The following is a 113,445-nucleotide window of genomic DNA, read 5'->3' as shown; positions in this document are numbered from 1 at the left end:
ACGCCAGCCACCGCCACCACCCGCCGCCAAAGGTCCACCCGTGGAACCACCGCGCCTGTTGGGTGTCATATCACCCTCCGGCGCCCCCGCGCTGGTCATGCTCGCGCAAGGCAACCCGCCGCAACAACGCGTGTTCCGCGTGCGTGCCGGTCAAACGGTGGGGGCGTTCACCGTCAAGTCCATCACCCCCCAAGGCGTCGAACTCACCGGGCCCAACGGGCCTCTGAGCCTGTCCATGCCCAGGCGTGTGCGCAACTGAAGCCCACCCGCCGTTTCCATTCAGACATGCGAACACCCAACATGAAAACCCCCTCGTTCAAACCGCACAGGCTCAGCCTCCTGCTCACGGTCGCGCTGGTGGGCTGTGCATCGCCGCAGCGTCCTACCTCTCTGCTCCAGCTGGGGAACACGCCAACCGCCATCACCGCCTCCGGCGCTGCAGCCGCACCGTCCACTTCGCTGGGCAACTCCGAAGGCGCGACCACCGCCGTCGCAGCCGAAGGCAGCCCCCCCCCGCCCGACAGCACCCGCCGCCAACGCATCTACCCCGGCAACGACCAGACCGTCAACCTCGCGCCCCGCGCGCCCACCTCGGTCGGGGGGCAAAAAATTTCGCTCAACTTCGACCGCGCGCCGCTGTCCGATGTGGTGCAGTCCATCGTGGGCGACATCCTCAAAAAGCCCTACAGCCTCAGCGGCGACCTGCCCGGCGACGTCACCCTGCGCACCACCAGCCCGGTGGCGCAGGCCGACGTGGGGGCCATCCTCGAAGCCCTGCTCTCGGCCCGAGGCCTGGGCATGGTCACCGACGCCCAGGGCACCGTGCACATCGGTCCCAATGACGCACTCAAAGGCATCCCGTCCCGCCCGGGCCAAACCATCGGCCGGGGCTTGAGCGTGGTGCCGCTGCAGCACATCGGCGCCCGCGAGATGGCCGACATCCTCAAGCCCCTCATGGCGCCTGACGCCCTGGTGCGCGTGGATACCCTGCGCAACCTGCTGGTGGTGCAGGGCACCCAAACCCAAATCCAGTCGTGGCTGGACCTGGTGCACACCTTCGACGTCAACGCCCTCGCGGGCATGTCCTTCGGCATCTTTGCGCTTGAAAACGCCGAGGTCAATGAAATCGCCAAGGCGCTCGAGCTGCTGGCCGCGCGGGGTGACAGCCCCATCGAAGGTGGCATGCGCGTGTTGCCGGTCGAGCGGCTCAACAGCCTGCTTGTGATCGCGCCGCGCAAGCAGATGCTCGACACCGTCAAAACCTGGATCGACCGCCTTGACCAGGCGCCCGACAGCGCCCTGCAGCCCCAGGTGCATGTGTACGCCGTGCAACACGGCAGCGCCACACAGATGGCCAACGTGTTGGGCGCGCTGTTTGGCAGCAAGACAGCCGCCGCCAACAACAACGCCCGGGGCGCCCTGGCCCCTGGCCTGGGGGGCGCCAGCGCCTCCAGCACGCGCGCCACCACCCCAGCTGCCAGCACCACGGCGTCCGGTGCTTCTGGCACCGCCGGCACCACGGCTGCGGCCGGCACCGCCAACCGCAGCGGCACCAGCACGGGCGCCACCGGCAGCACGGGCCTGTCGCCCGCCACCTCCCTGGGTGCCTCGTCGCAGGCAACGCTGGCGGCGGCAGCCACCAGCCAGCAGGCCAGCGCCATCGATCTGGAAGGCGATGTCCGCATCGTCGCCGACGACACCACCAACAGCCTGCTGGTGCACGCCTCCCGACGCGCCTACCGGCGCATCGAGTCGGCCATCCGCCAGATGGACATCGCGCCCTCGCAGGTGCTCATCGAAGCCAGCATCATCGAGGTCTCGCTCACCGACAAACTGCAATACGGCCTGCAGTGGTACTTCAATGACAGCCTGGGCGGGCGCCTCTCCGGCAGCACCGGCACCGGCAGCCTGTCGCGCGGCACCACCTCGGCGCTCTCGCGCGTGTTGCCCGGCTTCAACTACACCATCACCGACGCCGCCGGCAGCGTGCGCGCCGTGCTCAGCGCCCTGGCCAGCGAAACCGGCCTCAAGGTGGTTTCCAGCCCCAGCCTGCTCGCGCTCGACCGCCAGGCCGCCGAAATCCGCGTGGGCAACCAGCAGCCCATCCTGAGCTCCACCACCACCACCGACGGCGGCAACGTCACCCAGGCAGTGACATATAAAGACACCGGTGTGCTGCTGCGGGTGGTGCCACGCATCAACAGCAATGGCCTGGTCACGCTCGACATCGCCCAGGAAGTGACCGACGTGGGCGGCATCGACACCGCCACCGGCCAGCGCTCCTTCCTTCAGCGCAGCCTGCAAAGCCGCATCGCCATCCCCAGCGGGCAAACTGCCGTGTTGGGCGGCCTCATCCGCGACAACACCAGCAACAACCAGTCGGGCCTGCCGGGCCTGTCCAAAATCCCAGGCATCGGGGCTTTGTTCGGGGCCACCGAAAAAAGCATAGACCGCACCGAACTGCTGGTGGTGCTCACCCCGCGCGTGTTGGAAAATGCGCGCCAGCTCACCGACATCAGCGACGAAATCCGTGCCCGCCTGCTCAGCAACCCACCCCTCTCGGCGCCGGGGTTGTTGTCAGGGCGCAACAGCGACGTGCCCGCTGAAGCCCCGGAACCCAGGCTTAAATGAACGGCGTCGGTTTTTTGACACACCGGCTGTTGTAGGCAGTTCACCCGCCAGCAACATCAGTTATAGTTATCTCGTCTCGTGGCTGTCTTGTGCACGGGCACGTTTCAATCCTAACTCATGAGGAAATGTATGAAATTGAAAATGAAGGCGCTCTCGCTGGCCGTGGCCACCATCGCCGCTGGTACCGCTGCGCACGCTGCTGACGTGGCCATGTTCCCCTATGTGGTGAACAGCCCCACCGTTGCTACCCTGGTGTCCATCGTTGACACCGGCGCCGCAGACGACGGCTACACCGTGGGTGGTGTGCCTGGCGGTAGCCGTCTGCACTGGCGTCTGAACTACAAGGCCGGCGCCAACGCCAGCACCAACTCGGCCATCTGCGAAGAAGTGAACTACTTCCTGCCGTCCAGCCAGAACGACATCCAGACCGTTGACATCGGCGGCAACTTTGGCGGCACCACCAAGGGTGTGCTGTTCAACGACGCTTCCATCAACAACGACTGGGATGCCAACACCACCGCTACCATCAACTACATGCTGGGCAAAGCCGCTGGCGTGCAGCGCGGCGTGCTGTTTGTGCACAACTCCAACTCTGACGGCGTCCTGAACCCAGGTGCTCCCGTTGGCCAGACCATCTATGGCGAAGCCATGATCCTGGACATCAGTGCTGGTGCCGCATGGGGCTACCAAGCTGCGCTGCGCGACAACGGTGGCGTCAACACCGCCGCTGCGTTCGACTTCAGCCTGGCTGCCACCAACGCTGCTGGTTCGGCTCCTGACATCCTGACCTTCATGCCTTTGGCTGAAACCACGACCCGCGTGTTCGTGACCCCGGTGAACTCGCTGGCTGCTACCCCGCTGCTGGGTGTGGACGGCTCCAGCGCCGCCAACTGGGACCGCCACACCGCACGTGTGGGCCTGGTGACCGGTACCGGCGTGGCATACGACCGCGACGAAAACCTGGTTTCGGGCACCACCCTGAGCAACGTGACCTGCGTGGGCTTCGTTGACGTGGGCGACCTGATGACCGCTGGCGCCAAGGCCGTTCTGGCCAACGGCGGCTGGGGCACCCTGTCCATCCAGCAAGGCACCGGCGCTGCTGCCACGTCCTTCAACGTGAACACCGCTGTGGCCACCAAGCTCGAGTACAACACCTCCGGCAACCTGAACGGTCAGGGCGTTGGCGGCACGTTCAACAACGGCTTCATCATGCGTTAATCCCTTTTCTGGGATAATGCAAAGGGTCGCGCTTAGCGCGACCCTTTTTTTTGTTATTCATGAAACCAACACGCTGGGCGTGAGTCTCAATCGCGATGAAGAAACCGATCCTCCGTTCCCTTTCCGCACTTGTGATGGCCCTGGTGCTGGCCGCCTGTTCACAAACCCCGGGTGCCGTGGGCATTGAAAAAGGGCGCACCGCCGCCATGCCGGCAGACGCATCCTGGGCCGCTGCTCAGGACAAAAATGGGCGTTTGAAAATTGCCCACTACGACGACAAGCGTTACCTCCACATCGTGGACCCCGTCAAGGGCACCGCTGCCCAGCCCTTCCACCCCGAAGGCAACACCCGGGCGTCATCGGGCATCGACATCGCCTGGTTGGGCGACGAGGCGTTTGTGGCCTTTCGCGACAAAGAGCCGAAGCGCGATGTGTTCATTGGCAACATCGCCAAGCCCGACACCTTGGCTGGCGTTGCGGGCGACAGCGTGCCGCTTTCGCGCGTCAAGCTCTTGCCCTCCGGCGATGGCCTGGCCGCCATCTGGTACGGCGAGAAAAACCTCGGACAAAAAAAATACCACGTCAACTACCGCCAGCTGGACGCCAAGGGCCAGCCCCAGGGCGAGGTGCAAGAGCTGTTTGAAGGCATATACCCGGTGGCATCTGTCACGCCGGCTGGACGCACTACCGCGCTGAGCTGGCACAAAAAAGACGGCGCCGACGTGATTGTGGCCCGCAGCAAAACCGACGCGCAGCCGTTTGGCGACGAGGTGGTGGTGGCCAAAACCGGCCCGCTGACCCCCCTGTTCGAGGCCATTTCAGCAGGCGAACGGACACTGGCTTTTTGGCACGCGCAATACGGCGCCAACCTCGACGAGTTCCGCCTAGAAGGCGCCTTCTCGGACGACGGCATCAAGTGGGAAAAATTCCACCTCAAGGGGTTGGATGGCATGGACATCGAGTCGGCCGATTTTGCGGCTGACGGCCAGGGCAATGTGGCGGCTGTGGTGGCTGCCATCCCAAGTGCCGAATTCAAGGCCAAAATTGGAAAAATGCGCGCCTACATCGTCTTGTCGCACGACAATGGCGCCACGTGGTCGGCGCCGGCCGAGCTCCGGCAAGACCCCCTGCAAAAAACCGCCGACAAGGTGTTCAGCCACAGCCGCGCACCCAAGGTGGTGTTCACCGGCCCGGGCAAGCTGCTGGTGGCATGGCAAGATTGGCGCGACCTGCGCTCAGCGGTGCACATCAGCTACTCTGAAGATGGTGGCAAAAGCTGGATGATCAACGACCAGCGCTACAGCGAGCACGGCCCCTTGCTGGAGGGTCTGGCCCTGTTCTCCAAGTCGCTGTTTGTGCACGATGGCACGGTCCAGATGGTGGTGGAGCGCTATGTGAGCGATGGCATGAGCGAAAAGCGGTTGGAGGTGCGGACCCTCAAGCGTGACGACCTGGTGAACTGGAAGCCGCGCCAACCCAAACACGGCCAGCCCGACCCGGCCCAACTGGAGCAGCGGGTGCTGGACTACTGGGCGGCCCTGCAGGCGCGGGATTTTGAGAAGTCTTACAGCCTGCTGGATCCGTATTTCCGTGGCAAGGTGCGTTTTGACATCTACAAGGAAAACCTGGGCAAGATCGAATACCGCAACCCGGTGCTGAAATTCAAAGACAGTTATGGCCCCTTGGCGATGGCCGTGACCAAGATGACGGTGGAGGTCAAACCCATCACCATCAACAACAAAACCTTCAAAATGGATCCTGCGGAAAGAGACATTCCTACCAGGTGGTTGTGGGTCGATGGCGCTTGGTACATGGAGTATTACCAAGAGAGCAAGGAAATCAAATACGTGCCTTTTTGATTGATCTTGTCAACAACCAACAAAACAGTGGGCGTGCCCACTGTTTTTTGTTGTGGAAATTGAATGAATAAAAACAATCTCACAAAGCTGTGGGGGGCCGTACAAGCTGAATTCAGAACCCTGTACGCGGGCAGCCTGTTGGGGGTGCTGTGGTTTCTGCTCGCGCCTTTGTTGCAGGTGGGTATGTATGTGTTTCTGTTCCAGGTCGTCTGGAAGTTGCGCGTCAACCTCCACCACGGGGGCGACGTGTCTTTTGTGTGGTTTCTGCTCAGCGCCTACATTCCCTACTGGGCCTTTCAAGACGCGCTGAGCCGCGCGGCCGGGGCGCTCACGGCCAACGCACACATCATCCGCAACACGCCGTTCCCGCCCTGGCTGCTGGTGGTGGCGCGTGTCATGCTCCCGTTTGGCGTGATGCTGGCGCTGGTGTTGCCCTTGTGGCCGGTGTTGCACCAGGCGGGGCATTTCCAGCTTCAATGGGCCGATGGCCCCTGGCTGGCCTTCACGCTGATGTGCCTGGCGGGCATGGCGGTGGGCTTGGCGGTGTTGCTTGCCTCGGTCGGGGTGGTGTTGCGCGACCTGGCCAACATCGTGCCACCGCTGCTGATGGCGCTGATGTTGACCGCACCCATCATGTACCCACTGCAAAACGTGCCAGAGGCCATGCGCGGCTGGTTCTGGCTCAACCCCTTGACGCCGTTTGCCGAGGCCTTCCACACCCTGTTGCTCACGCCGCAGGGCCTGGACCTGGGCCACGCGCTGGCCATGCCGGCGCTGGCGCTGGGCGCCTTGTGGCTGGGGCGCTGGGCCTATCGCAAGATAGCCCCCGACCTGGTTGACCTGCTGTGAGGCCACCGAACCGATGAACGCCTTGCCTACCATTGAACTGGTCAACGTTGCCAAGCGTTACCGTGTCTACCCCAGCCCGCGCGACCGGGTGCTGGAATGGATCAGCCCCCGCACCCGCCACACCACCTTCGATGCGCTGCGTGGCGTGTCGCTGGCCCTGCACCAGGGCGACACCCTGGGGCTGGTGGGCGACAACGGCGCGGGCAAGTCCACCTTGCTCAAGCTGATTGCCGGCGTCATCCAGCCCACTGGCGGCGAGTTGCACGTGCGCGGCAGCCGACTGGCCATTCTGGATTTGTCGGTGGGCCTGAACGAAGAACTCAGCGCCCGCGACAACGTGTTGCAGCAGCTGGGCTGGTACGGCCTGTCGCGGCAGCAGGCCTTGGATCGCATGGATGGCATCATCGACTTTGCCGAACTCGGCCATGTGCTGGACCGCCCGATCAAAACCTACTCCACCGGGATGAAGGTGCGGCTGGGCTTTTCGGTGCTCACCAGCATGTCGCCCGACATCCTGCTGGTGGACGAAGCGCTGTCGGTGGGCGACCTGGCGTTCCAGCAAAAATCCATCCAGCGCATGATGGGTTTCAAGGAGCAGGGCAAGACCATCATCTTCTGCTCGCACAGCCTCTACCAGATCGAACAGTTCTGCGACAAGGCCTTGTGGGTCCAGAACGGCGCCATCCAGATGTTTGGCCCGGCGCGCGAGGTGCTGCAGGCCTACGAGCAGTACCAGCTGGCCAAGGGCCGCCAGGCGCCCGCGCATGCGGGCGTGCCCGCACCTGCGGCACCGGTGCGCATCGAGTCGCTGGCGGTGGAGCCCCCGCCGCCCATCACCCAGGGTTCGGCCCTGACGGTGAAGGCGCGTGTGGCGGCGTTGTTGCCTGGTGTGCGTTTTCACTACAGCCTGTCGATCAAGATCAACGGCGAGCGCGGGCTGGTGGTGGTGGGCAGCCACCTGGCCGGTGAGCCGCCCCTGCAAGGCAGCGGCGAGCTGAACATCACCCTGCCCGAACACCCGATTGCCGCCGGCCACTACGCCTTCCACCTGCGTTTGTGGGACGAAAGTGGCATGGTGGTGCTGGCCGAGACGGACATACCCGACGTGGCCTTCCTCAAGCAGGACGACCTGATGGGCCTGATTCGCACGCCACATGTGGTGCGCTGGCAAGCATCGGAAAGCGGGGGCGGCCAGTGAAGGCTGAGCCCCGCTGCAGCCCACACGAGCTGGACTTGCGCATTGTGTTGCCCAGCCAAGTGTTTGGCGGGGCGGAACGCACGGTGCTCAATTTGCTGGAGGGGATGGCCCGGCTGCCCACGCAGCCGCGCGTGACCTTGTATGGCCACGCCGACATGCTGAGGCCACACCTGGCTGGGCGGGAAGATGTGGCGGTGGTGGACGTGTCGGGCTGGGGCATGGGCACCTCGCTGCGGGGTTTGCGTTCCACCCGGCACGATGCGCGCCTGCTGGCCAACCACGTGGCCACCCATCGCGACCGAACCGCCAAAACCGTGGTACTGGGCTTTTTGCACTACGGTGCCGCCATGGCGGTGTGGATGCGCCGCTTTCTGGCCGATCAACCACGCCTGAGCGTGATCGCCAGCCCGCGTGGGCCGTCGTGTGCGGGCATTCCCATGATTTCGTCGGACCGCACCATCCGCTTCTTGCTGCACGCCCACATGGCGCTGGCTGGGCGCTGGTGTGACGCGGTGGTGGTGCCATCGCAAGGCATGCGCCAGGAGTTGCTGACGCGCTACCAGGGCCACCCGGACCGCGTGGTGGCCATTGCCAACAGCTACCCCACCGTGGCCGATGCCATCTGGCACGAGTACGCAGTGCGGGCGCCGCGCCCTGCCAGCGCCGGCACACGTTTTGTGATGGCCACGCGCCTATCGGCCGAAAAGAACATTCTTCTGGCGCTGGAGGCCTTTGCCCGCCACGCACCCAGCCACCCGGAAGACACACTCACCATCGTGGGCGATGGGCCGGCACGGGCAGAGATTGAAGCCAACATTGCCGCGCATGGGCTGGCGCGGCAGGTGCAGGTGCAGCCCTTTCAACGCGAACCGTTCGCGCTGATCGCGCAGCACGATGTGTACCTGCACACGTGTTTGATCGAGGGCTTTGGCAACTCGATGATCGAGGCCTTGGCCGTGGGCGTGCCGGTGATTGCCACCGACTGCGATTTTGGGCCGCGCGAAATTGTGATGCAGGGCATCAATGGCCTGCTGGTGCCCCAACACGATGTGGCCGCTTTTGCCCGCGCCATGGCCGACATCAAAACCTTGCCAACGGAACGTTTGCGCGTGGCCGCGCGAGACAGCGCCCAGATCTACACCAACTTTGTGATGGCCGCGCGTTATGTGGATGTGTTTTGCCGCGTATGAACCCCAACCTCGCCGCCCCGGCTTTTGAACTCAGCCACGTCAACGCAGGCGAGGGTGCAGAGCGCCTGGTGGTGCTGTTTGAAACCGTGTTCCAGCATGCCGTGTCGCCCCAGGACTGGGCCTGGAAATACGCCCATGCCGCGTCGTTCCACACCATCGCGTGTGCGCCCGATGGGAGCTTGCTGGGCCACGCCGGTGTGCAGTTTGCCGGGCACCTGCCCAACGGACGCAAGGCCGGCCAGGTATGCGATGTGATGGTGCACCCCGCGCACCGGGGGCAACTGCAGGGCGGCGTGTTTGCGCGCATGCTGGGCGAGCTGGCCGCCGAAGCCGGGCGCCGGGACTATGGCCTTTGTTACGGCTTTCCAGGTGACAGGCCGGCCAAGCTGGGCGTGCGCCTGGGGGTATACGACGAGGTGGCCCGACCGCGCGAGGCCGTTTTTATGCCCCAGGCGGCCTCGCTTTGGGAGCGTGTGTGGTGGGTGGTGCACGAATTGGACACCGCCACGTTTGCGCGCCGGTTGGACGCGGAAGCAGCCGCACGTGTGGTGGTGCGCCGCACGGCCGAGCAGGTGCTGTGGCGGTATGTGCAGGCGCCACGGGTCTACCGCTACTTTGTGGTGGGGCCGCGTTGGCGGGCGGCCACCTTGGTGGTCAAGGACGGTGGCGATGGCACGTTGCTGGTGGTGGATGTGCTGGGCGCGGCGCGCTGCACATCTGCGTGTCTGCAGCTCCTGGCCAACGTCAGCCGGCACACCGTGCGGGCCTGGGCGCACCTGGTCACGGGCGCGCAGGGCGAGGCCGAACCCACGCCCCTGGTGACCATCGAACTGGCGCAGTTGCCGGGTCGTTCCCGCCCGGACAACTGGTTTGACGACGGCCGCCCCGGCGACGTGGACATTTACTGAACGCAGGCAACGGCCCGCGCACCCAACCAATGGAGGCACCACACCCATGCTGGAGCATCGCCCCGAATCAGTGACGTTCCCCGAGCGTTGGGATGTGTCGCGCTACGGCCGCTACCTGGTGCTGGCACCCCACGCCGACGACGAGGTGTTTGGCTGCGGTGGCCTGATGGCGTTGGCGCGCGCACAAGGTGCGGAGGTGCGTGCGCTGGTGGTGACCGATGGATCGCAAAGCCACCCCGACACGCCGGCGCACGAGCTGACCCACCAGCGACAGCAAGAGGCCCGTGCGGCGGCCCATGTGCTGGGCCATGAGGTGGTGTTTTTGGCGTTCAAAGACCGCAGTTTGCGCTACGGCGAAGAACTCATCACAGCCTTGACCGAGGCCATACAAGCCTACGGGCCCGACCTGTTGCTGTGCACCCCGCCCACCGAGCCGCACCCCGACCACCAGTCGCTGGGCTTGGCCGCCATGGCCGCCGTGATGCGCCTGCCCCGCCGCCCCGACCTGGCCTGGTACGAGTCCGGCCACCTCATGGTGCACGCCACCCATGTGTGCGACATCACCACGGTGGCCGAACGCAAGACCGAGGCCATGCACTGCTTTGTGTCGCAACAAAGCCTGCTGGACTACACGCGGTGCATTGAGGCCAAAGACCGCTTCCGCTCCATCACCCTGGGCGGCGAGAGCCGGGCCGCCGAGGCCTACCACCTCATGCCCACCGCAGGCTTGGGTGAGCGTGCCGTGTTGCCAGGGCTGGACACGCTCTACATGCACCAACGGGAGCGCGCCGCCAGCCCGGCCGATGTGCCGCTGGTGAGCGTGCTGATGCGCACCATGGGCGACCCACGCCTGGAAGAGGCCGTGGCCAGTGTGTTGGCGCAAAGCTACCGCCCGCTGGAGTTGGTGGTGGTGGCTGCCCACGCGGAGAATGTGTACGCGCAGTTCCCTCAGTTCCGCGCGTTGCCGGCGCTGAAGGTGGTCAACCTGGGGCGCCGGTTGAACCGCCCGGAGGCAGCCAATGCCGCCTTGGACGCGGCCACAGGGCAATACGCGGTGTTTCTGGATGAAGACGATCTGTTTTTGCCGGAGCATGTTCAGACGCTGGTTCGCGCCTTGCAGGCCCATCCTGGGGTGCATGCCTCACACTCAAACGCCCGGATGATCGGCGTGGATGAGCAGACCACGTTTGTGTTCGATCTGCCCTTCAACGAACGTTTGCTGCACATTCGAAACCGCCACCCCATCCACACGGTCATGTTCGAACTGGGTTGGACCCAACGCAAGGGGTGCCGCTTCGACGAACAATTGGCGACACTGGAGGACTGGGATTTCTGGCTGCAGGTGTCGCGGCATACCCGGATGGTGGGGACGGGGCAACTGACGGCCATTTATCGCAACCATGAGCGCTCTTTGTCGGCGGACGATCTGCCGATGCACACCATCGCTACCATTCACAGGCGCTGGGTGGACCCGGACCGGCTGTCGGGTGTGATCTGGGCGTTGGTGGAGGAGCGGGATGCGCAGGACAGGGCGATGCATACGCTGCGTGGCCAAGTGAATGAGCGTGCGGCCGCGGCTGCAGCGGCAGAACGGGCGGTGGCAGCGGGCGAGGCCGAGCGCAGCGCGCTGATGGCGCAACTGCACGCGGCCGAGGCGCAGTGGCGTGCCGTGTGCGCCAGTCGGAGTTTTCGACTGGGAAGCGCGTTGGCGGCACCTTGGCGTTGGTTGGTGACGCTGGTCAGGCGCACCCGCGCGCGTCAGTGAAACGATTGAGAGCACGGAGAGCCATTTGTCAAAACCACTGGTCAGCGTTGTCATTCCTGCCTACAAGCACGAGGCCTATATTGCGCAGGCCATCGACAGCGTGCTGTCTTCGTCGGTGGATTTGGAGTTGCTCGTCAGGGACGATGCGTCGCCGGATGGCACCTGGCGCGTCATCGACAGTTACCAGGACGAACGTCTGCACAAAAGCCGCAACGAAACCAACCTGGGCGCGCACACCACCCTGAACGCGCTGCTGGACCAGGCCCGAGGCGAGTATCTGACCATTTTGAATTCGGACGACCGGTTTTTACCTGGCCGTCTGGAGCAATGTGTGGCGCTGGTGCGCGACGGCGGTGTCGATCTGGTGGGTACCGACGTGCGCTTGATCGACGCTGGGGGTGAGGTGGTGACCGACCATTGGTGGGTGGATGCATTTGGGGCGCTGAAGCAGGTCTGGCACGACACCCAGGACTGGGCGGCCACTTTGCTCGCTGGCAATGTGTTCATGACCACGTCCAACTTTTTCTTCAGCCGGGAACTGTGGTCCAAGGTGCGGCCCTACAGTGACCACCGTTACGTGCATGACTACGATTTTCTGTTGCGTGCTGTGGCTGGCGGTGCGCGACTCAGGTGGGTGGATGAGCCCTTGCTGGACTACAGACTGCATGGCAGCAACACCATCCGAGAGAATCCCCTGAACGCCAACCTCGAGGCATCGTCTTTGCTGCGCGAGATGTTGCCCGCCTTGCTGCAACTGCCCGGCGATCTGTCGGCGCGGGTGAAACACCTCAACAACCAATGGGGACGCATTGAGAAGTACGAAGTCGAGATTCTGAAAGATGTGCACTTACAAGAAAAAACAGCGTTGATGCAGACCTTGGAGCGCATCAGCGGGGAGGGAAAAGTGCTGTTCGAAAAAAACCAGACATTGCTGCAAGAGTTGACGAGCCAGCAGGCGTTGCAAGCGTTGCTGGCGTCGCGGGAGCAGGCGTTGGCAAGCGTGCAAGACAAGTTGGCGTCACACCAGCGGTCACAGCAGCTGCGTGACGTGGAGCTGCACCGCTTGCGGTCCACATCGTTGCTTGGGCGGCTCAAGCAGGTGGCCCGCAGAGTGCGCGCATCGGCGGGCACCGTCCGGACACTGTGGCGCGTTGCCCGGCAGGGGCGCTCGCATGCGACACCGCTGCGCGTGGCCACCTTTTCGGCATTGCGCAAAGTGGTGGCTGAGCGCGGTGATCAAGTGCGCGTGTTGTCGTTTGACGTGTTCGACACCTTGCTCGCTCGTTGTGTGGAGCCGCCTGACCTGCTCATTCGCAGGACGGCACAACTGCTGGCGCAGCGTCTGGACATGCCCGGTCAAGCGATGGAATTGCTTGCTCAGCGCGAGTTGGTGGAGCGCGAGCTGCGGGAGGTGGCTCGGGTGGGTGGAGACGACCATGAATGCCACCACGATGAGATCATTGAGCGCTGGGTGCGCCGCGTGTGCCCATCGAGAAGCACCCAGGCCCAAAATGAACTGATCGAGTTTGTTCAGGCGGCCGAGCTGGACTTGGAGCGCAAGGCCCTCAGTGCCAAGCCGAATGCCAGGCTGTTCTTGGAGTGGGCACGCGCCAAGGGGTTGCGGATCATTGCCATCTCAGACATGTACCTGGCGCAACGTCAGGTGGCGCAGTTGCTGGACGAGTTGGGTTACCGGGGCTTGATCGACGAGGTCTACGTTTCGTCGGAAAAGCGCTTGGCCAAGTACTCCGGCCGTCTTTTTGAACACGTTTTGCGCGACGAGGGCCTGACCCCCGAAAGCGTGATGCACGTGGGAGACAACTTTCATTCCGACGGGCTCTCGCCTTGCCGGCTGGGTGTGCAAGGTGTTTTTCTGGACGAGAAGCATGAGCGTGTGCGGCGGCGGCGGCAGACGGTCTCCTCCCGAATGGCTGCACATGGCGGCATCTGGCCTGGCAGAGCGTTGGCTGAAATCGTGGGTGAGCGGCTTCGTTTGGACGACCGTGCCAAAAAAGAGGACGTTTATTTTCAGTACGGCTTGGAGGTCCTCGGACCTGTATTCAGCACCTTCACCCAGGGTCTGCTGGAGCGGGTGCAACGCGACCGACCTGATCGCGTCTATTTTTTGGCGCGCGACGGCTATTTGTTCATGAAGTTGTACGAGGCGGTGGCTGGCGCGCACCCAGAGGCCTTGCCACCGGCACACTACACCTATGTCAGCCGACACGTCGCCGCCCGAGCGGCGGTGTCGGGTGGTTTGACGCATGACCAAGCCCTGATAGCTTTGTACAACCCCAAGCAACAAGGACTCACCTCGGTTCTCAAGACCTACGGCCTGCCCGTCGCAGAGTTTGAGGCGATGGCCAAGACCCATGGCCTGTTGGACATGGCCGAGCCGATAGCCGATTGGCACGATGCGCGGCTGAAAGCGTTTTTGGCCGACCCCGACGTGAAGGGTCGGATTGCTGAACACGGGCGCACCGCCCAAGAGGTGTTGCGAACCTACTTTGAGCAGGCGGGTTTTTTCAGCGGTCAGCGTGTGGCGGTGGTCGACATCGGATGGAACGCGACCATTCAGCATTACCTCGAGCAGTCCTTCGCGACCGATGGTGCCTACCCGGATGTGGTGGGGTACTACTTTGCTTACATGCACAACCTCCATCAGCGGCCGTTAAAGCATGGCAGCATTGAAGGACTGATGCAGGACCGGCGCCGCCACAACCCGCAAGAGCGCGCCCCTTCGGATTTTGAGGAACTTTTCGAGCAGGGCGCGCGTGCTTTGCATGCCACGACCGTGGGATACCAATCCACAAATGGCACGATCGAACCCGTACTGAAAAGTGACGATGCGCCAGACCGACAAGCGGAGATACGTTGCAACCCGGCCATTGAGGCCATGCAGCAAGGGGTGCTGCTGCACTTCGAGCATTTCATGGCAGCGCAAAAGCTCACCGGTTTTTCATTTGATGAGCTGAAGCCCTACGCCATGGGGCTGATGGAGCGTGCGGTGGTGTACCCCACGCCGGATGAGGTAGACGCCATCACCCGTTTGGCGCACACCGAGGACTTTGGTCACAGCCATGTGTTGGACCTGTCGGCGGGCAACGTGGGGTGGATGGACTTTTTGTCCATCGGGCGCCTGAGGGGCAAGCTGTTGAAGTTGCCATGGCGGTATGCACCGTTTGCCCGCTTCAGAAGCCAGTTGCCTGCCGCCTTGGCTCGGTTGGAGTCGTTGCGCGTGGCCAAAAACCGGGGGTATTGATGGAAGATCGACGCAGCAGGTTGGTGATGAGGCCGCACAAGATGGTGGTCATGCATGCGCCTTTCAGGTTGTTTGGCGCCGTGGCCTCAAGTTTTAATCCTGGGCTGAAGTTGTTGCTGCGTTGGTACGCCAGTGCCATGGCGTATCGGGCTTTTGATGGCGATCGATTGCGGTATCGCGTCTATCGATTTTTTATCTTGCTGTTGTGGCGAAGGTAAGCCCATTCATATGGTTGGCAACAGAATATTCGGCCTCGACCTGCTGCGTGCCTATGCCGTATTGGCGGTGGTGTACGCGCATGGGTATGGGCTGTTGAGCGAGGTGGTGCCACATCGGCTCTACAGCTTGCCAACGTTGGATGGTGTTTCCATTTTTTTTGCGTTGAGTGGATTTTTAATTGGCCGAATTCTGTTGAAAGTTTTCGCAACTGACCATGTTGCTCCAGCGGATATATTTGTGTTTTGGTGCAGGCGGTGGTTGCGAACGATACCAAACTTTGGTGTCGTTTTGGTGTTGTTGATTGTTGGCTCTGTGTTGTTGGGGCAACATCTGCCTGACAAATTGTGGCTTTATTTCGTATTTTCGCAAAACCTGTTCAGTGCTCACCCCAATTTTTTTCAGGAAGCCTGGAGCTTGTCGGTGGAGGAGTGGTTTTATCTCACTCTTCCCGTGCTGCTGCTGATTTCTCTGCGGGTGAGCCTGTTCGGTAAAAGACAAACCATTGTGATGGTGATTTTGGTGGGGGTGGTGGGGGTGGCCGCATACCGGTCGGTGCTGGCGTTGCAGTTGGATATCCATTCGGTTGAGGCGTGGGACGCCCACCTGCGCAAGATGGTGTTCACGCGGTTTGACGCCTTGTTGTTTGGGGTTGGCGCAGCCTATGTGGCTCTGTACAAGCACGGGCTAGTTGTCAAGTGGAAATGGTGGTTGCTGGTCGCGGGTTTGTCATTGTTGGTGTTCGATAAGGTATTCATGCGCGTCTTTTTCAGTCAGTTCTATTTGAATCACTTCACCTTGACGGTCACTGCGGTGGGGGCAACATTGCTGACGCTTGGGTTAAGCGAGCTGGTTTATCAGGAGCGAAATCTCATTTCGCGCTTGGTGGTGGGTGTCAGTAAAATATCGTATTCAATGTATTTGGTTCATCACAGCTTGGTGCTGTGGATGCTGTTGCCGGCACTCGAAAAACATGCAGATGAATTTGTTCGAGTCGACAGCTCTGCGGTGGTGTATTTGATGTATTGGTTTTTGACGGGTGTGATTTCAATCGTTTTGTATAAGTGTGTGGAGAAACCCATCATGGCGGTCAGGGACAGGCATTTCCGTGCATAGTCGCAGGGCTGCCGCCAAAGGGGCAGTGTTCCGCTAAAAAATGTTGATTTGTCGAGTGTGGGGTATTGGTATGTATGTTTTTTCGGCGCTGATGCCGGTGGTGCGGGGCGCGACGGTGGTGCTTTGGGGCTCGATGTTGTGGGCAGGTGCCGTGTCGGCAGCCCTGGCCAGCGGCGTCTGGGTGTTTGAGGACACAGAGGGCGTGACCCACTTGGGCAACACCGCGCCGCCGACCGCGCGGGGGGTGCAGTGGTTGAGCCGTGGTGTGGCATCGCGCGCTCCGCAGATCATTTCGGGGGCGGGTACTTTTCCCGTGGCGAAGATGGCCGGCTACGCCCAGGCCAAGCCGATGCTGGAAGATGCGGCGCAGGATCACGCGGTGGACCCAGCATTGGTGACGGCGGTGAGCGCGGCTGAATCAGGGTTTCGGCCAGATGCGGTGTCGCCCAAGGGGGCAGTTGGTTTGATGCAGCTGATGCCCGCTACCGCTGAACGTTACGGTGTGGTGGCCCCTAACCGACACGAAGCCACCAAACTCCTGAAAGACCCGCGACTGAATGCGCAAGTGGGCACGCGCTACTTGGCCGATCTGATTCGCATGTTCAATGGCGACCTGGAATTGGTGCTGGCTGCCTACAACGCCGGGGAAGGCGCTGTGATGAAACACGGCCGGCGGATTCCCCCATACCCCGAAACGCAGCAATATGTGGTCAAGGTGTTGAAGTACTACCGGTCGATGCGCAGTTGACTGGGTGCAGCAACAACCCGCCCCAAAAGAGTGACTTATGCAACGTTACAAAATGAACCGTGACACCGCGAAACTGTCGTTGGCGGCGGTGTGCCTGCTCGTTGGTATCGCGTGGCTGTATTCGCACGGATTTGCCCACGAATTGATTTTTGACGATACCTCGCTTTTGGGGCCCGAGCCAGATTTCCACTTCGGATTTCGCGAACTTTCCGAGGCTTCGTTTGGTGCCCTCCAACGTTGGTGGGGCGAGGGTTGGTACTGGCAGCGTGCCGCCAACGCGGGGCTGCACCTGGCGACATGCGTCTTGTTGTGGCTGTTTTCGTTCCGCTTGGTCTGCCGCGTCGGTGTAAATGAGAAAACGGCTGCTTGGGCTGCTCTGGGTGCCACAGCGTTGTGGGCCTTCAATCCGGTGGCGGTGTATTCCGTGTCTTACCTCATTCAGCGGTCCATGCTGATGTCCACATTCTTCGCATTGGCGGTGATGTTGACATTCATGGAGGTGTTGCGAGCCAACACGATGGCGCGGCGCCTGGTGTGGAGCGTGCTGACTTTGGTGGCCTATGTGTTGGCAATGATGTCCAAGGAGATGGCCGCGCCGGTGCTGGGTCTTTTGTTCCTTCTGTATGTCTTGTGGTGCCGACCCAGCAACAAGCGCTTGTTTGTGATTGGCAGCACGCTGGGCGTCATTTTGTTGGCCTTTGCGTATGGCATGTTTGTTTGGATGGGGCGGGATCTGGGGGCTGCACCGGAAGGAAACATCGCCCTGTTCTGGGGGCCACTGATCAGCAAGTCGCCCGCTGCGGCGGACCAGTTGTATGCGCTCAGCGTGATCAATCAGCTTTGGCTGTATTTTTACTACGGCCTGCTGTGGGCGTTGCCCTTGCCGCAGTGGATGAGTATCGACATGAGGACGGCTTTTCCGTCGTCAGTGTTCGAGTTGCCGCATGTGCTCGGCGCGTTCCTATGGGTCTGCATGGTGGGCGCGGCCTTCTATGCGCTCGTGAAGGCAGCATCTGACCGGGTTCGGTTGGTTGGGTATTTGTTGTTGCTGCCCGCTGCGTTTTTTCTGACGGAGTTGGTGTTCGTCAGGGTGCAGGAACCCTTTGTTTTGTACCGGAGCTACTTGTGGTCCATCGCGCTGGCGCCGCTGATGGCGCTGGGCATTTCATGGGTGCGCTTGCCTGTGGTGCCCAAAGGCGCGGTCGTACTTTTGTTGTGTGGTGTCTGGGCGGTTTTTTCGCTTGACCGGATACAGAGCCTGAAAAATGAGCGGGCTGTGTGGAAGGATGCGGCTGAAAAAATCGGACAGGTGCCAGCAACTGAAATGCGCATGGGGCAATGGCGCGCTTTCCTGAATTACGGGATTGCCGAACTTCAGGCGAAAAACCACAAGGCAGCGTTCCAGGCCTTGGAGGCTGCACGCGCATTTGGGGTGGCAGATGTCACCTACCGCACCAACCAAGGCGCGAATCTGCTGGCGGCAGGGCAAGTCCCGCAGGCCGTCGCGTTGCTTGAACCGCTGATGAACAGCGCAGAAGACATTTCCCCTGCCACATACTTCAACTTGGCCGCTGCTTTCAAGTCATCTGGCCAACTAGGGAAGGCGCTGGAGGCCTATGACCGGGGTTTGCGTGACGATCGTGTGCTGGGGCGTGTCAGAGTTGACGCATTGTTTGATGTCAGCCTGATCGCCATTGGGCTTAAAAAATGGGGCGAAGCCGAAGCGTACTTGAATGAACTGCGGCGCCTAGATCCCGAGCATGTGTTGGGGACCGTTGCTTTGGCAAACGTGCAATTTGAACAGGGTCGGGTCGATGAAGCCCTGGAAATTTTGTCCCAAGCCATTGAGCGTGGTCCCCAAGCCGAGTTCTATCACGGCAAGGCGTTCATCTACTTCAAGCAGGGTGACCTGGCTGCCGCAGAAAAGAACAACCGCCTGTCTTTGGAGCTCAAGCCTGGGAATCCGATGTTCTCGCGCTTGAAGAGCGAGCTCGCGCAGAAACAGGTGCGGTGACGCAGGGTGCCGGGGTCACTGCGCGGCGCACAGGACCTCGGTGATGACGCTGGCGGATTTCTGCATTTCAGCCGGTGTCAAGCTGGGGTGCACCAGAAACATTAAGCTGGTCTCGCCCAGGGAGCGTGCGACGGGCAGCCGCTGTGTTGGGCGCCAGCCGGTGCCATCGAACGCCTTCTCCAGGTACACCTCTGAGCAGCTTCCCTGGTAGCAGGGCACCCCCGCCGCGTTGATGGCCGTGACGATGCGGTCGCGTATCCAGCCAGCGGCCAGCCGCTCGGGCACAACGTGGGCGTACAGTTTGTAGAAGGCGTGCACACAGCCGCGTTCGCACCCCGTGCTGGCGGCGGACGATGGACAGCCGGCAGCTGTGCAACGCAACAGAGGCAGTCGGATCGGGCCGGTGGCCGTTGCAAAGGGTTGGAGCGCTTTGATCAGCAAGGTGGCGTTGGTATGCCGTGCGCGTGTCCACTCGGGCATGCGGGTGAGCTGGATGCGGCCGATGGCGGCCTGCATTTCCAGCATGCGCCAGTTGGTGCCAAAACTTTCGTGCAGCCACCGAAAGCCCGGTGGGTGCTGGCGCTCATACACGGCCTCGTGGCTTTTGCCGTGGTCTTTGTAGGCCCACATGGCGCGCCACAGACTCTCGTCGTGGGTGGTGACCATGCCGCCTTCGCCGCCGGTGGTCATGATCTTGTCCTGACAAAAACTCCAGGCGCCGATGTGCCCGATACTGCCCACGCTGCGACCCTTGTAGCGTGCCCCGTGTGCTTGCGCGCAGTCCTCAATGACTTTCAGTTGGTGCTGCTCGGCCAGCGCCATGATGGGGTCCATGTCGCAGGGCCAGCCGGCCAGGTGCACCACGATCACCGCTTTGGTGCGCGGTGTCAGCACGGCGGCGATGGTTTGAGCGGTGAGGTTGCCGCTGTGGGCGTCCACATCGGCAAACACCGGCACAGCGCCGGCATTCACCACGCAGGACACCGAGGCCATGAAGGTGCGTGGGGTCACCACGACCTCGTCGCCGGGGCCCACGTTCAGCGCTTTCAATGCCACATCGAGTGCCAGGGTGCCGTTGGCCAGTGCCACCGCATGGGGTGTGCCGCACCAGGCTGCGAATTCCTTTTCAAACTGGCGGCATTCTTCGCCTGTCCAGTAGTTGACGCGGTTGGACAGCAGCACGCGCTGCACGGCCTCGGCTTCTTCTTGGGTGAAGCTGGGCCATGGGGAGAAGGGGGTGTTCAACATGCGAGGTCCATCAGGCAGCGGTTTTGGGCGTCAAGACACGGGCAGGGTTGCCGGCCACCGTGGTGCCGGCCAAAACGTCGTGCACCACGGCGGCGCCGGCCCCCACCATCGCCCCGGCACCGATCGCCAGGCCCTGCTTGACCGCAGCGCCCACGCCTACCCAGGCGGCGTGGCCCACCGTGACGTTGCCAGACACATGGGCGCCTGGACAGATGTGTACGGCGTCGCCCAACTGGCAGTCGTGGTCGACCGATGCGTTGGTGTTGACGATGCAGGCCATGCCCACACAGGCATAGGCATTGACCACAGCCCCGGCCATGACCACCGTACCGGCACCTAACGTGGCGTATGGGCTGACATGGGCGGCCGGGTGAACCAGCGTGGCGATGCGCGCACCGGCCTGCTGCAAGGCCTGCTGTTTGGCCCAGCGTGTGGCGCCATGGCCGATGGACACCACCACGCCGTCGAATGCTGGCAGACGGCGCATCAGGTCGTCGGTGCTGCCTTCAACCGCCCATGCGCCGTTGTGTTGCAAGGCGGGCCAGGCGTCGTCGAAAAACACCACCCGTTCCCAGCCCAGCAAACCGGCCATGTCGGCCAGCACTTTGCCGTGCCCGCTGGCGCCCAACAAGGCCAGTTGTTTCATGGGGATCCTCCGGTGAACTTGCGCATGGTGGCTTCGTTGGCGGCAGAAATGCCTTCGCGAGCCAAGACCTTGCGCACCGTGAGCCAGAGTATCTTGATGTCCAGCCAGATGCTGCGGTGGTCCACGTACCAGACGTCCATGCGGAACTTGTCTTCCCAGCTCACGGCATTGCGGCCATTTACCTGTGCCCAGCCGGTGATGCCAGGGCGTACCTCATGGCGGCGTGCTTGCTCGGCACTGTAGAGGGGCAGGTACTCCATCAACAAGGGGCGTGGCCCGACCAGGCTCATGTCGCCCTTGAGCACATTCCACAACTCGGGCAGCTCGTCCAAGCTGGTGGCGCGCAGCCAGCGCCCCAATGGGGTCAGGCGCATCGCGTCAGGCAGCGGCACGCCTTGTTCGTCTCGGGCATCCGTCATGGTGCGGAACTTCAACATCTCGAAGGGCCGACCATGCAGCCCAGGGCGCATCTGGCGAAACAGCACCGGTGCGCCGAGCTTTTGGCGTACCACCATGGCCAGCACACACAGGGGCACGGCCAGCAGCAGCAGTGCCAGTGCGGCCAGGGTGGTGTCGAACAAGCGTTTGTGCATGCGGGTGGCTGTGTCGTGTCAGATGGGGGCTGGTGTGGCCTGAATGATGGTCAGGTAGTCTTGGGCCAGCTTGGGGTAGCGCCGGTGCTGGAGCAACCAGTCGCGCCCCCGTGTGCCCATGGCTTCGCGCTCGCTGGCGGGCATGCTGGCGTAACGCCGGATTTCTGCCTCCAGTGCGTCCCGGTCATTGGCTGGAACAAAGCTGCCGCAGTTTGCTTCGTTGACCATGGAGGGGTAGCCCGTGTACGACGCGAGCACCGGCTTGCCCGCCATCATGTAGTCGATGAGCTTGTTCAGCGACTGGCCGTAGCGCCAAACCTGGGACGGGTGGACCGCGAAGTACAGCAGGTCGCACCGGGACAGTACCGATGGCACCATCGCCTTGGGCACCTTGGGTGCGAATGTGAGGTTGGGCAAGTGCCCATAACGTGCGCGGTAGGTTTCGCGCAAATCGCCATCGCCCACCACCAAAAAGTGAATGTGTGGCTCAGCGGCCATGCGTTCGGCGCACTGCAGGAAAGTGTCCAGCGCGTTGGTGATGCCGATGGAGCCGACGTGCGCCACCACAAACGGGTTGTGTGGCAGGTGATTGGCCACGTACTCGGCTGGCAAGGCTTGTGCCGCTGTGTAGGCGGCTTCATCGATGCCCATCGGAATGCAGTGGGTGGGCCGGTCGTGGCCCAACACCTGACGCACATGCTCGCCCAGGTTCGGCATGGTGCCCACAATGGCATCGGCGTACTTGTAGCCCAGCCACTCCATGGCGGCCAGGCCCAGGACCAGGGGGTTGCGGGGGCTGAAGCCACCTTCTTCGGTGATGGTCAGGGGCCAGATGTCGCGGATCTCGAACACCAGACGGCACTTGTAGCGGCGCCGCCAGAACAGGCCTTGCACGATGGTGAGCAGCGACAGGCTGGACACAACAACCACATCGGGCCGGGGCATTTGGTGTTTGGGCAGCCGAAAAAGGCGCCACTCGAAGTCCAGCCAGCTCAGGATGCGGCGCAGCGACTTTGCCACCGAATACTTCATTGTGCGCACCCACCACAACTCAAGTCCGTCCATTTCCTGGCGCAGGTAGGCAGCGTCAAGTTGGGGCGGCGTGCCCAGCTGGTTGGAGTCTGACGTGATGATGACCGCTTGGTGCCCGAGTTGGGCCAACGCCTTCATCAACAGGTAGCCGCGCGCGCCGGCCGATCCATGACTGGGCGGCGTCACGTACTTCGAGACATACCAGAGGGTCAGGGGCATGGCATGTTCAGTGAGCCAACCTGGGAATGGCGTTGATCACCCGGATCACGTCTTTGAAATCCATGCCAATGGCATCGAGGTACCACTTGATGTTCGGGTAGCGCGGCTGGTTTTCGTCCTCGACCATTCTGAGCGCTTCTTCGCGGGTCAGATCGCCTTCGCGAATCTGGTTGCTGCGGAAGGTGTCGTGCTCGCTGAACCCTGCCACGGTGTAGTAGATGTAGTTGTAGATGGCGGCCGTGCCATCGCCGATGCGCCAGGTGGTGCTGGTGTCGGGCGCGCGCTCCCAGTCGTATTGGTTCAACAGGCTGTCGTCGATGGTTTTTTCGTCCCAGCGCCAGTAGTCGAAGATGTGGTAATAGTCGGTTTTCTCGTTGAAGCTGCGGTAGTACTCGCCCGACAACGTGTCCCACAGCGAACTGTTGAAGTAGCCGGGGCTTTGCATCATGGCTTTGAGCCGGAGCCACTGGTAGCGCAGCTGTTTCATGGCGCCGTGGGAGTACACGCGTTCTTCTTCAAAGTCGGGCGGAACACCCAGAAAACCGGCTTTGAAGTGGGTGACTTCCAGTGGGTTGACGCCCCACAGGTTCAGCGAAATGCCGGTTTGTTGCTTGATGGTTTCGATGTGGCGGAAAAAGTGTTTGTCGCCTGCGGTCAGGATGCTGACCATGCCGAGGTGGGGCGACTTGAGCCAGGCCGAGAAGTTCTTCGCGATGTTGCGCCGTTTCAGCGCGATGTCGTCGGCGACGATGATGTTCTCCACCCCCAGCTGGGCGCACATGCGGCTGATGTTGCGGCGCCCCAGATCGGTCACCATGCCCCAGTCGTAGGTGTAGGTGATGGGCTTCATCTTCAGTTCATTGACGATCAGATGCAGGCCATAGCAACTGTCGCGACCGCCTGAAAAGGGCACGATGCAGTCGTCGCCTTCGGTGCGGCGGTACCGCTCCACCAGGTTGAAGATTTCCGATGTGGGACGCGGCTTGTTGCGCGGTTTGTAGTTGTGGCAATAGTTGCAGACACCCTGCTTGTCGAAGCGGATGAAGGGCATGGTCTCCGGCAGGATGCAGCGTGTGCAGCGGCGCAGCTTATAGGGCTTGTACTCGAGCATCTGCTCGTCGCCCTGGTGCAGCCCCAGACTGGGGATGAGGTTGTTGCTGCGCTGTTCCAGCTCGTGAACCTGAGGCTCCACCATGGAGCTCGGGATGTCGATCACCACACCCGCCTGGCGCACCTGCTCGATGCTGTCGCAGTGGAGTTGCCGCAATGGGAAACTCTCTGACGAGAAATAGAGGGTGTCGCCTTTTTTGCCCAGGTACAGGCTGCCGTTGTTTGAGAACAGGCACAGCTTGCCCAGCTTGGGCAAGGCCACGGCACAGGCCACCACCCCTTTGCACAGGGACAGCACACGGCTTGCCAGCTCGGCGGGGGCCGCACCTTTGTCCAGCCCATCGGCCACGATGCCAGCAATCACCTCGGTGTCGATTTCCTGCTGGCGTTTTTTGTCGAGTTGTGGCCACAGCGACTCGTGGTTGACCACGATGCCGTTGTGGATCACGCACACCCCGTCGCGGTACACGGGCTGGTTGTCCACCAGCCCGTTGGTGATGAGCCGGCTGTGGCCCATGACAAAACCGCTGTCCTGGACGCGGACCTGTTTGAGCAGCGTGGAGATGGCCTGCGCCGCGCGGTAGAGCGCGTAGGTGTTGCCTTGCGGGAAGTACAAGCCGCTGGAATCCTTGCCGCGTTGCTCTGCGTGGTGGGCGAGCAGTTCCAGCTCGGCACGTAACACGGGTTGCTGGGAAATCACGCCAAAAATGCCGCACATAAATCAGAAATCACTGGTGGAGGTGGAGGGGCTCATTGTCGATGCGACATAGGCGGACAGGTGTTCAAGCTCGCTTCAGCGAGGCGCCATCGAGCACGTAGGTTTGGCCCGTGTGGGGGCAGGTGTGCTGGCCCTGGCCGGCCAGCGGCAGGGGAATCCGCTCGCCATGTTCGCTCATCCAGCCCATGTGCCGCGCGGGGACGCCGGCCATGAGGGCGTAGGGTTTGACGTCTTTGTTGACCACCGCGCCCGCACCCACAAACGCGTACTCACCAATGGTGACGCCACACACAACGGTGCAGTTGGCGCCCAGGGTGGCGCCCTTTTTGACCAGCGTGTCGCGGTACTCGCTCTTGCGCTCGATCAGCGAGCGGGGGTTGTAGACGTTGGTGAACACCATGCTGGGGCCGCAGAACACGCCATCTTCGAGCACAACGTTGTCGTACACGCTGACGTTGTTCTGGATTTTGCAGTGGTCACCAATGACCACTTTGTTGCCCACAAACACGTTTTGTCCGAGCGACACAGCTTTGCCGATCTTTGCGCCGCCGCACACATGCACCCAGTGCCAGATGCGGCTGCCCTCGCCAATGTGTGCGCCTTCGTCAACGATGGCTGTGGGGTGAACGCTGTACTTTTCCATGGGGCGGCTCAGTAGTGCAAGGGCAGACCAACGGATTTGTCGTCACGGGCGGAGAGGTAGGCGGCCACCAGCAATTCCAACGACTTGAGGCCGGATCGGCCATCGGTTTCCGGCTCGGCTGTGCCACGCATCACATCCACCACGTTCTGGTAGTACAGCGGGTGGCCAAAGCCATACACCGAGGTGGTCTGGTAGTTGGCCGACTGGATGTCGCTGTCGTAGTCGCGTGGCTCGTCGAATTGCCAGGTCTGGATCTCGTTGACGGCAACACCGCCCACGCGCACCGTGCCTTTTTCGCCCAGGATGGTGATGCTGCCTTCCAGATTCTGCGGGTAGGTCAGCATGGTCACGCTCATCGAGCCCAGCGCGCCGTGGCGCCACTTGATGTTGAGCACACCGGTGTCCTCGGCCTCGATGTCGCGGGTGGTGCTCATCATGGCGTGGATTTTTTCCACCGGGCCAATGATCCAGTCCAGCAGGTCCACGTAGTGGCTGGCCTGGTTCATGAAGGCGCCGCCGTCCATCTCCCAGGTGCCGCGCCAGCCGTCGCCCTGGTCGTAGTAGGCCTGTGGGCGGGTCCAGAACACGTTGAGGTGGACCATGTGGATTTTGCCGAATCGTTGCTCGGAGACGGCGCGTTTGAGCAGTTGCAGGGTGGTGTTGCGCCGGTTCTGCTTCACCACCAGGAGGCGCACGCCCGCTGCGTCGCAGGCCTTGACCATGTTCAGCCCGTCTTCGTAGCGGGTGGCCATGGGCTTTTCGGTGATGACATGCACCTTGTGCGTCGCCGCAAGCATGGCCTGCTCGGCGTGCAGGCCGCTGGGCGTGCACAGAGCGACCATGTCCAGTTGCTCGGTTTGCAACATTGCCGCCATGTCGCTGTACGCAGGTACCTTGTGCTGTTGCGCATGTGCGTCCAGTGCGATGGGGTCCACATCGCAGACGGCTGCCAGTTCAAAGTCTTGCTGGTGCTGCTCGATGGCGCCAAAGTGGTTTTTGCTGATGCGGCCACAGCCCACCACGGCAATGCGGATTTTGCGGCCGTTGATGGTGGGAAATTGTCGGAGTTTCATGGGGTGGGGGCGGTTCAGAAACGGAAGACGCTGAAACCGGCGGCAGCGGCCTCATGCCGGTTGTAGATCGATTTGATGTCGGCCAGCACCGGGTGTGGCCCGCGACACAGGCTTTTGAGTTGGGCAATCGACATGGCTTGAAACTCACGGTGGCCGACCGCCACCACCAAGGCATCGACCGGGTGCGCGGTGGAAATCGTGCCCAACTCGATGCCGTATTCGTGTTGGACTTCGGCCGCGTTGGCCCAAGGATCGGTCACCACCACCCGGGCGCCCCAGTTCTGCAGTTCTTTGACGAGGTCGGCCACTTTGCTGTTGCGAATGTCGGGACAATTGTCCTTGAAGGTGATGCCCATCACGCCCACCGTGCTGCGAGCCACATCCACGCCGTTCTGCAACATGCGTTTGATGACGTTGCGCGCGGCATAACGTGCCATGTTGTCGTTGATGCGGCGCCCAGCCAGGATCACCTGCGGGTGGTAGCCCAGTTCTTCGGCTTTGTGCGTGAGGTAGTACGGGTCCACGCCAATGCAGTGGCCGCCCACCATGCCGGGGCGAAATGGCAGGAAATTCCATTTGCTGCCGGCTGCCTCGAGCACTTCCAGTGTGTCGATGCCGATGCGATCGAAAATGACGGACAGCTCGTTGACAAAGGCGATGTTCAGATCGCGCTGGCTGTTCTCAATGACCTTGGCCGCTTCGGCCACTTTGATGCTGCTGGCTTGCCAGGTGCCTGCCTTGATGATTTGCCGGTAGAGAGCGTCCACCGCGTCGGCGGTGGGCGCCGAGCTGCCGCTGGTGATTTTCTTGATGGTGGTGAGCGTGTTGACCTTGTCGCCGGGGTTGATGCGTTCCGGGCTGTAGCCACAGAAAAAATCGACGTTGAAGCGCAGGCCGCTGGCGCGCTCCAGCACCGGTACGCACACCTCTTCTGTGGCCCCTGGATAGACGGTCGATTCGTAGATGACCACGGCGTTTGGGGGCATGTGCCGCCCCACGGTTTCGCTGGCCTTGATCAGCGGGGTCATGTCGGGGCGGTTCGCCTTGTCCACGGGTGTGGGCACGGTGACGATGATGACCTGGCATTGGCGCAGGGTTTCCGGGTCGCTGGTGAATTGCAGGTGCTGCGCTTGTGCCAGCTCGGACGGGCTGACTTCGAGCGTGTGGTCGTTGCCTGCCACCAGCTCGGCGATGCGCTGGGGGTTGATGTCAAAGCCAATGACGGGGCGGAATTTGCCGAACTCGACGGCCAAGGGCAGGCCGACGTAGCCCAGGCCGATGACGGCGATGTGTGCGGAGTCCAGGTTCATAGGTCGGTTTGCAGAAGATATCGGGAATTTTGTGGCTGGTTTGGCGGGCTGGGGTACTGGTCCTGGACGGGGCCGACACGGGGCTTGAGGGCCAGCAGGCGCCAGTCCAGCACCTCGTCAGTGGGCGCAAAACCGTCGACCAGGTCGAGCAGGCATTGGCGCAGGCCGAGCATGTCGTCGGCCTCCATGCACGCCACCAGTGCGTGCAGGCGAGGCTCGAGCCGCTCCCACGGCCAATGGGCCTCTTGCGCGCGCAAGATGCGTTTGTGCTCGGTGGGCTGGGGGTTGTTGCCAATCAGCAGTTCTTCGAACAGCTTTTCACCGGGGCGCAGGCCAATGATGGAGATGGCGATGTCGCCGTGGGGGTTGGTGTCGTCTTTGACCTGCAGGCCACTCAACGTGATCATGCGGTGAGCCAGATCGGCGATGCGAACGGGTTCACCCATGTCCAGCACAAACACGTCGCCGCCCTGCGCCATGGCACCTGCCTGCACCACCAGTTGTGCGGCCTCGGGGATGGTCATGAAAAAGCGGGTGATGTCCGGGTGGGTCAGGGTCAATGGCCCGCCGGCTTCGATCTGCTGGCGAAACAGCGGCACGACGGAGCCGGACGAGCCCAGCACGTTGCCGAACCGGACCATGCTGAATTGGGTGGGACCGTTCAGTTCGGCCAGGGCTTGCAGCACCATTTCGGCCAGGCGCTTGCTGGCGCCCATGGTGTTGGTGGGCCGCACGGCTTTGTCGGTGCTCACAAGCACAAAATGTGGCACGCGAGCGTGTAGGGCGGCTTCAGCGCAGACCCAGGTGCCCACCACGTTGTTGCGCACACCCTCGCTGGGGTTGTGCTCGACCAAAGGCACATGTTTGTACGCTGCGGCGTGGTAGACGATGTGGGGCGTCCAGGTGGCCATCACGCGCTCCATGCGTGCCTTGTCACACACCGATCCCAGCAGCGGGACGATGTGCGTGGTCGCTTGCATTTTCTGCCCGAGCTGTTGCATCTGCTGGTGGACGTCGTAGAGCGCAAACTCGCTGGCGTCCAGCAGCAGGAGTTGCTCGGGGTGGCAGCGCAGGATTTGGTGGCACAGCTCGCTGCCGATAGATCCCCCTGCGCCCGTCACCAGCACCACTTTGCCTCGGGTGTGTTTGTTCAGCAACACATCGTTGGGTGGGACGGTGTCGCGCGCGAGCAGATCCTCCACGTCCAGTTCGCGCGCATCGCTCAGCCGCACCGTGCCGGTCGACAACTCCGCCATGGTGGGCAGTGTTCGAACGTGCAGGGGCAGTGCCTGGAGTTGGGTCAAGATGGCGTTGCGGGCGGTTCGGCTGGCCGAGGGGATGGCCAGCAACACGTCGGTGGCATTCAGTTGTGCGATCAGGCGGGGCAGTTCGCGTGGGGCGTACACCGTGCGCCCATCCAGGCTGTGGCCATGTAGGCGGTCGTCGTCGTCCAGGAATCCGAGCAGGCGTTGTTCGTGGCTGTCGCTCAGGGCGCGGGCAAGCTGACGCCCTGTGTGTCCGGCGCCATAAATCAGCACGCCGGGCCAGCTTCGCCGTTGCAGCATGCGCCGGTACACGCCGCCCAGAAAAAAGCGCACCAAAGCCCGCGCGCCGCCAATGGCCACCAGCAGCAGCAACGGTTGAAGCACACCCACCGTGCGCGGTACCCCCTCAAAGGCGTACACGGTGACCAGGCCGGCGAACAGCACGGCATAGAGTGCCATGGCCTGAACCACCGCGACCATGGCGTTCCAGCCAGCGTGGCGAAAAATGGCGCGGTACAAGCCAAACCAGATGAAGAGGGGCAGTGCCACGGCAATGGACAACAGACCCACTTTCAAGTGGGTGGTGTTCAGGGGCAGCCAGCTTTCCAACCGCAGACACCATGCCAGCCACACGGTGAGCACGCACAGGACCGCATCCAGCAGGATCACCAGGGCTTGTTTGAAGGTTCGGGGCAGTGCCAAAAACCGATGGACGATGACTTCAAACATGGCAGGGCCGAAGGAGGTCGGTGACGTTTCAGGGTGGGCCGTGGATTCAGATGTCCTGAGTGCGCCGGGTGCTACTTTTGGGGTGTTCGGGCGCCCGCGACGGAGAAGACACCTCGGCTTGGTCGCCCGTCCATGTGAGTTAATTTACGCATCCAGATGGTTGCAGCATGTGTTGCGTCAGCCGCATCTCCGCAGGGTTGGAGTATCTCATGTCGCCCTCTGGTGCCTCAGTTTGTCGCGGCTGGAAAAGAAAAGCGCAGCGGCTGTCGGGTCTCCCGTATGGCATCATGCTCTGCTGCAGTTTTGAGGGCTGTAGGCTGGCTGCCCGCATTCACTACCCGAGCAATCCGATGGAATTCATAGACCTCAAAAGTCAATACCAACGCCTCAAGGCAGACATTGACGCGCGCATTCAGCGCGTGCTGGACCACGGGCAGTACATTCTGGGGCCAGAGGTGGCGGAGTTGGAGGGCAAGCTGTGTGACTACACCGGCGCCAAACATTGCATCAGTGTGGCCAATGGCACCGATGCGTTGCAAATTGCGCTGATGGCCCTGGGCGTGGGGCCGGGTGACGAAGTCATTACCCCCGGTTTCACCTACATCGCGACAGCAGAAACCGTGGCTTTGCTGCTGGCCAAGCCTGTGTACGTGGACATTGATGCGCGTACCTACAACCTCGACCCGGCCCTGCTAGAGGCCGCCATCACGCCGCGCACCAAGGCCATCATCCCGGTGAGCTTGTATGGGCAGTGCGCTGACTATGACGCCATCAACGCGATCGCTGCTCGCCACGGCATACCTGTGATCGAGGATGCTGCACAGAGCTTTGGTGCCACCTACAAAGGGCGCAAAAGTTGCAACCTGACCACGATTGCGTGCGCAAGCTTCTTTCCTAGCAAGCCACTCGGTTGTTATGGCGACGGAGGTGCCATCTTCACGAGCGACAACGGGTTGGCAACGGTGATGCGTCAGATCGCGCGCCACGGTCAAGACCGCCGTTACCACCATGTGCGTGTGGGCGTGAACAGCCGTCTTGACACCTTGCAGGCTGCGGTGCTGTTGCCCAAGCTGGCGGTGTTGGACGAGGAAATTCTGCTGCGCCAGCAGGTTGCTCAGCGGTATGCCGAGCTGATCGAGCGACACGGCGGGGCGACACCGCCTGCGACAGAAGCGCACAACACCAGCGTCTGGGCTCAATACACCATTCAAGTGAGCGATCGAGAGGGCGTGCAGGCGCGTCTCAAGGTCGCTGGTATCCCGACCGCCGTCCATTACCCCATTCCGCTGAACAAACAACCTGCAGTGGCCGATGACTCGGCGTGCCTGCCGGTGGGGGATGCGGTGGCACAACGGGTCATGAGCTTGCCCATGCACCCTTATTTGGCTGCATCCGATCAAGAAAAAATCATTCATACCCTGGTCGTGTGACCAGGGTGGTTCTGCGCGGAATGCTTAGACGCTTTCTCCCCAGCATCAAATTTGGCAAAAGTGTCGTCGCACCGATGAATGTGACGGGATTGAAGCAGGCGTTTCTTGTGGTCTTGGGCCTCTTCCTTGATCTGCTGTATGGGTCTCAGGATTTCGGGTGTTTTGCATTTCATGCGTCCACTAAAACAATGCAGTCGAAAATGCAATCTCTTCCCATGGACCTTGTCCGTAAGAGCCGGCAACCCTCGCTCGCCGGTTCGGAGCCTCGCTTTGGTTTGGCATGGACGTCGTTTCCGTCGGGCCGCCAGTTGAGCATGCGAGTGTGCCCATGACACGCGTGATCCGTCGGTACATTCAGTTTGCGCTTGCACCGTTCAATCGATCCCACGCGCACTTCGTCAGCAGCTCCGCGCTGGTCATGGTGTTTCCGTTGATCAGCGCTCCAATTGTCGCAAGACTCTATTCTCCCAACGATTTTGGAATTTACGCGGTTTTTTTCTCGTTGGCGACGATCACGTCCACGGTTTCCACCCTTGAGCTGCGCAACATCGCATTTCTTGAAGAGAGTCGCGAACGTGGCGCGCATGGCGTTTTGTTGACGCTTTCAACCGTCTTTTTGATCTCCTTGGCTCTTCTGTTTGCGGTGGTCTTTCTTCCCGACGCCTGGCTGATTCACTTGTTTGGCGTCGCATTTATTCCGTTTCTCATCTGGCTGCCTGTCACAGTATTTCTCATGGGCGCCGGCCTTGCCCTCAATGCTTGGGCGACGCGGGAAAAAGAGTTCAACGTCCTTGCCCGGAACAACCTTGTTCTGGGTTTGTCAACCATGCTGCTTCAGATCGGTATCGGATCGTTCTCGCCAGGCCCGATAGGGCTGATCGTTGCCAACATGCTGGGCCTGGTCCTCGGAGGTACTCTGCTTGCTGTGCTCTTCGCCAAGGCGTTTCGCAGTTTGCAGCTTCAGTTCAGCCTACGTTCAGGTTTCGGGCAGTTTCGGACGCACTATCGCCTTACGCTCTGGATGATGCCCGGCACGCTGGTGAATTCTATGAGCCAGTTTTTGCCGGACCTGTTGATCAACCGGTTCTTTGGCCCGGCGCTGCTGGGGCAATACTCGCTGGCGATGCGCATGATTAACATGCCGATTTCAATCCTCGGCAGCAGCCTGCAGGGGTTTTTTCAGCAGCAGGCATCTGAAGAGTTCAACCGAGACGGGCGTTGCACAGCCAGTTTTTGGCGTTTTGCGCTGTTGGGGATCGTCAGCGTGCTGGTGTTCATCCTGCCGGTCATCTTGGTCGTGCCGTATCTGTTCCCACTCATTTTTGGGTCGCAATGGACCGAAGCTGGCACGCTGATTCAGGCTGTCGCATTTTTGACGATCGTGCGATTCATCTCTTCACCGCTCAGTTATGTCTGGATAATTCGAGGGCGGCAGCGGCTCAATTTCATCTGGCAGATCGGTCAACTGGTCATTGGCTTGGGAACACTTGTCCTGCCATCTCTCATTGACCCCCAGATCACCCTATTTTCAACGCTTTGGATCTACAGTGTAGGGGTTGGTTGTTGGTACGTATTGGCTATCGTCATCTCTTACTCTCTGTCCAGGCGCGGTCAAACCAAACACGAACCGATGTGACGCGAGATGCTTAACCGGTTCAATCAGCTTGGTCACCCGGTGGCGCCGCACTTGACCGTCTTGGGCCGTTGCAAGCTCACGTGCTTTCGCCCAACAGGACCGATTCCGCTGAAAAATGGCAAGTAATTCAATGACGCAATTTACACTGCACATTTTCATGAACACGGCCGAAAACGCGAGCCGTCTCTACAAAGAAGCAGCCTATACGTTGAAGAATGGTATTTGCCGGCGAGTCGTGGTCCTGGCTTTCTGGAACGAGGGCCTCGCGAGAAATGAAACGACAACCGACGGGTTAGAGATTAAACGTCTACCCACTGTGCTGCACCGGTACAAGAACGCGGTGTTCTTGCGGCGGTTCGTGCTTCTCCGCAAGGTCGTCGCGCTGCTGAGTCTTTTTCAGTATGCGTTTGACTGCATCCAAACCACCCGGCGACTGAATCCAGATCATGTCAGCTGTCACAACGCTTTCATGTTGCCTGTTGCATGGGCCGCGGCCCGATCCACAGGGGCGACCCTAGAGTACCTTCCGCATGAGCTGGAAACCGAAAGGGCAGGCCTGAAGGGCATGTTCAAGCGAATAACGACCCTCATTGAACGACGGTTCATCCGGTCGGCGCGCAATGTCGTCGTTGTGTGTGAGCCAATTCACGAATGGTACCGTTCCACGTACGAATTAGATAACGTCTATGTGGTGCGAAACGTTCCTGAACAGGCAGCCGTGCAGGTCCGTCCCGTTCCCGAGGGCAGTTTCCGTGAACGGTTCAACATTCCGGAGGCTGCGACCTTATTTATTTACCAGGGGCAGATCAGTATTGGGCGCGGCATTGACGAACTGATTGATGTCTTTTCTAGGCTTGAGCCCACCATCGCGCACATCGTTTTCATGGGCTATACGGAGGGCGGCTACAAGGATATCTTGGGTGCCGCAGTACAGGCGCACTCCAACATCCATTTCCAACCCGCTGTGCCTCGGGATCAGATAGTTTCCTACTCGGCTGGTGCGGATGTCGGTATCTTTGTTGTGCCTGAGGTGCCTCTTAATGATCGATTTGCATTGCCCAACAAATTTTTCGAGTGGAGCCACGCTGGATTGCCGATGCTCTTCAGTGACAATCTTGAGTATCTGTCTGGATTGGCGCGCGAAGGATCATTTGGCTGGTCTTGCCGGTTCGAAGAAGTTGAGTCGAAGATTCTTGAAATTTGCGACACCGATCTTGAGCCGTTTGTCGAGAGTGTGCGGCGGTTTGCTGCGCCTGCCGTTTGGGATCAGGATGCAAAAATTTTCGCACATATTTACAGGCAACCGCTCGCTTAAGCCGATGATCTTCGCGCTGATGGTCGATTGTATGATTGGAGAAAATTTTGATTCGAGTGCAACACTTTTTTCTGCATGTAATCAGGGTTTGAATTGTTTTTTTGCAAGGGCTGCCCAAGAGGGTGTGGGTTTCGTATGAGGCAAATGAAAAAAGTCATCCGCTCCAAGGTTGTTGGCTTCTTGGTGGCGCCTGTTTTTTTGGTAGGTTGTGACGTTGGAAGTGTGGTTACTCCGTATGCAAAAGAAGTGGAGGGTGGAAAAATTCTGGCGAATGTGCTTTTGAATATAGACCGGCAAAACCCGGGCCGCGGTCTCGCCGACTACCCGTCCAATGAGTCTGCTGATGTACCGAAAAGCTACGCCATGATCCTTCTTGGGGCCCAAGCCGAGGCGCGCAGCAACGAGTGGCCAAGCATCAACGAGATGGGTGTCAAGGCCGGTGATTGGTTGATGGAGCATGCTGACGCCAACCAAGATGGGGTTGTGGGTTGGGGTGTGCCGATCGCTTGGGATGCCTACGGAGATGGTTCAACCAACCCAGCAAACACCGAGTACACCATTTCTACCGCTATTGTTGTTGATGCGTTGCTCGGGTGGCTGGATTACGTCGATGAGCAAAAACAACGAGATATTCTGCGACTGGTCGATCTTGCTCTGCAGCCATACGTCTCTCCAGACATGCGCACGCCAGCGGGGTTGCTTCCCTACTCGTTGTTGATGCATGACCGACGCTACGACACATTCAACTCTGCTGTGTATCTGGCAGGCCAGATGCAGCGATTCAGTGAGGTGGTGAACAACGTCGCGTTGAAAGAGCGGCTTCGACAGGCTGCAGACGCAACGATGGCGGCACTGCTCAAGAATAGAAAACAAGCCCTGAAGTCGAATACCTGGTTTTGGAACTATTCTATTCAGGAAAACTCGCCCAACGATTTGCCACATGCGGGCTATGTCATTGAAGGGGTGCTGACTTACGCGAAATACAATGGACGACTTGCGGATCAGTTCGATATCAATGGTGTTTTTGGCCATCTCATGGATTTTGTCAATGAAGACGGCGGCGTGCGTGGATGGCCGATCTTTCGTTCCAGAATAAAAACCCCACCCAGATTGTACGATTTGAGCATTGCGGCGCAATTAATGTGCCGCTTCAAGGGTGACGGGTATGGTGGTATTTTTTTGGGTGAAGTCGAGCGCTATGCGCTACCAAATGGTGGCTACTCCAAGTACCCCAGCGGAATGGATGAGAACAGACAGGTTGCCGAGTATGAGTCTTATCTGTACCGGGCGCTGATGTCGTGCGGTTTCGGCAAAGGTGGAAATGCGGAGTAAGCTTCTCATTGGGCTTTGGGTGTGTGTGATTGCAGCGGTGGTCGGGCGCTGAACTGTTCGCGTCATGTATTTATATGAGTGGAGCACGTATTTTGCGATGAGGACCAGTGCGCCGATGACTTATGCGGCAGGCTGGGAACTGACGTGTCACAAAGTGATTACAGTTGTTTTGGCTCCAAGCGATGTTTTTGGCATCAAGACTGGGTTCGCCAAGATTCCCTTTGTCTCATTAGGTGGTGGTGCTGTATTTTTGAATGGTGGTGAAGAGTGAATTGGCGCATATTTGTAGTACTTGTTTCGGCTTCGATATTGACTTCCTGGTTCTTGGCTGGCGCATCGTCAGAGGATATCAATCTTGAAGTATCGGCGCCTCTCGCAGGCTACCGCAAGCATCTCGTGGAAAATGCTGTAGTAAGTCCTACGATCCGTGGTGCAGTGGAGGTTCCTTTCGTCGTTCTCCGTGCTGGCAAGGCTGCGGCTACCGTCGAGTTCGATATCGCTAGGAGCCATTCCACTTTGCGGATGGATGACGGACAGCGCATTCCGCTTGCCTCACCCGGGATTCCCGTAGCCCTTTTCGACCTTGGCGAAGACAGGATGGGTGCTATCGTCCGGAGCTTGCCAGAAAACGAGCTTTTGCTCGCTGATTGGACTAAATCGTCGACGGAGATTCGATTCACGAAGGTGAAGCGCTCTGGTGTCGATTTTCTGATGTTCAGGGCTGCGCTTTTCCAAGAGGGTGTTCTAAACCTTGTAGTGTATGACAATAATGCTGCGAAGAACTACCTACGTCGTCTGCGGCTCGAGGGTAATCAATGGGTTGATGTTGGTCTCGATTTTGAACTTCCAACATTGGAGGATCCCGCAGGAACGCATTACGAGATGGAGCCACCAATATTCCTTTTTGGAGAGAAGGATGGACTGCGAATTGTCGCAGGCACCCTAGATGCGAAGGTAGGCAGTGAGCGGATTGTAATTGAGCGCATACGGGATTGTGAGAAAGTCCTTGAGGCGATCACCACGCCTATTGGTGTTGGAATACTTTGCAACCGCAAGAAAGTGAATGCGCTGGGCGCCTACACTGTCGTCCATCCAAAGGGAGGGACGTCCGAGGTGCTTCCGCTGTCCCAAGGTATTCCTTGGAAGCTCTCGTGGGATGAGCGCGCAGCTAAGCTAATATGGCGTAAGGCAACGGATTCGCTGTCTTATGGCGAGATGCTGGAACACGACATTCAGCGTGGCCAAAACGGCGGGATGCTGGAACTCGGCTCGAACAACATCGAAGGCCGGGTCGCTTGGTCGCAGATCTACTATCTGAATGGCTTCATGGACGCGATCTATTTAGCGCGTCGTGAGCAGCAGGCATTTGATGTATTTTATCCTCTATTGGAAAAACTGCGGTTGCGGATCGAGTTGGAGGTGCGCCTGATAGACCGCCAACTCGGGTCATCCCAAGGTTTGCATACGCGCGCCTTTACCAAGGATCGGTCACCAGCGCTATTTAGCGTACAGACCAGCCGCGCACTGCTCCTGCTCACGCGTTACGTTGAAGAATTTCCAGATGCTCAACCACTGGCAAACCTTAGAAAACTAGAGCGCGAAGTGAAGACGCTCCAGGGGCATATTGAGGTGTTGGCAGATGCTGGCGAAGATGCTAAATGGCTTGCTCCCGGGGCACGACATTTGCGGTGGCCAAAGGGGAGCGCTTTTTATTACGATGGCATGCCCGTACCTTACAACCACCAGAATGAATGGGCTTATAGCATTTTGGATGCGCACCGCGTTGCCGGGGGGAAGACAGATGACTCTGAGGTGGAGGTCCAGCGCGAAATCATCCGTCACTTCATCAGTAAGCTTGGTAAGGATGGGCGGTTCCCTGAGCCGACGGCGTGGTACTACTGGTGGGGTCATGCCTACGATGGTTATGACAAAGCATCCTTCCGCTCTGTTAATACACCTTCGTATGTGGGCGATAAGTCCCTTGCCTGGATCTCTTTTCGGACAATAGACCTAACATCGGTTCTGGCTGCCCGCGGTTATGTAGCTGAAGTTGGTGATGGATTCGAAGTCAGCGCCCGGGACCTCATCATGCGCGGCGAGGTATATCCGTTCGCGGCCCGATCGCTTGCCGGAGATGGAACTCGCCCTGGTTACCGCTCTAGCGTTGCGCACAAGTACGCGCGGTCCGGAGCTCCATGGGAAATTGCAAACGTCCCATGGGCTCTGGCCACGCTGCCGGCTGAAAAAGAGGTAGAGGATCCGCACTCCTACCGACTGAACGAAAAGGTTATCAAGCGATTGCCGTCGATTGCCAGCGCCGTAGGTGATTCTCTCCAGGCTGATCAATTCCTGCTCCAATATCTCGAGATTGCCTTGCCGTATAACGCCTCTATGGCTACTCGGGAAGCTGGTCGCGAGCTTGGTGGAAAGTATGTCGCATGGAATCTTGCCTACGACTTGCGCGCAGCCATCCTAGCCTATGAGCGGACAATGGATGAGCGATTTCTAGTGCCGTTCGAGCATGCAGCGGCGAAAGTAATCGCAATGCGGGATGATCGCTTGGGCATAGTTGACGACGTCCGCGGGCGAACTGCGAATTCGTGGGGGTCTAATCGCTACAGTGCCAACAAAAAGAAATGGGTGGCCTGGGATGCGTTCGCGGGAATGGCGGTCTACCCCCTAGTTAAGTACTGCGTGGTCGCGCGCGGTACGCCTGGGGCGACGCGGTTGTGCCCTCAATACCGCAAAGTTGCAGAGGAGGCGCTTGCCGAGTACGAGCCTTACTGGCGGGATGATGCAGCATCAGGCGGCGGGTATTACGTCGATCCTTATTTGAAGGACATTGCTCCTCTTAACCACATGTTGACTCTGGGCCTCGTCCACTTAGAGTTACAAAAGCTCGGAGCCGGTGGGCACAAGGATCGCGCCGTAAAACTTGCTCGCTTCTTCCGCTCAAACTGGAAAGATCGAAACAATGGCTCCGTTGAATGGGAGTACTGGGCAGGTGCACTGCTGAAAAAAAACCGATTGGCGACGGCGGAGGATGTGACGCATGCGCAGATCAACGTTCACTTCGCCTATGAAAGCTATAAGGTTGGAAATGTTATAACAAAAAACGATATGATCAAGTTGGCAAGGACGCTCATGCTGAATGTCAAGAAGAGTCGGGGTGACTGGGGGGCGGATCTTGCCGGTAGGGGGCAGATCACAGGCAGTGGGCTGCACGAGGGGTTAATGGGTTGGGTTGTCCTGGATGAATTCGGCAGTGGTGTGGCTCAGGAGATAGCGCGATTCGTGATGGAATATCCGGCGAGCTTTCCTCTTGGCTACTTTTCGTATGCGACCGGGCCAATTGCTATTGCCTACGGACTGACCGAGCGAATGAGCCGTGCACCATGACCGTGTTGTTTGTTCCGGCTTGGACATCTTTGCAGGTGATGCGCAATCATTTGCACGCGGATAACTTCCCACGAGAAGAGCTTGCTGCCAGACTGTATGCAGGGACGCCGCCCACTCGCTTCATCGGAATCCATGGTCAGGGCTCGTTTGATGGCTCAATGACGTTTCGAGTGGAACCGTATCATTTCGCACCATCGACTTCATGTCTGTGATGGCTTCGCTGGACTTTATGGCTGACCTTGATCGGGCGAAAATTCTTGCGTCAGGTTTTGATGCTGTGAAGTATGGTGACGTCGACCCATTTGCCGCCAGATCGCTTTTGCAGTACGGCGTAGCCCCACAAATTCAACGGCCGGTGTTGAGGCAACATTACAGAGCAACTTTGTCATGGGAGCTCGCCAATCTTCCCTGGGCCTTGTCTTTGGGTGTGTCGGCTGAAGGCTGGTGATTTTTATGTGTTTCAACGAGACGTTGCGTGCATTGACCGTTGGTCGGGAGTGGGTATGAAAAAGTCGGTTCACCTGACCCACACCGATATACGCACCGATTCCCGCATCCTCAAAGAAATGGGGTCGCTGGCCGCTGGGGGCTTTGTTGTCAGTGGCTTGGGAGTCACGCTGGAGGAGGGGGCACAGCGGTCCACGGCGGCGTTTGACGCCGAGATCGGCGCCATACGCTTGCGGTCACGAGAGTGGCGGTTCTTGCCGAGGACATTGAGGCACATGGCGTCGCTCTTTGAGCTGGTGGTGAAGATGCTGCCGGCTTCCGTTCGGCAGAAACCTGACGTGGTGCACTGCCACGACACGCTGGTGCTGCCTTTGGGCGTGATGGTGAAGCTGGTCACCGGCGCAAAACTGGTCTATGACGCCCATGAGCTGGAGTCGGATCGCAACGGTTTGACCCGTGTTCAAAGCCGTTTGACCCTGTGGGTCGAGAAACGGCTTTGGCGCTTCGTGGATGCGTTGATTGTGGTCAGCCCATCCATTCAGGGCTGGTACCACACCACGATTGGGCCCAAGCGGTCGGCTGTGATACTCAATGCGCCAGTGTACGAGGACGATGGTGTGGACCACGGTGCCTATTTGCGCACCACGTTTTCAATTCCACCCGAGCGCCGCGTTTTTATTTATGTGGGCATTTTGGGGCCAGGACGTGGGCTTGATCTGATCACGGCCGCTTTCACTCACCCGGACGTGACGTCACATGTGGTTTTTCTGGGGTATGGTGATTGGGCAGACAAGCTCAAGCAACTTGCCGCAGTGCATGCCAACTTGCATGTGCACGACGCCGTGTCACACGCGCAGGTGGTATCGGTGGTGAGATCGGCTGACTGCGGTTTGTGTCTGGTACAGAACGTTTCGTTGAGCGACTACTACTGTTTGCCCAACAAGCTGTTTGAGTATTGTTTTGCGGGTGTGCCGGTGCTGGCGTCAGACTTTCCGGACATTCGGGCTGTGCTGGAGCAGTACGGCATTGGCACCTGTTGTGCGCTGGACAGCAACAGCGTGCGCCGGGCGGTGCTCTCGCTTGAAGACACTGGCCGGAAGTTTCACTTTGAAGATTTGACGCCACTGAGTTGGCAGGCCCAAGAGCAAAAGCTCCTGGGCCTGTACCAACATCTTTTTGCTGAGCGCTGAGTCGGCTTACTTCAACCCGGCTGCCGCCCGCAAGCTAGCAGCCTTGTCCGTCCGCTCCCAGCTGAATTCGGGCTCTTCGCGCCCAAAGTGGCCGTAAGCCGCGGTTTTTTCGTAGATGGGTCGCAGCAGGTCCAGCATTTGGATGATGCCCTTGGGGCGCAGGTCGAAGTGCTGGTTGACCAGCGCGGCGATCTGCTCATCGGGGATCACGCCGGTGCCTTCGGTGTAGACCGTCACGTTCATCGGGTGGGCCACGCCGATGGCGTAGGCCACCTGGATCTGGCACTGCTTGGCCAGGCCGGCGGCGACGATGTTCTTGGCCACGTAGCGGCAGGCGTAGGCGGCCGAGCGGTCGACCTTGGTCGGGTCTTTGCCGCTGAAGGCGCCACCGCCGTGTGGGCAGGCACCGCCGTAGGTGTCAACGATGATCTTGCGGCCGGTCAGCCCACAGTCGCCCTGCGGGCCGCCAATGACGAAGCGGCCGGTGGGGTTGATCAGGTACTTGGTGTCCTGCAGCCATTCCTTGGGCAGCACCGGCTTGATGATTTCCTCGATGACCGCCTCGATGAAGCTGGCCTTCATCTTGGTCTGGGTCTCGCTCTGGTCGGGGCTGTGCTGGGTGGACAGCACCACGGTGTCGATGCTGTGGGGCTTGCCGTCCACGTAACGCATGGTCACCTGACTCTTGGCGTCCGGGCGCAAGAAGGGCAGGCGGCCATCTTTGCGCAGCTGGGCTTGGCGCTCCACCAGCCGGTGTGCGTAGTAGATGGGCGCGGGCATCAGTTCGGGCGTTTCGTCGCAGGCGTAGCCAAACATCAGGCCCTGGTCGCCGGCGCCGGTGTTCAGGTGGTCGTCCGAGGCGTGGTCCACGCCCTGGGCAATGTCGTTGGACTGCTTGTCGTAGGCCACCAGCACGGCGCAACCCTTGTAGTCGATGCCGTATTCGGTGTTGTCGTAGCCGATTCGTTTGATGGTGTCACGCGCCACCTGGATGTAGTCCACGTGCGCGTTGGTGGTGATTTCGCCCGCCAGCACCACCAGCCCGGTGTTGGTCAGGGTCTCTGCCGCCACGCGGCTGCGCGGGTCTTGCTTGAAGATCGCATCAAGGATGGCGTCGGAGATCTGGTCGGCAACCTTGTCGGGGTGGCCTTCCGAAACGGACTCGGACGTGAAAAGAAAGTCATTCGCCATGTAAGCTCCAAATCATCGGTTGTCGAGGCGTTGCCTCGGCCCTGGGAGCCCTGGCGAACGCTTTAGCAGATTTGTCAATGTATATGACAAGGCACAATCGCTCGGCCGGGGTGGCCTTCGCGCTTGTGTGTGTCGCCCTGCAAGTTGCTCTGTTAACTCAGCGACGCGCCGATTGTATTCCGCCATGCCCACCCTGTTTCGCTTCCTGTCCCATTCCCCTCTGTGGCTGCTGCATGCACTGGGCTCGGCGCTGGGTTGGGTGTCGTTCCTGCTGTCACCCAGTTACCGGCGGCGCTTGTTGGCCAACGCCGCGCAGGCGGGCTATGGGTTTGCGCAGGTGCGGGGCGCGGTGGCCCATGCCGGGCGCATGACCGCCGAACTGCCGCGCTTGTGGATGGGTTCCCCCGTGCCTTTTGAGTGGGATGGGCAAGCGGTGGTGGAGGCGGCTTACGCGCAGGGCAAAGGCGTGGTGTTTCTCACGCCCCACATGGGTTGTTTTGAGGTGATCGCGCAGGCGCTGGCCGCACGCTATGCCCAGGACCACGGCCCGCTCACGGTGTTGTTTCGCCCGGCGCGCCAGCCCTGGCTGGCAGCCGTGATGGATGGCGCCCGCGAGCGCCCGGGGCTGGAGACCGCGCCCACCACCTTGGCCGGTGTGCGTCAGATGATCAAGGCCTTGCGCAAGGGCCACGCCGTGGGCCTGCTGCCAGACCAGGTGCCGCCCGAAGGCATGGGTGTGTGGGCGCCGTTTTTTGGCCGGCCCGCCTACACCATGACCCTGGCAGCCCGCCTGGCGCAGCAAACCGGGGCCGTACCGGTGCTGGTGTGGGGGGAGCGGCTGTCTGCGGGGCGCGGATTCAAACTGCGTTTTCACGCCATGCCGGAGCCACCCTCCAACGAGCTGGAGGCTGCCGTGTTGCAGATCAACCAAGCCATGGAGCGGCTGATCCGCGAAGACCCTTCGCAGTACCTGTGGGGCTACGCGCGCTACAAACGACCTCGGGCGGAGCTGTAGGCCATGCTCTCTCGCTTCGCCATTGTTGTGATGCGCCTGTTGGCGTTTTTGCCGCTGGTTTGGGTGCGTGCGCTGGGGCGCTGGCTGGGGCTGGCACTGCACGCTCTGGCCAAGCGCCGGCGCCGCATCGCACTGACCAATCTGCGCCTGTGTTTTCCCGAGCGCACCGAGATGGAGCGCGAGGCCATCGTGCGGCAAAACTTCGTCTACTTCATGCAGGCCTGGCTGGACCGCAGTTGGCTGTGGCATGCGCCGCGCGAGGTGCTGGAGTCGCGCTTCAAACGTGTGGGTGACTGGGGGGTGTTCCAGGGCGAGGCGCCCACCATCGTGTTTGCGCCGCATTTTTATGGCCTGGATGCAGGCGCCATGGCCTTGGCCATGGCGGCTGATCGGCGCTTCACCACCATCTACACCACCCAGGTCAACCGCGCGGTGGACGAGTGGATGAAGGTGGGCCGGGCACGGTTTGGCGATGTCAGCCTGCTCAACCGCGACGATGGCGTCAAACCCATTGTCAGCAGCCTGCGCAAGGGCGGTTTGTTGTACCTCTTGCCCGACATGAACTTCGGGCCCGAGGAGTCCATTTTTGTGCCGTTTTACGGTGTGCCCACCGCCACGGTGCCGTCCTTGTCGCGTTTTGCGCGTTTGGGCCGCGCCAAGGTGGTGCCGTTGGTCACGCGCATCACACCGTCTGGCTACGAGATCGAGGCCATGCCGGTGTGGGTAGGCTTCCCCTCCGACGGCGTGGAAGCCGATACCGCTCTCATGAACGCGCGCCTGCAAACCTGGATCGACCAGGCGCCCGATCAGTACTGGTGGGTGCACAAACGCTTCAAAACCCGGCCGCCAGGCGAGCCGTCGGTGTACGGCGGCCGCGACTGATTCAGGGCCGTGCCGCGAGTGCCCCTGCCAACCACGCGATGACGCGCTGTGGTTGCTCGTGCACCACCCAGTGGGTGGCCCCGGGCAGTTGGGTCAGGTGGAGCTTCGGCACAAAGTCGCCCAGTCCATCCAGCAGGCCCGGGGGCAGGGCGGTGTCGTCCATGGCCCACAGCACATGGGTGGGCACATGCACTTCCAACATCGCGCGCGGCAGGGTCACGGTGGTTGCGCCGGGGTCGCTTGCCGTCGCAGGACGCAAGGGCGAGGCACGGTAGTAGTTCAACGCGCCGTCCAGGCCTTGGCGCCACACGGCGCGGAATTGCGCTTTCACGGCATCGGTCAGCCAGGCGTGTGGGCCGTCGGCCGCGCCCATGTTGGTGAAAAAAGGCCACAGCCGTTTGAAGTCGTCCTCAGCCAGCAGTGCCGCCGCGTCGGGCCGGCACAAGAAGCTCATGTAGGCGCTGGCGGCTTGTTGTTCGGGTGACTGCTGGAGTTCGCGCAAAAAGGTGCCGGGGTGGGGCGAGTTGATGATGGCCAGGCGTTCCAACTGTTGTGGGTGAAGTGCGGCCAGGTTCCAGGCCACCGCGCCGCCCCAGTCGTGCGCCACCAGGGCCGCCAGCGGTGCGCCGTCCGCTTCCAGGGCAATCAGCGCCAGCACGTCTTGCACCAGGTGTTTGGCGCGGTAGTCGCTCACATCGGGTGGCGTGCTGGAGCCCGCATAGCCGCGCAGGTTGGGGGCCACACAGCGGTAGCCGCCGTGTTCGGGGCGCGAAAAGTGGGTCAGCAGTTCGTCCCACACAAAAGCGGCTTCCGGGAAGCCGTGCAAAAACAGCAGCACCGGCCTGCCACGTTCACCGCTGCTGCGGCATTCCAGCGAAATGCCATGGGGCAGGGTGAGCGTGTGGCGTTCGATCATGTGGGTGGCGTGTCGGGTTCGGCGGGTTCGGGCGGGGTGGGCGTTGGGGTTTCATCGGCCTGGGCCAGCGTGATGGTGGGCGCGGTGCGCACCCAGCGCCACAACAGTTGTGCCACCTCGTCCAAGCCTTGTTTTTTGAGGGCCGAGAACAGTTTGGCCTCGCCGCCGCCGGCTTGCAGTCGCGCAATCGACAGCGCCTTGTTGGCTTCGGCGCGGGTCAGTTTGTCGGCCTTGGTGAGCAGCACCAGGAACTGCAGCCCTTCTTCCACGCGCGGGCGGATGATGTCGAGCAGGATTTCGTCCAGTTCGGTCAGGCCCAGGCGGGGGTCGCACAGCAGCACCACGCCGCGCAGGTTTTCGCGCGTCATGAGGTAGTTGGACATGACCCGTTGCCAGCGCAGCTTGGCTTCTTTGGGCACGGCCGCGTAGCCGTAGCCCGGCAGATCGGCCAGCACGGCGTCGGTGACGCCTTGTTTGCCCAGTGAAAACAGGTTGATGCTCTGGGTGCGGCCGGGCGTTTTGGAGGCAAAGGCCAGGCGCTTTTGTTGTGTCAGCGTGTTGATGCAGGTGGACTTGCCCGCGTTGGAGCGGCCCACAAAGGCGATTTCAGGCACCGTCAGCGGGGGCAGGAATTGCAGTTGCGGCGCCGTGGTGAGAAAGCGGGCGGTGTGCAGCCAGCCGTGGGCGATTTTGGCGTCCACGTCGGGGTTGGCAACCGGGGTTGCGGGGGAAGTGGTGGTGTTCATGAAGGGCGCCTTTCGGGCCATTGTAAAATGCCGGTGTTTTGCGCCTGCGCGGCGCGCCGTTTGGCGGTTTGCGTGGGTGTTTCGTAAACCGCGTGAAGATCGCCCACGTTGATAGCCCTCGACATGAAACCGTTTGCCACCTTTTTCAGCGCCGTCGCGCTGGCCGTTGTTTCCCTGTCTGCCCAGGCTCAGGCCGCCAAACCCGACCTGAACAAGGGCGCGGCGCTCTACGGTCAGGTGTGTGTGGCTTGCCACGCGGCCGACGGCAACTCGTCCATCCCCGCCAACCCCAAGCTGGCGCAGCAGCATCCCGAGTACCTGGTCAAGCAGTTGCAGGAGTTCAAGTCCGGCAAACGCGACAACGCGGTGATGAAGGGTTTTGCGTCCGCCATGTCCGAAGAAGACATGCGCAACGTGTCGTACTGGCTGGCTTCGCAGAAGAACAAGCCCGGTTTTGCCAAGGAAAAAGACCTGGTCAAGCTGGGTGAACGCATTTACCGCGGTGGCATCACCGACCGCAAGATCGCCGCTTGTGCATCCTGCCACGGCCCGGCCGGTTCGGGCATGCCGGCCCAGTACCCGCGTGTGTCGGGCCAACATGCCGACTACACCGCCGCTCAATTGCGCGCTTTCCGCGACGGGGCACGCAAGAACAACGTGCAAATGACCCAGGTGGCGGCGTACCTGACCGAGCGTGAGATCAAAGCCGTGTCCGACTACATTGCCGGCTTGCGCTGACAGGTGGCAAGGCCCCGCCGACAGGTGGGGATATAAGCGAATATTAATATTCAACGGCAAAATGCGCGGAGTTTTCACAAAACGCTGAACCGCCAGGCCGAAATCGCATCACAGACGGGGCGGGCTTGAACAAGGCCCGCCCTTTTTTTACACCGCTACATGACCGTTTCCACCCAAGGCCTGCAGATCGACTCCGGTTCGCGTTTCATGCGCAACGCGGTGGAATTGCTGTCGTCCATGCGTTTTGCCATCTCGTTGCTGACGGTGATCTGCATTGCCTCGGTGATTGGCACGGTGGTCAAGCAGCACGAGCCCATCAACAACTACGTCAACCAGTTTGGGCCGTTCTGGGCAGAGGTGTTTGGTGCGCTCGACCTGTACGCGGTCTACAGCGCCTGGTGGTTCCTGTTGATTCTGGCCTTTCTGGTGCTCAGCACCAGCCTGTGCATCGTGCGCAACACCCCGAAAATTTTTGCCGACCTGCGCACCTACAAAGAAAACCTGCGGGAGCAAAGCCTCAAGGCTTTTGGCCACCGCGCTGAAAACACCTTGGCCGAAGCGCCAGAGGTGGCGGCGCAGCGCATTGGCAGCACGCTGGCCAGCAGCGGCTGGAAGGTGAAACTGCAGCAGCGCGACACCCCGGTGGGCACCGGCTGGATGGTGGCGGCCAAGGCGGGTGCGGCCAACAAGATCGGGTATCTCGCGGCGCACAGCGCCATCGTGCTGGTGTGTATTGGTGGGCTGCTCGACGGTGATCTCATCGTGCGCGCGCAGATGTGGTTCAACGGCAAGACCGTGTTCGAGGGCGGCGGCATGATCGCCGATGTGCCGGCCGAGCACCGGCTGTCGCCCACCAACCCGACCTTTCGCGGCAACATCCTGGTCACCGAAGGTACGCAGTCCAGCACCGCCATCCTCAGCCAGCCCACAGGCGTGCTGCTGCAAGACCTGCCGTTCTCGATCGAACTCAAGAAGTTCATCGTCGAGTACTACTCCACCGGCATGCCCAAATTGTTCGCCAGCGACGTCGTTATCCACGACAAAGAGACGGGCGAAAAAAAGGAGGCACGGGTCGAGGTCAACCACCCGGTCAGCCACCGGGGCATACAGATTTACCAGTCCAGCTTCGACGATGGGGGCTCGCGCGTGAAGCTGCGCGCCGCGCCCATGGGCACGGTCACCGCCCCCTTCGAGGTCGAGGGCACCATTGGCGGTTCGACCGAGCTCAGCAACGGTGACCAGCGACTGACGCTGGAGTTCACCGGCCTGCGTGTCATCAACGTCGAGAACATGAGCGATGCCGCGTCCGCCTCGGGGGCCGACGTGCGCAAGGTGGACCTGCGCCACGCCATCGAAGGCCGACTCGGTGCCGCCAACAAGACCGTGAGCAAAAAAGAGCTGCGCAACATCGGCCCCAGCGTGAGCTACAAGCTGCGCGACGCAGCGGGCCAGGCCACCGAATTCCAGAACTACATGTTGCCGGTGGAGCTGGACGGCGCGCGCTTGTTCCTGCTGGGCATGCGTGAGACGCCGGCCGAGCCCTTCCGTTACCTGCGCGTACCGGCCGACGACCAGGACAGCCTCGACGGCTTTGTGCGGCTGCGCACGGCCCTGACCGACCCGGCGCAGCGCGCCCGCGCTGTGGCGCGCTACGTGGCGCGCGCGGCCGACACCAGCAATGCCCAGATGACCCAGGCGCTTGCCGCCTCGGCCGGCCGCGCGCTGGACTTGTTTGCCGGCGTGGACCCATCGCTGGACACCTTGAAGCCGGCCGATCAGGCGGCGCCGCTGGGCGGTTTGCAGGCGGTGTCGCGCTTCATGGAGGTCAACGTGCCCGAGGCCGAGCGCGAGCGCGCTGGCGAGGTGCTGGTGCGCATCCTCAACGGCACCTTGTTCGAGTTGCTGCAGATCAGCCGTGAGGCCGCTGGCCTCAAGCCACTGGACGGTGAAGCCGAATCCACCCAGCGCTTCATGACGCAGTCCGTGCTGGCGCTCAGCGACGCCTTTTTCTACCCGGCGCCCATGGCCTTGCAGCTCACCGATTTCACGCAGGTGCAGGCCAGCGTGTTTCAGGTGGCACGCGCACCCGGCAAAACCATCGTCTACCTGGGTTGCCTGTTGCTGATTCTGGGCGTTTTTGCCATGCTCTATGTGCGCGAACGCCGCCTGTGGGTGTGGCTGGCGCCTTCAGCCGGCGGCGCCCAAGCCACCATGGCCTTGTCCACCAACCGCAAGACGATGGACGGCGACCGCGAATTCGACATGCTCAAGTCCCGACTGATACAGGTATCGCCATGAACACCGCCACGCAGACCTTGAATGCCAAGTCCCCCCAGGCCATGACGCTCAACGGCAGCTTCATGTCGCGCCGCAACGCGTTCGACTGGCTGTTTGCGTTGCTGGTGCTTGCCGGCACCGCGTTTGCGTTCATGCGCTACGCCGACTTCATGGATGGCTATGAAAAAGCCATCCTGGTGGGCTCGGCACCGGCGGCCATTTGGCTGGGCTGGTTCTGGCGACCGCTGCGGGCGTTGATGGTGGTGGTGGCTGCGCTGTCGCTGTTGGCCATTGCGCTGTACCAGACCGATGCCGGCGCCCAACTCGCGCGGGCCGATCAGGCCTTCCTGCTCAAGTATTTCATTTCCAGCCAATCGGCCATCCTGTGGATGAGCGTGCTGTTTTTCATGAGCACCCTGTTCTACTGGGGCGGGCTGTTCAGCCGCCGGGTGGGCGACAGCTTTGAGCTGCTGGGTTCGCGCCTGGCATGGGTCGCCGTGACGCTGGCGCTGGTGGGCACCATGGTGCGCTGGTACGAGAGCTACCTGATCGGCCCCGATGTGGGCCACATCCCGGTGAGCAACCTGTACGAAGTGTTCGTGATGTTCTGCTGGATGACAGCGGCCTTCTACCTGTACTACGAAGACCGCTACGACACCCGCCGCATGGGCGCGTTTGTGATGCTGGTGGTGAGTGCGGCCGTGGGCTTTTTGCTGTGGTACACGGTGGTGCGCGAGGCGCATGAAATCCAGCCCCTGGTGCCCGCGCTGCAAAGCTGGTGGATGAAGCTGCATGTGCCGGCCAACTTCATCGGCTATGGCACCTTTGCCATCGCCGCCATGCTGGCCTTTGCCTACCTCATCAAACAGAGCGCAGGCGAAACCCGCTGGTACAAACTCGCGCCGCTGTGGTTGTTGGGTGTGGTGCTGTGCCTGGAGCCGCTGGTGTTCCGCCAGGATTCGCTGGACAAAGGCGGCAGCTACTGGTTTGTGTATTTCGGCATCTCGGCCTTGATCGTGGCCGCCATCATGCTGGGGCGCCGCCGCATTGCCGAGCGTCTGCCCAGCTTTGAGGTGCTGGACGATGTGATGTACAAGGCCATCGCCGTGGGCTTTGCCTTCTTCACCATCGCCACCGTGCTCGGGGCCTTGTGGGCGGCCGAAGCCTGGGGCGGCTACTGGAGTTGGGACCCCAAGGAAACCTGGGCCTTGATCGTGTGGCTCAACTACGCAGCTTGGCTGCACATGCGCCTCATCAAAGGCCTGCGCGGCACCGTGGCGGCCTGGTGGGCGTTGGTGGGTTTGGCCATCACCACCTTCGCTTTCCTGGGTGTGAACATGTTCCTGAGCGGCCTGCACAGCTACGGTGAACTCTGACTTCTGTGGGGTCTTGGGCGGTGTGCTGACGAGCCGCCCCGAGGAACTTGTGAGAATGGCATGCACTCTACGCCCGAACACCCAGAGGACGCGCCATGCTGATTCGCTCTCAAGACAACGGATTCAACCACCCCATCGCCAGCGAGATCACACCACCTGACGCCTACCTGCGGCGGCGCGAGTGGTTGCAACAGGTGGCCATGGGTGCGGGTGCCTTGGGCATGGGGGCCTGGGCAACGCGCGACGCGCGGGCGCAGATGGCCCGACCAGGCAAGCTGGCGCCGCTGCCGGGCGTCAAGTCCGCAGTGGCCGGCGCATCGACCGTTGAGGCGGTCACGGCCTACGACGACGCAACGCTCTACAACAACTTCTACGAGTTCGGCACCGACAAGTCCGACCCGGCCGCCTATTCCAAGCAGTTCAAGCCCCGGCCGTGGACGGTGCAGGTGGAGGGCTTGGTCAAAAATCCCCGCACCTACGGCATTGAAGATCTGCTCAAACTCAGCGCCATGGAAGAGCGCATTTACCGACTGCGCTGCGTCGAAGGCTGGTCCATGGTCATCCCTTGGGTGGGGTATTCGGTGGCCGAGCTGATCAAAAAAGTGGAGCCATTGGGCAGCGCCAAATACGTTGAATTTGTGACCCTGGCCGACAAGGCGCAGATGCCTGGTTTGCGCTCGGGCGTGCTGGATTGGCCTTATGTGGAAGGCTTGCGGCTGGACGAAGCCATGCACCCGCTGACCCTGCTGGCCTTTGGCATGTACGGCGAGGTGTTGCCCAACCAGAACGGCGCGCCGTTGCGGCTGGTGGTGCCCTGGAAGTACGGGTTCAAGAGCGGCAAATCGCTGGTCAAGATCCGCTTCACCGACAAGGAGCCGCGCACCGCGTGGAACGTCTCGGCACCGCAGGAATACGGCTTCTACTCCAACGTCAACCCCGACGTGGCGCACCCCCGCTGGAGCCAGGCGAGTGAGCGCCGCATCGGTGAAGGGCAGGGCCTGTTTGCCAAGCGGCGGAAAACGCTGATGTTCAATGGCTACGAGCCGCAGGTGGGCCAGTTGTACGCCGGCATGGATTTGCGCAAATTTTTCTGATGCAGGCCTTGTTGACCCGCTCCTGGGTCAAGCCACTGTTGTTTGTGTTGTGCACCCTGCCGGCGTTTTGGCTGGTGGGGGCGGGCTTGTTGAACCAACTGGGTGCCAACCCCGCCGAGGCACTGATCCGTGGCCTGGGCGACTGGACCTTGCGCTTCCTGTGCCTCGTCTTGCTGGTCACGCCGCTGCGGCACCACACGGGCTGGACGGTGGTGGCGCGCTGGCGCCGCATGCTGGGCTTGTTCGTGTTTTTCTATGCCAGCCTGCACCTGCTGGCCTATGCCTGGCTGGACATGGGCTTTGACTTGGTCGAGTTGCTGCCCGACATCGTCAAGCGTCCCTTCATCACCGTGGGCATGCTGGCTTGGGGCTTGTTGCTGGCGCTGGCCGCCACGTCGTTCAACCGTGCCATCAAGGCGATGGGGGCACGCCGCTGGCAGCGGCTGCACCGCGCGGTCTACGCGGTGGCCGTGCTGGGCGTGCTGCACTTCTTCTGGATGCGGGCCGGCAAGCAGTTGTTTGGCGAGGTGGCGGTGTACGCCGCCCTCCTGGGCGCGCTGCTGGGTTGGCGTGTGTGGTGGCGGTTCAGAGCGCGCGTTCCAGCCTGAGCTGGTCGGCCACACTTTCGCGCTCACGGATCAGCATGGCTTGGGCGCCGTCCACCAACACCTCGGCCGCACGGCCGCGGGTGTTGTAGTTGCTGGCCATGCTCATGCAGTACGCCCCGGCCGACAACACCGCCAACAGGTCGCCCTGGGCCACATTGAGCTCGCGGTCGCGGCCGATCCAGTCACCGCTCTCGCACACCGGGCCCACCACGTCCCAGGTGGTGGTGGCGCCATCGCGCGGCAGCACGGGCACGATGCCGTGGTGCGCCTGGTACATGGCCGGGCGCGGCAGGTCGTTCATGGCCGCGTCCACGATCAGGAAGTTTTTCTGCTCGCCCGGCTTGAGGTAGAGCACCTCGGTGATGCACACGCCGGCATTGCCCACCAGCGAGCGGCCGGGCTCGATCATCAGTTTGCGTTGGCCAAAACCACGCGCGTCCAGCTTGGCCAGCAGCGCGGCCCACAGCGTGTCGGCCGCAGGCGGGGTGTCGCCCTGGTAGTCGATGCCCAGGCCGCCGCCGAAGTCGATGTGCTGGATGGGCACGCCCGCCGCTTCGATGGCGGTGACCAGGTCCAGCACGCGGTCCATGGCGTCGAGGTAGGGCGCCATCTCGGTGATTTGTGAGCCGATGTGGCAGTCGATACCGACCACGCGCAGCCCCTTGCACGACGCGGCAAACAGGTAGGTTTCTACTGCGTCCTGGTGGGCGATGCCGAACTTGTTGCCTTTCAGGCCGGTGGAAATGTAGGGGTGGGTTTTGGCGTCCACATCGGGGTTGACGCGCACGCTCACCGGTGCGCGCTGGCCCATGCTGCGGGCCACTTCGTCCAGCACTTCCAGTTCGGCGCGGCTCTCGACGTTGAAGCAGCCGATGCCGGCGTCCAGCGCGCGGCGCATTTCGGCGCGGGTTTTGCCCACGCCCGAAAAAATGATTTTGTGGGGCTCGCAGCCGGCGGCCAGGGCACGGTCGAGTTCACCCCCCGAGACGATGTCCAGTCCACAGCCCGCGCGCACAAAGGTTTGCAGGATGGCCAGCGAGCTGTTGGCCTTCATGGCGTAGCAGATCTGCGCGTCGCGTCCAGCAAAACCACGCTGGTAGGTGGCCAGTGCTTGCAGCATGGCGGCCTTGGCGTAGATGAACAGCGGCGTGCCGTGGGCGCGCGCCAAGTCGTTCACCGACACGTCTTCGACCATCAACTGGCCGTTGCGGTAGCCGATGAACGGCCGCAGGAAATCAGAGCTCATGCCGGAAATTGTGCAAAAAGCGCGCGGTCAGCGCGGGGTGGGTGTTTTTGAGGAAGGCTGGTCGGCCGGGGCGGGCATGTAGAGCGCGCCCTTCTGGCCACAGCCTGCGGCCACGAGCGCGGCGGCCAGCGCCAAGGCCACAAGGCGAATGGGGCGGCGGCGCGAGCCTAAAATTTGGGTGCCGAACAACATCACAAGATTGTATGACCGACCTTGAATTCCTCGACCGCGCCGAGGCGGCGCTCCAGGCCATTGAACTGGCCTGTGATCGCATCAATGAAGCCACCGACGCCGACGTGGACAACCAACGTGTGGGCGGCATGGTCACGCTGGTGTTTGCCAACCGCAGCCAGATCGTGGTCAATTTGCAAAAGCCGCTGCATGAAATCTGGGTGGCGGCGCGTTCGGGTGGCTACCACTACAAGTGGGACGGCCAGGCCTGGGTGGACACCAAGGGGCAGGGCGAGTTGTTTGCGCAACTCACACGCTGCGCCACCGAGCAGGCTGGCCAGGCGCTGGTGTTCAGTTCCTGAACAGGTCGAGGATGCTGCGTTTTTCCTGAGATTCGATCGCTGGCGCGGTCGCTGGCAAATCGCCGACCATGCCCTCGGCCGCGCCCAGTTTGGCCACGCTGTGGCCGGGGGTGTATTCCTGGAAATACCAGTCACCCCCCATGGACACCACGCCTTCAGGCGGTGATGGCAGTTCCACGGGCACACCCCTGAGGGCCTCGCTCATGAAGCTGATCCAGATGGGCAGGCTCAGCCCACCGCCGGTTTCGCGGCTGCCCAGGTTGCGTGGCGTGTCGTAGCCCACCCAGGTGGCCGCCACCAGCGTGGGCTGGTAGCCCACAAACCAGGCGTCCACCGCATCGTTGGTGGTGCCGGTTTTGCCATACAGATCGGGGCGTTTGAGTGTGGCCTGCGCGCGCGCGGCCGTGCCCGTGCGGGTGATCTCCTGCAGCAGCGAGCCCATCACGAAGGCGTTGCGCGGGCTGATGGCGCGCACGTCTTCGGTCAGTTCTGGTGCGGGCACTTCCAACAGGGTGCGGCCTTTGTCGTCCGTCACGTGGGTGATGAGGTAGGGGTCGATGCGGTAACCGCCGTTGGCAAACACGGCGTAGCCGGCGGCCATTTGCATGGGGGTCACGGTGCCGGCACCCAGCGCCATGGTGAGGTAGGCAGGGTGTTTGTCGGCTTCAAAGCCGAAGCGGGTGACCCATTCCTGCGCGCTTTGGGTGCCCACCATCTGCAGCACCCGGATGGACACCATGTTTTTGGACCTGGCCAGCGCCGTGCGCACGCTCATCGGGCCATCGAACTGGCCGTCGTAGTTCTTGGGCTCCCAGGGCTTGCCGCCGGTGGCCGCCGCGCTGAAGAACAGCGGTGCATCTTCCACCACGGTGCTGGGCGTGAGGCCTTTTTCCAGCGCGGCCGAATAGATGAATGGCTTGAAGCTGGAGCCGGGCTGCCGCTGCGCCTGGGTGACGTGGTTGAACTTGTTTTTCTGGAAATCGAAGCCGCCGACCAGGGCCTTGATGGCGCCGTTGCGAGGGTCCATGGCGACGAAGGCAGACTCCACCTCGGGCAACTGGCTCAGGTCCCAGGTCTTGCGTGGGGTCTGGACAATGCGCACCACCGCGCCACGCCGAATCTTCAGCTTGGGGGGGGCTTTGTCTGCCAAGCCCGATTGGACGGGCTTGAGGCCTTCTCCCGTGATTTCGATGGGCTCGCCGCTGTCGCGGGCCACCACCACCTTGCGTGGGCTGGCCTCCAGCACCACGGCGGTGAGCAGCTCACCATTGTCCGGGTGGTCGGCCAGCACGTCATCGATGGCTGCGTCCAGTGCCTTGGGGTCGGTGGGCAAATCCACAAACCGTTCGGGCCCACGGTAGAACTGGCGGCGTTCGAAGTCGAGCACGCCGCGCCGCACGGACTGGTGAGCGACCTGCTGGGCCTTGCTGTCCAGTGTGGTGTAGACGTTCAGGCCTCGGGTGTAGGTTTCGTCGCCGTACTGGCTGAAGATGGACTGGCGCACCATTTCGGCCACGTACTCGGCGTGCAAGCGCTCGCTGCTGCTGGGCGGGCGCACGCGCAGGGGCTCGCGGCGGGCGGCTTCGGCCTGCGCTTCGGTGATGAAGCCGTTTTCGACCATGCGGTCGATGATGTGGAGCTGGCGCGAGCGGGCGCGGCGGGGGTTGCTGATGGGGTTGTAGGCCGAGGGCGCCTTGGGCAGGCCGGCGAGCATGGCCGCTTCGGCCACCGACACGTCCTTCAGGGGCTTGCCGAAATACACCTGTGAGGCCGCGGCAAAGCCATAAGCGCGCTGGCCCAGGAAAATCTGGTTCATGTAGATCTCAAGGATTTGCTCCTTGGTGAACATGTGCTCCAGCTTGAAGGTGAGCAAGACCTCGTAGATCTTGCGCATATAGCTTTTTTCGGCCGAGAGGTAGACGTTGCGCGCCACCTGCATGGTAATGGTGGAGGCGCCCTGGCTTTTGGCTTGTCCCAGGTTGGCCAGCGCGGCGCGCACCATGCCGATGTAGTCCACCCCGTTGTGTTCGAAGAAGCGGGCGTCTTCGATGGCCAGCACGGCGTTGGTCATGACCGGTGGGATCTGGGCGATGGGCAGCAGATTGCGGCGTTCTTCACCAAATTCCCCCATCAGCACGCCGTCGGCGGTGAACACGCGCAAGGGCAGTTTGGGTCGGTAGTCGGCCAGATCGGTGACGTCGGGCAGGTTGGGGAAGGCCACGGCCAGCGCGAGCCCCACCAGCAACAGCAGTGTGGCCACACCGGCCACCGCCAGGCTGGCCAGCGCAACGACGCCGCGCGCCAAGGTGTGGGTCCAGCCCTGCTTGGCAGGGCGGGGTGGGGTGTGGGGAGCGTCTTTGGGTGCGGGCATGAAGGGCCTTGGAACGGCCTTGATTATAAAAACCCGGGTGTGGCAGATTGCGCAAAACTTCGCGTCTGTTTGCCTGGCCACTGTCCCAAATGGGTGAAATACGGGTCAGAATGTAAGCGGCCATTTCAACAATCGTCGGGTTCAGACAACGTGCGGCCGGGTCAAACAGGGCATTTTTCTTTACCGCCCAATGACCTTGCTGCTAGTATTGAAGTGAAATGTTAAGTCTTGTGAAGCGCGCACGCCGTGTGCGCCACCGTCTTGGGGACTGCCTTGATCTCATTGGGATCTCTCTTCAGCCGTGAAGCGGCGCCGTTGCTCGGCATCGATGTGAGCTCGTCCACGGTCAAGCTGGTCGAGATCGGTCGCGAGCGTGACGGGTCCCTGGTGTTGGAGCATTGCGCCATCGAGCCCTTGGAGCGGGGTTGGATCACCGACGGCAACATCGAAAAGTTTGACGAGGTGGCCGATGCGGTGCGCCGCCTCGTGCGCAAGTCCGGCACCCGCACCAAGAACGTTGCGATGGCGTTGCCTGGTTCTGCGGTGATCACCAAGAAAATCACCCTGCCTGCGGGCTTGTCGGACAAAGTGCTTGAGGTGCAAGTGGAGTCGGAGGCCAACCAGTACATCCCGTTTTCGCTCAACGAGGTGAGTCTGGATTTTTGTGTCATCGGTGCCAACCCCAATTCGCCCAACGATGTGGATGTGCTGATCGCGGCCTCTCGCAAGGAAAAGGTGTCTGATCGCCAAGGCCTGGCCGAGGCGGCCGGGCTCAAGCCCGTCATCATGGATGTGGAGTCCTACGCGTCGCGCATGGCGGCGTCGCGCCTGCTGGACGGCTTCCCCAACAAAGGTGTTGATGCCCTGGTGGCGTTGTTCGAGGTGGGCTCGCAGACCACCAGCTTGCAGGTGATTCGCAACGACGATGTGCTGTACGAGCGCGACCAGATGTTTGGCGGTGGACAGCTCACGCAACTGCTGGTGAAGCAGTACGGCATGAGCTTCGAAGAGGCCGAAACCAAAAAACGCAACGGCGAGCTGCCGCCCGATCACTCGGCGCGCGTGCTGCAGCCTTTCATGGAAAGCCTGTGCCAGGAGATCGGCCGGGCGCTGCAATTCTTTTTCACCAGCACGCCGCACAACAAGGTGGATTACATCCTGTTGTCGGGGGGCTCTGCCGGGTTGCCTGGCCTGCCGCTGATGGTGACCGGGCAGACCTCGTTTCCCTGCAAGCTGATCAACCCTTTTGAAGGGATGAAGCTGGGGGCGGGCATCAACACCCGCCGCTTGGAGAGTGAGGCCACGTCGTACCTAGTGGCCACTGGGCTGGCGCTGCGGAGGTTCTACCAATGATCCTCATCAATTTGCTCCCGCACCGCGAGGCGGCACGCAAGCGCCAGCGCGAGTTGTTTTTTGCCCAGGTGGGCGGTGCTGCGCTGGTCGGTGGCTTGGTCGTGGGCCTGATCTTCACCTGGTTCCAGAACCACATTTCAACCCAGCAGGGACGCAATGCTTTTCTTGCGGCCGAAAACGCAAAGCTGGATGCCCAGATCAAGGACATTGCCGGTTTGCAGACGCAGTTGGCGGCCTTGAAGGCCAGGCAACTGGCGGTGGAGGACCTTCAGGCTGATCGCAACCTGCCCGTGCACCTGCTCGACGAAATGGTCGGTCAGCTGCCGGAGGGCGTTTACCTGAGTTCGTTGCGACAGGACAACCAGGCCATCTTGATCACGGGTGTCGCGCAGTCGCAGGAGCGTGTGTCCGAGTTGTTGCGCAACCTCAACAACAACAGCAAGTGGCTGAGTCGGCCTGAGCTGGTCGAGATCGTTGCGGCCAACCTCACGCTGCCACCGCGGGATCAGCGCCGCGTGTCCAACTTCAGTATCCGCGTCACGCTCACGCGCGGTGCGGCCCCGCCGAAGACGGGTGACGGCATTCCTGCCGCCAAGCCGGCGGGCACAAGCTGACGCGGCCGACGCACGGACACACCATGGCCAAGAAAAAATCCTCCAAGCTCGACATCGATCTGAGTGGTCTGCAGCAGACCCTTCGGTCGCAGTTCAGCGGGCTCGACCCCAACGACCCCACACAGTGGCCGTCGGTGCCGCGCTACCTGTTGCTGGCCTTCATCGCCACGGCGGTGGTGGTGGGGCTGTGGTTTGCCTGGCTGAGCTCCTTCCAAGAGGAGTTGGACGCTGAGCGTGCCAAAGAAGTGCAGTTGCGCACCGACTACCAGAAGAAGTTGTCGCAAGCCGTCAATCTGGACGCCTTGCGGCAGCAGTTGGAGCAGGTGCAGCAATACGTGACCCAGCTGGAGAAGCAGCTTCCCAGCAAGGCGGAAATGGACGCCTTGTTGTCCGACATCAACCAGGCCGGGCTGGGGCGCAGCCTGCAATTTGAGTTGTTTCGCCCGGGCCAGGTGAACGTCAAGGAGTACTACGCCGAGTTGCCCATCGCGGTGAAGGTCACCGGCTCCTACCACGACATCGGCCTGTTTGCCGCCGACGTGGCCAACCTCTCACGCATCGTCACGCTCAACAACATCACGTTGACACCAGTGGCGAACCGGCCGGGCTTTCTGACCATGGACTGCACCGCCAAAACCTTCCGCTACCTGGACCAAGACGAAATTGGGGCACAGAAGAAGGCTGCCACCGCCAAGGGGGGCAAGCCATGACACGGTCGATGTTCTTGCGACCAGGCTGGGGCGCGTGTGTGGTGCTGGTCGGGCTGCTGGCGGGTTGTGGCGGGGGCGAAAATGAAGATTTGTCCACTTGGATGAAGGAGCAGCGCGCCAAGACCCTGCCCAAAGTGGAGCCCATCAGCGAGCCGGTGCGTTTTGTGCCGCAGCCCTACCAGAGCGAGGGCAAAACGCCGCCTTTTTCGCAGGACAAGCTGACCGCCGCTTTGCGCCGTGCGTCCGATGCAGCGTCGCCCAGCCTCACCCTGCTCACCCCCGAACTCAACCGCCGCAAGGAGCCGCTGGAGGCCGAGCCTCTGGATGCCATTGCCATGGTGGGGTTGCTGGACCGCAAGGGGCAACGCGTGGCCCTGGTCAAGGTGGGGGCATTGTTGTACCAGGTGCGTGTGGGCAACTACCTGGGCCAGAACTACGGGCGCATCTTGCGTATCAGCGAATCTGACATCACCCTGCGCGAAATCGTTCAGGACGGCACCGGTGAGTGGATAGAACGACAGGCCGTGCTGCAGCTTCAAGAGGGAATCAAATGAACCAGTTCTGCATGCGATCCGACGATCGCTCCCCAACAACCGCCCGTGGCACGGCGCTGGGTTGGGCGCGCCGCCTGGCGGCGGTGCTGATGGCCGGCGCGGTGGCAGCGGTACCTGCTGCCTGGTCGCAGGCCCAGAACAGCATTCGCGCCATCACCACCACCACAGAAGGTGGCAACGACGTGGTGCGCGTTGAGTTCGACAAACCCCTGACCGAACTGCCCAAGGGTTTCAGCATCCAGTCCCCGGCGCGCATTGCGCTGGACTTTGCAGGCGTGGGCAACGGCACTGGCCGCACGGCGGTGGAGTTGAATCAAGGCAACGTACGCAGTGCCAACGTCATCGAGGCGGGCGATCGGACACGTGTGGTGCTCAACCTGTCTCAAGCCAGCCAGTACCAAGCGCAGTTGCTGGGCAACAGCGTTCTCGTGGTGTTACAGGGCAGCCTGGCGGCTGGTGCGCCTAGTGCGTCGTCCCAGGCGGCCTTTGCCGAGGCCCGCAACGAAGATGTGTTGCCTCTAAAAGGCATCGACTTCCGCCGCGGTGCGCAAGGCACGGGCCGGGTGATCGTGGACTTGCCCAATGCGCAGGTGGGTGTGGACATCCGTCAGCAAGGCAAGTTGCTGGTGGTTGAATTCCTCAAGGCTTCGCTGCCCGATGCGCTGCGCCGCCGCCTGGATGTGACCGATTTCGGGACCCCCATCCAAACTGTGACCACCACGCAAAATGGTGACCGCGTGCGCTTGCAGTTGGAGCCCACGGGCACGTGGGAGCACAGCGCCTATCAAAGTGACAACCAATTCGTTATCGAGGTGCGTGAGGTCAAGCAAGACCCGAACAAGCTGAGCCAAGGCCCCGGCTTCAACGGCGAGAAGCTCTCGCTCAATTTCCAGAACATCGAGGTGCGGGCGCTGCTGCAGGTGATTGCTGACTTCACCAACTTCAACATCGTGACGTCGGATACCGTCACGGGCAGCGTCACCCTGCGCCTGCAGGACGTGCCTTGGGATCAAGCGCTAGACATCATCCTGCAGGCCAGAGGCCTGGGCATGAAGAAAAACGGCAACGTGCTGTGGGTCGCGCCCAAGGATGAGATCGTGGCACGGGAAAAGCTCGACTTTGAGGCACTCAACACGGTCAGGACGCTGGAGCCACTGCGCACCCAGTCTTTCCAGATGAACTACGTCAAGGCCGCAGAGATTGCTGAGCAATTGCGAGGCGCCGGTGCGTCGGGCGGCGGGCAAGGTGGGACGCAGCGCATGTTGTCTGAACGGGGCAGTGTCATCGTCGAGCCCCGCACCAACCAGTTGTTTGTCACAGACATTCCTTCGCGATTGGAGCAGGTGCAGGAGTTGCTCTCCAAGATCGACATCCCTGTCCGACAGGTCATGATTGAGGCCCGCATTGTGGAGGCTGACGACAACTTCAGCCGTTCGCTGGGTGTGCGACTGGGTGGCAGCGATTTGCGTGGCGTGCGTGGCGGTGACGCGGGATACGCCGTGGGCGGTGGCAATCGCGTGGCCCTTGGGGGTAGTTACAACGCCGTGTCTTCAACCACAGCAGAAGCGGCGAACACGCTTAACACCATCAATACCAGCTTCGTCAACATGCCGGCAGCTGGCTTGGGCGGTGTCAGTCCGGCGGCCCTTGCCGTGTCATTGTTCAGCCCGGCGGCAAACCGCTTTCTGAACTTGGAAATCTCTGCGCTGCAGGCAGATGGGCGGGGCAAAATCGTTTCCAGTCCGCGTGTTATCACCGCTGATCAGATCAAGGCCATCATCGAACAAGGTACCGAATATCCATACCAGGTGGCGTCTGCCAGTGGCGCTACCGCCCTGGCGTTCCGCAAAGCGGTGCTCAAGTTGGAAGTGGTGCCCCAGATCACGCCCGAGGGTGGCATCATCCTGGATGTTCAGGTCAACAAGGATTCACCGGGTGAACTGCTGGGCACTTCCGGCCAGCGCGCCATCAACACGAAACGCATCCAGACGCAGGTGTTGGTCGAGAATGGCGGTACGGTGGTGATTGGCGGTATTTACGAATCCAATGAAACCGAAAGCGAAACCAAAGTGCCTGTGCTGGGCGACGTGCCTGTGCTGGGCAACTTGTTCAAGAGCCGAAACCGTGTAGCCAACAAGACGGAACTGCTGATTTTCCTGACGCCCAAGGTCGTGAGCGAGCGCGGCGGTGTACGCTGAACATCTACAACCTAAAAGACACATTGAGTTAGGGACACAATGAAATCCATCCGTATCGTTATCGGGTTGCTGTTGGCAGCTTTGTTGGCAGCTTGCGGCGGAGGTGGTGGCTCGCCAGGGGGCAATCCCAGCCAGCCCAACCTCGTCTCGACCGCAGGTGCCGAAATCACGTTGTTGCCTGGGGCTGCCAATTCCTATGGTGTTTCCGGCGGTGTGCCGCCCTATCGGGTGGCCAACGCAGATGCGGCGACCGCCTTTGGTGCGATTGACGGCAAGGTGTTGACCGTGTTTGGTGTTCGCGTAGGTGCCGCCACGGTCGGCGTGATCGACAACGCCGGAACGGCCATTTCCATCGATGTGACAGTGGGCTCGAGCATGCCGCTGGATACCACCGCGCCTGCCACGCTGTCGCTCGGGATAGGCAGTGCGTTCAAGCGGGAGTTCAGCATTTCCGGTGGTGTGGCGCCATACGATGTGAGCAGCAGCAACGCTGGGCTGGTTTCGACCGCTCTGAACGGGACTACGTTCACGCTGACCGGTCTTCAGCCAGGCTTAGTCACGGTGACCGTTCGTGACGCGGCAAATGTGGTCAAAACCATCGCGGTGACCGCTGCTTCGGTTGTGCCGCTCTACACCACTGCCCAAGCAACCATCACACTGGCTCCTGGTGACGATGCCAAGCGGGAGTTCACAATTGGCGGCGGCACAAAACCTTACTCGCTGACTTCTGCGAACGAAGGTGTGGTTGACGTTGAGTTCAAAAAAGATGACGACGGAAATGAGATTGACGATCAGATGGTCATCACGGGCAAATCGACGGGGTCAGCCATCGTAACTGTGCGTGATGCTGCCAATGGGGTGGTGAACATCACGGCAACCGTGGCTCCTGTTGTTGCTCTTTACACTTCTGCGCCTGCTGCGGTGACCTTGCCGGAAAACGCCAGCTATGATGAATATCAGGTATTCGGGGGTGTTCCAATTGCAGGTGGCGGTCCTAAGTACACAGCAACCAGTTCGGATGAGTCTGTAGCAACAGCAGCGGTTGGTGGACCTAGTGGAACGACTTTGACAATCACCACTAAAGACAATGCAACTGGTACACCTAAAACGGCAATCATTACGGTCCGTGATGCAGTGAACTCATCGGTGACGATCACTGTCACGGTGCCCTAACGTAAAGGTCGCAAAGTCTGCAGAGGTAAGAGCAGTTGGTTATAGGCTCTAGGTGCTTAGGTCGACCGGTTGCTTTGTCTAACCCTCATTTGCATTCTTGTTGTGATTAGTCTCGTTGGCCTGCCCGGTTCAGGCAAATCCACCGTCGGGCGGCAGCTCGCCCGACGGCTGTCGCTTCCCTTTCTCGATTCGGACCATCTGATCGAGCAGCGTCTGGGCTGTTCGATCCGTGAGTTTTTTGACCGCGAAGGCGAGGCACGTTTCCGCGATCTGGAGTCCACCGTGCTCGACGAGCTGACCCAGGGGCCGTCGGGCGTCTTGTCCACCGGTGGGGGTTCTGTGTTGCGCCCGCTCAACCGGGCGCACCTGCATGAGCGCACACAGGTGGTTTACCTGCGCTCCAGCCCTGACGAGGTGTTTCGCCGTTTGCGGCACGACCGCACCCGCCCGTTGCTGCAGGTGGACGATCCCTTGCAGCGCCTGCGCGACCTGTTTGCGGTGCGCGACCCGCTGTACCGCGAAACGGCGCACTTTGTGATCGAAACCGGCCGGCCTTCGGTGGCCACGCTGGTCAACATGATCGTGATGCAGCTGGAGCTGGCGGGGCACCTGCCTGCGGGCGTGGCGGCGCCGGGCAGGTGAGGCCCTTGGCCTACACTCGGGGCCATGCAAGCGACGCAAGAAAACCCCTCCGCTGACGCGGTCCGACACACGGTCAACATTGAGCTGGGCGAGCGCAGCTACCCCATCGTGATCGGAGCAGGCCTGCTGGGGCACGCGCAGACCTACGCTGGCCTGCCCAAGGCACATGCGGCCATGGTGGTCACCAACAGCACGGTTGCACCTTTGTATGCCGACACCGTGTGTGCCGCCCTGTCTGCCCACTACCCGCATGTGGGCCGGGTGGTGTTGCCCGACGGCGAAGCCCACAAGGACTGGACCACGCTGAACCTGATTTTTGATGCCTTGTTGTCAGGTGCCAGCGACCGGAAGACGGTGCTGTTTGCCCTGGGCGGTGGGGTGGTGGGCGACATGACCGGCTTTGCCGCCGCCTGCTACATGCGTGGCGTGCCTTTTGTGCAATTGCCCACCACGCTGCTCTCGCAGGTGGACTCGTCGGTGGGAGGAAAAACCGCCATCAACCACCCCCTGGGCAAGAACATGATCGGCGCGTTCTACCAACCACAGCGGGTCGTGTGCGACTTGGACAGCCTCAAGACCCTGCCCACCCGTGAACTCAGCGCCGGATTGGCCGAGGTCATCAAGTACGGGCCCATCGCCGACATGGTTTTTTTCGACTGGATCGAAGGCCATCTGCCGGCCCTGTTGGCGCGAGAGCCCGCTGCCTTGGCGCATGCGGTGCGCAGAAGCTGCGAAATCAAAGCCCATGTGGTGGGGCAAGACGAGCGCGAAGGGGGTTTGCGCGCGATTCTGAACTTTGGGCACACCTTCGGACACGCCATCGAAGCCGGCATGGGCTACGGCGCTTGGTTGCACGGCGAGGCGGTCGGTTGTGGCATGGTGATGGCCGCCCATTTGTCGCAACGTTTGGGTTTGGTGGACGAGGCTTTTGTTGCGCGCCTGACCCGCTTGGTGCAGGCCGCAGGGCTGCCGGTGCGTGGCCCCGCGCTTGGCGCTGACCGCTACATCGAACTCATGGGGCACGACAAAAAGGCCGAAGGCGGCGAAATCCGCTTTGTGGTCATCGATGGCCCGGGGCGTGCCAGCATGCGCCCGGCGCCCGATGCGCTGGTGCGCGAGGTGCTTGCCCGGTGCTGCGATTGAGCACGCCCCGTCATGGCCGGCCTCACCGCTGACTTGCCACCGTTGGCCGCGCCTCGAGCGGAAGACCTGGCGCCGTGGGCCTGTCACAGCGCCCACAGCCGAGGCCGGCGCCACCCCGAACCCGACGCACCCACGCGCACAGCGTTTCAGCGTGACCGCGACCGCATCGTTCATTCCACGGCCTTCCGGCGTCTGGTCTACAAGACGCAGGTGTTCCTGAACCATGAGGGAGACCTCTTCAGGACCCGGCTGACCCATTCGCTGGAGGTGGCGCAGCTTGGGCGTTCGGTCGCGCGCGCACTCAGGCTGAACGAGGATCTGGTGGAGGCCATTGCGCTGGCGCACGACCTGGGGCACACGCCGTTTGGCCACGCAGGGCAGGACGCGCTCAACACCTGCATGGCCGAACACGGTGGCTTCGAGCACAACCTGCAAAGCCTGCGTGTGGTGGACGCGCTGGAAGAGCGCTACCCGCATTACGACGGCCTCAACCTGTGTTTTGAAACCCGCGAAGGCATTCTCAAACACTGCTCGCGCGCGAATGCCGAGCTGCTCGAAGCGCGTGAACCTGGCGGGGTGGGCCGGCGTTTTCTGGACCGTACCCAGCCCAGCCTGGAGGCGCAGCTGTGCAACCTGGCCGATGAGATCGCCTACAACGCCCACGACATCGACGATGGCGTGCGTTCGGGTCTCATCACCTTGGATCAGCTGCAAGACGTGCCATTGGTGGCACGCTTCACCCGCGAGACGCTGACCGCGTTTCCCGCGCTGGGTGGGCGGCGTTTGCTGTTTGAGGCCATACGCCGCATGCTCAGCGAGCAGGTGTACGACGTGATGGCCGCCACCCAGGCGGGGCTGTCGCAGTGGCAACCCGAGAGCACCGACGCCGCGCGCCAAGCGCCCGCTTTGTTGAAGTTCTCCGACACCATGCGCGCGGAATCCACCGTGCTCAAGCGCTTTCTGTTTGCCAACCTGTACCGCCATCCCCAGGTGGTGGCCAAAACCGTGCAAGCGCAGCAGGTGGTGCACGAACTGTTTGCCTGCTACATGGATGACCCGTCACAAATGAAGGGAAGTCGGCCGCCTGAGATCTCTGTCGCTCGCGCCGTGGCCGATTACATCGCCGGCATGACCGACCGTTTTGCCGCCCGCGAGCACGAACGCCTGACGGGGCGTTGTGTCATCACATGAGCGATGAGGCATTGCGTGGGCGGCGCATGGACCCCGCGCTGCTGGTGGTGCTGGCCGGCGTGTGTGCGGCCCTGCACGTGGGCAAATTGCCCCCGGCCATCCCGGTGCTGCGCGAGGCCCTGGGCATCAGCTTGGTGGCAGCGGGGTTCCTGCTCTCGGCCGTCCAGATCGCCGGCATGACCACCGGCCTGCTCGTTGGCCGCCTGGCCGATGGCCTGGGCTTGCGCCGCAGCATGTTGTTGGGGCTGACCGTGCTGGCGTTGGCCAGTGCGGCGGGCGCGATGGCGTCGGGTGTGGCAGCTTTGCTGGTGTTGCGCGCAGTGGAAGGCCTGGGATTTCTGCTGGTGGTGCTGCCCGCGCCCAGCATGGTGCGCCGGCTGGTGGCACCCGAGCGCATGAGCCGCGTGCTGGGCTGGTGGGGCGGCTACATGCCGCTGGGCACAGCGCTGGCGTTGCTGGTCGGGCCGGTGTTCACCGAGTCGCTGGGCTGGCCCGCGTGGTGGGCCTTGCTGGGCCTGCTGTCGGCCGCCATGGCGCTGTGGCTGTGGCGGGTGGTGCCGCCTGACTCGGCGCCGATGGCTGAAGGCCGTGCGGCGGAGCAGAGCGGGCGGGCCTGGCTGCACCCCATGCAGCTCACCCTGAGAGCGCCCGGGCCGTGGCTGGTGGCCCTGTGTTTTGGGTTGTACGCGGCGCAGTGGCTGTCGGTGGTGGGATTTTTGCCTTCCATTTACCGCGAAGCCGCCGTGCCGGGCGCCTGGGTGGGCCTGCTGACCGCTGGTGTGGCCGCCATCAACATCGTGGGCAACGTGGCAGCCGGGCGGCTGTTGCACCAGGGGTGGGCGCCGGCCCACCTGCTGTGGCTGGGCTGTGCCAGCATGGCCGTGGGGGCGGCCATGGCGTTTGCCGCCAGCGTGCACGGTGCAGGTCTGCCCCCGCTGGGGCGATATGGGGGCGTGCTGCTGTTCTCGTGTGGGGGCGGGCTGATTCCGGGCACGCTGTTTTCGCTGGCGGTGCGCGTGGCGCCCAACGACCACACCGTGGCCACCACCGTGGGCTGGATGCAGCAGTGGTCAGCGTTGGGGCAGTTTGCCGGGCCACCCGTGGTGGCCTGGGTGGCCGTGCGCGCTGGCAGTTGGCGCTGGACCTGGCTGGTCACCGTGGCTTGCGCGGCCGGGTGTGCGTTGTTGGCGCTGCGGCTGCACCGCCATGTGCGTCCGCGCGCAGCGGCCTGACGCGCCATGGCACGCCTGCCCCGCCTGTCCATCGCCGGTTGCCCGCACCACGTGCTGCAGCGGGGCAACAACCGGCAGCCCGTTTTCATGGACGACGTCGACCGCGTGCGCTACCTCGCGCTGCTCGGCGAAGCGGCCAGCCGCTTCAGGGTGGCGGTGCATGCCTATGTGCTGCTCGACAACCATGTGCACCTGCTGCTGACCCCGGCGGACGGTGCCGGATTGGCCCAGACCATGCAGGCCCTGGGCCGGACCTATGTGCGTTATTTCAACGACCGCCACACGCGCAGCGGCACCTTGTGGGAGGGGCGCTACCGCTCTGCGCCCCTGGAGGGCCGCGCCTACCTGCTGCCCTGCCTGGTGTGGCTGGACACCCACCCGGCCCGCGCCGGCCTGGCCAGTGATCCCGCAGACCACGTCTGGAGCAGCCATGGACACTACGTGGGCCAACGGGTGGACCGTCTGATCACACCACCTGAGGCCTACTGGGCCTTGGGCAACACCCCTTTTGCCCGAGAGGCCGCGTACGCCGAAATGGTGCGCGCTGGGTTGGATGCGCCATTGGCGCGCGCGCTGGCCCGTTTTGCGCAAGGTGGGTGGCCTTTGGGTGGTGCGGCTTTCTCCGCCGACATTGAAAAAAATGGCGGGCGACGGGTGGTGCAGCGGCGGCCAGGGCGCCCCAAAAAATCCGCAGACCCCAGTGGCTGATCTGTAAGTGATTGATTTTTGGGGTTGTTTGGCCTGATTTAATCTGTCCCCAAATATTTCAATTTCATATTTTTTGTTCAATAAAATATGTTCTGACCCCAATTAAAGTGCTTGGCATCGTTGTTGCAGTGCACTATGCTTCACATCCCGCGAAATTCACAGGAGTGCGCCATGACCACGGCTGCCGAGATCACCCATCTGCAAGAACACGGCCTCTATTCCGGTGCCAACGAACACGATGCCTGCGGCGTCGGCTTCGTGGCCCACATCAAGGGCGCCAAGAGCCACGAGATCGTGAGCCAGGCCCTCAAGATCCTGGAAAACCTGGACCACCGGGGTGCCGTTGGCGCAGACGCGCTGATGGGTGACGGTGCCGGCATCCTGATCCAGCTGCCCGACGCGCTGTACCGCGAGGAAATGGCCAAGCAAGGCGTGACGCTGCCGCCGGTGGGCGAGTACGGTGTGGGCATGATTTTTCTGCCCAAGGAGCACGCTTCGCGCCTGGCCTGCGTGCAGGAGATGGAACGCGCGATCAAGGCCGAGGGCCAGGTGCTGCTGGGCTGGCGCGAGGTGCCGGTGAACCGCGACATGCCCATGTCGCCCACCGTGCGCGAAAAAGAACCCATCATGTGCCAGGTCTTCATCGGCCGTGGCAACGATGTGATCGTGCAGGACGCGCTGGAGCGCAAGCTGTACGTGATCCGCAAGACCGCCAGCGCCCACATCCAGGCACTCAAGCTCACGCACAGCAAAGAGTATTACGTGCCCAGCATGAGCAGCCGCACCGTGGTCTACAAGGGCCTGCTGCTGGCCAACCAGGTGGGCGAATACTTCCTCGACCTGCAGGACCCGCGTTGCGTCTCGGCCCTGGGCCTGGTGCACCAGCGTTTCTCCACCAACACCTTCCCCGAGTGGCCGCTGGCCCACCCCTACCGCTACGTGGCGCACAACGGTGAGATCAACACCGTCAAGGGCAACTACAACTGGATGCGCGCCCGCGAAGGCGTGATGTCCTCGCCGGTGCTGGGCAACGACCTGCAGAAGCTCTACCCGATCAGCTTCGCCGGCCAGTCCGACACCGCCACCTTCGACAACTGCCTCGAACTGCTGACGATGGCGGGCTACCCCATCAGCCAGGCGGTGATGATGATGATTCCCGAGCCCTGGGAGCAGCACACCACCATGGACGAACGCCGCAAGGCCTTCTACGAATACCACGCCGCCATGCTGGAGCCCTGGGACGGCCCGGCCTCCATCGTGTTCACCGACGGCCGCCAGATCGGCGCCACGCTGGACCGCAACGGCCTGCGCCCCTCGCGTTACTGCATCACCGACGACGACTTCGTCGTCATGGGCTCGGAGTCGGGCGTGTTGCCCATCCCCGAGAACAAGATCGTCAGCAAGTGGCGCCTTCAGCCCGGCAAGATGTTCCTGATCGATCTGGAGCAGGGCCGCATGATCAACGACGAGGAGCTGAAAGCCAACCTCGCCAACAGCAAGCCCTACAAGCAGTGGATCGAGAACCTGCGCATCCGTCTCGACGATGTCGAGCAGCCGGTGGCGGGCGAGGCCGACAGCACCGGCAAGGTGAGCATGGACGAGTCCTCGGTGGCGAGCATCGAGCCCGTCTCCAGCAACCTGTTGGACCGCCAGCAGGCCTTTGGCTACACCCAGGAAGACATCAAGTTCCTGCTCGCGCCCATGGCGCTGGCCGGCGAAGAGGCCATTGGCTCCATGGGCAACGACAGCCCGCTGGCCGTGCTTTCGGGCAAGAACAAGGTGCTCTACACCTACTTCAAGCAGCTGTTCGCCCAGGTGACGAACCCGCCGATCGACCCGATCCGCGAAGCCATCGTGATGTCGCTGGTGTCCTTCATCGGCCCCAAGCCCAACCTGCTGGACATCAACCAGGTCAACCCGCCGCTGCGTCTGGAGGTGAGCCAGCCGGTGCTGGACTTCAACGACATGGCCAAGCTGCGCGCCATCGAGCAGACCACCCAGGGCAAGTTCCGCAGCCACACGCTGGACATCACCTACCCGCTGGCCTGGGGCCACGAAGGCGTGGAAGCCAAGCTGGCCTCGCTGTGCGCCGAAGCGGTGGACGCCATCAAGAGCGGCAGCAACATCCTGATCATCAGCGACCGCGCCGTGCGTGCCGAGCAGGTGGCCATCCCCGCACTGCTGGCGCTGTCGGCCATCCACCAGCACCTGGTGCGTGAGGGCCTGCGCACCACCGCCGGCCTGGTGGTGGAGACCGGTTCGGCCCGCGAGGTGCATCACTTTGCGGTGCTGGCCGGCTACGGCGCCGAAGCCGTGCACCCCTACCTGGCCATGGAAACGCTGGCTGCGCTGCACAAGGACCTGGGGGCCGACCTGTCGGCCGAAAAGGCCATCTACAACTACGTCAAGGCCATCGGCAAAGGCCTGTCCAAGATCATGTCCAAGATGGGCGTGAGCACCTACATGAGCTACTGCGGCGCGCAGTTGTTCGAGTGCATCGGCCTCAACAGCCAAGTGATCGACAAGTACTTCAGTGGCACCGCCAGCCGCGTCGAAGGCATCGGCGTTTTCGAAATCGCCGAAGAGGCCATCCGCACACACAAGGCCGCTTTTGGTGATGACCCGGTGCTGGCCAACATGTTGGACGCGGGCGGCGAATACGCCTGGCGTGCCCGTGGCGAAGAACACATGTGGACGCCCGACGCCATCGCCAAGCTGCAGCACAGCACCCGCGCCAACAACTGGAACACCTACAAGGAATACGCCCAGATCATCAACGACCAGACCCGCCGCCATCTGACGTTGCGTGGTCTGTTCGAGTTCAAGTTCGACCCCTCCAAGGCCATCTCCATCGACGAGGTGGAACCGGCCAAAGAGATCGTCAAGCGTTTTGCCACTGGCGCCATGTCGCTGGGTTCCATCTCCACCGAGGCGCACGCCACGCTGGCCGTGGCCATGAACCGCATCGGCGGCAAGAGCAACACCGGTGAAGGTGGCGAAGACCCGGCGCGTTACCGCAACGAGCTCAAGGGCATCCCCATCAAGAAGGGCGAGAGCCTGAAATCCGTCATCGGTGCCGACAAGGTCGAAGTCGATGTGGAACTGCAGGACGGCGACAGCCTGCGCTCCAAGATCAAGCAGGTGGCTTCGGGCCGTTTCGGCGTCACGGCCGAGTACCTGGCCAGCGCGGACCAGATCCAAATCAAGATGGCCCAGGGCGCCAAGCCGGGCGAGGGCGGTCAGCTGCCGGGCGGCAAGGTGTCCGAGTACATCGGCTTCCTGCGTTACTCGGTGCCGGGCGTGGGCCTCATCAGCCCGCCGCCGCACCACGACATCTATTCGATCGAGGACCTGGCGCAGCTGATCCACGACCTGAAGAACGTCAACCCGCGTGCCGACATCAGCGTCAAGCTGGTGTCTGAAGTGGGCGTGGGCACCATCGCGGCCGGCGTGGCCAAGGCCAAGGCCGACCACGTGGTGATTGCCGGTCACGACGGTGGCACCGGGGCCTCGCCCTGGTCGTCCATCAAACACGCCGGTTCGCCCTGGGAAATTGGCCTGGCCGAAACCCAGCAGACCCTGGTGCTCAACCGCCTGCGTGGCCGCATCCGTGTGCAGGCCGACGGCCAGATGAAGACCGGTCGCGACGTGGTGATCGGCGCGCTGCTGGGTGCCGACGAGTTCGGCTTCGCCACCGCACCGCTGGTGGTCGAGGGCTGCATCATGATGCGCAAGTGCCACCTCAACACCTGCCCGGTGGGCGTGGCCACACAAGACCCGGTGCTGCGTGCCAAGTTCTCGGGCAAGCCCGAGCACGTGGTGAACTACTTCTTCTTCATCGCTGAAGAAGTGCGCCAGATCATGGCCCAGCTGGGTGTGCGCAAGTTCGACGACCTGGTCGGCCGTGCCGAATTCTTGGACACCCGCAAGGGCATTGCCCACTGGAAGGCGCGTGGCCTGGACTTCTCGCGCCTGTTCGCGCAACCCCAGGTGCCGGTCGACGTGCCGCGCCTGCACGTGGCCACACAAGACCACTGCCTGGACAAGGCACTGGACGTCAAGCTGATCGAGAAGTCCCGCGCCGCCATCGACAAGGGCGACAAGGTGCAGTTCATCGAGGTGGCGCGCAACGTCAACCGCACCGTGGGCGCCATGCTCTCGGGTGAACTGACCCGCGTGCGCCCCGAGGGTCTGCCCGACGACACCCTGCGCATCCAGCTCGAAGGCACGGGCGGTCAGTCGTTCGGCGCTTTCCTGGCCAAGGGGATAACCATGTACCTCATCGGTGACGCCAACGACTACACCGGCAAGGGCTTGTCGGGTGGCCGCGTGGTGGTGCGTCCGAGCATCGACTTCCGTGGTGACGCCGCCAAGAACATCATCGTGGGCAACACCGTGATGTACGGTGCCACCGCCGGTGAGGCCTTCTTTGCCGGCGTCGGCGGCGAACGCTTTGCGGTGCGTCTGTCGGGCGCCACCGCGGTGGTGGAAGGCACGGGCGACCACGGTTGTGAGTACATGACCGGCGGCACCGTGGTGGTGCTGGGCCAGACGGGCCGCAACTTCGCGGCCGGCATGAGCGGTGGCATCGCCTACGTGTACGACGAAGACGGCCAGTTTGCCAAGCGCTGCAACACCGCCATGGTGAGCCTGGAGAAGGTACTGCCCGCGGCCGAGCAGGAGGCCAGCGTGCCCAAGACCATCTGGCACAAGGGCGAAAGCGACGAGGCGCAGCTGAAGAAGCTGCTGGCCGACCACAACCGCTGGACCGGCAGCAAGCGCGCCCGCGACCTGCTGGACAACTGGGAGACCGCCCGCGCCAAATTCGTGAAGGTCTTCCCCAACGAGTACAAGCGCGCCCTGGGCGAGATCAACGCCAAGGTGGAAGCCGTCGCCGCCGCCACGAAAGCCGCCGGCAAGAAGGCCGCCGTGGCCGCCAAGTAAGCACAGCACGAGGAAGCACACATCATGGGAAAAGTCACCGGCTTCATGGAGTTTGAGCGCATCGAGGAGGGCTACAAGCCTGTGCCCGAGCGCCTCAAGCACTACAAGGAATTCGTGATCGGCCTCGACGACCGCCAGGCCAAGGTGCAGGGCGCGCGCTGCATGGACTGCGGCACGCCCTTCTGCAACAGCGGCTGCCCGGTCAACAACATCATTCCGGACTTCAACGACCTGGTTTACCGGGGCGACTGGAAGGATGCGATCACGGTGCTGCACAGCACCAACAACTTCCCCGAGTTCACCGGCCGCATCTGCCCCGCGCCCTGCGAGGCCGCCTGCACCATCAACGTGAACGGCGACGCGGTGGGCATCAAGTCCATCGAACACGCCATCATCGACAAGGCCTGGGCCGAGGGCTGGGTGGCGCCGCAGCCGGCCAAGATCAAGACCGGTAAAAAAGTGGCCGTCGTGGGCTCTGGCCCCGCTGGCCTGGCCGCCGCGCAGCAACTGGCGCGCGTGGGCCACGACGTGACCGTGTTCGAGAAAAACAGCCGCATCGGTGGCTTGCTGCGTTACGGCATCCCCGACTTCAAGATGGAGAAGTCGCACATCGACCGCCGCGTGGCACAGATGGAAGCCGAGGGTGTGGTGTTCAAGACCAGCACGCTGATCGGCACCATGCCTGAGGGCAGCAAAGTCACCAACGACGCCAAGACCGTCATCAGCGCCGACGAGCTGAAGGCCCAGTTCGACGCCGTGCTGCTGACCGGTGGTTCCGAGCAGAGCCGCGACCTGCCCGTGCCCGGCCGCGACCTGGACGGCATCCACTTCGCCATGGAGTTCCTGCCACAGCAGAACAAGGTCAACGCGGGCGACAAGCTCAAAGGCCAGATCATGGCCACGGGCAAACACGTCATCGTGATCGGCGGCGGCGACACCGGCTCCGACTGCGTGGGCACCAGCAACCGCCACGGCGCCGCCAGCGTGACCCAGTTTGAAGTCATGCCCCAGCCGCCGGAAGAAGAAAACAAGCCCCTGGTGTGGCCTTACTGGCCGCTCAAACTGCGCACCAGCTCCAGCCACGAAGAGGGCTGCATGCGCGAATTTGCCATTTCCACCAAGGCCTTCACCGGCAAGGGCGGCAAGGTCACCGGCCTGACCACCGTGCAGGTCGAGTTCAAGGACGGCAAACTGGTTGAAGTGGCCGGCACCGAAAAGGACTACAAGGCGGACCTGGTGCTGCTGGCCATGGGCTTCGTGAACCCGGTGGCCACCGTGCTGGAGGCCTTTGGCGTCGAGAAGGACGGCCGTGGCAACGCCAAGGCCCACACCGAGTTCGACAACGGCTACGCCACCAACGTGCCCAAGGTGTTCGCTGCTGGCGACATGCGCCGTGGTCAGTCGCTGGTGGTCTGGGCGATCCGCGAAGGCCGCCAGGCCGCACGCTCGGTGGACGAGTTCCTCATGGGTTACAGCGATTTGCCACGTTGACAAAGCCTTAACCTGTGCTGCCGATGGGTCTGGGGTAAACCCTTTATCATTGACAGCACCTGAATCCGCTTGGAACGCGCCGACCGCAGGGTCGGCGTTTTCATTTCAACCCTCCCACATGGCCGACGACAACCTGGTCGAATTCCGAGACGTCACCTTCGCCTACCCGGCTGCCCGGGGCGAGCGCGTCATCCTCGACCGGGTCAGCTTGCAGGTGCCCCGTGGCAAAGTGACGGCGCTGATGGGCGCCTCGGGTGGTGGCAAGACCACCGTGCTGCGCCTGATCGGTGGCCAGCAAAAAGCCAACCAGGGCCAGGTGGTGGTGCACGGCGACGACGTGGCCCAACTCGACCGTGCCGGCCTCCACGCCTTGCGCCGCCGCATGGGCATGCTGTTTCAGTTTGGTGCCCTGTTCACCGACTTGAGCGTGTTCGAGAACGTGGCTTTCCCTTTGCGCGAACACACCCGCTTGCCCGAGGACATGCTGCGCGACATCGTGCTCATGAAGCTCAATGCGGTGGGGCTGCGCGGCGCGCGCGACCTCATGCCCAGCGAAATTTCCGGCGGCATGGCGCGGCGCGTGGCGCTGGCGCGCGCCATCGCGCTGGACCCCGAACTCATCATGTACGACGAGCCCTTTGCCGGGTTGGACCCGATTTCGCTCGGCACGGCGGCGCAGCTGATCCGGCGCCTGAACGACGCGCTTGGCATCACCAGCATCATCGTCTCGCATGATCTGGACGAAACCTTCGCCATCGCCGACCAAGTGATCGTGCTGGCCAACGGCCGCGTGGCCGCGCAGGGCACGCCCGACGAGGTGCGCCATTCCACCGATCCGCTGGTGCACCAGTTTGTGCACGCCGAAAGCGAGGGGCCCGTGCATTTCCACTACCCCGGCCCCACCGTGGTGGACGACTTTGGCACCCAGACAGGAGGCCGCTCATGACGGCGCTGCTGGCCGATCTGGGCCGCGCGGTGCGGCTGGGGCTGGGGGCCGTTGGCCTGGCGGCGCGCCTGTTTTTGCGCTTGGTGCAGCTGCTGCCGGGCACGCTGGCGAGGTTTGGGCTGGTGCGCGACCAGATCCACTTCCTTGGCAACTACTCGCTGGCCATCATCGCCGTCTCGGGCCTGTTTGTGGGTTTTGTGCTGGCCTTGCAGGGCTACTACATCCTGCAACGCTACGGCTCGTCCGAGGCGCTGGGCATGATGGTGGCGCTTTCCTTGTTGCGCGAACTGGGGCCGGTCGTCACCGCGCTGCTGTTTGCCGGGCGTGCAGGCACCGCGCTGACCGCCGAAATTGGCTTGATGAAGGCGGGCGAGCAACTCAGCGCCATGGAGATGATGGCCGTGGACCCCATCCGCCGTGTGCTGGCGCCGCGTTTTTGGGCGGGTGTGTTCACCATGCCGCTGCTGGCGGCGGTGTTCAGTGCCGTGGGCATTGTCGGCGGCTGGCTGGTGGGGGTGGTGATGATTGGCGTCGATGCGGGCTCCTTCTGGAGCCAGATGCAGGGTGGCGTCGAATGGTGGAACGACCTCGGCAACGGTGTGCTCAAAAGCCTGGTGTTTGGCATCACCGTCACCTTCGTGGCACTCTACCAAGGCTACATGGCCCAGCCCACGCCCGAGGGCGTCTCGCGCGCCACCACCCGCACCGTGGTCGTGGCCTCGTTGTGGGTGCTGGGCCTCGATTTCGGCCTCACGGCCATGATGTTCACCGTTTGAGCATCCGGAGAAACACATGCAACAAAACAAGAACGATGTCTGGGTAGGTCTGTTTGTGGTGATTGGCATCGCAGCGCTGCTGTTCCTGGCGCTCAAGGCCGCCAACCTGCTGCAGATCAACTTCGACCCCACCTACCAGGTGACAGCCCGTTTCGACAACATCGGCGGCCTCAAGCCGCGCTCGGCCGTTCGCAGTGCGGGCGTGGTGGTGGGGCGTGTCGAGTCCATCCGCTTTGACGACCAGAGCTTCCAGGCCAACGTGGTGCTCAAGATGGACGCGCGCTATGGGTTTCCCAAGGACAGCTCTTTGAAGATCCTTACCAGTGGCCTGTTGGGTGAGCAGTACATCGGCGTCGAAGCCGGCGGCGAAACGGCCAACTGGACACAAGGCGCGGTCATCACCCAAACCCAGTCGGCGGTGGTGCTGGAAAACCTGATCAGCCAGTTCCTGTTCAGCAAGGCGGCTGAGGGCAGCGAGACAAAAGAGTGAGTGAGGTTCACATGAAACCGTGGCTTGTCGGTGGTTCGGTCCTGCGGCGCGCGTTCAGCGCTTGGTTGTTGGTGGGCGTTGTTGCGCTGGGGGGGTGTGCCACCGGCCCTCACGCCAACCCCAAAGACCCGATCGAGCCCTTCAACCGGGGTGTGCAGCGCTTCAACGACGGGGTGGACGAGGCTTTCCTGAAGCCCGTGGCCACGGTCTACCGCGATGTCACGCCCGACCTGGTGCGCACTGGCGTCAACAATTTTTTCTCCAACCTGCGCGATCTGTGGTCGTCTGTGAACGCGGCGCTGCAGCTGCGTCCGCGCGAGGCGACCGAGAATTTCCTGCGTTTCAGCGTCAACACCTTCTGGGGCATCGGGGGTTTGCTCGACATCGCTTCTGAAATGCAGATCGAACGCACCACGCTGGACTTTGGCCAGACCCTGGGCCGCTGGGGTGTGCCGCCGGGGCCGTATCTGGTGTTGCCTTTGATGGGGCCTTCCACCGTGCGCGATGCCTTGGGCATGGGTGTGGAGTCATCGGGTGACCTTCTCACGGGCATGAACCACATTCCCACGCGCAATTCGCTCTACGCGTTGCGGATTGTGGAGGCGCGCGCCAACCTGCTGCGTGCCGGTACGCTGCTTGATCAGGCCGCGCTGGACAAATACAGCTTCACCCGTGATGCCTACCTGCAACGACGGGAAAGCCAGATCCGAGCCTTGACGGGCAAAGACGACGAAGACGACGAGGAATGACCCGGGGAACCCTGGCCGAACGCCGGGGTCTGACCGAGGCTTGAAACAAGTGGGCGGTGTGCCCTGAAAGGTTTGCCATGCAAAGACGTGTATTCACCCGAATGGTGTCGGCCGTGTTCGGTGCCGCTGCGTTGGGGGTGGCACATGCCGCCGACGAGGCGCCGGACGCCATGGTCAAGCGCATCTCTTCCGAGGTGCTGGATGCGGTCAAGGCCGATGCGGCAATTCAGGCCGGCGACGTGGGCCGCATCACCGCGCTGGTGGACAGCAAGATCATGCCCAACGTCAACTTCGGTCGGATGACGGCATCGGCCGTGGGGCGCTTTTGGCGCCAGGCCACGCCCGAGCAGCAAAAGCGCCTGCAGGACGAGTTCAAGACCCTGCTGGTGCGGACCTACTCGGGTGCTCTGGGTGAGGTCAAGGACCACACGTTGAGCTTCAAGCCCTTGCGTGCCAAACCCGAAGACACCGAGGTGGTGGTGCGCTCCGAGGTGCGAGGGCGCGGCGAGCCCATACAGCTCGACTACCGCCTGGAGAAAACCGCAGCTGGCTGGAAGATTTACGACCTCAACGTGCTGGGTGTGTGGCTGGTGGAAACCTACCGCAGCCAGTTCGCGCAGGAAATCAACACCAAGGGCCTGGATGGCTTGATCGCCTCGCTGGCCCAGCGCAACAAGGCCAACGGCAAAAGCTGAACCCGGCATGAGCGAATTGCAACTGCCCGAACGCCTGACCCACCTGGAGGCATCTGCCTGCCTGACGGAACTGGTCGCGCGGTTGCCGGCGGGCGGGCCGGTGTGTGTGGATGCCGCTGCGCTGCGGGATTTCGACTCCGCCGCGCTGGCCACGCTGTTGGCCTTGCGTCGGCGTTTGTTGCAGCAGGGCCGCGCGCTGTCCTTGTCTCAGGTGCCGCCTCGTCTGGCCGAGCTGGTGGCCCTCTACGGCGTGGGCGAACTGCTGCCGGCGTAAAATCGCCGGTCCATGCCCGCTGTCTCCTTCCAGAACGTTTCCAAGAACTACGCCACGCCGCGTGGCGAACTGCAAGCCCTCAAGGGCGTGAGTTTCGACATCCGGGCGGGCGAGTTTTTTGGCCTGCTCGGTCCCAATGGGGCCGGTAAAACCACCCTCATCAGCATCTTGGCGGGCTTGTCGCGCGCCAGCGGCGGCCATGTGCGTGTGCACGGGCACGACGTGGTGAGCGACTTTGCCGCCGCCCGGCGCCAGCTTGGCGTGGTGCCTCAAGAGCTGGTGTTCGACCCCTTTTTCAACGTCCGCGAAACGTTGCGCATCCAGTCCGGCTATTTCGGCATCAAAGGCAACGACGCCTGGATCGACGAACTGCTTGAAGGCCTGGGTCTGGCGGACAAGGCCGGTGCCAACATGCGCCAGCTGTCGGGCGGCATGAAGCGGCGTGTGCTGGTGGCCCAGGCCCTGGTCCACAAGCCGCCGGTCATCGTGCTGGACGAACCCACGGCGGGGGTGGACGTGGAACTGCGCCAGACGCTGTGGCAGTTTGTGTCCCAACTCAACAAGACCCAAGGCAGCACGGTGTTGCTGACCACACACTACCTGGAAGAGGCCGAGGCCTTGTGTGGCCGCATTGCCATGCTCAAGCGCGGCGAGGTGGTGGCGCTCGAAAAAACCTCCGACCTGCTCAGCCGGGCCTCGTCCAACGTGTTGCGCTTCAAAACCGACCACAGCCTGCCGGCCGATCTGGCCGCTGTGGCGCGTGTCACCGGTCGGGTGGTGCAGCTGCCGGCCCACAACGCGGCCGAGGTGGAACGCATTCTGGCCCGCGTGCGCGAGGCCGGCGTGGCGGTGGACGACATCGAGATCCGCAAGGCCGATCTGGAAGACGTGTTCCTCGACGTGATGTCGGGGGCATCGGCCACCACCGCGCCCATGGCCCCCATGCCGCCTACTGAAGAGGTGCAGGCATGACGGGTTGGCAGACACTTTTCTACAAAGAGATCCTGCGCTTCTGGAAGGTCGCTTTCCAGACCGTGGTGGCGCCCGTGGTCACCGCGCTGCTCTACATGCTGATCTTCGGCCACGTGCTCGAAGGCCGCGTCACCGTCTACGGCACCGTCAGCTACACCGCCTTCCTGGTGCCTGGGTTGGTGATGATGAGCGTGTTGCAAAACGCTTTTGCGAACAGCTCGTCCAGCCTCATCCAGAGCAAGATGATGGGCAACTTGGTGTTCCTGATGCTCACGCCGCTGTCGCACCGCGCCTGGTTTGTGGCCTATGTGGGTTCGTCGGTGGTGCGTGGGCTGGTGGTGGGGGCGGGCGTGTTGCTGGTCACCGCCTGGTTTGGGCGCCCCACCTGGGTGGCGCCGCTGTGGATTGTGGTGTTTGCATTGCTCGGCGCGGGTTTGTTGGGCGTTTTGGGCCTGATCGCCGGTTTGTGGGCCGAGAAGTTCGACCAGATGGCGGTGTTCCAGAACTTCCTCATCATGCCCCTGACGTTTTTGTCGGGCGTGTTCTATTCCATCCATTCGCTGCCCGAGTTCTGGCAGCGCGTGAGCCACCTCAACCCGTTTTTCTACATGATCGACGGCTTCCGCTACGGCTTCTTTGGTGTCAGCGACGCCTCGCCCTGGCTGAGCCTGTCCATCGTGGCCACCGCCTTTGCCGTGGTCAGCGCCATCGCGCTGCACCTGCTGCGCACGGGTTACAAAATCAGACACTGAGTTTTCAGGGATTTATGACCGCCGAAGAATTGCAAGCCATCATCAGCGCCGGGCTGCGCTGTGAGCACATCGAAGTCACCGGCGACGGCCGCCACTGGTCGGCCGTGATCGTCTCACCCGAGTTCGATGGCAAACGCGCCATCCAGCGCCACCAGCGCGTCTACGCCACGCTGGGCAGCCGCATGCACACCGACGAGGTGCACGCCTTGTCCATGAAAACCCACACGCCGGCCGAATGGGCGCAGGCGGGGAAGGCCTGAGCATGGACCAACTGCGTATTCGTGGCGGCCACCGCCTGCACGGCGACCTCATGGTGTCGGGCGCCAAAAATGCGGCCTTGCCCGAGCTGTGTGCCGCCTTGCTCACGGCAGACGCCGTGACGCTGCACAACGTGCCGGCACTGCAGGACGTGAGCACCATGCTCAAGCTGATCCGCAACATGGGTGTGACCGCCGAACGCGATCCGGCCGACAGCGACAAGGTCGTGCTCCACGCGGGCGGGCTCGACAAACCCGAGGCGCCCTACGAGCTGGTCAAGACCATGCGCGCCTCCATCCTGGCGCTGGGCCCGCTGCTGGCTCGGTTTGGCCATGCGCGCGTGTCCTTGCCTGGGGGCTGTGCCATTGGCTCGCGCCCGGTCGACCAGCACATCAAGGGCCTGCAGGCCATGGGGGCGGTCATCGTGGTCGAACACGGCTACATCGAGGCCTCGTTGCCCACCGGTCGTACCCGCTTGCAGGGCGCGCGCATCAGCACCGACATGGTGACCGTGACGGGCACCGAAAACCTCATGATGGCCGCCTGCCTGGCCGAAGGCGAGACGGTGCTGGAAAACGCGGCGCAAGAGCCCGAGGTGGTGGACCTGGCCGAGATGCTCATCAAGATGGGCGCGCACATCGAAGGCCACGGCACCCATCACATCCGCATCCAGGGCGTGGAACGGTTGCACGGCTGCGAACACCACGTGGTGGCCGACCGCATCGAGGCCGGCACGTTTTTGTGCGCGGTGGCTGCGGCTGGTGGCGACGTGGTGCTCAAGGCTGCGCGCGCCGACCACATGGATGCGGTGATCGACAAACTGCGGGACGCCGGTGTCACGGTCGAATGTGTGGACGGTGGCGTGCGCGTGGCTTCCCCTGGCGCGGGTGCGCTCAAGGCTCAAACCTTCCGCACGACCGAATACCCGGGCTTCCCCACCGACATGCAGGCGCAGTTCATGGCCTTCAACGTGGTGGCGCAGGGCGCCAGCAAGGTCACCGAGACCATTTTCGAAAACCGCTACATGCACGTGCAGGAGCTGCAACGGCTGGGCGCTGACATCCAGGTGGAGGGCAAGGTGGCGCTGATCAATGGCGTGCCGCGCCTGTCGGGCGCCACCGTGATGGCCACCGACCTGCGCGCTTCCGCCAGCCTGGTGATTGCCGGTCTGGTGGCCGATGGGGAAACCACGGTGGACCGCATTTACCACCTGGACCGCGGTTACGACCGCATGGAAAACAAGCTGCGCGCGCTGGGCGCGGACATCGAACGCGTCAAGCCATGAAACCTGATCTGGTCACCCTCGCGCTGTCCAAGGGCCGCATTTTTGAAGAGACGCTGCCCCTGCTCAAGGCCGCCGGCATCGAGGTGCTGGAAGACCCGGAGAAATCGCGCAAGCTCATCCTGCCCACCAACCGCGCCGACGTGCAGGTGGTGCTGGTGCGCGCGTCCGACGTGCCCACCTACGTGCAGTACGGCGGGGCCGACCTGGGCGTGTGTGGCAAGGACACGCTGATCGAGCACCAGGCGGAGTGGGGCGGGGCGGGTGGTGGCCTGTACCAGCCGCTGGACCTGAACATCGCCAAGTGCCGCATGAGCGTGGCCGTGCGCGCCGATTTCGACTACGCCTCCGCCGTGCGCCAGGGCTCACGCCTGACCGTGGCCACCAAGTACACGGCCATCGCCCGCGAGTTTTTCTCCGCCAAGGGCGTGCACGTGGACCTGATCAAGCTCTACGGCAGCATGGAGCTGGCGCCGCTGACCGGCCTGGCCGACGCCATCGTGGACCTGGTGTCCACCGGCAACACCCTCAAGGCCAACCACCTGGTCGAGGTCGAGCGCATCATGGACATCAGCTCGCGCCTGGTGGTCAACCAGGCCGCGCTCAAGCTCAAGCGCGCCACCATCAAACCCATCATCGAAGCCTTTGCCACAGCGGCCCAGCCCGCCTGAAAGCCTCCTGCCATGTCCGCCCAGCCCGTTCGCCTGTCCACCGCCCAACCCGACTTCGAGGCCCGCTTCAAGGCCTTGCAGCATTGGTCGGCCGACACCGATGCGGGCATCGAGCAGCGGGTGGCCGACATCCTGGCCGACGTGAAACAACGCGGTGACGCCGCCGTGCTGGACTACACCGCACGTTTCGACGGGCTGCAGGCCACGTCGGTGGCGCAGTTGGAACTGTCGCAGGCCGACTTCAAGGCCGCCTTCGATGGCCTGCCCGCGGACCAGCGTGAAGCCTTGCAATCGGCCGCCCAGCGCGTGCGCAGCTACCACGAGGCGCAAAAGAAGGCCAGCGGTGAAAGCTGGCAGTACCGCGATGCCGACGGCACCTTGCTGGGCCAGAAGGTCACACCACTGGACCGCGTGGGCATCTATGTGCCTGGCGGCAAGGCGGCCTACCCGTCCAGCTTGATCATGAACGCCGTGCCGGCCCACGTGGCGGGTGTGGGCGAAATCATCATGGTGGTGCCCACGCCTGTGCGCGGCAGTGTGGCCACCGGCGGCAGCGGCGGCGCGACCGCCACCCGTGGCGAACGCAACGAGCTGGTGCTGGCGGCGGCCTATGTGGCCGGTGTCACCCGTGCCTTCACCATCGGCGGCGCCCAAGCCGTGGCCGCGCTGGCCTACGGCACACAAACCGTGCCCGCCGTGGACAAGATCACCGGCCCGGGCAACGCCTACGTGGCCAGCGCCAAGCGCCGCGTGTTCGGCACCGTGGGCATCGACATGATCGCCGGCCCCAGCGAAATCCTCGTGTTGGCCGATGGCAGCACGCCCCCCGACTGGGTGGCCATGGACCTGTTCAGCCAGGCCGAACACGACGAGTTGGCGCAAAGCATCCTGCTGTGTCCCGATGCCGCCTACCTGGACGCGGTGCAACGCGAGATCACCCGCCTGTTGCCTACCATGCCACGTGCGGCCATCATCGAAAAAAGCCTCAACGACCGGGGCGCGCTGATCCTGACGCGCAGCATGGAAGAGGCTTGCGACATCAGCAACCGCATCGCACCCGAGCACCTGGAGGTGAGCAGCCGCGATCCGCACCGCTGGGAGCCGCTGCTCAAACACGCGGGTGCCATCTTCCTGGGCGCCTTCACCAGCGAAAGCCTGGGCGACTACTGCGCCGGCCCCAACCACGTGTTGCCCACCAGCGGCACGGCGCGTTTCAGCTCGCCTCTGGGGGTGTACGACTTCCAGAAGCGCAGCAGCCTGATCGAGGTGAGTGAAGCCGGTGCCCAGGTGCTGGGCCGCACCGCCAGTGTGCTGGCGCATGGTGAGGGCCTGACCGCCCACGCCCGTGCCGCCGAACTCAGGCTGAAGTGACATGGGCATGCGTGGGCTGGTCTTGCTCGGCGCTATGTGCGTGGCCACCCAAGCCAGTGCCATGAGCATCCGCGAGCTGCGCGCCATCGAGCAACTGCAGTCGAATGGCGACATCCATGCGCAGTACTACCTGATTGGCGTCATGGAAGGCGCCTTGGAGGCCAACGCGATGGCACAGCGCCAGGGTCGCAAGCCCTTGTTCTGCCTGCAGGGGCGGCGCTTGACACCACAATCTGCCGTGTCGCTGTACCGCGCCGAATTGCAGCGCAACGAAGGCGTCTACGAAGCCGACATGCTGGTGGAGTTGGTGATGACCAACGCCCTGGCCAGCAGCTACCGTTGCGCCGATTGAGAACGAGATATGACCCAGACCTTGCCCCCCGCGCTGGCCCAGCGCATCCGCACCGACATCCAGTCCATGGCCGCCTACGCGGTGCAGGACGCCACCGGCCTGCTCAAGCTCGACGCGATGGAGAATCCCCATCGCCTGTCACCCGCGTTGCAGGCCGAGTTGGGCGCACGCCTGGGCGCCGTGGCCATCAACCGCTACCCTGGCGCACGGGTAGACGACCTGAAAGCGGCCCTGGCCCTGCACATCGGGTTGCCGGCCGGCCACGCGCTGATGTTGGGCAACGGCTCCGACGAGCTGATTTCCCTGCTGGCCATGGCCTGCGACGTGCCGGGTGCCGCCATCGTGGCGCCGCTGCCCGGCTTCGTGATGTATGCCATGAGCGCGCAATTGCAGGGCCTGGCCTTCCATGGTGTTGATCTGACGCCCGATTTTGAGCTGGACGAAGCGGCGATGACCCGCGCCATCCGCCAGCATCGCCCCGCCATCACCTACCTGGCCTACCCCAACAACCCCACGGCCAACCTGTGGGACGCGGGCGTGATGCGCCGCCTGATCGCGGAGGCCGCCGCCATCGGCGGCCTGGTGGTCATCGACGAGGCCTACCAGCCTTTCTCCAGCGCCAGCTGGCTGGACGAGATCAAGCGCGACCCGGCGGCCAACGGCCATGTGCTGCTCATGCGCACCCTGTCCAAGTTTGGCCTGGCCGGCGTGCGCCTGGGCTACATGGTGGGGCCGCAGGCCCTGGTGTTCGAGATCGACAAGGTGCGCCCGCCGTACAACATCAGCGTGCTCAACGCCGAATGTGCGTTGTTCGCGTTGGAGCATGCCGAGGTGTTCGCCGCCCAGGCCGCCGACATCCGTGCCCAGCGCGAGCGCTTGCTGGCTGAATTGGCGCAGTTGCCCGGCACGCGCGTCTTTCCCAGCCAGGCCAACATGGTGCTGGTGCGCGTGCCCGACGCGCAGCGCGCCTTTGACGGCCTCAAGGCCGCTGGTGTGCTGGTCAAGAATGTTTCTAAAATGCATCCGTTGTTGGCCAACTGCCTGCGTTTGACCGTGGGCACCGCCGACGACAACACGCAGATGCTGTCTGCCCTGCGCCAACTGAAATGAAACGACCCCCACGCTCATCGCTTCGCGTATCGCTGCCCCCCGGGGGGGCGCATCAGCGCCTTCGGGCGGCCGGGCGGCACTGATATGACCTCCAACCTCATCGTCTCCCAACCCGACCGCAGCGCGGCCCTGGATCGCCAGACCAGCGAAACCCGCATCCGCGTGGCCATCAACCTCGACGGCAGCGGTGCCGCGCGTCTGGCCACCGGCATCGGTTTCTTCGACCACATGCTGGACCAGATCGCCCGCCACGGTCTGATCGACCTCGATGTCGCCTGCGAAGGCGACCTGCACATCGATGGCCACCACACGGTGGAGGACGTGGGCATCACCATCGGCCAGGCTTTTGCACGTGCCGTGGGCGACAAGAAGGGCATCCGCCGTTACGGCCACGCCTACGTGCCGCTGGACGAGGCCCTGAGCCGGGTGGTGGTCGATTTTTCGGGTCGCCCCGGCTTGCACATGGACGTGGCCTTCACCAGCGGCATGATTGGCCAGCTCGACACGCAGCTGGTGTTCGAGTTCTTCCAGGGTTTTGTCAACCACGCCGGTGTCACCCTGCACATCGACAACCTCAAGGGCGTGAACGCCCACCACCAGTGCGAAACCATCTTCAAGGCCTTCGCACGTGCTTTGCGCATGGCCCTGGAGCGCGATCCGCGCCTGGGCGATGTGATCCCCTCCACCAAAGGTTCCTTGTAACCCGCTGCCCACGATGACACGCAAGACAGTGGCCGTGGTGGACTACGGCAGCGGCAACCTGCGCTCGGTTTCGCAGGCGGTGCAACACGTGGCGGCCGCCACCGATTTCGACGTGCTGGTGACCCAGAACGCCCAGGACGTGCTCAACGCCGAGCGTGTGGTGCTGCCTGGCCAGGGCCACATGGGCGATTGCATGCGCGAGCTGGCCGCCTCCGGCCTACAGGAAGCGGTGTTGCACGCGGCCGCCAACAAACCCCTGTTCGGCGTGTGTGTGGGCATGCAGATGCTGCTCACCCGCAGCGAAGAAGGCCCGACCGATGGCCTGAACCTCATTCCCGGGCAGGTGGCACGTTTTCGGCTCGAAGGCCAGCGCCAGCCCGATGGCAGTCGCTACAAGGTGCCGCAGATGGGTTGGAACCGCGTGTTCCAGCGCCCACACCCGATCTGGGCTGGCGTCGAGGACGGCGCTTATTTCTACTTCGTGCACAGCTACTTCGCCCGGCCCGACGATGCGGCGCACACGGTGGGCGAAACAGACTATGGTCAGCGCTTTACCGCTGCCGTGGCCCGCGATAACATTTTTGCCACCCAATTTCACCCCGAGAAGAGCGCCGACCAAGGTTTGGCGCTCTACCGCAACTTCCTCCACTGGAACCCCTGACGCGCGCGTCGCGTCACACCACCTGCCATGCTGCTGATACCTGCCATTGACTTGAAAGACGGCCAATGCGTGCGCCTCAAACAGGGCGACATGGACCAGACCACCGTTTTCGGTGAAGACCCCGCTGCCGTGGCCCGCAGCTGGGTGGACAAGGGCGCGCGGCGCGTGCACCTGGTCGATCTCAACGGCGCCTTCGCCGGGAAGCCCAAGAACGAGCAGGCCATACGCAAGATCCTGAAAGAGGTGGGCTCCGAGGTGGACGTGCAGCTCGGTGGCGGTATCCGCGACCTCGACACGATCGAGCGTTACCTCGATGCCGGCCTGCGCTACGTCATCATTGGCACCGCCGCCGTCAAGAACCCCGGCTTCCTGCAAGACGCCTGCACCGCCTTCGGCGGTCACATCATCGTGGGCCTGGACGCCAAGGATGGCAAGGTGGCCACCGACGGCTGGAGCAAGCTCACCGGCCACGAGGTCGTGGATCTGGCCAAGAAGTTCGAGGACTACGGCGTCGAATCGGTCATCTACACCGACATCGGCCGTGACGGCATGCTGACCGGCATCAACATCGATGCCACCGTCAAGCTGGCGCAGGCATTGAGCATCCCGGTCATCGCGTCCGGCGGTCTGCACAACATCGACGACATCCGCAAACTCTGCGACGTTGAGAGCGAAGGTGTGGAAGGCGTGATCTGTGGTCGCTCCATCTACACCGGCGACCTCGATTTCGAGGCCGGCCAGCGTCTGGCCGACGAACTCAACGGCTGAGGCCGTGCCCTCTCACGGGGCCCTTTGCCGCGCCGAGCTGTGGCGGGGCTTGCCCTGCTGGCGGGTCACGCTTGCGCAGGGCGACAGCCTGCTGGTGGCCGAACAAGGCGCGCAGGTGCTGTCGTGGGTGTCGGACGGGCGCGAGCGCCTGTTCCTGAGCCCGGGCAGCGCCGCCGACGGGCACACCGCCATCCGTGGCGGGGTGCCCATCTGCTGGCCCCAGTTCAACCAGCGAGGTCCGCTGCCCAAACACGGCTTCGCGCGCAACGTTCCTTGGCGAATGGGTGCGTTTGAACCTGCCGAAGACCGTGCCGAACTGCGCCTGCACCTGAAGGCCAGCGCCCAGACCTTGGTCTTGTGGCCCCATCACTTTGAGCTGACCCTGGTGCTGCGCCTGCAAGAACGGCGGTTGCACCTGGCGCTGGAAGCACACAACCCGGGTGACAGCAGCTGGGCGTTCACCGGCGCCTTGCACAGCTACCTGCGGGTGGACGACCTGGGCCAGGCGCGCTTGTGGGGGCTGACCGGACAGGCAGAGTGGGACTCGCTGCGAGACGTCGCCGGGCAGGGCGATTCGGTCATTGCCTTGGATGGGCCTTTCGACCGCATTTATGCAGTGGCGGACCAGGCGGTTCGGCTGGTGGACGGCACACATGGGTTGACCGTGTCGCAAAGTGCTTCCTGGGCGAACACGGTGGTCTGGAACCCGGGTGGAGGCCTGCCCGATTTGCCGGAAGCGCAGCACCGGCACATGCTGTGTGTGGAGGCCGCGCAGGTGCTGGCCGCCACAACGGTCGAGGCGGGCGAACGTTGGGTGGGCTGGCAGCAGTTTGATGTGCTGACGGGGTGAGACAATAGCGCCATGCTGGCCAAACGCATCATCCCCTGCCTCGACGTGACCGGTGGTCGCGTTGTCAAAGGCGTCAATTTTGTTGAGTTGCGCGACGCGGGCGATCCGGTCGAGATCGCCGCCCGCTACAACGACCAAGGCGCCGACGAACTCACCTTTCTGGACATCACCGCCACCTCCGACGGGCGTGATCTGATCCTGCACATCATCGAGGCCGTGGCCTCGCAGGTCTTCATCCCCCTGACCGTGGGCGGTGGCGTGCGCACGGTCGAAGACGTGCGCCGCCTGCTCAATGCCGGCGCCGACAAGACCAGCTTCAACTCCGCTGCCATCGCCAACCCGCAGGTCATCCGCGACGCGTCCGACAAGTACGGCGCGCAGTGCATCGTGGTGGCCATCGACGCCAAGCGCCGCTTTGGCACCGATGTGATGGACCGCGGCGAGGGCTGGGACGTCTACAGCCATGGCGGGCGCAAGAACACGGGCCTGGATGCCATCGCGTGGGCCAAACAGATGGCCGATTTTGGTGCCGGTGAAATCCTGCTGACCAGCATGGACCGCGATGGCACCAAGGCCGGCTTCGATCTCGAACTCACCCGCAGCGTCAGCGAAGCGGTGGATGTGCCGGTGATCGCCTCGGGCGGCGTGGGCAATCTCGACCATTTGGCCGCTGGCGTGCAGGCCGGCGGCGCCGATGCGGTGCTGGCCGCCAGCATCTTCCACTACGGCGAATACACCGTGGGCCAGGCCAAGCGCCACATGGCCAAGCTCGGCATTCCGGTGAGGCTGTGACCATGAGCGCCTGGCTGGACGCCGTCAAATGGGACGCGCAAGGGCTGGTGCCCGTGATCGCGCAAGAGCAGGGCAGCAAGGACGTGCTGATGTTCGCCTGGATGAACCGCGAGGCGCTGGCCAAAACGGCCGAGCTGGGCAGGGCGGTCTACTTCAGTCGCTCGCGCGGCAAGCTGTGGTTCAAGGGTGAAGAATCGGGCCACGTGCAGACCGTGCACGAGATCCGCATCGACTGCGACAACGACGTGGTGCTGCTCAGCGTCACCCAGACCGGCCACGAACCTGGCATCGCCTGCCACACCGGCCGCCACAGCTGCTTCTACAGCGTCTTCAAAGACGGTGTCTGGACGCCGGTTGATCCGGTCTTGAAAGACCCGGCATCCATCTACAAATGAGCCCCATGAGTTCCACCGATTCCCTGGACCGCCTGGCTGCGGTGATCGAAAGCCGCAAGCCGGCCCACGGCGGCGACCCCGACAAAAGCTACGTCGCGCGTTTGCTGCACAAAGGGCCCGACGCATTTCTGAAAAAAATCGGCGAGGAAGCTACCGAGGCCGTGATGGCCGCCAAGGACTGCGATCACGGTGGCGACAAGACCAAGCTGGTGGGCGAGGTGGCCGACCTGTGGTTCCACTCCATGATCGCGCTGGCCCACTACGGCCTAAGCCCCGCAGATGTGGTGGCCGAGCTGGTGCGCCGCGAAGGCCTGAGCGGCCTGGAAGAAAAGGCCTTGCGCAAGGCGCAGGCGCGCGAATCCGAAGGCTGAAGGAGGCCATCACCCATGGACAACACGACCGAACGCCTGCGCAGCCTCAACACCGTGGGCACCATCAGTTATGTGCTCCACCTCATCGTGGCGGTCAGCGCGGTGGTGCCTGGTGGGCAATGGGGGCCCACTTTGCTGATCGTGGCGCTGGTCATTGATTTGGCGAAACGCGGCGAGGCCGAAGGCACCTGGCATGCCAGCCACTTCAGCTGGCGCCTGCGCAGCGTGTTGTGGGCGGCGGTGCTCTATCTCGTCACCGTGCCGCTGTGGTTGCTGTTTTTCTTGCCCGGCTGGATCGCGTGGGCCGTGATCTCGGTCTGGTTCCTCTACCGCATCGTCAAAGGCATGGTCCGCATGAACGCGGGCCAGCCCATGGAGATTCCCGCATGAGCGTTGACAACTGCTTGTTCTGCAAAATTGTTGCAGGCCAGATACGCAGCAACAAAGTCTATGAAGACGAACACGTGTTTGCCTTCCACGACATCCATCCGTGGGCCCCGGTGCACTTTTTGATGGTGCCCAAGCGACACATCGCCTCCATGGCCCAGGTCACGCCCGAAGACGCAGGCCTGTTGGGCCACATGATGGCGCTGGCACCGCGCCTGGCGCTGGAGCAGGGCTGCCGCCCTTATCCCGAAGGGGGCTTTCGCATCGTGACCAACACCGGCACAGAAGGTGGCCAGGAAATCCACCACCTGCACATCCACGTGATGGGTGGGCCGCGCCCTTGGGCACGCGGCTGAGGGTGCGGCCCCCTGGGGGCGGTATTTGCCCCTTGTCATCGAACGGGCCACCCCAAGCTTTAGAATCCGAGACAGTTCGGGGCACATCCCCACAGGAGATACATCATGGGTAGCTTTTCTATCTGGCACTGGCTGATTGTTCTGTTGATCGTGGTCATGGTGTTTGGCACCAAAAAACTCAAGAACATCGGTTCCGACCTGGGCGGCGCGGTCAAGGGCTTCAAGGATGGCATCAAGGAGGGTGGTCAACCTGGCGCCGATGCCAATGCACCAGCGGCCGGTCAGGTGGCACAAGACACCACCAAAACCACCATCGACGTCGAAGCCAAGCAGAAAAGCTGAGCCTGCCCGGGTGACCCCGTTGGTTGCCCTCTTTTCTGACGCTGTTGTCGGTGTCCCTTCCGCATGATTGACCTGGGTATTTCCAAAATCGCCCTCATTGGGGCGGTGGCTTTGATCGTGATCGGGCCCGAAAAGCTGCCGCGTGTGGCGCGCACGGTGGGCGCGCTGCTGGGCAAGGCGCAACGCTACGTCGCAGATGTCAAGGCCGAGGTCAACCGCTCCATGGACCTCGAAGAGCTCAAAAAGATGAAGGACACGGTCGAGTCGGCCGCGCGCGACGTCGAGAGCAGTGTGCAGACCAGCGCCAGCGATTTCGAGAAATCGTGGTCGGAGGCCACCGCAGGCTTGGAGGACAGCGCGTCCGGGACCGACGCCTTGAACAGCTGGACCCCGCCGCCGCCCGAGTACCGCCACCCCAAGAAGAATTTCCGCCTCAAACAAAAGGCCGTGCCGCAGTGGTTCAAGGCCCGCACGGGCACCCGCACCCGTGCGCAGTCTGGCGCTGCACGGGTGGCGCGTTTCCGCCCCCGCAGCCGTCCTGTTCAATAAACCCGCATGTCCAACAAACCCGATCCGGCCGATGAGCTGGCCGGCACCGAACAGCCGTTCGTCCAGCACCTCATGGAGCTGCGCGACCGCCTGCTCTACTGCGTCTACGGCCTGGCTGTGTGCATGGCCGTGCTGGCCATCTGGCCCGGCCCCAGCGGCCTGATCGATCTGATCGCCGTGCCCATCCGGGCCCACATGCCGCCCGATGCCAAGCTGATTGCGGTGGGCGTGTTCTCCCCATTTTTTGTGCCCATCAAGGTGTTGGGCATGGCGGCGGTGCTGATGTCGCTGCCCTGGCTGATGTACCAGATGTGGGCCTTTGTGGCCCCCGGCCTGTACAGCCACGAGAAGAAGTTCGCCATGCCACTCATTGTGGTGGGCAGCCTGTTGGCTTACATCGGCATCGGTTTTGTGCAGTTTTTTGTGCTCGACAAGATGTTTGGCTTCATCCAGCAGTTCACGCCCGCCAGCGTGGCCGCCACACCCGACATTGCCTCCTACGTCGAGGCCATCCTGTCGCTGTACCTGGCCTTTGGGCTCGCTTTCCAGGTGCCCATTGTGGTCATCCTGCTGGTGCGGCTCAACATGGTCAGCATTGAAAAGCTCAAGGAATTTCGGGGCTATTTCATCGTGCTGGCTTTTGTCATCGCGGCCGTGGTCACGCCGCCCGACGTGATTTCGCAGCTGGCCCTGGCCGTGCCCATGTGCATCCTCTACGAGCTGGGCATTTGGGGTGCGCGCTGGTTCACCAAAGCGAGTGCGGCGCCGGACGCGCCGCCCGAGCGAACCGACCCGAGCTGACAGGCGATCGACGGGTCAGCGGCCAGCGCGGCGCATCGGCTGGCGTTGTGCCGGAACGATTTGCACCTGCTGGCGCGTGTCGCGCCGCGTCACGTCCAATGGCGCGGCCTGTCCGGGCGTGAGTGCTGCCACCGCGCCCAGCAACTCCGGCACTGTGTTGACCTTGACGCCGTTGACCGCCGTGATCACGTCGCCGGGGCGGATGCCCGCTTGGGCCGCAGGGCCGTTTTGCAGCACGCCCGTGATGATCACGCCCTCATCGCTTTTGATGCCAAAACTCTGGGCCAGTTCGGGGCTGAGGTTCTGGGGTTCCACGCCAATCCAGCCACGGATCACCTGGCCATCGCGCACGATGGCATCGAGCACGGTGCGTGCGGTGGCCGAGGGGATGGCAAAACCGATGCCCATGGAGCCGCCGGAGCGCGAGTAGATCGCGGTGTTGATGCCCATCAGGTGGCCATGGCCGTCCACCAACGCACCACCCGAGTTGCCTGGGTTGATGGCGGCATCGGTCTGGATGAAGTTTTCAAAGGTGTTGATGCCCAGCTGGGTGCGGCCCAGCGCGCTGACGATGCCGCTGGTCACCGTTTGGCCCACACCAAAGGGGTTGCCGATGGCCAGCACGGCGTCGCCCACGTGCAGGGCGTTGGAGTCGCCCAGGGTGATCACCGGCAACTCAGGCAGGTCCACCTTGAGCACGGCCAGGTCCGACTCGGGGTCGGTGCCAATGACCTGGGCCAGGGTGCGCCGGCCGTCGTTGAGCACCACCTCGATGTCGTCGGCTTCGGCAATCACATGGTTGTTGGTGAGGATGTAGCCGGCGGGGCTCACGATCACGCCCGAACCCAGGCCTGCCTGGGCTTGGGATTCGTCCTGGTCGCCAAAAAAGAAGCGGAACCAGGGGTCGTTGCTGTTGGGGTGGCGGCTGCGCGCCTTGCTGGTGTTGATGCTGACCACAGCGGGGGCGGCGGCCTGGGCGGCAGCCCGAAAGCCGCCTTCGCGCGTGCCGCCACCGCTGCCGCCGCTGGGGGCCTCGATCACAGGCACGATGCCGGCCACGGTGGGGCGGCGGTCCAGCCATTGGGGCTTGAGTGTCGCGACCACAAAGTAGGCGGCCAGCAACACGGTGGCGGTTTGGGCAAAAAGAAGCCAGAGTCGTTTCATGGGGCGGGTCTGCAGTGGGGTGCGGTGTGTGGTGGGGATTGTCGGTCAAAGCGCCGGCTTGACTTGGCTCAAAGACGGACAGAAGCAGTTGAGGTCCACTGTGTGCACTTGCAAGCACCGTCTGAGGACACACCGCCATGAAAGCCATTGTTGATCTTTTTTCCACTGACTACGGTTTGTTCAGCCTGGGCGTGATTGCGTTCACCATCTTCATGGGTTTCTGGTTCTCGCGTTTTTTCAAGCGCAAGATGGCCGAGGACGCGGCGAACGCTGAGCGCGAAGCGCGCACCCAACCTTGAGGTGCGCGGGCGCGCTGTCAAAATAGCGCGATGCAACCCGCCGCCCCGCCCGCCCCCTGCACCCGTTCACAGTTGGTGGAGGCGTTCGACGCCCTGCTGCAGCCATCGCTGTTCCGCGACTACGGCCCCAACGGTCTGCAGGTTGAGGGGCGCGAGCAGGTGCGCCACATCGTCAGTGGCGTCACCGCCAGCTTGGCGCTCATTGACGCGGCCATTGCCGCAGGTGCCGATGCCATCCTGGTGCACCATGGCCTGTTTTGGCGCGGCCACGATGGCCGACTGACTGGCTGGATGAAACAGCGCGTGGCCCGCCTGCTGGCGCACGACATCAATCTGATCGCCTACCACCTGCCATTGGATGCCCACCCACAATGGGGCAACAACGCGCAGCTGGCCGCCCGCCTGGGCTGGGTGGCCGATGACGCGCCACAGGGCCGGTTTGGCGAACAGGCGCTGGGCTGGCTGGGGCGCAGCACGGTGACACACGGCAGCGCACTCGATCTGGCGCGCCACATTGAATCGCGGCTGGGCCGCACGGTCACCTGCATCGATGCGCCGGGCCGGGCGCCGCAACGCATCGCCTGGTGCACGGGCGGCGCGCAGTCCTACTTCGAGACCGCCATCGCCGCCGGTGCCGATGTGTTCGTGACCGGCGAAATTTCCGAACCCCAGGCCCACTACGCGCGAGAGTGCGGCGTGGCCTACATCGCGTGTGGCCACCACGCCAGCGAGCGCTTTGGCGCCCCTGCGGTGGGAGGTCTGGTGGCCCAGCGTTTGGGGCTGGTCCACACCTTCATTGACATCCCCAACCCGGCATGAGCGCGTCGCTGCCCCTGCTGGTGACCATGGGTGACCCCGCCGGCGTGGGGCCGGAACTGATCGCCATGCTGTTTCGCGACCGGCCCGACCTGGCCCAGCGTTGTGTGGTGGCGGGCGATGCGGCCACGATGGCGCGGGCACGCGTTTGTCTTGGCTGCGACGCCGTGGCCATGCCATTGGTGCAGGCCACCCAGGTCGCAGAGCCTGCGCCATGGGGCCGTGTCAGCGCACACGCAGGGCGGGCTGCGGCCGACTGCATCGAATGGGCCACGCGCGAAGCGCTGGCCGGCAGGGCGGCGGGTGTGGTCACCGCACCCATCCACAAAGAGGCGCTGGCGGCCGCAGGTGTGCCCTTCCCAGGTCACACCGAAATGCTGCAGGCGCTGGCGGCCGAACACCTGGGCGTGCCGGTGGCGCGGTTGCCGGTGCGCATGATGTTGGCCAATCCAGAGCTCAAGACTGTGCTGGTCAGCATCCATGTGTCGTTGCGCCAGGCCATCGAGGCGGTGACCCACGCCAACGTGCTGGAGACCTTGCGCATCACGGCAGCACACTGGGCGCGGCTGCGCCTGGCGCCGCCGCGCATCGCCGTGGCGGGCCTCAACCCGCACGCGGGCGAGGGCGGGCTGTTTGGGCGTGAGGAGATCGAGGTGATTGCCCCGGCCGTGGCCCAGGCGCGGGCCGAAGGCATCGAAGCCAGCGGCCCACACGCACCCGACACGGTGTTCATGCGGGCGCGAGAAGGTTCCTTCGATGTGGTGGTGGCCATGTACCACGATCAGGGACTCATTCCCGTCAAGTACATGGGGCTGGCCCATGGCGTGAACGTCACCCTGGGGCTGCCGCTGTTGCGCACCAGCCCCGATCACGGCACCGCGTTTGATCTGGCGGGCACGGGCCGCGCCGACCCGTCCAGCCTGATCGCGGCGGTGGAGCTGGCCGCCCACATGAGCGGCCGGTGACCCCGGCAGGCGTTATTTTTTCAGCGCGTCGCGGATCTCGCGCAGCAACACCACGTCCTCAGGCGTCGGCGGCGGCTCCGCAGGTGCTGCTGGCGCGGCGGCTTCTTCGGCCTTGAGGCGGTTGATTTGTTTGACCATCACAAAAATGATGAAGGCCAGGATCACAAAATTCAGCGCGATGGTGATGAAGTTCCCGTAAGCCAGCACGGGCACGCCGGCTGCCTTGACGGCCGCCAGCGTGGGAGCGGTGCCTTCGGGCACGGTGCCCAGCGCGACAAACATGTTGCTGAAATCCAGTTTGCCGAACACCAGGCCCACCACCGGCATGATGATGTCGCCCACCAGCGAATCAACGATCTTGCCGAACGCGGCGCCGATGATCACACCGACCGCCAGATCGACCACATTGCCTTTGACGGCAAAGGCCTTGAATTCCTGCATCACGCTCATGGATCGTTCTCCAAGTTGGACAAGTGGTGCATTGTGAACCAAGCTGGCGGCCCATGACGTTGGGGTGCTCAAGACGGTGTTGAGCCTCCGCTACAATCCTCCGTTGTCCTGGGCCAGCCGCTGCCGGACGGGTGCTGCCCGTTTGTGCCCGACGCGGCGCCGACACCGCTTTGACCGTTATTGAAAGATCCCCATGAGCGAAGCAACCGTAGACAACGGCCGTCGAAACTGGCTGATCACCTCATGCGCCGTGGGTGGCGCGGGTGCCGCTGCCGTGGCCGTGCCATTTGTCAGCACTTTCCAGCCCTCCGAGCGCGCCAAGGCGGCGGGCGCGGCCGTTGAAGTCGATGTGTCCGGCATCCAGCCCGGCGAAAAGCTGGTGGTGGAGTGGCGTGGCAAGCCAGTGTGGATCCTGCGCCGCACGCCCGAGCAACTGGAGTCGCTCAAAGCCGTCGAGCCGCAGCTGGCCGACCCCAACTCGGACCGCACCGCCTACCCCACCCCCGAGTACGCCAAGAACACCCACCGCTCCATCAAGCCCGAGTACCTCGTGGCCGTGGGCATCTGCACCCACTTGGGCTGCTCGCCTGGCGACAAGCTCACCCCCGGCCCGCAGCCCTCGCTGCCGGACGACTGGAAGGGCGGCTTTCTGTGTGCCTGCCACGGCTCCACCTTTGACGTGGCTGGTCGTGTGTTCAAGAACAAGCCGGCACCCGACAACCTCGAAATCCCGCCGCACCACTACCTGTCGGACACCACGCTGCTGGTGGGTGAAGACAAGAAGGCCTGACCAGAACACCCCTGAGGCACAACATGGCTGAATTCAAGGAAATCTCACCCGACGCGCCGGCAGGCGCCAAGCTGGCGAACTGGTTCGAAAACCGGTTCCCGACGGCATTCGACGCTTATCGCGTCCACATGTCGGAGTACTACGCACCGAAGAACTTCAACTTCTGGTACATCTTTGGCTCGCTGGCCCTGTTGGTGCTGGTGATCCAGATTGTGACCGGCATCTTCCTGGTCATGCACTACAAGCCCGACGCATCGGTCAACAGCGCCGGCGTGCCGGTGGCCTTTGCCTCCGTCGAGTACATCATGCGCGACGTGCCCTGGGGCTGGTTGATCCGCTACATGCACTCCACCGGCGCCTCCGCCTTCTTTGTGGTGGTGTACCTGCACATGTTCCGTGGTCTGATCTACGGCAGCTACCGCAAGCCGCGCGAGCTGGTGTGGGTGTTCGGTTGCGCCATCTTCCTGGTGCTCATGGCCGAAGCCTTCATGGGTTACCTGCTGCCCTGGGGCCAGATGTCCTACTGGGGCGCCCAGGTGATCGTCAACCTGTTCTCCGCCATCCCCTTCATCGGCCCCGACCTGGCGCTGCTGATCCGTGGCGACTTCGTGGTGGGCGACGCCACCCTGAACCGCTTCTTCAGCTTCCACGTCATTGCCGTGCCGCTGGTGCTGCTGGGTCTGGTGGTGGCCCACTTGCTGGCCTTGCACGACGTGGGTTCCAACAACCCCGACGGCGTGGAAATCAAGGGCCCGAACGCGCCCAAGGATGCCAAGGGCAAGCCGCTGGATGGCGTGCCTTTCCATCCCTACTACACCGTGCACGACATTTTTGCCGTCTCGATGTTCCTGTTCGTGTTCTCGGCCATCGTCTTCTTTGCGCCTGAGCTGGGTGGCTACTTCCTGGAGTTCAACAACTTCATTCCGGCCAACCCGCTGGTGACGCCGCTGCACATCGCTCCGGTTTGGTACTTCACGCCCTTCTACTCGATGCTGCGTGCCATCACCGCCGAGATGATGTACCCGCTGGTGGCCTGCGTGCTGCTGGGTGCCGTGTTGGGTGTGCTCAAGGCCAAGGCTGGCGCGGCCGTCAAGGGTGGCATTGTGATTGGCGCCCTGGTGCTGGTGGCCGCCATGCTGGCCATCGACGCCAAGTTCTGGGGTGTGGTTGCCATGGGCGGCGCCGTGGTCATCCTGTTCTTCCTGCCCTGGTTGGACAACAGCCCGGTCAAGTCCATCCGCTACCGCCCGAGCTGGCACATCTACCTCTACACCGTCTTCGTGATCAACTTCCTGATCCTGGGCTACCTGGGGGTGTTGCCGCCGTCGCCGGTGGGTGAGCGCGTGTCGCAAGTGGGTACCCTGTTCTACTTCGGCTTCTTCCTGCTCATGCCGTGGTGGAGCCGCCTGGGTGAACCCAAGCCGGTGCCTGCCCGTGTCACCTTCCAGCCGCACTGAGATATTTGGAGAACAAGAACATGAAAAAGCTGATTCTTGGCTGGATGCTGGCACTGGGTGCCGCCACCGGCGCGCTGGCTGCTGGCGGGGGCATTGCGCTCGACAAAGCGCCCAAGCTGACCAATGACGTGGCCGCCCTGCAAAACGGCGCCAAGCTGTTCGTGAACTACTGCCTGAACTGCCACTCGGCCTCGTTCATGCGCTACAACCGCCTGACCGCACTGGGCCTGACCGAGCGCCAGATCAAGGACAACCTGGCGTTTGCCACCGACAAGGTGGGCGACACCATGAATGCCGCGATCAACCCGCAGCAAGCCAAAGAGTGGTTTGGTGCCCAGCCGCCCGACCTGACCTTGGTCGCACGTTCGCGCGCCAGCGGCGCTGGCAGCGGTGCCGACTACCTCTACACCTACCTGCGCACCTACTACCGCGACGAAACCAAGCCCACCGGCTGGAACAACCTCGCCTTCCCCAACGTGGGCATGCCTCATGTGCTGTGGGAGCTGCAAGGCGAGCGTCGCCCGGTGTTCGACAAGGTGGACAGCCATGGCCACGAAGTACAGGTGCTGCGCGGCTGGGAGCAGGTCAAGCCTGGCACCATGAGCCCGGCCGAATACGACCGCGCGGTGGGCGATCTGGTCGGTTTCATGCAGTGGATGGCTGAGCCGGAACAAAACAACCGCGTGCGCCTGGGCGTGTGGGTTCTGATTTTCCTGGGCGTGTTCACCATCATCGCCTGGCGCCTGAACGCGGCGTTCTGGAAAGACGTCAAATAAGCACTTGGCCGGGTCACTCTCGTGGCCCGGACACCCACAGTGGTTTGCCTTTGGGCCACGGTCCATGGCAACCACTGTTTTCACTTGAGGAGTCCCCATCATGATGGTTTTGTATTCGGGCACCACCTGCCCCTACTCGCACCGCTGCCGTTTCGTTCTGTTCGAAAAAGGCATGGATTTCGAGATCCGCGATGTGGACCTCTACAACAAGCCGGAAGACATCAGCGTGATGAACCCCTACGGCCAGGTGCCCATCCTGGTCGAGCGCGACCTCATCCTGTACGAGTCGAACATCATCAACGAGTACATCGACGAGCGTTTCCCGCACCCGCAGCTCATGCCCGGTGACCCGGTGGACCGCGCCCGCGTGCGCCTGTTCCTGCTCAACTTCGAGAAGGAGCTGTTTGCCCATGTGTCCGTACTGGAGACCCGCAGCAACAAGGGCAACGACAAGGCCATCGAAAAGGCCAAGGCGCACATCCGTGACCGCCTGACCCAACTGGCCCCGGTGTTCCTCAAGAACAAGTACATGCTGGGCGACAACTTCTCCATGCTCGACGTCGCCATCGCGCCGCTGCTGTGGCGCCTGGACTACTACGGCATCGAACTCAGCAAAAATGCCGCGCCCCTGCTCAAGTACGCCGAACGCATCTTCTCGCGTCCGGCCTACATCGAGGCGTTGACGCCCTCCGAGAAGGTGATGCGCAAGTAAGCCGCCCGGCCTTGAACACCATGAGCCAGGACGAATCCACGCCCTCGACGCGGCCTTACCTCATCCGTGCTTTGCACGAATGGTGCACCGACAACGGTTTTGCCCCCTATCTGGCGGTGCAGGTCGATGGCTCGGTGCAGGTGCCACGCGAGTTCGTCAAGAACAACGAGATCGTGCTCAATGTCAGCTTCGACGCCACCAGTGGCCTGAAGCTGGGCAACGACTACGTGGAGTTCAAGGCCCGCTTTGGTGGTACGGCGCGCGACATCATCGTGCCCATCAGCCACGTGGTGGCCATCTATGCCCGTGAAAACGGGCAGGGCATGGCGTTTCCGCCACCGCCCACGGCCGTGTTGCAGGCGTCACCCGCTGTTGCGCCGCGCAGTGCAGACGCAGCGCCTGCCAGCGACGAAGGCAAGGCCTTGCAACTGATCAAGGGCGAAGACGGTGGCGTGAGCGAGACCGTTGACGACAACACACCGCCGCCATCACCGCCCACCGGCTCCGGCCGGCCGGCCCTCAAACGGGTCAAGTAGAATCTGCCCCGCGCCGCTTTAGCTCAGTTGGTAGAGCAACCGCCTTGTAAGCGGTAGGTCGTCAGTTCGATTCCGACAAGCGGCACCATTTTTTCACGCACCCCGTGCGCTCAGCGCCAGCTGCCTTGCTGGACCTTGATGCGCAACTGGCCCACCGCCAAACCCTTGTGTTCCAGTGCGAGCTTCATGGCGGGCAGCATCTGCCGCAGCTTGGCCGCCGCTGCGGTGTTGTCCACCAGCAGGCACCAGTCGCAGCCGTCCAGCGGGCCAGAGCGCACCGCTTTTCGCATGCCCGCCGGCAGCAATGGCAAAATGACGGCCAATCTTTTCTGGGATTGCGCCACCAAGTCGCTCAAGTGAGCGAGGGTCGGTGCGGCATGGATGGCCTGTTGCAGGCTCATCATCTGGTGGGTACGGGTCTGAGCATTCATGTGGGGCCCGCAACTGAAAACGTATGCATCTGATTATCACCGACGCCTGGGTGGCCAAGAGCCGCGCCCTGCACCTCACCGGGGTGCAGTTGGTGCTGGCCGGGCTGAGCCTGTCGGCGGTGTTGGTGCTGACCTCGCTTGGGCTCTACCACTGGGTGTTTCTGGAGGGCGCGCGCCAGGGCTGGCCGGTGGTCGGTCCCATGGTGAAGCTGCTGCTCAAGAGCGAGATCGAGTCGCAGGACGCGGTCATGCGCGACAACCTGGACGCCATGGCCAAACGCCTGGGTCAGATGCAGGCGCGGCTGGTGCAGCTCGAATCCCTGGGCGAGCGCGTGGCCGGGCTGGCGGGTGTTCCGGCTGCCGACCCCAAACTGCGCGGTGCGGCAGGCGGTGCCTTGATGGCGCCGCGCGCCATGACCGCCGAGGAACTGAGCCATTCGCTGGAACGCTTCGATGCCGCCGCCCTGGGACAGATGGACTGGCTCACGGTGACCGAGTCGCGTCTGTTCGAGCAAAAGGTCAGAAACAGCCGGCTGCCCACCCAGCACCCCGTGGAAGGCGTGGACACGGGTTCCGCTTTTGGTTGGCGCGTCGATCCGATCACAGGCCAGTCGGCCCTGCACAGCGGCCTGGATTTTCCAGCCGACACGGGCACGCCCATCGTGGCGGCTGCCGGCGGTGTGGTGGTGTTTGCCGGTTGGCATGCGGCGTATGGTCACATGGTCGAGGTCGATCACGGCAACGATCTGGTCACGCGCTACGCCCACGCGTCCCGATTGCACGCAAAACAAGGCGACCTCGTGCGGCGCGGCCAGAAGATCGCCGACGTGGGCAGCACCGGCCGTTCCACCGGCGCGCACCTGCACTTTGAGGTGCTGGTGGCCGGTGTGCCCCAGGACCCGCAGAAATTCCTCGATGCCGGCAGACTTGCCGCGCAGCCGCAGGAAGCCCGCGCCGGGCCGTCCACACGTGTTGCCAGCGGCCCGCGCCGCTGACCTGCCTGCCCAGCTCCGCGCCCCTGGCCAACAGGGCTGCACAGGTAGAATCGTCCGGTTGGGCGCGGTGCGCCCATTCCCTTGTTTTCAACGGCTTGGCAGATCCCAAGAGCACCCAGAACCGTCACGCCCAGCGCCCGCCCACAGCGTGGTTGCGCGAGTGAAAAACACCTATGGCCACAAATTTCCTGACCAAAATCTTTGGCAGCCGCAACGACCGCCTGCTCAAGACCTACCGCAAAGCGGTGGAGCAGATCAACCGGTTGGAGCCGCAGTTCGAGCAACTCAGCGATGAGCAACTGAAGGCCAAGACCGAAGAGTTCAAACAGCGCGTGGCGCAAGGCGAGAGCGTGGACAAGCTGTTGCCCGAGGCCTTTGCCGTTGTGCGCGAAGGCAGCAAGCGCATCATGAAAATGCGCCACTTCGACGTGCAGTTGCTGGGCGGCATTGCCCTGCACCACGGCAAGGTGGCCGAGATGCGCACAGGCGAAGGCAAGACGCTGACGGCGACGCTGCCCGTGTACCTGAACGCGCTCACCGGCAAGGGTGTGCATGTGGTCACGGTCAACGATTACCTGGCCAGCCGCGACGCGCAGTGGATGGGCCGTCTCTACAACTTCCTGGGCCTGTCGGTGGGCATCAACCTGCCACAGATGGCCCGCGAGGACAAGCAGGCCGCCTACCGTGCCGACATCACCTACGGCACCAACAACGAGTATGGCTTTGACTACCTGCGCGACAACATGGTCTACGAGACCGTGGACCGCGTGCAGCGTGGCCTGCACTACGCCATCGTGGACGAGGTGGACTCCATCCTGATCGACGAGGCGCGCACGCCCCTCATCATCAGCGGGCAGGCCGAAGACCACACCGCGCTCTACATCGCCATCAACCAGGTGGTGCCGCTGCTGACGCGGCAAGAGGGTGAAGCCGACCCACGCACGGGTGAGGGCGTGATCAAGCCGGGCGATTTCACGGTCGATGAAAAAGGCCATGCCATCCACATGACCGAGCAGGGGCATGAGAACGCCGAGCGCATTCTCACGCAAGCTGGCTTGCTGGCCGAAGGCGCATCGCTTTACGACCCCAGCAACATCGCCCTGATGCACCACCTGGTGACCGCACTCAAGGCGCACCACCTCTACCACCGCGACCAGCACTACGTGAACCAGGGGGGCGAGATCGTCATCGTGGACGAATTCACCGGCCGCCTGATGTCGGGCCGGCGTTGGAGCGACGGCTTGCACCAGGCGGTGGAAGCCAAAGAGGGCGTGGGCATCCAGGCCGAGAATCAGACCCTGGCCTCGATCACCTTCCAGAACTATTTCCGCCTGTACGGCAAGCTGGCCGGCATGACCGGCACGGCCGACACCGAGGCCTACGAATTCCAGGAAATTTATGGCCTGGAAACCGTGGTGCTGCCGCCCAACCGCCCCAGCCAGCGCAAGGACGAGCTGGACCGCGTCTACAAGACCACCAAGGAAAAGTACGACGCTGCCATCGCCGATATCAAGGAATGCCACGAGCGTGGCCAGCCGGTGCTGGTGGGCACGTCGTCCATCGAGAACTCGGAAATCATTGCCGAGCTGCTGAAAAAAGCGGGCTTGCCGCACGAGGTGCTCAACGCCAAACAACACGCGCGTGAAGCCGACATCATCGTGCAGGCCGGCCGGCCCAAGGCCATCACCATCGCCACCAACATGGCGGGCCGCGGCACCGATATCGTGCTGGGTGGCAACCTGGAGAAGATGACGGCCGCCATCGAGGCCGATGCCTCGCTGGACGAAGCCGCCAAGGCCCAGGGCATCGAGGCGCTGCGCGCCCAGTGGCAGGTCGACCACGATCAGGTCAAGGCCCTGGGTGGCCTGCGCATCATCGCCACCGAGCGCCACGAAAGCCGCCGCATCGACAACCAGCTGCGCGGCCGTTCGGGCCGCCAGGGCGACCCGGGCTCGTCGCGCTTCTACCTGAGCCTGGACGATTCGCTGATGCGCATCTTCGCGGGCGACCGCGTGCGCGCCATCATGGACCGCCTGAAGATGCCCGAAGGCGAGGCCATCGAGGCCGGCATCGTGACCCGCAGCATCGAGAGCGCGCAGCGCAAGGTCGAGGCCCGCAACTTCGACATCCGCAAGCAGTTGCTCGAATACGACGACGTGTCCAACGATCAGCGCAAGGTCATCTATCAGCAGCGCAACGACATCCTGGACGCCCACGACCTGAGCAGCCAGATCGCCGGCCTGCGCGAAGGCGCCATCACCGACGTGGTGCGCGCCTACGTGCCCGAAGCCAGCGTGGAAGAGCAGTGGGACCTGCCCGGCCTCGAGCAGGTGCTGCGCGACGAGTGGGGCGTTGATGTCGAGTTGGTCAATTTTGTGGCGCAGGCCGAAGCCGTGACCGATGAAGACCTGGTCGAGCGCGTGGTAAACGCCGCGAACGAGGTGTTCAACGCCAAGGTGGCACAGGTGGGCGCCGAGAGCTTCACACAGTTCGAGCGCATGGTGTTGCTGCAGAACATCGACTCGCACTGGCGCGAGCACCTCAGCGCGCTGGACTACCTGCGCCAAGGCATCCACCTGCGTGGCTACGCACAAAAGCAGCCCAAGCAGGAATACAAGCGCGAGGCCTTTGTGCTGTTCGGGCAGTTGCTCGACACGGTGAAAAACGACGTGACCCGCACCCTGATGAACGTGCGCATCCAGTCCGATGAACAAATGGCCCAGGCAGCACAAGCGCTGGAGGCCAGCGCCGAACGTGTGAGCAACGTGACCTACACCGCGCCCACCGAAACGGGCGAGGTCGAAACCGTGGTGGACGCCACCACGGCCGCCATGCCACGTGTGGGCCGCAACGATCCCTGCCCCTGCGGCAGCGGTAAAAAATTCAAGCTGTGCCACGGCAAGCTGAGCTGAGGAGTTTGAGATGGCTGTGAACTGGACTGCGCCCGAGGCGGCGAGCATCCTGCCCGTGCCGGGCGTACGCATTGGTGTGACCGAGGCCGGCGTGCGCAAGGCCAACCGCAAGGACCTGACGGTGTTCCTGCTGGACGATGGCGCGGCCGTGGCCGGCGTGTTCACGCAAAACCGCTACTGCGCTGCGCCGGTGCAAATCTGCCGCGAGCACCTGGCGATGGCCACCGGCATACGCGCCATGGTCATCAACACCGGCAATGCCAACGCCGGCACCGGCGAGCCGGGGTTGGTCAACGCGCGCGCCACTTGCATCGCCCTGGCCAAGGCGCTGCAGATCGCGCCGTCGCAGGTGTTGCCGTTCTCGACCGGCGTCATCATGGAACCGCTGCCCGTGGACCGTGTGCTGGCCGGCCTGCCCGCTGCCATCGCGGACGCTCAAGCCGCGCACTGGCTCAAGGCCGCTGAAGGCATCATGACCACCGATACCGTGGCCAAGGCCGCGAGCCGCCAGGTGGTGGTGGGTGGCCAGACCGTGACCATCACCGGCATTGCCAAGGGCGCGGGCATGATCCGCCCCAACATGGCCACCATGCTGGGCTTTGTGGCCACCGACGCCAACATCGCCCCCGCGCTGCTGCAAAGCCTGGCGCGCGAACTGGCCGACGGCTCCTTCAACCGCGTGACGGTGGACGGCGACACCTCCACCAACGACAGCTTTGTGCTGGTGGCGACACGCCAGGCGGCACACGCCGAAATCACCGCGTGGGACGGGGTCGAGGCGCAGGCCTTGAAGGCTGCGCTGCTGGACGTGGCGCGCACCCTGGCCCACGCCATCGTGCGCGACGGCGAGGGCGCGACCAAGTTCATCGCGGTGCGCGTGGAAGGTGGCGTCAGCACCGAGGAATGCCTCAAGGTGGCCTACGCGGTGGCGCACTCGCCCCTGGTCAAAACCGCCTTCTTCGCCAGCGACCCCAACCTGGGTCGCATTCTGGCGGCGGTGGGCTATGCCGGCATCACCGACCTGGACCAGGGCAAGATCGAACTGCACCTGGACGACGTGCACGTGGTCACCCAAGGCGGCCGCAACCCCGGCTACCGTGAGGAAGACGGCGCACGCGTGATGAAGCAGAGCGAGATCACCATCCGCATTGGCCTGGGCCGTGGCAGCGTGACCGACACGGTGTGGACCTGCGATTTCAGCCACGACTACGTGACCATCAACGCCGATTACCGGAGTTGATTGCAGCATGAACGAACACTTTGAGCGCCTGCTGCAACGCGCCGAGCAGCTGATCACCCGCATCGAGTCCGTTCTTCCGCAGCCCCTGGGCGAGCCCGACTGGGCCGCGTCCATTGCCTACCGTTACCGCAAACGCAGCAGCGGTCATGGCGGCCTGGAGCCGGTGCGCCACGTGGCCGACATGCGCCTGGCCTCGCTCAAGGAAATCGGCCAGCAGAAAGAAAAGATCCAGCGCAACACCGAGCAGTTCGTGAAAGGCCTGCCGGCCAACAACGTGCTCCTCACCGGCGCGCGAGGCACGGGCAAAAGCTCGCTGATCAAGGCCTGCCTCAACGAATACGCGTCCCAGGGTCTGCGCCTGATCGAGGTGGACAAGGCCGACCTCACCGACCTGCCCGACATCGTGGACGTGGTGGCAGCCCGCCCTGAGAAATTCATCGTTTTCTGCGACGACCTGAGCTTCGAGGACGGCGAGCCCGGCTACAAGGCACTCAAGTCCATCCTGGATGGCTCGGTCTCGGCGGCCTCGCCCAACGTGCTGATCTACGCGACCAGCAACCGGCGCCACCTGTTGCCCGAGTACATGAAGGAAAACCTCAGCTACACGCACACCGCCGATGGCGAGGTGCATCCGGGCGAGGTGGTGGAGGAGAAGATCTCGCTGTCCGAGCGCTTCGGCCTTTGGGTGAGCTTTTATCCTTTCAGCCAGGACGAGTACCTGGCCATCGTGGCGCAGTGGTTGTCGTCTTTCAACGTGCCGGCAGCGGCCATCGAAGCCGCCCGACCCGAGGCACTGGTGTGGGCCTTGGAGCGAGGCTCGCGTAGCGGCCGTGTGGCTTACCAGTTCGCACGTGACTATGCTGGCAAGCACGCCGAATGAGCGACACTCGCAAGCATACCGAGGTGGCCGTCGGCATCCTCATCCGCCAGGATGGGGCGCTGCTGCTGTCCACCCGCCCCGAGGGCAAGGCCTACGCCGGCTACTGGGAGTTTCCGGGCGGCAAGATCGAGGCCGGCGAGACGGTGACAGAGGCCTTGCGGCGCGAGTTGATCGAAGAACTGGGCGTGACCATTGGCGAGGCCCACGAGTGGAAGGTGACCGAACACGACTACCCGCACGCACTGGTGCGGCTGCACTGGTGCAAGGTGTTCGATTGGAGCGGTGGATTTGAGATGCGCGAAGGCCAGCAAATGGCCTGGCAGACGTTCCCGCTGACGGTGTCTCCCGTGCTGCCGGGGGCCTATCCGGTGCTTGACTGGCTGGAAGCCGAACTAGGCGTCACTGGAGCCTAGGGTCGCCGAACGGTTGTTCGTCGGGCGGTGCTTCGGCGGGCACGCGGAAGTGTTCGGCCGCCCACGCACCGATGTCCAGGTTTTTGCAGCGCTCGCAACAAAACGGCCTGTACGGGTTGGACGTGGCGTAGACGCTGTCGCCGCCGCAGCCGGGGCAGCGCACCAGGCGGGGCTTGACCTCGGTGCCGCTCATGCGCACAGGCTCAATTCAAAATTCATGTCCACATCGGTGGCGCCGTGCAAGCGGTGGTCTTCGCCCATGCGCATCATGCGCACCGAAAACATCAGGCGGTTGCCGCTGATTTCCGGCACCAGGCCCTGGCTGCCATCAATGAACACACGCAGCAGTTGGAAGCTGCGCCCCTGTGGCAGGTTTTGCTGAAACTGCCCGCCCAAAGCCACCACCTTTTGGGGCGACCCCGCGTCACGCAGGAGCTTGAGCAGCCAGTGGATGGCCTCGGCCAAAGGTGCGAGGTGACCGACCCAGCCGTTGAGATCTTGCTGACGGCGCTCGGGCGGCTGGTGCTGCCAGTCGTAGTAAGCGGGCAGATCGAATTCGCAGGTGCCGCCGGGGATGCCGATGCGGCTGCGTATCGCCATGAGCCAGTCGTTGTCGGTCAAGGCCTGGCCGATCTTGCCGGAGATGGCATTGAGGGCGGTAAAACAGCTGTCAAGCTGACCCACGATCTGGTCGAGGGCGGCTTCAGAGATGGCCGGGTTGCCCCGGTAGCTGTTGAGCTGCTGCTTGTGTTTTTCCAGGTCCTTGAGCACGTCCGTTTTCATGTCGGCGCGCGCCGCCACGTCCATCACCTCGAAGATGGTCTGGATGGCGAAGTGGTGGTCCAGCGCGTGTGTGCGTGGCACCAGCTCACCCAGGCGCCGGAACAGGTCTTCCAGTCGAAGGTAGGTCCGGATGCGTTCGTTGAAGGGGTACTCGTACAGGATCACGGCGCGGGCGGGCTGGCTGGCAGGTGGGCGGACAGCGGGCATCATAGCCCGAATGATGTGGCCAGCGCCCGCACGTCGCGTTCCAATTGCAGCAGGGTGTTGCCAGCGCCGTTGAAAACCACGGCGTCGGCGGCGGCCAGTCGCTGGGCACGTGTGGCCTGTTGCTGGATGACGGCTTGCACGGCGTCACGTGCCCAGCCGTTGCGCGCCATCACGCGTTCGATCTGGGTCTCGTGGTCGCAATCGACCACCACCACGGCGTCCACCCGGCCTCGCCAGTGGGGCGACTCGACCAGCAGCGGCACGTCGAACACCACACACGGGGCCGCGCTTTGGGCCAGGGCCTGTGCCATGGCTTGCTGCACACAGGGGTGGATGATGGCTTCCAGCGCCTTCTTGGCTGCCGGGTCGCTGAACACCCGTGCGCGCATCTGGTCGCGGTCCAGGCTGCCGTCGGCGGCCACAAAGTCGTCGCCAAACACGCGGCGGATGTCGGGGATGGCACTGCCGCCAGCGGCCGTGCTGGCGCGCGACATGGCGTCGGCGTCCAGCACCTGGGCACCGAATGAGGCCAGCAACTGGGCCACGGTGCTTTTGCCGCTTCCTATGCCTCCGGTGAGCCCCAGGCGCAAGCCAGGCCCAGTGGTCACAGGCCCACCACCTTGAGGATGGCTTGCGGGCCGAAGACCAAGGCCGCAAAACCCGCACCGGCCAGAAACGGGCCAAAGGGCACGTAACCGCCTTCTCGCAGGTTGTCAAAGACCTTCATGCCAATGCCCACCACGGCACCAATGACGGACGCCATGAGCACCATGGGCACCAATGCCTGCCAGCCGAACCAGGCGCCCAGAGCGGCCAGCAGCTTGAAGTCGCCATAGCCCATGCCTTCCTTGCCCGTGGCCAGCTTGAACAGCCAGTAGATGCTCCACAACGACAGGTAGCCGGCCACAGCGCCCCACAGCGCATCGGTCAGCGGCACGCGGGTCCATTGGAGCGCTGCGGCGATCAGACCGGCCCACAGCAGGGGCAGGGTGATGTCGTCGGGCAGCAAGGTGGTGTCCCAGTCGATGGCGGCCAAGGCCAGCAAGGCGGCGGAAAACCCCCACCACGCCAGGGTGCTCAGGCTCATGCCGTGGCGGTCAAAACAGAAGACAAACAGCGCGCCCGTCAGCAGTTCGATGGCGGGGTAGCGCCAGCCGATGCGCGTGCCACATTCGGCGCAGCGCGCTTTCAGGGCCAGCCAGCTCAGCACCGGGATGTTCTGGTACCAGCGGATGGGCGCATGGCAGCTGGGGCAATGCGAACGTGGCGTGACCAGGTTGAAGGGTTTGCCGGCGTCGGCGGGTGCCTGGCCCGACAGTTCGGCACACTCAGCCGCCCAGCGCCGCTCCATCATCTTGGGCAGGCGGTGGATGACCACATTGAGAAAGCTGCCGATGAGCAAGCCCAGGATGCCCGCCAGCAGCGGGCCAGCCAAACCGATGTCCACCGTCACACCACCTGGCCCAGTTTGAAGATGGGCAGGTACATCGAGACCACGATGCCGCCGATGATGGTGCCCAGGATCACGATGATGATGGGCTCCATCAGGCTGGACAGGCCGGCCACCATGTCGTCCACCTCGGCTTCGTAGAAGTCGGCGGCCTTGCCCAGCATGTGGTCGATGGAGCCGGACTCTTCACCGATGGCGCACATCTGTATCACCATGGACGGGAAGATGTTGGCGTTGGTCATGGCCGCTGTCAGGCTGGTGCCGGTAGAAACCTCTTGCTGGATTTTTTCGGTGGCCACGGCGTAGACGGCGTTGCCCGACGCGCCGCCCACCGAGTCGAGTGCCTCCACCAGCGGCACACCGGCGGCGAACATGGTCGACAAGGTGCGCGTCCAGCGCGCGACCACCGATTTTTCAACCAGCGCGCCAAAGATGGGGATGCGCAACAGCAGCTTGTCCATGAAGTGCTGCATTTTTTCGTTGCGCCGCCAAGCTTGGAAAAAGAAGTAGAGGCCACCTCCAATGATGCCGAAGATCAGCCACCAGTAGGCGACGAAGAATTCGCTCATGGCGATCACGAACAGCGTGGGCGCGGGCAGGTCGGCGCCGAAGGATGAGAACACCTGTTTGAACGCCGGAATCACAAAAATCATGATCACCGTCACCACCACAAACGCCACCACGATCACCGCGATGGGGTACATCAGGGCCGACTTGATCTTGGACTTGATCGCCTCGGTTTTTTCCATGTAGGTGGCCAGGCGGTCCAGCAACTCTTCCAGAATACCGGCCGCCTCGCCCGCTTCCACCAGGTTGCAGTACAGGTTGTTGAAGTACAGCGGGTGCTTGCGGAAAGCCGAACTCAGCGAGGTGCCGGTTTCCACATCGGTGCGCACATCGTTGAGCAGGCGGGTCACGCTGACGTTGGGGTTGCCGCGGCCCACAATATCGAAGGCCTGCAGCAAGGGCACACCGGCTTTCATCATGGTGGCCAGCTGGCGGGTGAAGATGGCGATGTCCTTGGGCTTGATGGACTTGCCCGAGCGCATGCGGCGCTTCTTGATCTTGGTGGGCAGAATGCCCTGACGCCGCAGCGAGGCCTGCACCTGGTTTTCGCCCCCGGCACGCGTTTCACCCCGAACCACCTTGCCATTGCGGTCCTTGCCTTCCCACTCGAACACATACTCCTTGATGTCTTTCGATGCTGCGGTTGCCATGTGGGTCCTCTGGTGTCGGGGGCTTGTGCCGGCGCGTGGGCTCACTCGTTGGTGCAGTTCAGCACCTCTTCGAGTGAGGTAACGCCCAGTTTAACCTTGTGTAACCCTGCTTCGCGCAGGGTGCGCACACCTTCGCGGCGCGCCTGCTCGGCGATTTCGAGCGCGCTGCCGCCGCGCAAGATGATGCGTTGCATGTCTTCGGTGATGGGCATGACCTGGTAGATGCCCACCCGGCCTTTGTAGCCGTTGTTGCAGGCGTTGCAGCCCACTGGTTTGTAAGGGCGCCAGCTGCCGTCCAGTTCTTCGGGTTTGTAGCCGGCGGTCAGCAAGGCGTGCTCCGGCACGGTCAAAGGCACTTTGCACAAGGGGCACAGACGGCGCGCCAAGCGTTGCGCGGTGATCAGGATGACGCTGGACGCGATGTTGAACGGCGCGATGCCCATGTTAATCATGCGCGTGAGCGTGGCCGGTGCGTCGTTGGTGTGCAGGGTGGACAAGACCATGTGGCCGGTCTGGGCCGCTTTGATCGCGATGTCGGCCGTTTCCAGGTCGCGGATCTCGCCCACCATGATCACGTCCGGGTCCTGGCGCAGAAAGGCCTTGAGGGCGGAGGCAAAGGTCAGGCCCGCCTTTTCGTTGACGTTGACCTGGTTGACGCCGGGCAGGTTGATTTCCGACGGGTCTTCCGCCGTCGAAATGTTCACGCCCGGCTGGTTGAGGATGTTCAGACAGGTGTAGAGCGACACCGTTTTGCCCGAGCCCGTGGGGCCGGTGACCAGCACCATGCCGTAAGGCCGGGAAATCGCATCCATCAGCTTTTTCTTCTCATCGGGCTCGTATCCGAGCGCTTCGATGCCCATCTTCGCGCTGCTGGGGTCGAGGATACGGATCACGATCTTCTCGCCAAACAGCGTGGGCAAGGTGCTGACGCGGAAGTCGATCACCTTTTCCGGGCCGACCTTGAGCTTCATGCGCCCGTCTTGCGGCACGCGCTTTTCGGAGATGTCCATCTTGGAGATCACCTTGATGCGCGAGGCCAGTTTGTCCTTGATGGCCACCGGCGGGCTGGCGATCTCGCGCAGCTCGCCGTCGATGCGGAAGCGCACGCGGTAGTTGTGCTCGTAGGGCTCAAAATGCAGGTCAGATGCGCGCATGCTGAAGGCATCGAGCAGCATCTTCTGCAAAAAGCGCACAACAGGTGCGTCTTCCACTTCGGCCGACACCTTGTCCGCAGGCTCGCCGGAGCTCATCTCCACGCTGGATTCGTCGAATTCGAAGTCGCCGCCAACGATGTGATCGATGGCTTCACCCGCCGTGGTGCTGGCGGCATCCACCAGCTTGCTGAGCTTGTCGTACTCGGCAATCACCCAGTCCACGCCCAGCTGGGAGGAGAACTTGATCTTCTCCAGCGCCTGGTGGTCAGACGGGTCGGCGGTGGCGATGGTCAGGCGGTTGCTGCGCTTGCTCAACACCAGAATGCGCGCTTGTTGGCAGACTTTGGGGTCCAACACACCTTCAGGTAGGCGCTTGACGTCCACCGCATCGAGGTCGAGCAGTGGTGCGGCAAAGGCCTGCGACATGGTGTGTGCCAGGTCGGCCGATGACACCGCGCCGCTGCCCACCAGTTCCGAGATGAAACTGGTGCGCTGGGCCTGGGCCTTGGCGTAAATGTCCTCTGCGCGGCGTGCGTCGAGTTTGCCGGCGGCCACCAGCGTGCGCGCCAGGCCTGGCAACGCCATGGTCACGGTGGGGGTGGTGGTCTTGTCGTCTTCAGCCATGGGTGGCAGCCGGCTGCAGGGTGCGGTCCACGGCGGGAGATGTCCACTTTGCAGCTGCTAAAACTGTGCGGCCAACTGGGCGATTAAGGGCAGATGCCTGCATGTTGTCGGTGAATTGACCGAAATTGCTTACCACAAACGCCGGAAAGGTCGAAAATGAAGCTTCGTGTATAGTCCGCACGCTTTTCAACCATTGTGTATGGTTTGTTGCATTCTAGGTGCACATACTGGAGAAATATATGGATTTGCGCAAACTCAAGACCCTGATCGATCTGGTCTCCGAGTCCAACGTGTCGGAACTCGAAATCACGGAAGCCGAAGGCAAGGTCAGGATCGTCAAGAGCGCGCCCGTGGGGGCCGTTGCGCCGATGATGCAGGCGGCGCCGGTGGTGACGCTGGCACCCGCTGCGGCGGCTGCCCAGCCGGCGGTGGCAGCTGCCGAACCGGTGGTGGCCGCCGCTCCGGCCGGCCACGTGGTCAAGTCGCCCATGGTGGGCACCTTCTACCGGGCGTCCAGTCCCGGTGCCAAGCCCTTTGTTGAAGTGGGTGCGTCCATCAAGGAAGGCGAAGCCATCTGCATCGTCGAAGCCATGAAGATCTTGAACGAGATCGAAGCCGACAAAACCGGCACCGTGACCCAGATCCTGGTCGAGAACGGCCAGCCGGTGGAATACGGCCAACCGCTGTTCATCATCGAGTGAGCGGCGCTGCGCCATGTTCAAGAAAATCCTGATTGCGAACCGCGGCGAAATCGCCTTGCGGATTCAGCGCGCCTGCCGGGAGATGGGCATCAAGGCGGTGATGGTCTATTCCGAGGCCGACCGCGACGCCAAATACGTCAAGTTGGCCGATGAGGCCGTGTGCATCGGCCCGGCGCCGTCGGCCCAGAGTTACCTCAACATGCCGGCCATCATTTCGGCCGCCGAGGTGACCGATGCCGAGGCCATCCACCCTGGCTATGGTTTCCTGAGCGAAAACGCCGATTTTGCCGAGCGGGTGGAAAAAAGCGGCTTCAAGTTCATTGGTCCCACCCCCGAATCCATCCGTCTGATGGGCGACAAGGTGTCGGCCAAACAGGCCATGATCCGCGCGGGTGTGCCTTGCGTGCCGGGCTCCGAAGGTGCCTTGCCTGCCGATCCGGCGGTGATCAAGCGCACCGCCAAGGCGATTGGCTACCCGGTCATCATCAAGGCCGCAGGCGGTGGCGGCGGGCGTGGCATGCGGGTGGTGCACACCGAGGCGGCCCTGCTGCACGCGGTGCAGACCACCAAGGCGGAAGCGGGTGCGGCCTTTGGCAACCCCGAGGTGTACATGGAGAAGTTTCTCCAGAACCCGCGCCACATCGAGATCCAGATCCTGGCCGACCAGCACCGCAATGCGGTCTACCTGGGCGAGCGCGACTGCTCCATGCAACGCCGTCACCAGAAGGTGATCGAGGAAGCACCGGCGCCGGGCATCCCACGCCGCCTGATCGAGAAGATCGGTGAACGTTGTGCGGCCGCCTGCAAAAAGATTGGCTACCGTGGCGCCGGCACCTTCGAGTTCCTGTATGAAAACGGCGAGTTCTATTTCATCGAGATGAACACCCGCGTGCAGGTGGAGCACCCGGTGACCGAGTGGATCACCGGCATCGACATCGTGCGCACCCAGATCGCGGTGGCGGCGGGCGAAAAATTGCCCTTCACCCAGCGCCAGATCGTGCTGCGTGGCCACGCCATCGAGTGCCGCATCAACGCCGAAGACCCCTACAAGTTCACGCCGTCGCCCGGCCGTGTCACCACCTGGCACGCGCCGGGTGGCCCGGGTGTGCGGGTCGATTCGCATGTGTACGCCAACTACTTTGTGCCACCCAACTACGATTCCATGGTGGGCAAGATCATCGTGCATGGCGATACCCGCGAGCAGGCGCTGGCGCGCATGAGCACGGCGCTGAGTGAAACGGTGGTCGAGGGCATCCTCACCAACATCCCGCTGCACCGCGAGCTGATGGTGGACGCCAACTTCGTAGCCGGTGGCACCAACATCCACTACCTCGAAGAGTGGCTCTCCAAAAGAGTTCGCTGATGTTTGAACTGACCCTGCTGGCCCCCGAAGACCGCGTCGAGACGCTGAGCGAAGCGCTGGAGGCGCTGGACGCCCTGAGCGTCTCGGTGGAAGACGCCGATGCCTTGACCGAGGCCGAGCAGGCGCTGTTCGGCGAGCCCGGCATGCCGCCGCCCAAGGCCGGTTGGCAGCGTTCGCGTGTGG

General features: G+C 62.8%; 108 protein-coding genes and 1 tRNA gene (2 of these 109 running past the window's edge). 85 read left to right on the top strand and 24 right to left on the bottom strand.

The window, feature by feature from the left end:
* The 13 genes from ACFQPB_RS03180 to ACFQPB_RS03120 all read left to right on the top strand — a co-directional run.
* Positions 1–259 carry the 3' portion of a hypothetical protein gene (locus ACFQPB_RS03180; RefSeq protein ID WP_382198956.1) on the top strand. Its footprint begins 233 nt before the window's first position, so the window shows 259 of its 492 coding nt (coding positions 234–492); its start codon lies off the left edge, out of view; it ends in the stop codon at positions 257–259.
* Positions 260–300: 41 nt separating this feature from the next.
* Positions 301–2,631, top strand: a complete 2,331-nt coding sequence (gene gspD, locus ACFQPB_RS03175; protein ID WP_382219718.1) for a type II secretion system secretin GspD — start codon at positions 301–303, stop codon at positions 2,629–2,631.
* Between the two features lie 129 nt (positions 2,632–2,760).
* Positions 2,761–3,849, top strand: a complete 1,089-nt coding sequence (locus ACFQPB_RS03170) for a hypothetical protein (protein ID WP_382219716.1) — start codon at positions 2,761–2,763, stop codon at positions 3,847–3,849.
* A 95-nt stretch (positions 3,850–3,944) separates the two neighbouring features.
* The gene (locus tag ACFQPB_RS03165; RefSeq protein ID WP_382219714.1) at positions 3,945–5,708 is read left to right on the top strand and encodes a sialidase family protein; all 1,764 of its coding nucleotides are present in this window, start codon (positions 3,945–3,947) and stop codon (positions 5,706–5,708) included.
* A gap of 63 nt (positions 5,709–5,771) precedes the next feature.
* Entirely contained in the window at positions 5,772–6,557 is a 786-nt protein-coding gene (locus ACFQPB_RS03160) for an ABC transporter permease (protein ID WP_382219712.1), read from the top strand.
* 13 nt (positions 6,558–6,570) lie between these two features.
* A complete protein-coding gene (locus ACFQPB_RS03155; RefSeq protein WP_382219710.1) occupies positions 6,571–7,755 on the top strand; it encodes an ABC transporter ATP-binding protein in 1,185 nt (394 codons plus the stop codon).
* A complete protein-coding gene (locus ACFQPB_RS03150; protein ID WP_382219708.1) occupies positions 7,752–8,945 on the top strand; it encodes a glycosyltransferase in 1,194 nt (397 codons plus the stop codon). Before ACFQPB_RS03155 ends, ACFQPB_RS03150 begins: the two co-directional genes overlap by 4 nt.
* A complete protein-coding gene (locus ACFQPB_RS03145; RefSeq protein ID WP_382219706.1) occupies positions 8,942–9,853 on the top strand; it encodes a GNAT family N-acetyltransferase in 912 nt (303 codons plus the stop codon). Before ACFQPB_RS03150 ends, ACFQPB_RS03145 begins: the two co-directional genes overlap by 4 nt.
* A 46-nt stretch (positions 9,854–9,899) precedes the next feature.
* Positions 9,900–11,618: a PIG-L family deacetylase gene (locus ACFQPB_RS03140; protein WP_382219704.1), complete on the top strand. Its 1,719-nt coding sequence runs from the start codon at positions 9,900–9,902 to the stop codon at positions 11,616–11,618.
* Positions 11,619–11,643: 25 nt separating this feature from the next.
* Positions 11,644–14,880 (top strand): glycosyltransferase, encoded by a 3,237-nt coding sequence (locus ACFQPB_RS03135; protein ID WP_382219702.1) that lies wholly within the window; start codon positions 11,644–11,646, stop codon positions 14,878–14,880.
* A 132-nt stretch (positions 14,881–15,012) separates the two neighbouring features.
* Positions 15,013–16,212, top strand: coding sequence for an acyltransferase family protein (locus tag ACFQPB_RS03130; RefSeq protein WP_382219701.1), 1,200 nt, complete (start codon positions 15,013–15,015; stop codon positions 16,210–16,212).
* 70 nt (positions 16,213–16,282) lie between these two features.
* On the top strand, positions 16,283–16,960 hold the full coding sequence (locus ACFQPB_RS03125) for a lytic transglycosylase domain-containing protein (RefSeq protein WP_382219700.1): 678 nt from the start codon (positions 16,283–16,285) through the stop codon (positions 16,958–16,960).
* A 37-nt stretch (positions 16,961–16,997) separates the two neighbouring features.
* Positions 16,998–18,974, top strand: coding sequence for a tetratricopeptide repeat protein (locus ACFQPB_RS03120; RefSeq protein ID WP_382219698.1), 1,977 nt, complete (start codon positions 16,998–17,000; stop codon positions 18,972–18,974).
* 15 nt (positions 18,975–18,989) lie between these two features.
* Here the strand turns inward: ACFQPB_RS03120 and ACFQPB_RS03115 are convergent, their stop codons facing one another.
* From ACFQPB_RS03115 to ACFQPB_RS03075, 9 genes are all read right to left on the bottom strand, one after another.
* Entirely contained in the window at positions 18,990–20,222 is a 1,233-nt protein-coding gene (locus ACFQPB_RS03115; RefSeq protein WP_382219696.1) for a DegT/DnrJ/EryC1/StrS family aminotransferase, read from the bottom strand.
* A 10-nt stretch (positions 20,223–20,232) separates the two neighbouring features.
* Positions 20,233–20,868, bottom strand: coding sequence for an acetyltransferase (locus tag ACFQPB_RS03110; protein WP_382219694.1), 636 nt, complete (start codon positions 20,866–20,868; stop codon positions 20,233–20,235).
* Positions 20,865–21,461, bottom strand: a complete 597-nt coding sequence (locus tag ACFQPB_RS03105; protein WP_382219693.1) for a sugar transferase — start codon at positions 21,459–21,461, stop codon at positions 20,865–20,867. Before ACFQPB_RS03105 ends, ACFQPB_RS03110 begins: the two co-directional genes overlap by 4 nt.
* A gap of 18 nt (positions 21,462–21,479) precedes the next feature.
* The gene (locus ACFQPB_RS03100) at positions 21,480–22,712 is read right to left on the bottom strand and encodes a glycosyltransferase family 4 protein (RefSeq protein ID WP_382219692.1); all 1,233 of its coding nucleotides are present in this window, start codon (positions 22,710–22,712) and stop codon (positions 21,480–21,482) included.
* Positions 22,713–22,719: 7 nt separating this feature from the next.
* Positions 22,720–24,522: a glucosamine 6-phosphate synthetase gene (locus ACFQPB_RS03095; protein ID WP_382219691.1), complete on the bottom strand. Its 1,803-nt coding sequence runs from the start codon at positions 24,520–24,522 to the stop codon at positions 22,720–22,722.
* A gap of 82 nt (positions 24,523–24,604) precedes the next feature.
* Positions 24,605–25,183, bottom strand: coding sequence for an acyltransferase (locus ACFQPB_RS03090; RefSeq protein WP_382219689.1), 579 nt, complete (start codon positions 25,181–25,183; stop codon positions 24,605–24,607).
* A gap of 8 nt (positions 25,184–25,191) precedes the next feature.
* On the bottom strand, positions 25,192–26,256 hold the full coding sequence (locus ACFQPB_RS03085) for a Gfo/Idh/MocA family protein (protein ID WP_382219687.1): 1,065 nt from the start codon (positions 26,254–26,256) through the stop codon (positions 25,192–25,194).
* 14 nt (positions 26,257–26,270) lie between these two features.
* On the bottom strand, positions 26,271–27,566 hold the full coding sequence (locus ACFQPB_RS03080) for a nucleotide sugar dehydrogenase (protein ID WP_382219685.1): 1,296 nt from the start codon (positions 27,564–27,566) through the stop codon (positions 26,271–26,273).
* A complete protein-coding gene (locus tag ACFQPB_RS03075; protein ID WP_382219683.1) occupies positions 27,563–29,560 on the bottom strand; it encodes a polysaccharide biosynthesis protein in 1,998 nt (665 codons plus the stop codon). Before ACFQPB_RS03075 ends, ACFQPB_RS03080 begins: the two co-directional genes overlap by 4 nt.
* 350 nt (positions 29,561–29,910) lie before the next feature.
* Here ACFQPB_RS03075 and ACFQPB_RS03070 point away from each other — a divergent pair, with 350 nt between their 5' ends.
* From ACFQPB_RS03070 to ACFQPB_RS03035, 8 genes are all read left to right on the top strand, one after another.
* On the top strand, positions 29,911–30,990 hold the full coding sequence (locus tag ACFQPB_RS03070; RefSeq protein ID WP_382219681.1) for a DegT/DnrJ/EryC1/StrS family aminotransferase: 1,080 nt from the start codon (positions 29,911–29,913) through the stop codon (positions 30,988–30,990).
* 280 nt (positions 30,991–31,270) lie between these two features.
* Entirely contained in the window at positions 31,271–32,626 is a 1,356-nt protein-coding gene (locus tag ACFQPB_RS03065; protein WP_382219679.1) for a lipopolysaccharide biosynthesis protein, read from the top strand.
* A 157-nt stretch (positions 32,627–32,783) separates the two neighbouring features.
* A complete protein-coding gene (locus ACFQPB_RS03060; protein WP_382219677.1) occupies positions 32,784–33,941 on the top strand; it encodes a glycosyltransferase in 1,158 nt (385 codons plus the stop codon).
* Positions 33,942–34,085: 144 nt separating this feature from the next.
* Entirely contained in the window at positions 34,086–35,273 is a 1,188-nt protein-coding gene (locus tag ACFQPB_RS03055; protein WP_382219675.1) for a hypothetical protein, read from the top strand.
* 64 nt (positions 35,274–35,337) lie between these two features.
* Positions 35,338–35,544: a hypothetical protein gene (locus ACFQPB_RS03050; RefSeq protein WP_382219674.1), complete on the top strand. Its 207-nt coding sequence runs from the start codon at positions 35,338–35,340 to the stop codon at positions 35,542–35,544.
* Complete coding sequence (locus ACFQPB_RS03045) at positions 35,541–38,672, top strand: hypothetical protein (protein ID WP_382219672.1); 3,132 nt, start codon at positions 35,541–35,543, stop codon at positions 38,670–38,672. The genes ACFQPB_RS03050 and ACFQPB_RS03045 overlap by 4 nt, the downstream gene beginning before the upstream one ends.
* A gap of 202 nt (positions 38,673–38,874) precedes the next feature.
* Complete coding sequence (locus ACFQPB_RS03040) at positions 38,875–39,120, top strand: hypothetical protein (RefSeq protein ID WP_382219671.1); 246 nt, start codon at positions 38,875–38,877, stop codon at positions 39,118–39,120.
* Entirely contained in the window at positions 39,098–40,309 is a 1,212-nt protein-coding gene (locus ACFQPB_RS03035) for a glycosyltransferase (RefSeq protein ID WP_382219669.1), read from the top strand. The genes ACFQPB_RS03040 and ACFQPB_RS03035 overlap by 23 nt, the downstream gene beginning before the upstream one ends.
* Positions 40,310–40,315: 6 nt before the next feature.
* Here ACFQPB_RS03035 and metK read toward each other — a convergent pair whose 3' ends face one another.
* The gene (metK, locus tag ACFQPB_RS03030; protein WP_382219667.1) at positions 40,316–41,500 is read right to left on the bottom strand and encodes a methionine adenosyltransferase; all 1,185 of its coding nucleotides are present in this window, start codon (positions 41,498–41,500) and stop codon (positions 40,316–40,318) included.
* Between the two features lie 184 nt (positions 41,501–41,684).
* Here metK and ACFQPB_RS03025 point away from each other — a divergent pair, with 184 nt between their 5' ends.
* Both ACFQPB_RS03025 and ACFQPB_RS03020 read left to right on the top strand, forming a co-directional pair.
* Positions 41,685–42,515, top strand: coding sequence for a lysophospholipid acyltransferase family protein (locus ACFQPB_RS03025; RefSeq protein WP_382219665.1), 831 nt, complete (start codon positions 41,685–41,687; stop codon positions 42,513–42,515).
* A gap of 3 nt (positions 42,516–42,518) precedes the next feature.
* Complete coding sequence (locus ACFQPB_RS03020) at positions 42,519–43,397, top strand: lysophospholipid acyltransferase family protein (RefSeq protein WP_382219663.1); 879 nt, start codon at positions 42,519–42,521, stop codon at positions 43,395–43,397.
* Position 43,398: 1 nt separating this feature from the next.
* Here the strand turns inward: ACFQPB_RS03020 and ACFQPB_RS03015 are convergent, their stop codons facing one another.
* Together ACFQPB_RS03015 and yihA are read right to left on the bottom strand one after the other, a co-directional pair.
* Positions 43,399–44,313 carry an alpha/beta fold hydrolase gene (locus ACFQPB_RS03015; RefSeq protein ID WP_382219661.1) on the bottom strand — a complete coding sequence of 305 codons (915 nt, stop codon included), beginning with the start codon at positions 44,311–44,313 and terminating at the stop codon, positions 43,399–43,401.
* A complete protein-coding gene (gene yihA, locus ACFQPB_RS03010; protein WP_382219659.1) occupies positions 44,310–45,059 on the bottom strand; it encodes a ribosome biogenesis GTP-binding protein YihA/YsxC in 750 nt (249 codons plus the stop codon). The genes ACFQPB_RS03015 and yihA overlap by 4 nt, the downstream gene beginning before the upstream one ends.
* A gap of 123 nt (positions 45,060–45,182) precedes the next feature.
* Between yihA and ACFQPB_RS03005 the strand changes: the two genes are divergently transcribed.
* The 5 genes from ACFQPB_RS03005 (at position 45,183) to ACFQPB_RS02985 (ending at position 51,152) form a co-directional block, all read left to right on the top strand.
* A complete protein-coding gene (locus ACFQPB_RS03005) occupies positions 45,183–45,797 on the top strand; it encodes a c-type cytochrome (protein ID WP_382198971.1) in 615 nt (204 codons plus the stop codon).
* 159 nt (positions 45,798–45,956) lie between these two features.
* Positions 45,957–48,095, top strand: coding sequence for a cytochrome c biogenesis protein ResB (locus ACFQPB_RS03000; protein ID WP_382219657.1), 2,139 nt, complete (start codon positions 45,957–45,959; stop codon positions 48,093–48,095).
* Positions 48,092–49,450 (top strand): c-type cytochrome biogenesis protein CcsB, encoded by a 1,359-nt coding sequence (gene ccsB, locus ACFQPB_RS02995; RefSeq protein WP_382219655.1) that lies wholly within the window; start codon positions 48,092–48,094, stop codon positions 49,448–49,450. Before ACFQPB_RS03000 ends, ccsB begins: the two co-directional genes overlap by 4 nt.
* A 95-nt stretch (positions 49,451–49,545) precedes the next feature.
* Positions 49,546–50,544, top strand: coding sequence for a protein-methionine-sulfoxide reductase catalytic subunit MsrP (gene msrP, locus ACFQPB_RS02990; protein WP_382198974.1), 999 nt, complete (start codon positions 49,546–49,548; stop codon positions 50,542–50,544).
* Complete coding sequence (locus ACFQPB_RS02985; protein ID WP_382219653.1) at positions 50,544–51,152, top strand: protein-methionine-sulfoxide reductase heme-binding subunit MsrQ; 609 nt, start codon at positions 50,544–50,546, stop codon at positions 51,150–51,152. The genes msrP and ACFQPB_RS02985 overlap by 1 nt, the downstream gene beginning before the upstream one ends.
* Here the strand turns inward: ACFQPB_RS02985 and lysA are convergent.
* A complete protein-coding gene (gene lysA / locus ACFQPB_RS02980) occupies positions 51,130–52,398 on the bottom strand; it encodes a diaminopimelate decarboxylase (RefSeq protein WP_382219651.1) in 1,269 nt (422 codons plus the stop codon). The genes ACFQPB_RS02985 and lysA overlap by 23 nt on opposite strands.
* 27 nt (positions 52,399–52,425) lie before the next feature.
* Entirely contained in the window at positions 52,426–52,590 is a 165-nt protein-coding gene (lptM, locus tag ACFQPB_RS02975; protein WP_382219650.1) for an LPS translocon maturation chaperone LptM, read from the bottom strand.
* An 11-nt stretch (positions 52,591–52,601) separates the two neighbouring features.
* Here lptM and cyaY point away from each other — a divergent pair, with 11 nt between their 5' ends.
* On the top strand, positions 52,602–52,931 hold the full coding sequence (cyaY, locus tag ACFQPB_RS02970) for an iron donor protein CyaY (protein WP_382198978.1): 330 nt from the start codon (positions 52,602–52,604) through the stop codon (positions 52,929–52,931).
* Here the strand turns inward: cyaY and ACFQPB_RS02965 are convergent.
* The gene (locus tag ACFQPB_RS02965) at positions 52,921–55,302 is read right to left on the bottom strand and encodes a penicillin-binding protein 1A (RefSeq protein WP_382219648.1); all 2,382 of its coding nucleotides are present in this window, start codon (positions 55,300–55,302) and stop codon (positions 52,921–52,923) included. The two genes, cyaY and ACFQPB_RS02965, sit on opposite strands and share 11 nt — an antisense overlap.
* Before the next feature lie 273 nt (positions 55,303–55,575).
* Between ACFQPB_RS02965 and ACFQPB_RS02960 the strand changes: the two genes are divergently transcribed.
* The 39 genes from ACFQPB_RS02960 (at position 55,576) to tatC (ending at position 90,927) form a co-directional block, all read left to right on the top strand.
* Complete coding sequence (locus ACFQPB_RS02960) at positions 55,576–56,655, top strand: pilus assembly protein PilM (protein ID WP_382219647.1); 1,080 nt, start codon at positions 55,576–55,578, stop codon at positions 56,653–56,655.
* Complete coding sequence (locus tag ACFQPB_RS02955; protein WP_382219645.1) at positions 56,652–57,269, top strand: PilN domain-containing protein; 618 nt, start codon at positions 56,652–56,654, stop codon at positions 57,267–57,269. The genes ACFQPB_RS02960 and ACFQPB_RS02955 overlap by 4 nt, the downstream gene beginning before the upstream one ends.
* Before the next feature lie 23 nt (positions 57,270–57,292).
* Positions 57,293–57,979 (top strand): type IV pilus inner membrane component PilO, encoded by a 687-nt coding sequence (locus ACFQPB_RS02950; protein ID WP_382198982.1) that lies wholly within the window; start codon positions 57,293–57,295, stop codon positions 57,977–57,979.
* Complete coding sequence (locus ACFQPB_RS02945; protein ID WP_382198983.1) at positions 57,976–58,533, top strand: pilus assembly protein PilP; 558 nt, start codon at positions 57,976–57,978, stop codon at positions 58,531–58,533. The genes ACFQPB_RS02950 and ACFQPB_RS02945 overlap by 4 nt, the downstream gene beginning before the upstream one ends.
* 11 nt (positions 58,534–58,544) lie before the next feature.
* Positions 58,545–60,731 carry a type IV pilus secretin PilQ gene (gene pilQ / locus ACFQPB_RS02940; RefSeq protein ID WP_382219643.1) on the top strand — a complete coding sequence of 729 codons (2,187 nt, stop codon included), beginning with the start codon at positions 58,545–58,547 and terminating at the stop codon, positions 60,729–60,731.
* A gap of 39 nt (positions 60,732–60,770) precedes the next feature.
* Entirely contained in the window at positions 60,771–61,904 is a 1,134-nt protein-coding gene (locus ACFQPB_RS02935; RefSeq protein ID WP_382219642.1) for a hypothetical protein, read from the top strand.
* A 102-nt stretch (positions 61,905–62,006) separates the two neighbouring features.
* On the top strand, positions 62,007–62,546 hold the full coding sequence (locus ACFQPB_RS02930) for a shikimate kinase (RefSeq protein ID WP_382219641.1): 540 nt from the start codon (positions 62,007–62,009) through the stop codon (positions 62,544–62,546).
* A 24-nt stretch (positions 62,547–62,570) separates the two neighbouring features.
* A complete protein-coding gene (gene aroB / locus ACFQPB_RS02925) occupies positions 62,571–63,689 on the top strand; it encodes a 3-dehydroquinate synthase (RefSeq protein WP_382219639.1) in 1,119 nt (372 codons plus the stop codon).
* Positions 63,690–63,701: 12 nt separating this feature from the next.
* Positions 63,702–64,880, top strand: coding sequence for a deoxyguanosinetriphosphate triphosphohydrolase (locus ACFQPB_RS02920; RefSeq protein WP_382219637.1), 1,179 nt, complete (start codon positions 63,702–63,704; stop codon positions 64,878–64,880).
* Complete coding sequence (locus ACFQPB_RS02915; RefSeq protein ID WP_382219635.1) at positions 64,877–66,112, top strand: MFS transporter; 1,236 nt, start codon at positions 64,877–64,879, stop codon at positions 66,110–66,112. The genes ACFQPB_RS02920 and ACFQPB_RS02915 overlap by 4 nt, the downstream gene beginning before the upstream one ends.
* Positions 66,113–66,118: 6 nt before the next feature.
* Positions 66,119–66,820: a transposase gene (locus ACFQPB_RS02910; protein WP_382219633.1), complete on the top strand. Its 702-nt coding sequence runs from the start codon at positions 66,119–66,121 to the stop codon at positions 66,818–66,820.
* 171 nt (positions 66,821–66,991) lie between these two features.
* Entirely contained in the window at positions 66,992–71,764 is a 4,773-nt protein-coding gene (locus ACFQPB_RS02905; protein WP_382219631.1) for a glutamate synthase-related protein, read from the top strand.
* 24 nt (positions 71,765–71,788) lie between these two features.
* Positions 71,789–73,255 carry a glutamate synthase subunit beta gene (locus ACFQPB_RS02900; protein ID WP_382219629.1) on the top strand — a complete coding sequence of 489 codons (1,467 nt, stop codon included), beginning with the start codon at positions 71,789–71,791 and terminating at the stop codon, positions 73,253–73,255.
* A 118-nt stretch (positions 73,256–73,373) separates the two neighbouring features.
* Positions 73,374–74,201 (top strand): ABC transporter ATP-binding protein, encoded by an 828-nt coding sequence (locus ACFQPB_RS02895; protein ID WP_382219628.1) that lies wholly within the window; start codon positions 73,374–73,376, stop codon positions 74,199–74,201.
* The gene (gene mlaE / locus ACFQPB_RS02890; protein WP_382219626.1) at positions 74,198–74,977 is read left to right on the top strand and encodes a lipid asymmetry maintenance ABC transporter permease subunit MlaE; all 780 of its coding nucleotides are present in this window, start codon (positions 74,198–74,200) and stop codon (positions 74,975–74,977) included. Before ACFQPB_RS02895 ends, mlaE begins: the two co-directional genes overlap by 4 nt.
* A gap of 16 nt (positions 74,978–74,993) precedes the next feature.
* The gene (gene mlaD, locus ACFQPB_RS02885) at positions 74,994–75,467 is read left to right on the top strand and encodes an outer membrane lipid asymmetry maintenance protein MlaD (RefSeq protein ID WP_382219624.1); all 474 of its coding nucleotides are present in this window, start codon (positions 74,994–74,996) and stop codon (positions 75,465–75,467) included.
* Between the two features lie 11 nt (positions 75,468–75,478).
* A complete protein-coding gene (locus ACFQPB_RS02880) occupies positions 75,479–76,216 on the top strand; it encodes an MlaA family lipoprotein (RefSeq protein WP_382219622.1) in 738 nt (245 codons plus the stop codon).
* A 77-nt stretch (positions 76,217–76,293) separates the two neighbouring features.
* Complete coding sequence (locus ACFQPB_RS02875; RefSeq protein ID WP_382219620.1) at positions 76,294–76,911, top strand: MlaC/ttg2D family ABC transporter substrate-binding protein; 618 nt, start codon at positions 76,294–76,296, stop codon at positions 76,909–76,911.
* 7 nt (positions 76,912–76,918) lie between these two features.
* Positions 76,919–77,185 (top strand): STAS domain-containing protein, encoded by a 267-nt coding sequence (locus ACFQPB_RS02870; protein WP_382219618.1) that lies wholly within the window; start codon positions 76,919–76,921, stop codon positions 77,183–77,185.
* Between the two features lie 12 nt (positions 77,186–77,197).
* Positions 77,198–78,157, top strand: coding sequence for an ABC transporter ATP-binding protein (locus ACFQPB_RS02865; protein ID WP_382219617.1), 960 nt, complete (start codon positions 77,198–77,200; stop codon positions 78,155–78,157).
* A complete protein-coding gene (locus ACFQPB_RS02860) occupies positions 78,154–78,909 on the top strand; it encodes an ABC transporter permease (protein WP_382198999.1) in 756 nt (251 codons plus the stop codon). Before ACFQPB_RS02865 ends, ACFQPB_RS02860 begins: the two co-directional genes overlap by 4 nt.
* 14 nt (positions 78,910–78,923) lie before the next feature.
* Positions 78,924–79,169: a BolA family protein gene (locus ACFQPB_RS02855; protein WP_382219615.1), complete on the top strand. Its 246-nt coding sequence runs from the start codon at positions 78,924–78,926 to the stop codon at positions 79,167–79,169.
* Positions 79,170–79,171: 2 nt separating this feature from the next.
* Positions 79,172–80,452 carry a UDP-N-acetylglucosamine 1-carboxyvinyltransferase gene (gene murA, locus ACFQPB_RS02850; RefSeq protein WP_382219613.1) on the top strand — a complete coding sequence of 427 codons (1,281 nt, stop codon included), beginning with the start codon at positions 79,172–79,174 and terminating at the stop codon, positions 80,450–80,452.
* Complete coding sequence (gene hisG, locus ACFQPB_RS02845) at positions 80,449–81,120, top strand: ATP phosphoribosyltransferase (protein WP_382199002.1); 672 nt, start codon at positions 80,449–80,451, stop codon at positions 81,118–81,120. The genes murA and hisG overlap by 4 nt, the downstream gene beginning before the upstream one ends.
* Positions 81,121–81,132: 12 nt before the next feature.
* A complete protein-coding gene (gene hisD, locus ACFQPB_RS02840) occupies positions 81,133–82,491 on the top strand; it encodes a histidinol dehydrogenase (RefSeq protein ID WP_382219611.1) in 1,359 nt (452 codons plus the stop codon).
* 61 nt (positions 82,492–82,552) lie between these two features.
* Positions 82,553–82,843 (top strand): hypothetical protein, encoded by a 291-nt coding sequence (locus ACFQPB_RS02835; RefSeq protein ID WP_382219610.1) that lies wholly within the window; start codon positions 82,553–82,555, stop codon positions 82,841–82,843.
* Between the two features lie 9 nt (positions 82,844–82,852).
* Positions 82,853–83,953, top strand: a complete 1,101-nt coding sequence (gene hisC, locus ACFQPB_RS02830) for a histidinol-phosphate transaminase (RefSeq protein ID WP_382219608.1) — start codon at positions 82,853–82,855, stop codon at positions 83,951–83,953.
* An 84-nt stretch (positions 83,954–84,037) separates the two neighbouring features.
* A complete protein-coding gene (gene hisB / locus ACFQPB_RS02825) occupies positions 84,038–84,655 on the top strand; it encodes an imidazoleglycerol-phosphate dehydratase HisB (RefSeq protein WP_382199006.1) in 618 nt (205 codons plus the stop codon).
* A 13-nt stretch (positions 84,656–84,668) separates the two neighbouring features.
* Positions 84,669–85,316 (top strand): imidazole glycerol phosphate synthase subunit HisH, encoded by a 648-nt coding sequence (hisH, locus tag ACFQPB_RS02820; RefSeq protein ID WP_382199007.1) that lies wholly within the window; start codon positions 84,669–84,671, stop codon positions 85,314–85,316.
* A 27-nt stretch (positions 85,317–85,343) separates the two neighbouring features.
* On the top strand, positions 85,344–86,084 hold the full coding sequence (hisA, locus tag ACFQPB_RS02815) for a 1-(5-phosphoribosyl)-5-[(5-phosphoribosylamino)methylideneamino]imidazole-4-carboxamide isomerase (protein ID WP_382219606.1): 741 nt from the start codon (positions 85,344–85,346) through the stop codon (positions 86,082–86,084).
* 4 nt (positions 86,085–86,088) lie between these two features.
* Entirely contained in the window at positions 86,089–86,934 is an 846-nt protein-coding gene (locus ACFQPB_RS02810; RefSeq protein WP_382219604.1) for a D-hexose-6-phosphate mutarotase, read from the top strand.
* A gap of 12 nt (positions 86,935–86,946) precedes the next feature.
* On the top strand, positions 86,947–87,726 hold the full coding sequence (gene hisF, locus ACFQPB_RS02805; protein WP_382219602.1) for an imidazole glycerol phosphate synthase subunit HisF: 780 nt from the start codon (positions 86,947–86,949) through the stop codon (positions 87,724–87,726).
* 2 nt (positions 87,727–87,728) lie between these two features.
* Positions 87,729–88,121, top strand: a complete 393-nt coding sequence (hisI, locus tag ACFQPB_RS02800) for a phosphoribosyl-AMP cyclohydrolase (RefSeq protein ID WP_382199011.1) — start codon at positions 87,729–87,731, stop codon at positions 88,119–88,121.
* A gap of 5 nt (positions 88,122–88,126) precedes the next feature.
* Complete coding sequence (locus tag ACFQPB_RS02795) at positions 88,127–88,492, top strand: phosphoribosyl-ATP diphosphatase (RefSeq protein WP_382219600.1); 366 nt, start codon at positions 88,127–88,129, stop codon at positions 88,490–88,492.
* Between the two features lie 15 nt (positions 88,493–88,507).
* Positions 88,508–88,882, top strand: coding sequence for a DUF4870 family protein (locus tag ACFQPB_RS02790; protein ID WP_382199013.1), 375 nt, complete (start codon positions 88,508–88,510; stop codon positions 88,880–88,882).
* A complete protein-coding gene (locus tag ACFQPB_RS02785) occupies positions 88,879–89,235 on the top strand; it encodes a histidine triad nucleotide-binding protein (protein ID WP_382219598.1) in 357 nt (118 codons plus the stop codon). The genes ACFQPB_RS02790 and ACFQPB_RS02785 overlap by 4 nt, the downstream gene beginning before the upstream one ends.
* Positions 89,236–89,340: 105 nt before the next feature.
* Positions 89,341–89,577, top strand: a complete 237-nt coding sequence (gene tatA, locus ACFQPB_RS02780) for a Sec-independent protein translocase subunit TatA (protein ID WP_382219596.1) — start codon at positions 89,341–89,343, stop codon at positions 89,575–89,577.
* Positions 89,578–89,640: 63 nt separating this feature from the next.
* On the top strand, positions 89,641–90,126 hold the full coding sequence (tatB, locus tag ACFQPB_RS02775) for a Sec-independent protein translocase protein TatB (protein WP_382199016.1): 486 nt from the start codon (positions 89,641–89,643) through the stop codon (positions 90,124–90,126).
* A gap of 6 nt (positions 90,127–90,132) precedes the next feature.
* Positions 90,133–90,927 carry a twin-arginine translocase subunit TatC gene (gene tatC, locus ACFQPB_RS02770; protein ID WP_382219594.1) on the top strand — a complete coding sequence of 265 codons (795 nt, stop codon included), beginning with the start codon at positions 90,133–90,135 and terminating at the stop codon, positions 90,925–90,927.
* Between the two features lie 15 nt (positions 90,928–90,942).
* Here tatC and ACFQPB_RS02765 read toward each other — a convergent pair whose 3' ends face one another.
* Positions 90,943–92,091 carry a S1C family serine protease gene (locus ACFQPB_RS02765; RefSeq protein ID WP_382219592.1) on the bottom strand — a complete coding sequence of 383 codons (1,149 nt, stop codon included), beginning with the start codon at positions 92,089–92,091 and terminating at the stop codon, positions 90,943–90,945.
* Positions 92,092–92,228: 137 nt separating this feature from the next.
* Between ACFQPB_RS02765 and ACFQPB_RS02760 the strand changes: the two genes are divergently transcribed.
* From ACFQPB_RS02760 to pdxA, 3 genes are read left to right on the top strand one after another with little or no spacing between them, the layout of a single operon-like run.
* Positions 92,229–92,390 carry a DUF3149 domain-containing protein gene (locus ACFQPB_RS02760; RefSeq protein WP_382219590.1) on the top strand — a complete coding sequence of 54 codons (162 nt, stop codon included), beginning with the start codon at positions 92,229–92,231 and terminating at the stop codon, positions 92,388–92,390.
* A gap of 30 nt (positions 92,391–92,420) precedes the next feature.
* Positions 92,421–93,209, top strand: a complete 789-nt coding sequence (locus ACFQPB_RS02755; RefSeq protein WP_382219588.1) for a Nif3-like dinuclear metal center hexameric protein — start codon at positions 92,421–92,423, stop codon at positions 93,207–93,209.
* On the top strand, positions 93,206–94,171 hold the full coding sequence (gene pdxA / locus ACFQPB_RS02750; protein WP_382219586.1) for a 4-hydroxythreonine-4-phosphate dehydrogenase PdxA: 966 nt from the start codon (positions 93,206–93,208) through the stop codon (positions 94,169–94,171). The genes ACFQPB_RS02755 and pdxA overlap by 4 nt, the downstream gene beginning before the upstream one ends.
* A 12-nt stretch (positions 94,172–94,183) precedes the next feature.
* Here pdxA and mscL read toward each other — a convergent pair whose 3' ends face one another.
* The gene (gene mscL / locus ACFQPB_RS02745) at positions 94,184–94,621 is read right to left on the bottom strand and encodes a large conductance mechanosensitive channel protein MscL (protein WP_382219584.1); all 438 of its coding nucleotides are present in this window, start codon (positions 94,619–94,621) and stop codon (positions 94,184–94,186) included.
* A 193-nt stretch (positions 94,622–94,814) separates the two neighbouring features.
* On the opposite strand from mscL, the gene petA reads away from it, so the two are divergent.
* The 6 genes from petA to ACFQPB_RS02715 all read left to right on the top strand — a co-directional run bounded on the left by petA (position 94,815) and on the right by ACFQPB_RS02715 (position 98,980).
* Positions 94,815–95,411, top strand: a complete 597-nt coding sequence (gene petA, locus ACFQPB_RS02740; protein WP_382199023.1) for a ubiquinol-cytochrome c reductase iron-sulfur subunit — start codon at positions 94,815–94,817, stop codon at positions 95,409–95,411.
* Between the two features lie 23 nt (positions 95,412–95,434).
* Positions 95,435–96,868: a cytochrome b gene (locus ACFQPB_RS02735; protein ID WP_382219583.1), complete on the top strand. Its 1,434-nt coding sequence runs from the start codon at positions 95,435–95,437 to the stop codon at positions 96,866–96,868.
* 20 nt (positions 96,869–96,888) lie between these two features.
* Complete coding sequence (locus ACFQPB_RS02730) at positions 96,889–97,644, top strand: cytochrome c1 (protein ID WP_382199025.1); 756 nt, start codon at positions 96,889–96,891, stop codon at positions 97,642–97,644.
* A 100-nt stretch (positions 97,645–97,744) separates the two neighbouring features.
* Positions 97,745–98,356 carry a glutathione S-transferase N-terminal domain-containing protein gene (locus ACFQPB_RS02725; RefSeq protein ID WP_382199026.1) on the top strand — a complete coding sequence of 204 codons (612 nt, stop codon included), beginning with the start codon at positions 97,745–97,747 and terminating at the stop codon, positions 98,354–98,356.
* A gap of 20 nt (positions 98,357–98,376) precedes the next feature.
* Positions 98,377–98,892 (top strand): ClpXP protease specificity-enhancing factor, encoded by a 516-nt coding sequence (locus tag ACFQPB_RS02720; protein WP_382219582.1) that lies wholly within the window; start codon positions 98,377–98,379, stop codon positions 98,890–98,892.
* Between the two features lie 12 nt (positions 98,893–98,904).
* Positions 98,905–98,980 (top strand) — tRNA-Thr (locus ACFQPB_RS02715).
* 22 nt (positions 98,981–99,002) lie between these two features.
* Here the strand turns inward: ACFQPB_RS02715 and ACFQPB_RS02710 are convergent.
* The gene (locus tag ACFQPB_RS02710) at positions 99,003–99,323 is read right to left on the bottom strand and encodes a hypothetical protein (protein ID WP_382219580.1); all 321 of its coding nucleotides are present in this window, start codon (positions 99,321–99,323) and stop codon (positions 99,003–99,005) included.
* A 23-nt stretch (positions 99,324–99,346) separates the two neighbouring features.
* On the opposite strand from ACFQPB_RS02710, the gene ACFQPB_RS02705 reads away from it, so the two are divergent.
* The 5 genes from ACFQPB_RS02705 (at position 99,347) to ACFQPB_RS02685 (ending at position 105,763) form a co-directional block, all read left to right on the top strand.
* Entirely contained in the window at positions 99,347–100,318 is a 972-nt protein-coding gene (locus ACFQPB_RS02705) for a M23 family metallopeptidase (RefSeq protein WP_382219578.1), read from the top strand.
* Between the two features lie 173 nt (positions 100,319–100,491).
* Complete coding sequence (gene secA, locus ACFQPB_RS02700; protein ID WP_382219576.1) at positions 100,492–103,230, top strand: preprotein translocase subunit SecA; 2,739 nt, start codon at positions 100,492–100,494, stop codon at positions 103,228–103,230.
* A gap of 10 nt (positions 103,231–103,240) precedes the next feature.
* Positions 103,241–104,470, top strand: coding sequence for a bifunctional glutamate N-acetyltransferase/amino-acid acetyltransferase ArgJ (gene argJ, locus ACFQPB_RS02695; RefSeq protein WP_382219574.1), 1,230 nt, complete (start codon positions 103,241–103,243; stop codon positions 104,468–104,470).
* 7 nt (positions 104,471–104,477) lie between these two features.
* Positions 104,478–105,350 (top strand): ATP-binding protein, encoded by an 873-nt coding sequence (locus ACFQPB_RS02690; RefSeq protein WP_382219573.1) that lies wholly within the window; start codon positions 104,478–104,480, stop codon positions 105,348–105,350.
* Complete coding sequence (locus ACFQPB_RS02685; protein ID WP_382219571.1) at positions 105,347–105,763, top strand: NUDIX domain-containing protein; 417 nt, start codon at positions 105,347–105,349, stop codon at positions 105,761–105,763. The genes ACFQPB_RS02690 and ACFQPB_RS02685 overlap by 4 nt, the downstream gene beginning before the upstream one ends.
* Here ACFQPB_RS02685 and ACFQPB_RS02680 read toward each other — a convergent pair.
* From ACFQPB_RS02680 to pilB, 6 genes are read right to left on the bottom strand one after another with little or no spacing between them, the layout of a single operon-like run.
* Positions 105,750–105,956, bottom strand: coding sequence for a DNA gyrase inhibitor YacG (locus tag ACFQPB_RS02680; RefSeq protein WP_382203179.1), 207 nt, complete (start codon positions 105,954–105,956; stop codon positions 105,750–105,752). The two genes, ACFQPB_RS02685 and ACFQPB_RS02680, sit on opposite strands and share 14 nt — an antisense overlap.
* Positions 105,953–106,711, bottom strand: coding sequence for a cell division protein ZapD (gene zapD, locus ACFQPB_RS02675; RefSeq protein ID WP_382220115.1), 759 nt, complete (start codon positions 106,709–106,711; stop codon positions 105,953–105,955). The genes ACFQPB_RS02680 and zapD overlap by 4 nt, the downstream gene beginning before the upstream one ends.
* 41 nt (positions 106,712–106,752) lie before the next feature.
* Positions 106,753–107,361, bottom strand: coding sequence for a dephospho-CoA kinase (gene coaE, locus ACFQPB_RS02670; protein WP_382219569.1), 609 nt, complete (start codon positions 107,359–107,361; stop codon positions 106,753–106,755).
* Positions 107,358–108,206, bottom strand: coding sequence for a prepilin peptidase (locus ACFQPB_RS02665; RefSeq protein ID WP_382203181.1), 849 nt, complete (start codon positions 108,204–108,206; stop codon positions 107,358–107,360). Before ACFQPB_RS02665 ends, coaE begins: the two co-directional genes overlap by 4 nt.
* A complete protein-coding gene (locus ACFQPB_RS02660; RefSeq protein WP_382219567.1) occupies positions 108,203–109,420 on the bottom strand; it encodes a type II secretion system F family protein in 1,218 nt (405 codons plus the stop codon). The genes ACFQPB_RS02665 and ACFQPB_RS02660 overlap by 4 nt, the downstream gene beginning before the upstream one ends.
* Before the next feature lie 41 nt (positions 109,421–109,461).
* Positions 109,462–111,198 (bottom strand): type IV-A pilus assembly ATPase PilB, encoded by a 1,737-nt coding sequence (gene pilB, locus ACFQPB_RS02655; protein ID WP_382219566.1) that lies wholly within the window; start codon positions 111,196–111,198, stop codon positions 109,462–109,464.
* Between the two features lie 239 nt (positions 111,199–111,437).
* Here pilB and accB point away from each other — a divergent pair, with 239 nt between their 5' ends.
* The 3 genes in view from accB to prmA are tightly spaced (at most 13 nt apart) and all read left to right on the top strand, a layout consistent with a single transcriptional unit that may run on beyond the window.
* Positions 111,438–111,899, top strand: a complete 462-nt coding sequence (accB, locus tag ACFQPB_RS02650) for an acetyl-CoA carboxylase biotin carboxyl carrier protein (RefSeq protein WP_382219564.1) — start codon at positions 111,438–111,440, stop codon at positions 111,897–111,899.
* A 13-nt stretch (positions 111,900–111,912) separates the two neighbouring features.
* Positions 111,913–113,262, top strand: coding sequence for an acetyl-CoA carboxylase biotin carboxylase subunit (gene accC / locus ACFQPB_RS02645; RefSeq protein WP_382203185.1), 1,350 nt, complete (start codon positions 111,913–111,915; stop codon positions 113,260–113,262).
* Positions 113,262–113,445, top strand: the 5' end (the start) of a protein-coding gene (gene prmA / locus ACFQPB_RS02640) for a 50S ribosomal protein L11 methyltransferase (RefSeq protein ID WP_382203186.1). Its footprint extends 701 nt past the window's final position; only the first 184 of its 885 coding nucleotides appear in the window; it begins with the start codon at positions 113,262–113,264; its stop codon lies beyond the right edge, outside the window. Before accC ends, prmA begins: the two co-directional genes overlap by 1 nt.

The sequence above is a fragment of the Hydrogenophaga atypica genome (genome assembly GCF_042665215.1).
Classification (GTDB): domain Bacteria; phylum Pseudomonadota; class Gammaproteobacteria; order Burkholderiales; family Burkholderiaceae_C; genus Hydrogenophaga; species Hydrogenophaga defluvii_A.
This window is presented reverse-complemented; position numbering and strand designations above follow the sequence as displayed.

Excerpts from the sequence above, each read along its gene's own strand:
- ACFQPB_RS03090 (WP_382219689.1), bottom strand. The coding sequence starts at position 25,183 with ATGGAAAAGTACAGCGTTCACCCCACAGCCATCGTTGACGAAGGCGCA.
- ACFQPB_RS03115 (WP_382219696.1), bottom strand. The coding sequence starts at position 20,222 with ATGTTGAACACCCCCTTCTCCCCATGGCCCAGCTTCACCCAAGAAGAA.
- ACFQPB_RS03085 (WP_382219687.1), bottom strand. The coding sequence starts at position 26,256 with ATGAAACTCCGACAATTTCCCACCATCAACGGCCGCAAAATCCGCATT.
- hisF (WP_382219602.1), top strand. The coding sequence starts at position 86,947 with ATGCTGGCCAAACGCATCATCCCCTGCCTCGACGTGACCGGTGGTCGC.
- ACFQPB_RS02730 (WP_382199025.1), top strand. The coding sequence starts at position 96,889 with ATGAAAAAGCTGATTCTTGGCTGGATGCTGGCACTGGGTGCCGCCACC.
- ACFQPB_RS02760 (WP_382219590.1), top strand. The coding sequence starts at position 92,229 with ATGAAAGCCATTGTTGATCTTTTTTCCACTGACTACGGTTTGTTCAGC.
- metK (WP_382219667.1), bottom strand. The coding sequence starts at position 41,500 with ATGGCGAATGACTTTCTTTTCACGTCCGAGTCCGTTTCGGAAGGCCAC.
- ACFQPB_RS03140 (WP_382219704.1), top strand. The coding sequence starts at position 9,900 with ATGCTGGAGCATCGCCCCGAATCAGTGACGTTCCCCGAGCGTTGGGAT.
- gspD (WP_382219718.1), top strand. The coding sequence starts at position 301 with ATGAAAACCCCCTCGTTCAAACCGCACAGGCTCAGCCTCCTGCTCACG.
- ACFQPB_RS02755 (WP_382219588.1), top strand. The coding sequence starts at position 92,421 with ATGCAACCCGCCGCCCCGCCCGCCCCCTGCACCCGTTCACAGTTGGTG.
- hisB (WP_382199006.1), top strand. The coding sequence starts at position 84,038 with ATGACCTCCAACCTCATCGTCTCCCAACCCGACCGCAGCGCGGCCCTG.
- ACFQPB_RS02875 (WP_382219620.1), top strand. The coding sequence starts at position 76,294 with ATGCAAAGACGTGTATTCACCCGAATGGTGTCGGCCGTGTTCGGTGCC.
- ACFQPB_RS03020 (WP_382219663.1), top strand. The coding sequence starts at position 42,519 with ATGCTCTCTCGCTTCGCCATTGTTGTGATGCGCCTGTTGGCGTTTTTG.
- ACFQPB_RS03105 (WP_382219693.1), bottom strand. The coding sequence starts at position 21,461 with ATGCACAAACGCTTGTTCGACACCACCCTGGCCGCACTGGCACTGCTG.
- ACFQPB_RS03050 (WP_382219674.1), top strand. The coding sequence starts at position 35,338 with ATGTATTTATATGAGTGGAGCACGTATTTTGCGATGAGGACCAGTGCG.
- tatA (WP_382219596.1), top strand. The coding sequence starts at position 89,341 with ATGGGTAGCTTTTCTATCTGGCACTGGCTGATTGTTCTGTTGATCGTG.
- ACFQPB_RS02720 (WP_382219582.1), top strand. The coding sequence starts at position 98,377 with ATGAGCCAGGACGAATCCACGCCCTCGACGCGGCCTTACCTCATCCGT.
- ccsB (WP_382219655.1), top strand. The coding sequence starts at position 48,092 with ATGAACACCGCCACGCAGACCTTGAATGCCAAGTCCCCCCAGGCCATG.
- petA (WP_382199023.1), top strand. The coding sequence starts at position 94,815 with ATGAGCGAAGCAACCGTAGACAACGGCCGTCGAAACTGGCTGATCACC.
- ACFQPB_RS02680 (WP_382203179.1), bottom strand. The coding sequence starts at position 105,956 with ATGAGCGGCACCGAGGTCAAGCCCCGCCTGGTGCGCTGCCCCGGCTGC.
- mlaD (WP_382219624.1), top strand. The coding sequence starts at position 74,994 with ATGCAACAAAACAAGAACGATGTCTGGGTAGGTCTGTTTGTGGTGATT.
- ACFQPB_RS02735 (WP_382219583.1), top strand. The coding sequence starts at position 95,435 with ATGGCTGAATTCAAGGAAATCTCACCCGACGCGCCGGCAGGCGCCAAG.
- ACFQPB_RS02705 (WP_382219578.1), top strand. The coding sequence starts at position 99,347 with ATGCATCTGATTATCACCGACGCCTGGGTGGCCAAGAGCCGCGCCCTG.
- ACFQPB_RS03025 (WP_382219665.1), top strand. The coding sequence starts at position 41,685 with ATGCCCACCCTGTTTCGCTTCCTGTCCCATTCCCCTCTGTGGCTGCTG.
- ACFQPB_RS03065 (WP_382219679.1), top strand. The coding sequence starts at position 31,271 with ATGGACGTCGTTTCCGTCGGGCCGCCAGTTGAGCATGCGAGTGTGCCC.
- ACFQPB_RS03165 (WP_382219714.1), top strand. The coding sequence starts at position 3,945 with ATGAAGAAACCGATCCTCCGTTCCCTTTCCGCACTTGTGATGGCCCTG.
- ACFQPB_RS03015 (WP_382219661.1), bottom strand. The coding sequence starts at position 44,313 with ATGATCGAACGCCACACGCTCACCCTGCCCCATGGCATTTCGCTGGAA.
- ACFQPB_RS02870 (WP_382219618.1), top strand. The coding sequence starts at position 76,919 with ATGAGCGAATTGCAACTGCCCGAACGCCTGACCCACCTGGAGGCATCT.
- ACFQPB_RS02965 (WP_382219648.1), bottom strand. The coding sequence starts at position 55,302 with ATGCCCGCACCCAAAGACGCTCCCCACACCCCACCCCGCCCTGCCAAG.
- ACFQPB_RS03055 (WP_382219675.1), top strand. The coding sequence starts at position 34,086 with ATGAAAAAAGTCATCCGCTCCAAGGTTGTTGGCTTCTTGGTGGCGCCT.
- ACFQPB_RS02935 (WP_382219642.1), top strand. The coding sequence starts at position 60,771 with ATGAAATCCATCCGTATCGTTATCGGGTTGCTGTTGGCAGCTTTGTTG.
- hisA (WP_382219606.1), top strand. The coding sequence starts at position 85,344 with ATGCTGCTGATACCTGCCATTGACTTGAAAGACGGCCAATGCGTGCGC.
- ACFQPB_RS02910 (WP_382219633.1), top strand. The coding sequence starts at position 66,119 with ATGGCACGCCTGCCCCGCCTGTCCATCGCCGGTTGCCCGCACCACGTG.
- ACFQPB_RS03160 (WP_382219712.1), top strand. The coding sequence starts at position 5,772 with ATGAATAAAAACAATCTCACAAAGCTGTGGGGGGCCGTACAAGCTGAA.
- ACFQPB_RS02985 (WP_382219653.1), top strand. The coding sequence starts at position 50,544 with ATGCAGGCCTTGTTGACCCGCTCCTGGGTCAAGCCACTGTTGTTTGTG.
- ACFQPB_RS02915 (WP_382219635.1), top strand. The coding sequence starts at position 64,877 with ATGAGCGATGAGGCATTGCGTGGGCGGCGCATGGACCCCGCGCTGCTG.
- ACFQPB_RS02855 (WP_382219615.1), top strand. The coding sequence starts at position 78,924 with ATGACCGCCGAAGAATTGCAAGCCATCATCAGCGCCGGGCTGCGCTGT.
- ACFQPB_RS02880 (WP_382219622.1), top strand. The coding sequence starts at position 75,479 with ATGAAACCGTGGCTTGTCGGTGGTTCGGTCCTGCGGCGCGCGTTCAGC.
- ACFQPB_RS02790 (WP_382199013.1), top strand. The coding sequence starts at position 88,508 with ATGGACAACACGACCGAACGCCTGCGCAGCCTCAACACCGTGGGCACC.
- ACFQPB_RS03120 (WP_382219698.1), top strand. The coding sequence starts at position 16,998 with ATGCAACGTTACAAAATGAACCGTGACACCGCGAAACTGTCGTTGGCG.
- ACFQPB_RS02955 (WP_382219645.1), top strand. The coding sequence starts at position 56,652 with ATGATCCTCATCAATTTGCTCCCGCACCGCGAGGCGGCACGCAAGCGC.
- ACFQPB_RS03110 (WP_382219694.1), bottom strand. The coding sequence starts at position 20,868 with ATGAAACAACTGGCCTTGTTGGGCGCCAGCGGGCACGGCAAAGTGCTG.
- ACFQPB_RS03125 (WP_382219700.1), top strand. The coding sequence starts at position 16,283 with ATGTATGTTTTTTCGGCGCTGATGCCGGTGGTGCGGGGCGCGACGGTG.
- ACFQPB_RS02685 (WP_382219571.1), top strand. The coding sequence starts at position 105,347 with ATGAGCGACACTCGCAAGCATACCGAGGTGGCCGTCGGCATCCTCATC.
- ACFQPB_RS02765 (WP_382219592.1), bottom strand. The coding sequence starts at position 92,091 with ATGAAACGACTCTGGCTTCTTTTTGCCCAAACCGCCACCGTGTTGCTG.
- aroB (WP_382219639.1), top strand. The coding sequence starts at position 62,571 with ATGCAAGCGACGCAAGAAAACCCCTCCGCTGACGCGGTCCGACACACG.
- ACFQPB_RS03060 (WP_382219677.1), top strand. The coding sequence starts at position 32,784 with ATGAACACGGCCGAAAACGCGAGCCGTCTCTACAAAGAAGCAGCCTAT.
- lysA (WP_382219651.1), bottom strand. The coding sequence starts at position 52,398 with ATGAGCTCTGATTTCCTGCGGCCGTTCATCGGCTACCGCAACGGCCAG.
- argJ (WP_382219574.1), top strand. The coding sequence starts at position 103,241 with ATGGCTGTGAACTGGACTGCGCCCGAGGCGGCGAGCATCCTGCCCGTG.
- hisG (WP_382199002.1), top strand. The coding sequence starts at position 80,449 with ATGAAACCTGATCTGGTCACCCTCGCGCTGTCCAAGGGCCGCATTTTT.
- ACFQPB_RS03170 (WP_382219716.1), top strand. The coding sequence starts at position 2,761 with ATGAAATTGAAAATGAAGGCGCTCTCGCTGGCCGTGGCCACCATCGCC.
- secA (WP_382219576.1), top strand. The coding sequence starts at position 100,492 with ATGGCCACAAATTTCCTGACCAAAATCTTTGGCAGCCGCAACGACCGC.
- ACFQPB_RS03145 (WP_382219706.1), top strand. The coding sequence starts at position 8,942 with ATGAACCCCAACCTCGCCGCCCCGGCTTTTGAACTCAGCCACGTCAAC.
- accC (WP_382203185.1), top strand. The coding sequence starts at position 111,913 with ATGTTCAAGAAAATCCTGATTGCGAACCGCGGCGAAATCGCCTTGCGG.
- hisI (WP_382199011.1), top strand. The coding sequence starts at position 87,729 with ATGAGCGCCTGGCTGGACGCCGTCAAATGGGACGCGCAAGGGCTGGTG.
- ACFQPB_RS02950 (WP_382198982.1), top strand. The coding sequence starts at position 57,293 with ATGGCCAAGAAAAAATCCTCCAAGCTCGACATCGATCTGAGTGGTCTG.
- mscL (WP_382219584.1), bottom strand. The coding sequence starts at position 94,621 with ATGAGCGTGATGCAGGAATTCAAGGCCTTTGCCGTCAAAGGCAATGTG.
- ACFQPB_RS02835 (WP_382219610.1), top strand. The coding sequence starts at position 82,553 with ATGAGCATCCGCGAGCTGCGCGCCATCGAGCAACTGCAGTCGAATGGC.
- ACFQPB_RS02660 (WP_382219567.1), bottom strand. The coding sequence starts at position 109,420 with ATGGCAACCGCAGCATCGAAAGACATCAAGGAGTATGTGTTCGAGTGG.
- hisD (WP_382219611.1), top strand. The coding sequence starts at position 81,133 with ATGTCCGCCCAGCCCGTTCGCCTGTCCACCGCCCAACCCGACTTCGAG.
- ACFQPB_RS02900 (WP_382219629.1), top strand. The coding sequence starts at position 71,789 with ATGGGAAAAGTCACCGGCTTCATGGAGTTTGAGCGCATCGAGGAGGGC.
- ACFQPB_RS02795 (WP_382219600.1), top strand. The coding sequence starts at position 88,127 with ATGAGTTCCACCGATTCCCTGGACCGCCTGGCTGCGGTGATCGAAAGC.
- ACFQPB_RS02895 (WP_382219628.1), top strand. The coding sequence starts at position 73,374 with ATGGCCGACGACAACCTGGTCGAATTCCGAGACGTCACCTTCGCCTAC.
- tatB (WP_382199016.1), top strand. The coding sequence starts at position 89,641 with ATGATTGACCTGGGTATTTCCAAAATCGCCCTCATTGGGGCGGTGGCT.
- msrP (WP_382198974.1), top strand. The coding sequence starts at position 49,546 with ATGCTGATTCGCTCTCAAGACAACGGATTCAACCACCCCATCGCCAGC.
- ACFQPB_RS03100 (WP_382219692.1), bottom strand. The coding sequence starts at position 22,712 with ATGCCCCTGACCCTCTGGTATGTCTCGAAGTACGTGACGCCGCCCAGT.
- ACFQPB_RS03040 (WP_382219671.1), top strand. The coding sequence starts at position 38,875 with ATGTCTGTGATGGCTTCGCTGGACTTTATGGCTGACCTTGATCGGGCG.
- ACFQPB_RS03155 (WP_382219710.1), top strand. The coding sequence starts at position 6,571 with ATGAACGCCTTGCCTACCATTGAACTGGTCAACGTTGCCAAGCGTTAC.
- pilB (WP_382219566.1), bottom strand. The coding sequence starts at position 111,198 with ATGGCTGAAGACGACAAGACCACCACCCCCACCGTGACCATGGCGTTG.
- ACFQPB_RS02725 (WP_382199026.1), top strand. The coding sequence starts at position 97,745 with ATGATGGTTTTGTATTCGGGCACCACCTGCCCCTACTCGCACCGCTGC.
- tatC (WP_382219594.1), top strand. The coding sequence starts at position 90,133 with ATGTCCAACAAACCCGATCCGGCCGATGAGCTGGCCGGCACCGAACAG.
- accB (WP_382219564.1), top strand. The coding sequence starts at position 111,438 with ATGGATTTGCGCAAACTCAAGACCCTGATCGATCTGGTCTCCGAGTCC.
- pilQ (WP_382219643.1), top strand. The coding sequence starts at position 58,545 with ATGCGATCCGACGATCGCTCCCCAACAACCGCCCGTGGCACGGCGCTG.
- hisC (WP_382219608.1), top strand. The coding sequence starts at position 82,853 with ATGACCCAGACCTTGCCCCCCGCGCTGGCCCAGCGCATCCGCACCGAC.
- ACFQPB_RS02710 (WP_382219580.1), bottom strand. The coding sequence starts at position 99,323 with ATGAATGCTCAGACCCGTACCCACCAGATGATGAGCCTGCAACAGGCC.
- cyaY (WP_382198978.1), top strand. The coding sequence starts at position 52,602 with ATGACCGACCTTGAATTCCTCGACCGCGCCGAGGCGGCGCTCCAGGCC.
- murA (WP_382219613.1), top strand. The coding sequence starts at position 79,172 with ATGGACCAACTGCGTATTCGTGGCGGCCACCGCCTGCACGGCGACCTC.
- ACFQPB_RS02905 (WP_382219631.1), top strand. The coding sequence starts at position 66,992 with ATGACCACGGCTGCCGAGATCACCCATCTGCAAGAACACGGCCTCTAT.
- ACFQPB_RS02945 (WP_382198983.1), top strand. The coding sequence starts at position 57,976 with ATGACACGGTCGATGTTCTTGCGACCAGGCTGGGGCGCGTGTGTGGTG.
- ACFQPB_RS03075 (WP_382219683.1), bottom strand. The coding sequence starts at position 29,560 with ATGTTTGAAGTCATCGTCCATCGGTTTTTGGCACTGCCCCGAACCTTC.
- ACFQPB_RS02865 (WP_382219617.1), top strand. The coding sequence starts at position 77,198 with ATGCCCGCTGTCTCCTTCCAGAACGTTTCCAAGAACTACGCCACGCCG.
- pdxA (WP_382219586.1), top strand. The coding sequence starts at position 93,206 with ATGAGCGCGTCGCTGCCCCTGCTGGTGACCATGGGTGACCCCGCCGGC.
- yihA (WP_382219659.1), bottom strand. The coding sequence starts at position 45,059 with ATGAACACCACCACTTCCCCCGCAACCCCGGTTGCCAACCCCGACGTG.
- ACFQPB_RS03000 (WP_382219657.1), top strand. The coding sequence starts at position 45,957 with ATGACCGTTTCCACCCAAGGCCTGCAGATCGACTCCGGTTCGCGTTTC.
- ACFQPB_RS02690 (WP_382219573.1), top strand. The coding sequence starts at position 104,478 with ATGAACGAACACTTTGAGCGCCTGCTGCAACGCGCCGAGCAGCTGATC.
- ACFQPB_RS03070 (WP_382219681.1), top strand. The coding sequence starts at position 29,911 with ATGGAATTCATAGACCTCAAAAGTCAATACCAACGCCTCAAGGCAGAC.
- ACFQPB_RS02860 (WP_382198999.1), top strand. The coding sequence starts at position 78,154 with ATGACGGGTTGGCAGACACTTTTCTACAAAGAGATCCTGCGCTTCTGG.
- ACFQPB_RS02920 (WP_382219637.1), top strand. The coding sequence starts at position 63,702 with ATGGCCGGCCTCACCGCTGACTTGCCACCGTTGGCCGCGCCTCGAGCG.
- ACFQPB_RS03005 (WP_382198971.1), top strand. The coding sequence starts at position 45,183 with ATGAAACCGTTTGCCACCTTTTTCAGCGCCGTCGCGCTGGCCGTTGTT.
- ACFQPB_RS02785 (WP_382219598.1), top strand. The coding sequence starts at position 88,879 with ATGAGCGTTGACAACTGCTTGTTCTGCAAAATTGTTGCAGGCCAGATA.
- ACFQPB_RS03080 (WP_382219685.1), bottom strand. The coding sequence starts at position 27,566 with ATGAACCTGGACTCCGCACACATCGCCGTCATCGGCCTGGGCTACGTC.
- hisH (WP_382199007.1), top strand. The coding sequence starts at position 84,669 with ATGACACGCAAGACAGTGGCCGTGGTGGACTACGGCAGCGGCAACCTG.
- lptM (WP_382219650.1), bottom strand. The coding sequence starts at position 52,590 with ATGTTGTTCGGCACCCAAATTTTAGGCTCGCGCCGCCGCCCCATTCGC.
- mlaE (WP_382219626.1), top strand. The coding sequence starts at position 74,198 with ATGACGGCGCTGCTGGCCGATCTGGGCCGCGCGGTGCGGCTGGGGCTG.